At 73.6% G+C, this 88,839-nt stretch carries 53 protein-coding genes and 2 pseudogenes; 32 read left to right on the top strand and 23 right to left on the bottom strand.

The annotated features are described in order from the left end of the window. From ABTY40_RS26525 to ABTY40_RS26515, 3 genes are all read right to left on the bottom strand, one after another. Positions 1–93 (bottom strand): biotin carboxylase N-terminal domain-containing protein (locus ABTY40_RS26525; protein WP_351219746.1); only part of this gene is annotated, 93 nt, incomplete at its 3' end. 60 nt (positions 94–153) lie between these two features. Then, positions 154–1,329 (bottom strand): sensor histidine kinase, encoded by a 1,176-nt coding sequence (locus ABTY40_RS26520; protein ID WP_352061827.1) that lies wholly within the window; start codon positions 1,327–1,329, stop codon positions 154–156. After that, entirely contained in the window at positions 1,326–1,862 is a 537-nt protein-coding gene (locus ABTY40_RS26515; RefSeq protein WP_345289683.1) for a flavin reductase family protein, read from the bottom strand. The genes ABTY40_RS26520 and ABTY40_RS26515 overlap by 4 nt, the downstream gene beginning before the upstream one ends. 216 nt (positions 1,863–2,078) lie before the next feature. On the opposite strand from ABTY40_RS26515, the gene ABTY40_RS26510 reads away from it, so the two are divergent. Beyond that, positions 2,079–3,668: an aspartate aminotransferase family protein gene (locus tag ABTY40_RS26510; protein ID WP_352061826.1), complete on the top strand. Its 1,590-nt coding sequence runs from the start codon at positions 2,079–2,081 to the stop codon at positions 3,666–3,668. 219 nt (positions 3,669–3,887) lie between these two features. On the opposite strand, the gene ABTY40_RS26505 is transcribed toward ABTY40_RS26510, so the two are convergent. Continuing rightward, complete coding sequence (locus tag ABTY40_RS26505; protein WP_352061825.1) at positions 3,888–6,068, bottom strand: ATP-binding protein; 2,181 nt, start codon at positions 6,066–6,068, stop codon at positions 3,888–3,890. Between the two features lie 323 nt (positions 6,069–6,391). Between ABTY40_RS26505 and ABTY40_RS26500 the strand changes: the two genes are divergently transcribed. Continuing rightward, the gene (locus ABTY40_RS26500) at positions 6,392–6,880 is read left to right on the top strand and encodes a pyridoxamine 5'-phosphate oxidase family protein (protein WP_352061824.1); all 489 of its coding nucleotides are present in this window, start codon (positions 6,392–6,394) and stop codon (positions 6,878–6,880) included. Between the two features lie 257 nt (positions 6,881–7,137). On the opposite strand, the gene ABTY40_RS26495 is transcribed toward ABTY40_RS26500, so the two are convergent. The 7 genes from ABTY40_RS26495 to ABTY40_RS26465 form a co-directional block, all read right to left on the bottom strand. After that, positions 7,138–7,326, bottom strand: coding sequence for a hypothetical protein (locus ABTY40_RS26495; RefSeq protein WP_352061823.1), 189 nt, complete (start codon positions 7,324–7,326; stop codon positions 7,138–7,140). Further along, complete coding sequence (locus ABTY40_RS26490; protein ID WP_352061822.1) at positions 7,323–8,057, bottom strand: 4'-phosphopantetheinyl transferase family protein; 735 nt, start codon at positions 8,055–8,057, stop codon at positions 7,323–7,325. Before ABTY40_RS26490 ends, ABTY40_RS26495 begins: the two co-directional genes overlap by 4 nt. Next, complete coding sequence (locus ABTY40_RS26485; protein ID WP_352061821.1) at positions 8,054–8,974, bottom strand: metallophosphoesterase family protein; 921 nt, start codon at positions 8,972–8,974, stop codon at positions 8,054–8,056. The genes ABTY40_RS26490 and ABTY40_RS26485 overlap by 4 nt, the downstream gene beginning before the upstream one ends. Further along, positions 8,971–9,672, bottom strand: a complete 702-nt coding sequence (locus ABTY40_RS26480) for a thioesterase II family protein (RefSeq protein WP_309031471.1) — start codon at positions 9,670–9,672, stop codon at positions 8,971–8,973. The genes ABTY40_RS26485 and ABTY40_RS26480 overlap by 4 nt, the downstream gene beginning before the upstream one ends. Before the next feature lie 50 nt (positions 9,673–9,722). After that, the gene (locus tag ABTY40_RS26475; protein WP_352061820.1) at positions 9,723–10,499 is read right to left on the bottom strand and encodes a TetR family transcriptional regulator; all 777 of its coding nucleotides are present in this window, start codon (positions 10,497–10,499) and stop codon (positions 9,723–9,725) included. Between the two features lie 186 nt (positions 10,500–10,685). Then, positions 10,686–11,111, bottom strand: coding sequence for a YybH family protein (locus ABTY40_RS26470; protein WP_352061819.1), 426 nt, complete (start codon positions 11,109–11,111; stop codon positions 10,686–10,688). A gap of 63 nt (positions 11,112–11,174) precedes the next feature. Then, the gene (locus ABTY40_RS26465) at positions 11,175–11,558 is read right to left on the bottom strand and encodes a YybH family protein (RefSeq protein WP_309031467.1); all 384 of its coding nucleotides are present in this window, start codon (positions 11,556–11,558) and stop codon (positions 11,175–11,177) included. 272 nt (positions 11,559–11,830) lie between these two features. Here ABTY40_RS26465 and ABTY40_RS26460 point away from each other — a divergent pair, with 272 nt between their 5' ends. From ABTY40_RS26460 to ABTY40_RS26445, 4 genes and pseudogenes are all read left to right on the top strand, one after another. Beyond that, entirely contained in the window at positions 11,831–25,678 is a 13,848-nt protein-coding gene (locus tag ABTY40_RS26460) for a type I polyketide synthase (protein WP_352061818.1), read from the top strand. 108 nt (positions 25,679–25,786) lie between these two features. After that, positions 25,787–31,204: pseudogene (locus tag ABTY40_RS26455) on the top strand (type I polyketide synthase); the annotation flags it as partial. Between the two features lie 101 nt (positions 31,205–31,305). Further along, the gene (locus tag ABTY40_RS26450) at positions 31,306–37,797 is read left to right on the top strand and encodes a thioester reductase domain-containing protein (protein ID WP_502990681.1); all 6,492 of its coding nucleotides are present in this window, start codon (positions 31,306–31,308) and stop codon (positions 37,795–37,797) included. A 122-nt stretch (positions 37,798–37,919) separates the two neighbouring features. Next, the gene (locus ABTY40_RS26445; RefSeq protein WP_352061815.1) at positions 37,920–38,690 is read left to right on the top strand and encodes an SDR family NAD(P)-dependent oxidoreductase; all 771 of its coding nucleotides are present in this window, start codon (positions 37,920–37,922) and stop codon (positions 38,688–38,690) included. 50 nt (positions 38,691–38,740) lie between these two features. Here ABTY40_RS26445 and ABTY40_RS26440 read toward each other — a convergent pair whose 3' ends face one another. Continuing rightward, positions 38,741–39,649, bottom strand: a complete 909-nt coding sequence (locus ABTY40_RS26440) for a ScbA/BarX family gamma-butyrolactone biosynthesis protein (RefSeq protein WP_352061814.1) — start codon at positions 39,647–39,649, stop codon at positions 38,741–38,743. A gap of 112 nt (positions 39,650–39,761) precedes the next feature. Here ABTY40_RS26440 and ABTY40_RS26435 point away from each other — a divergent pair, with 112 nt between their 5' ends. Continuing rightward, a complete protein-coding gene (locus tag ABTY40_RS26435) occupies positions 39,762–40,445 on the top strand; it encodes a ScbR family autoregulator-binding transcription factor (protein ID WP_352061813.1) in 684 nt (227 codons plus the stop codon). A gap of 22 nt (positions 40,446–40,467) precedes the next feature. Here ABTY40_RS26435 and ABTY40_RS26430 read toward each other — a convergent pair whose 3' ends face one another. Together ABTY40_RS26430 and ABTY40_RS26425 are read right to left on the bottom strand one after the other, a co-directional pair. Beyond that, positions 40,468–41,295, bottom strand: coding sequence for an AfsR/SARP family transcriptional regulator (locus ABTY40_RS26430; protein ID WP_352061812.1), 828 nt, complete (start codon positions 41,293–41,295; stop codon positions 40,468–40,470). A gap of 309 nt (positions 41,296–41,604) precedes the next feature. Continuing rightward, the gene (locus ABTY40_RS26425; RefSeq protein ID WP_352061811.1) at positions 41,605–42,789 is read right to left on the bottom strand and encodes an IS701 family transposase; all 1,185 of its coding nucleotides are present in this window, start codon (positions 42,787–42,789) and stop codon (positions 41,605–41,607) included. 313 nt (positions 42,790–43,102) lie between these two features. On the opposite strand from ABTY40_RS26425, the gene ABTY40_RS26420 reads away from it, so the two are divergent. From ABTY40_RS26420 to ABTY40_RS26410, 3 genes are all read left to right on the top strand, one after another. Continuing rightward, a complete protein-coding gene (locus tag ABTY40_RS26420) occupies positions 43,103–44,281 on the top strand; it encodes an acyl-CoA dehydrogenase family protein (protein WP_352061810.1) in 1,179 nt (392 codons plus the stop codon). 508 nt (positions 44,282–44,789) lie between these two features. Then, positions 44,790–46,250 (top strand): flavin monoamine oxidase family protein, encoded by a 1,461-nt coding sequence (locus ABTY40_RS26415; protein WP_352061809.1) that lies wholly within the window; start codon positions 44,790–44,792, stop codon positions 46,248–46,250. Positions 46,251–46,432: 182 nt separating this feature from the next. Continuing rightward, the gene (locus ABTY40_RS26410) at positions 46,433–47,314 is read left to right on the top strand and encodes an NAD(P)-dependent oxidoreductase (protein WP_309049582.1); all 882 of its coding nucleotides are present in this window, start codon (positions 46,433–46,435) and stop codon (positions 47,312–47,314) included. 346 nt (positions 47,315–47,660) lie between these two features. Here ABTY40_RS26410 and ABTY40_RS26405 read toward each other — a convergent pair whose 3' ends face one another. Continuing rightward, the gene (locus tag ABTY40_RS26405) at positions 47,661–47,867 is read right to left on the bottom strand and encodes a ferredoxin (protein WP_309049581.1); all 207 of its coding nucleotides are present in this window, start codon (positions 47,865–47,867) and stop codon (positions 47,661–47,663) included. Between the two features lie 28 nt (positions 47,868–47,895). Beyond that, positions 47,896–49,029 (bottom strand): cytochrome P450 family protein, encoded by a 1,134-nt coding sequence (locus tag ABTY40_RS26400; RefSeq protein ID WP_352061808.1) that lies wholly within the window; start codon positions 49,027–49,029, stop codon positions 47,896–47,898. A gap of 377 nt (positions 49,030–49,406) precedes the next feature. On the opposite strand from ABTY40_RS26400, the gene ABTY40_RS26395 reads away from it, so the two are divergent. Continuing rightward, entirely contained in the window at positions 49,407–50,258 is an 852-nt protein-coding gene (locus ABTY40_RS26395) for an AfsR/SARP family transcriptional regulator (RefSeq protein ID WP_352061807.1), read from the top strand. A gap of 166 nt (positions 50,259–50,424) precedes the next feature. Next, positions 50,425–51,765 (top strand): NADP-specific glutamate dehydrogenase, encoded by a 1,341-nt coding sequence (gdhA, locus tag ABTY40_RS26390; RefSeq protein ID WP_352061828.1) that lies wholly within the window; start codon positions 50,425–50,427, stop codon positions 51,763–51,765. A 433-nt stretch (positions 51,766–52,198) separates the two neighbouring features. Here gdhA and ABTY40_RS26385 read toward each other — a convergent pair. Then, positions 52,199–53,545, bottom strand: a pseudogene (locus ABTY40_RS26385) (MFS transporter); the annotation flags it as partial. Between the two features lie 143 nt (positions 53,546–53,688). After that, the gene (locus ABTY40_RS26380) at positions 53,689–55,218 is read right to left on the bottom strand and encodes an MFS transporter (RefSeq protein ID WP_352061806.1); all 1,530 of its coding nucleotides are present in this window, start codon (positions 55,216–55,218) and stop codon (positions 53,689–53,691) included. 451 nt (positions 55,219–55,669) lie between these two features. Between ABTY40_RS26380 and ABTY40_RS26375 the strand changes: the two genes are divergently transcribed. Continuing rightward, positions 55,670–58,963, top strand: a complete 3,294-nt coding sequence (locus tag ABTY40_RS26375; protein WP_352061805.1) for an AfsR/SARP family transcriptional regulator — start codon at positions 55,670–55,672, stop codon at positions 58,961–58,963. A 58-nt stretch (positions 58,964–59,021) separates the two neighbouring features. On the opposite strand, the gene ABTY40_RS26370 is transcribed toward ABTY40_RS26375, so the two are convergent. Continuing rightward, positions 59,022–59,222 (bottom strand): hypothetical protein, encoded by a 201-nt coding sequence (locus tag ABTY40_RS26370; RefSeq protein WP_352061804.1) that lies wholly within the window; start codon positions 59,220–59,222, stop codon positions 59,022–59,024. A 359-nt stretch (positions 59,223–59,581) separates the two neighbouring features. Between ABTY40_RS26370 and ABTY40_RS26365 the strand changes: the two genes are divergently transcribed. From ABTY40_RS26365 to ABTY40_RS26325, 9 genes are all read left to right on the top strand, one after another. Next, entirely contained in the window at positions 59,582–61,069 is a 1,488-nt protein-coding gene (locus ABTY40_RS26365; RefSeq protein WP_352061803.1) for a flavin monoamine oxidase family protein, read from the top strand. A gap of 224 nt (positions 61,070–61,293) precedes the next feature. Next, a complete protein-coding gene (locus ABTY40_RS26360; protein WP_352061802.1) occupies positions 61,294–62,661 on the top strand; it encodes a nucleotide disphospho-sugar-binding domain-containing protein in 1,368 nt (455 codons plus the stop codon). Next, on the top strand, positions 62,662–63,804 hold the full coding sequence (locus ABTY40_RS26355) for a DegT/DnrJ/EryC1/StrS family aminotransferase (RefSeq protein WP_352061801.1): 1,143 nt from the start codon (positions 62,662–62,664) through the stop codon (positions 63,802–63,804). Between the two features lie 14 nt (positions 63,805–63,818). Continuing rightward, positions 63,819–64,421: a dTDP-4-dehydrorhamnose 3,5-epimerase family protein gene (locus tag ABTY40_RS26350; protein WP_352061800.1), complete on the top strand. Its 603-nt coding sequence runs from the start codon at positions 63,819–63,821 to the stop codon at positions 64,419–64,421. Between the two features lie 13 nt (positions 64,422–64,434). Beyond that, positions 64,435–65,502, top strand: a complete 1,068-nt coding sequence (locus tag ABTY40_RS26345; protein ID WP_352061799.1) for a glucose-1-phosphate thymidylyltransferase — start codon at positions 64,435–64,437, stop codon at positions 65,500–65,502. Continuing rightward, entirely contained in the window at positions 65,499–66,512 is a 1,014-nt protein-coding gene (gene rfbB, locus ABTY40_RS26340) for a dTDP-glucose 4,6-dehydratase (RefSeq protein WP_352061798.1), read from the top strand. The genes ABTY40_RS26345 and rfbB overlap by 4 nt, the downstream gene beginning before the upstream one ends. Further along, positions 66,509–67,822 (top strand): lipopolysaccharide biosynthesis protein RfbH, encoded by a 1,314-nt coding sequence (gene rfbH / locus ABTY40_RS26335; protein WP_352061797.1) that lies wholly within the window; start codon positions 66,509–66,511, stop codon positions 67,820–67,822. The genes rfbB and rfbH overlap by 4 nt, the downstream gene beginning before the upstream one ends. Continuing rightward, positions 67,819–69,207 carry an NDP-hexose 2,3-dehydratase family protein gene (locus ABTY40_RS26330; RefSeq protein ID WP_352061796.1) on the top strand — a complete coding sequence of 463 codons (1,389 nt, stop codon included), beginning with the start codon at positions 67,819–67,821 and terminating at the stop codon, positions 69,205–69,207. The genes rfbH and ABTY40_RS26330 overlap by 4 nt, the downstream gene beginning before the upstream one ends. Then, positions 69,204–70,232: a Gfo/Idh/MocA family protein gene (locus tag ABTY40_RS26325; RefSeq protein WP_352061795.1), complete on the top strand. Its 1,029-nt coding sequence runs from the start codon at positions 69,204–69,206 to the stop codon at positions 70,230–70,232. Before ABTY40_RS26330 ends, ABTY40_RS26325 begins: the two co-directional genes overlap by 4 nt. Here the strand turns inward: ABTY40_RS26325 and ABTY40_RS26320 are convergent. After that, entirely contained in the window at positions 70,205–70,972 is a 768-nt protein-coding gene (locus tag ABTY40_RS26320; protein WP_352061794.1) for an SDR family oxidoreductase, read from the bottom strand. The genes ABTY40_RS26325 and ABTY40_RS26320 overlap by 28 nt on opposite strands. Positions 70,973–71,116: 144 nt before the next feature. Here ABTY40_RS26320 and ABTY40_RS26315 point away from each other — a divergent pair, with 144 nt between their 5' ends. Together ABTY40_RS26315 and ABTY40_RS26310 are read left to right on the top strand one after the other, a co-directional pair. After that, complete coding sequence (locus ABTY40_RS26315) at positions 71,117–74,623, top strand: AfsR/SARP family transcriptional regulator (RefSeq protein WP_352061793.1); 3,507 nt, start codon at positions 71,117–71,119, stop codon at positions 74,621–74,623. Positions 74,624–74,707: 84 nt separating this feature from the next. Further along, positions 74,708–75,448 carry a class I SAM-dependent methyltransferase gene (locus tag ABTY40_RS26310; RefSeq protein WP_352061792.1) on the top strand — a complete coding sequence of 247 codons (741 nt, stop codon included), beginning with the start codon at positions 74,708–74,710 and terminating at the stop codon, positions 75,446–75,448. A 64-nt stretch (positions 75,449–75,512) separates the two neighbouring features. Here the strand turns inward: ABTY40_RS26310 and ABTY40_RS26305 are convergent, their stop codons facing one another. Then, positions 75,513–76,283, bottom strand: coding sequence for a GbsR/MarR family transcriptional regulator (locus tag ABTY40_RS26305; protein ID WP_352061791.1), 771 nt, complete (start codon positions 76,281–76,283; stop codon positions 75,513–75,515). Positions 76,284–76,517: 234 nt separating this feature from the next. Here ABTY40_RS26305 and ABTY40_RS26300 point away from each other — a divergent pair, with 234 nt between their 5' ends. Beyond that, positions 76,518–77,189 (top strand): DUF4097 family beta strand repeat-containing protein, encoded by a 672-nt coding sequence (locus ABTY40_RS26300; RefSeq protein WP_352061790.1) that lies wholly within the window; start codon positions 76,518–76,520, stop codon positions 77,187–77,189. Between the two features lie 199 nt (positions 77,190–77,388). On the opposite strand, the gene ABTY40_RS26295 is transcribed toward ABTY40_RS26300, so the two are convergent. Then, positions 77,389–78,591 carry a serine hydrolase domain-containing protein gene (locus ABTY40_RS26295; protein ID WP_352061789.1) on the bottom strand — a complete coding sequence of 401 codons (1,203 nt, stop codon included), beginning with the start codon at positions 78,589–78,591 and terminating at the stop codon, positions 77,389–77,391. 30 nt (positions 78,592–78,621) lie between these two features. Further along, entirely contained in the window at positions 78,622–79,530 is a 909-nt protein-coding gene (locus ABTY40_RS26290) for an alpha/beta hydrolase (RefSeq protein ID WP_352061788.1), read from the bottom strand. Between the two features lie 119 nt (positions 79,531–79,649). On the opposite strand from ABTY40_RS26290, the gene ABTY40_RS26285 reads away from it, so the two are divergent. From ABTY40_RS26285 to ABTY40_RS26255, 7 genes are all read left to right on the top strand, one after another. Beyond that, the gene (locus ABTY40_RS26285; protein WP_352061787.1) at positions 79,650–80,705 is read left to right on the top strand and encodes a helix-turn-helix domain-containing protein; all 1,056 of its coding nucleotides are present in this window, start codon (positions 79,650–79,652) and stop codon (positions 80,703–80,705) included. Positions 80,706–80,835: 130 nt separating this feature from the next. Beyond that, positions 80,836–82,539: a SpoIIE family protein phosphatase gene (locus ABTY40_RS26280; protein WP_352061786.1), complete on the top strand. Its 1,704-nt coding sequence runs from the start codon at positions 80,836–80,838 to the stop codon at positions 82,537–82,539. A gap of 183 nt (positions 82,540–82,722) precedes the next feature. Beyond that, positions 82,723–83,379 carry a LysE family translocator gene (locus tag ABTY40_RS26275; protein WP_352061785.1) on the top strand — a complete coding sequence of 219 codons (657 nt, stop codon included), beginning with the start codon at positions 82,723–82,725 and terminating at the stop codon, positions 83,377–83,379. A 68-nt stretch (positions 83,380–83,447) separates the two neighbouring features. Continuing rightward, positions 83,448–84,032: a CAP family protein gene (locus tag ABTY40_RS26270; protein ID WP_352061784.1), complete on the top strand. Its 585-nt coding sequence runs from the start codon at positions 83,448–83,450 to the stop codon at positions 84,030–84,032. 226 nt (positions 84,033–84,258) lie between these two features. Further along, positions 84,259–84,630 carry a hypothetical protein gene (locus ABTY40_RS26265; protein ID WP_352061783.1) on the top strand — a complete coding sequence of 124 codons (372 nt, stop codon included), beginning with the start codon at positions 84,259–84,261 and terminating at the stop codon, positions 84,628–84,630. 118 nt (positions 84,631–84,748) lie between these two features. After that, positions 84,749–85,288 carry an ArsR/SmtB family transcription factor gene (locus ABTY40_RS26260; RefSeq protein ID WP_352061782.1) on the top strand — a complete coding sequence of 180 codons (540 nt, stop codon included), beginning with the start codon at positions 84,749–84,751 and terminating at the stop codon, positions 85,286–85,288. Beyond that, on the top strand, positions 85,285–86,547 hold the full coding sequence (locus ABTY40_RS26255) for an MFS transporter (RefSeq protein WP_352061781.1): 1,263 nt from the start codon (positions 85,285–85,287) through the stop codon (positions 86,545–86,547). The genes ABTY40_RS26260 and ABTY40_RS26255 overlap by 4 nt, the downstream gene beginning before the upstream one ends. Positions 86,548–88,839 lie beyond the last annotated feature (2,292 nt).

The raw sequence follows: 88,839 nt of genomic DNA, 5'->3' as shown, positions 1-88,839 counted from the left end.
ATACACGGCCACGCTGCCGATACCGGCATCCCGGCACGCCCGGGCGACACGGACAGCGATTTCGCCACGGTTGGCGATGAGCACCTTGCGCACGACGGCTCCTCAAACCCTCAAACCTGGATCACGACATGATTCGTAGCGTGCCGGGGGACCTCACGCGTGGGGGAATCCGGCGGACGATGCCCCGCGCGTCCCGTGCCGGTGCGGCCGCAGCGGCAGATGGGCCTCCACGTGCGTCCCGTCGACGGGTGAGCTGCTGACGGTCAGGCGACCGCCGGCGTCCTCCATCCGCTCCGCCATCGAGCGGAACCCCTGGTGGGGGTGGCCCGGCCGCAGCACCCGCTCGACGTCGAAGCCGTGACCGTCGTCCTCCACGCTCGCGTACGCCCACCAGCGGGTGGACCGGATGGAGACCTTCACGCGCGTGGCCCCCGCGTGGGTGAAACTGTTGCGCAGCGCCTCGCGGACCGTCAGGTACAGGTCGCGGCGGCGGATGTCCGGCAGCATGCCCTCGTCGCCGGTCATCCGGACGGTCACCCGGACGCCCTCGGGAGCGGCCTCGGCCGCGAACTGGCGCAGTGCCGTCTCCAGCGGGGGGACGACGGACCGCTCCCGCACCCCGCCGACCAGGGCCCGCAGGCGCGCGTCCGTGGCCCGCAGGGCGAGCCGGGCGGCGGCGATGCGGTCGGCGGCGACCGGCTGGGGAAGTTCGTCGCACTCCTCCAGGGCGAGGCGTGCGGTGGTGACGCCGTCGGCGACGTCGTCGTGCAGCTCCCGGGAGATACGGCGCTGTTCGCGCCAGCAGCACACGGACGGGTCCGCCGGGGCGTCGCCCTCGTCGGCCTGCCGGACCGCCTCGCCGAGGGCCCGCACAGTTCCCTCGTCGAGGCGGCCGCTCTCCATCATCTGGAGCACGGCGCACTCCAGCAGCAGGACCGAGGCCGCCGCGGTGTGGTGGGGGGCCGGCTGGACGGGCGGGGCGTCCGGCACGGTGTCGTCCGCGGGGACGGAACGGGGACCGAAGGCGGCGGCGAGGACGGCGCGGGCCCGGTCGAGAAGCGCCCTGCGGACCGCGCTGTCGAAGCGGACCGCCGCGTTCAGCGTCGCCGGAAGCGCCGACTCGAACCGGCGCAGCACCGCGTCCACGTACTCGGGGCCCGGCCCCGGATCCGCCGGAGAGACCTCCGGCGTCCGGGGCATGAGCTGCCGTGCGACGGGCTGCGCCGGGGACGCCTTCTGCGCCACACGCGCGAGTCCTTCCTGCAGGGCCTCGGCGAAACCGGGGCCGATGACGGCCTCCCAGCCGCCGACGGCCGTGTCGGCGGTCATCGGGAGGGCGAGTCCGCGCGCTGGAACGCGCCGCTGAAGAACAGCAGCCCGTCCTCGCCGTCGCTGCGGCTCGCGCCGACCACGTCACCGATGAACACCGCGTGGTCGCCCACGTCGTAGGCGGCCGACAGCTCGCACTCCAGCCAGGCGAGCGAGCCGTTCAGCAGGGGGGCGCCGGTCTGCGGGCCGGGGGTCCAGTCGACGCCGGTGAACTGAGTGGGGCCGAGCGGCCGCTGCTTGTCGGCGAAGAACCGGGCCAGACCCTCCTGGCCGGCCTCCATGATCGAGACACCGAAGTGCCCGGCGGAGGTGATCGCCTTGTGCATCACGGCGCTGTGCGCGACACAGCACAGGACGGACGGCGGGTCGAGGGAGACCGACGTGAAGGCGTTCGCCGTCATGCCGTGGATGTGCTCCCCGCCGACGGACAGCACGGTGACGCCGGTCGCGAACAGGGACATGACCTCGCGCAGGGGGGCGGGGTGGGCCGCCGGCTCCCGGGAAATGGCGACGCCAGTGGATACGGAATTCATGCCGCGCCTTTCATGTAATCCATGGGAAGAAATGTACGGGGGGTGTCCCGCGGGCCGGGCATCGCCGAGTAACTGGACGCTCAGCCCGGCGCGCGGGAGCGGAGGATTACCGTTTCGTGAGCGGCCGTTCATGGGGGATGAGCGGCCGCTGGCTACGATCTGGGCGTTTTCGGTCAGGTCACTGACCGATCAGGTCACTATTGGGTGAGGGGTGGCATGAATACCGTCTCTGCTGATCCGCAGCTTGCGGAACCGTATCTGCTCGGATGGCTGGCGTCACTCGGTCTCGATGTCGAGTACGTACGGGCCGAGGGAAATACGCTCTATTACCTCGGGGAGAACGGCGAGGAGATTCCCGTTCTCGATTTCGCGGGCGGCTACGGGTCGCTGATCCTGGGGCACAACCACCCCGAGATCGTCGCCCACGCGCAGCAGCTGATCGGGTCGCAGACCCCGGTGCACGCGCAGTTCTCGCGCCACCCGTACGCGAACGACGTCGCCGTCGCGCTCAACCGGATCCTCCAGCGCGAGCTGGGCACGGAGGAGAACTATTCGGCCATCTTCGCCAACACCGGCGCCGAGGCGGTCGAGGCGGCCGTCAAGCACGCCGAGCTCGACCGCGGGCTGCGCCTCGCCGCCCTGCGGGAGGAGCTGGCGGAGAACCTGGCCGCCGCACGGGACGCCGTGGCCGGCGGGGCGCGGGTGGCCCCGGAGGCGTACCGCCTGGTCGGGGTCGAGGAGCGCGAGGGCGCGGACGGCTTCGAGGCGCTGGTGGCCGAGATCGTACGGCGCAACGCCGAGCAGACCGGCCGCCCGCCGGTCCTCCTCACCCTCGAGGGCGGCTTCCACGGCAAGCTGGTCGGCAGCGTCCAGCTCACCCACAACGAGGGCTACCGGACGCCGTTCGCCGCGCTCGCGACGCCCTCGCGGTTCGTCCCCGCCGGCAACGCGCCGGCGCTCAAGGCGGTGCTCGAGAACGAGCGGGCGACCGTCTTCGACCTGGTCGTCGAGGACGGCACGGTGTCGGTGACCGAGCGGAACTCCCCGGTGTTCTGCGCGTTCGTCCTGGAGCCCATTCAGGGAGAGGGCGGAATCCGCGTCCTGTCGGAGGAATTCGCGCAGGAGATCCAGCGGGCCTGCGCCGAGGTCGACTGCCCGATCATCGTCGACGAGGTCCAGAGCGGAATGGGCCGCAGCGGCGACTTCCTGGCGAGTTCCGCGCTCGGCCTGCGCGGCGACTACTACGCGCTGGCCAAGAGCCTGGGCGGCGGAATCGCGAAGACCTCCGTCATGCTCACCCGGCAGTCCCGCTACCGTTCCGAATTCGAGCTGGTGCACAGCTCGACCTTCGCCAAGGACGCCTTCTCCTGCCTCATCTCGCAGAAGGTCCTGGAGATGCTGGAGGCGGACGACGGCGCCGCGTACCGGGCCGTGCGCGACCGCGGGGCCAAGCTGATGGACATGCTGGCCGGGGTGCGCGCCGACTTCCCCGACGTGGTGAAGGACGTGCGCGGGCGGGGCCTCATGCTGGGCCTTGAGTTCCACGACCAGTCCGGCTCCGGCTCCGAGGCCATCCGGGAGAGCGCCCCGCTGCTCGGCTACACGGTCGCCGGCTACCTGATGCGGGAGCACCGCATCCGTACCTTCCCGACCGCGAGCGCCGTGAACACCCTGCGCTTCGAGCCCTCGCTGTACCTGACCGACGCCGAGATCGACCGGCTGGACCAGGGCCTGCGCGCGGTCTGCGGCCTCTTCCGTACGCACGACGGCGCCGGGCTCACCGGCATCGCGGCCGAGGCGGCCTGACCGCACGCCCGGCCGGGGCCCGACCGGCCCCCGGACCCGCCGAGCGGGCCGCCCTCCCCCACGGGCGGCCCGCTCCGCGCGTTCAGCGGGACAGCGATCCGTCCGCCGGACCCTCCGCACTCCCGCAGGACGGGCCGCGCGCCCCGGCCGTGTCCGGCGGTGTCTCTGCGGGGTGACCCCGCCGGGCACGGGGCCCGGTGCGCGGCAGCCCGGTCGGGCTCATACGCCGACCGGGCTCGCCAGTGCCTCCTCGCGTGTCGCCACGGCCACCGCCGCCGGGGCCGGTGGCGGGCTCGCGGGCGGCAGCAGTGTCAGCGTGGACACCCTGCGCCGGCCGCCACCCCAGCCGGGGCGCCGTTCCAGCAGTTCCGGCCGGGCCGTGGCGACCACGATCAGCGGCGCCGTCCCCGCCCCGTCGGCCAGCTGTTCCAGCCGGTCCAGGAGCGCGTCGTCGGAGCGGTGCACGTCGTCGAGGACCACGACGAGCGGTTCCAGAGCCGAGGCGAAGGCGAGGAACTCGCTCCAGGTGGCCAGGATCTCCGGCATCCGGTCCGGCGGCGGCGCGACCGTCCCGGGCAGCAGCGGCAGCAGCGTCCGGCGCAGCCGCGTCCGGCACTCCTCGGTGACCGGCAGCCGCCAGAGCGCCGAGGTCAGCTTCTCCCGTACGACGCGGGCCGGGTCGCCGGGCAGCAGGCCGCAGTACTCGGCGAGGATCTGCCCCGGCATCGTCGGCGTCCCGTCCGGGCCGGTCGGCTCGCGGGCGACGAGGATGCGGGCGGCGGTCTCCGGCTGCCGGGCGATGCTCTGCCCGAACTCCCGCAGCAGATGCGTCTTGCCGACGCCGGGCGCGCCGAGCACCGTCACCAGGTGCGGTACGGAACGGTTCCTGGCCCAGTCCAGCAGGCCGTTGAGCACCCCGAGCTCGTACGCCCGGTCGGCGCCCGGACCGGCCTCCTGCCGCACCAGGTCGACGGCCTGCCAGGTGTCGGGGAGGTCCCCCGCCGGCCGCGACACCACCGAGGTGCCCGTCGCCCGCCGGGTGGCGCCGCTCATCCACACCTCGCCGTCCGGCACCCGGGCCAGCAGCGTCCGGCCGTCGTCCAGGACCGACCCCACCGCCGACAGGGGCGCCACGCCCTGCGCGCCCGGCCGCAGCCGCACCAGCGCCTGACCGGTCGTCACGACCGCCCGCAGGGAGGGGCCCTGGTCGGAGGTGAAGCGGTTACGGAGGGTCAGCGCCGCCCGCACCGCGCGCTCCGGGTCGTCGTGGCGCGGCCCGTGCGCCCCGAAGAGGGCCAGCGAGACGGAGCCGATGGAGGCCATGACCGTACCGCCGAAGCGTTCGACGATCTGGCCGACGACGTCCTCGGCACTGCCGACGGTCGTGCCGATCTCACCGGGGTGCGCCTCGTCCAGATCGTCGTGGCAGACGTTCATCAGGACCGCGCTGACCGCGATGCGCTGGGTCACCGTCGTCCCGACCGTGCCGTTCTGGCCGCCGGTCGGCGCGGCGGGCGGGCGGGCCGCGCCGAGCGGGCGGCCGGTGTGGTCCGCCGGCGGCCGGGGCGCCTCGGGGGCCGGCGGGGCCAGGGTGACGGAGGAGCGGCGGATCACCGGCCACCCCATCTCCTGGCTCAGGGCGGCGTCGTGGGTCAGTATCGACCGCTGGAGCATCCGCAGCCCGCGGCCCGGCTCCAGGCCGAGGTTCTCCACCAGGGCGGAACGGGCCCGGTCGTAGACGTTGAGGGCGTCGGCCTGGCGGCCGCAGCGGTAGAGGGCGATCATCAGCTGCCCGCAGGCCCGCTCGCGGAGCGGCTCGGTGTCGACCAGGGTGGTGAGGTCACCGATCACCGAGTGATGGCGACCGCACGCCAGTTCGGCGTCGAAGAAGTCCTCGAGGGCGTCCAGGCGGGTGCGGCGGGTCGCCTCGATCTCCGGCCAGCTGAAACCCGACTCGGCCAGATCGGCCAGGACGGGGCCGCGCCACAGCTCCAGGCCCTCGCGCAGCAGGCGCGCCGCCGTCTCCGGGGCGTCCGCGGCCAGCGCCGCCCGCCCCTCGGAGACGCGCCGCTGGAAGATGGACAGGTCGACGTGGTCCGGCTCGACGCGCAGCACGTAGCCGGGGGTGCGGGTCACCAGGGCGGGAGGACTGCCCGTCGGCGGTTCGGGTAGGGAGGCCAGCATCGAACGCAGGCCCCACACCGCGTTGTGAAGGATCTTCCGGGCCGTGACGGGGGCGTCGTCGGAGTCCCACAGCGCCTGGACCAGCTCGCTGGCGGCCACGACCCGGTTGGTGCGCAGCAGCAGGTACCCCAGGGTCGCCCGCTGCTTGGTCCCCCCCAGCGCGACCGGCTCGCCGTCGGCCGTCACTTCCAAAGGCCCCAGCAATCCGAACTGCATAGCCCCCCGCTCTCCGGAAACAGATATTCCCTCAATCAATGGCTCCGACCCGAATCGGAGTGGAAATTCTTGGAGCATCAGTGGCCCGTGCCGAACTGGTCGGAGGATTCGCCTGGAAGTATGACACGACGTTCTTGAAGTCCCCTTGAAGCCGTTCGCCCCGGTCTGGTAAGCGCGTTCGGGCGCGCGACGGTATCGCGGCGATAACTCACTGACTTAAAAGTGCGTGGTTCCGTCATGAGCCGGGCTGCTGCATGCTGGAGGTGTGCAGGCTCCCCCGCCCCGCACCCGGAAACAGCACCCGCTCGTCCGAAGGAATCGCCATGGTCGTGAAGGTGGAGACGTTCTCGGAGATCGAGGGGGAATTCTTCGAGTACGTCAAGGACATCGTCTACTGCACGATGATCACCGTCGACCGGAAGTCACGCCCCCGGGCCCGGGTGCTGCTGCCGGTCTGGGAGGTCGTCGACGGCCGGCCGGTCGGCTGGCTCGCCGCGCACAAGACACCGGTCAAGACGGCTCACCTCGCGCACAACCCCCACACGACCTACTCGTACTGGAATCCCCGGCAGAACGCCGTCTTCGTCGACTCGGTCTCCACCTGGGCCTCGACGCCCGAGGAGCGGGAGTACGCCTGGGACCTCTACCGCAGGGGGAGCCCGGCGGGGGTCGGCTACGACCCGCGCAACTTCTGGCGCGGGGGCCCCACCGATCCCGAGTACCACGTGCTGCGCATCGACGCCTGGCGGGTCCAGGTGCTGCGCGGGACGGATCTTTCCAGCCGCATGTGGACCGACGTGTCCGCCGGCTGAGACTCCCGGTGCGGACGTGTCGGTGGTCGCCCGTCCGCACCGGGCTGCCAGGCCCCCCGTCCGGCCCGGTCCGCCGGACGGGGAGCCCGGCCGTTGCGCCGGTCCCGGGCCTGTGGGGGTCCCGGGCGGCGTGCTTCCCGGCGGGGGGCGTGCGGGTACGCGCGCTCCCGGCGGGCGGGGGCGGGCCGGTGTGGTCCCCGGCCCGCACCCCGGCGGCGGCGCGGAAGTCCGCCGCCCCGCGTGCTCCTGAGCGGTGCTCAGTCGATGCCGCGGACGATGTGGGTCTCGCCGGGGCGCTCGTCGTCGCAGCCGGCCAGCTGCAGCGGCGGGTGCAGCAGGGTGTGGAGGAGTGCCTCGGGCAGGGTGTGGACCTCACGCAGCACGTGGAGCAGGGCCTCGGGGAACGCCCGGTCGGCGTCGGGCCGGTACAGGTGGTCGCGCATCATGTCCTCCAGTCGTGGGGTCGGGCGGCGTCGGTACGCGGTCCCGGCACCCGGCCGGATCCCGTGTCCTCGGGGGGACGCAGGGCGATGGCGGTCACCACCAGCCCGTTCCCCACGCGCCACCGTCCGTCGAAGGCGGTGATCCGGACGCCGTTCACCACCGGTCCGGGGACCAGGAGTTCGGCGCGGAACGTGCCTGCCGACGGATCGGGGGTGATCACGGCCTCGTCGAAGTCCAGAGGCCGCCCGGTGAGGGGGAACCAGGTCTTGTAGACGCTCTCCTTGGCGCTGAACAGCAGCCGGTCCCAGGCGACGGCGGGCCGCCGGGCGGCCAGCTCGCGCAGCAGGGCGCGCTCGCGGGGGAGGGAGACGGCCTCCAGCAGGCCGGGGGAGGGGAGCGGCGCGTTCGGTTCGGCGTCGCAGCCGATCGACGCGAAGTCCTCGCGCAGGGCCACGGCCGCGGCCCGGTAGCCCTGACAGTGCGTCATGCTGCCGACCACGCCGTCCGGCCAGCGGGGCGCGCCCTTCGTGCCCGGCAGCAGGGGCACCGGCGGCAGGCCGAGGGTGCCGAGCGCCTCCCGGGCACAGGCCCGTACCGAGGCGAACTCCCGCCGCCGGCCGGCGACGGCGCCGGCGACCACCCGCTCCTCCTCGGGGAAGAGGCCGAGCGGTTCGGGCACGTCGTGGAACCGCTCGGCCGTCACGGCCGGGGCGGGCAGCAGCGAGGCGATCACCGCGGCCCCCCGGCGGCCGGCGCGGCGGTGGCGGCGGGGCGCCCCGGGTACGGGGCGCCGGCCGGCAGGACGCGGACGGGGAGGGCGGGGGCGCCCGGGCGGCGGCGCCACTCGCGCGGGTAGCCGAGCGACACCTCGTGGTGCGGCACGCCCTGCTTCCGTATCAGCCGCGGGATGTGGAGGTGGCCGTACACGACGGCGGCCGCCCGGTAGCGGACCGGCCAGTCGTCGGTCGCCTCGGTGCCGCACCACAGGGCGAAGTCCGGGTACCGCAGCACCTCGGTGGGCTCCCGTACCAGCGGGAAGTGGTTGACGAGCACCGTCGGCAGGTCCGCCGGGAGCGCGTCGAGGCGCTCGGCGGTGCGCAGCAGCCGGGCCCGGCACCAGTCGGCGACGGTGGGGTACGGGTCGGGGTGCAGCAGGAACACGTCGGTGGCGACGACGCCCGCCTCGTCCGCGCGGCGCAGCGCCTCCTCGGCGGTGCGCACGCCCGGGCGGCGGAAGGTGTGGTCGTACAGGAGGAAGAGGGGCACGACGACCGCCGGCCCGCCGGGGCCGCGCCACACGGGGTACGGATCCTCGGGGGTGGTCACGCCCAGCTCGCGGCAGAGCCGGACGAGGGCTTCGTAGCGGGCGGCCCCGCGCTCCTGGACCGGGTCGTCGGGCGGGGTCCACAGCTCGTGGTTGCCGGGCGCCCACACGACCTTCCGGAAGCGGCGGGCCAGCGTCGACAGGGCCCATTCCACGTCCGCCATGTGCTCGGCGACGTCCCCGGCGACGAGGAGCCAGTCCTCGTCGGAGGCGGGCCGCAGGGCCTCGACGACCGCGCGGTTCTCGGGGTATCGGACGTGGAGGTCGCTGACGGCCAGCAGGCTGCCGGAGCCTGGGGAAGGGCCGTCAGGCGAGGGCGGACTCACGCCGCCGGGCCCGCGGCGAGCAGGCCCGTGGTGATGATGCCGGCGACGTCGGTGGTGCGCTCGTCGAGGTAGAAGTGCCCGCCCGGGAGGATCTCCAGGGCGAAGTCGCCGGTGGTGTGGTCCCGCCAGCCGGCCGCCTCCTGCACGGTGACCACCGGGTCCGCGTCGCCGACGACGACGGTGACGGGGGAGGCCAGGGGCGCGCCGCCGTTCCAGTGGTACGAGCCGAGGGCGCCGTAGTCCGCGCGGAGCGCCGGCAGCACCATCTCGAGCAGCTCCGGATCGTCGAACACCGCGTTCCCCGTGCCGCCGAGGCCGCGCACCGCGGCGACGATCTCGGCGTCGCCGGCGAGCCGGTCGTGCACGCTGGGGTGCGGGGAGGGCGCGCCGCGCCCGGAGAGGAACAGCCGGTTCGGTCCGGGCCGTCCGGCGGCGGTGAGCCGGCGGGTGGTCTCGTAGGCGAGGACCGCGCCCATGCTGTGCCCGAACAAGGCGTACGGCTCGCCGGTGAGCGGCTCCAGGGCCTCGGCGAGGGCGTCGGCGTGGGCGGTGACGCTGGTGAAGGGCTGCTCGCGGCGGCGGTCCTGGCGGCCCGGGTACTGGACGGCCAGCACGTCGAGCCGGTCACCGAGTGCCCGGGAGAGGGGGACGAACGCGCTGGCCGCGCCGCCGGCGTGCGGGAAGCACACCAATCGCATGCTGCCCTCGGGGGCGGCCGTGCCGAAGCGCCTGAACCACGTGCTATCCACTACGTCCCTTTCTGCGGGCCGGTACCCGGCGGCACCAGACGGGGGAGCATGAACTGCCAGAACTGGCTCAGCCGTTCCTGCGAGAGCCAGGCGGGATCCTTGCGGCCGAGGGCCTCGAAGCCGACGGTCGACGCGGCGACGACGGTGACGGCGTCCTCCGGATCGGTGCCGTCGGCGAGCGCGCCCCGGCGGGCGGCGAGCCGCAGCGCGGACGCGATCCAGTCCCGCCACTGGCCGTGCAGGTCGGCCCGGCTCTGCCACGAGGGTTCGCAGCCGAGCGTGAAGCCGGCCCGCAGGACGACATCGGTGTTGAGCTGGTCGAACAGCCGGTGGGAGGTCGCGACGATCAGCCGCACCGGATCGGGGCGGTCGGCCCCGTCGGTACGGTCCGCCGGGACGGGGGACACCGGCCGGCCGGCCGCGCGCGTGCGGCCCGCCTCCGTACCGTCCCCCGGCCTCGTACCGTCCGCCGTCCTCGTACGCCCGGCGGCGTCCAGGTCGTCGCCGGCGTACGTGCCGTCGGCGGCGTCCAGGTCGTCGTCGGGGTCCAGATCAGGACCGGTGATCAGGCGCAGGCGTGCTTCCGCCGCCCGCTCGATCGCCTCGGCCAGCGCGCCCTTGCTGGCGAAGTGGAAATGCAGGGCGCCACTGCTCACCCCGGCCTTGCTGCAGATGGCGGAGAGGGAGGCCGACACGAATCCATCCGTGTCGAAGATCTCCGCAGCGGACCGGAGGAGCGCCTCGCGTGTGCGAACAGCGCGTTCCTGCTTAGCCATGTGCACTCCGTGGATGCCTGGGGGCGCGGCTGACGGCCCCTCAAGAACGTCCAGCGTAATGAACCGCGCTTGCGGTTTGCTATCGGCCCGATCGTAGCCGTCTTGAAAGGTTCACCCTCCGGCCCGGAGGTTCCCTGGCCTGCCCGGACGGGGGATGGACCGGGCAGGCCAGGAGAAGGGGGGACCCTACTGGGGCAGCAGGGTTCCGGCGACCGGACGGTCGATGGCCATGAGCCAGCGGCCGTCCTCACCACGGCGGAGCACATCGGTGCAGTTGCCCTCGATGCGCGTGGGCTTGCCGTCCGCGTCCGTGCCGTCGACGCTGAACTTCACGCCGATCAGGGCGACGTCGCCGGCGACGTACGCGTGGGTGATCTCGGCCACGAGGAACGGCTTCGGCGCGAGGAATTCCTTGAAGAACTCCGTGCGCTCCTTGCCGGTCAGCGGCGAACCCGAGAAGTTCGAGATCGCGTCGTCGCGGTAGAGAAGGTCGAAGAGGGCACCGTCACCCGAATTGAACAGCTGGATGAAGATCTCGTTCTGAGTCTCCGAGTCGCCGGTCAGATCCGGGTTGTCGACATCGAAGTCGACCGTGATCCCAGGAATGCTCATGGTCTGCGAACACCACTTTCTTGGTCGGGACAGGCTTCCGTGCCGGAGGGCGGTGGGGGGCGCTTACTGCTGCTGCTCGCCGTACGGGTCGTCGATCGCGTAGCGCCAGTTGCCGTCCGCGCCCTTGCGCAGCACGTCGACGCCGACGCCGGTGAGCAGCTCCGGCTCGCCCGCGTCGTCGACGGTCGCGATCGACCAGTCCACGATCAGCAGCGCGGTGTCACCGGTCACGAAGGACTGGCGCGGCCGGGCGCTCATCTTCGGCTTCCGGGCCAGGAACTCCTTGACGGCGTCCTTGCGGGCCTGGCCCGTGAGCGGCACGCCCGGTTCCCAGACCGCGACGGCCTCGTCGGTGTACATCGCGTTCACGGCGTCGACGTCACCCGAGTTGAAGGCCGCTTCGTACAGCGCGGTGTGCTTTTCGACATCGCTGGTGAGATTGCTCATGGCGAGACCATTCCTGCTTTCTTCCGGCATGGCACCCGGGAATTCGAGGAGTTTCACGCAGATCTGGCCCGAACATAACGGGTTGCACCTCACCGGCCGCCCACCGACAAGTAACGGACCGGCCACCTCATGACCGAAACCTGCGGTTACCCGTGCATGACCCGGTGTTGAGAGGAACCGGGGCAACCGGTCTTAAGGTCGACAATGCGGGGTTCCATATCCGGGATACTCAGGCCGCTTCGAAATCAGTGAGGAAAGGGCAGCCGAGCGCCATGACGACGAATCGCAATTCTGTGGAGAGCCGGGCGTCGCGAGGCCAGGACGGAGCCATCGCCGTCATCGGTCTGTCGTGCCGGCTCCCCATGGCCCTCGGCCCGGCGGACTTCTGGCAACTGCTGCGCACCGGCACCGACGCGATCACCGACGCGCCACCCGGACGCTGGAACACCGCCGCCCCTGAGGACACCCCCGGTGTCCGCCGGGGCGGATTCCTCGACGGCATCGGCGAGTTCGACGCCGGGTTCTTCGGCATCTCGCCCCGCGAGGCCGCCGCCATGGACCCCCAGCAGCGCATGGTCCTGGAGCTGGCCTGGGAGGCGCTGGAGGACGCCGGCGTCCTGCCGGCCTCCCTCCGCGACTCGCGCACCGCCGTCTTCGTCGGCACCCTGCGCGACGACTACGCGAGCCTGGCCGGCCAGTACGGCGAGCAGGTCATCACCCAGCACTCGATGACCGGCCTCAACCGCGGCGTCATCGCCAACCGCGTCTCCTACTACCTGGGACTGCGCGGCCCCAGCCTCACCGTCGACGCCGCCCAGTCCTCCTCCCTGGTCGCCGTCCACCTGGCCTGCGAGTCCCTGCGCTCGGGCGAGTCCACCACCGCCATCGCCGCCGGCATCAACCTCAACATCCTCGGTGAGAGCGCGGTGACGGAGGAGCGCTTCGGCGGCCTCTCCCCGGACGGCACCGCCTACACCTTCGACGCCCGCGCCAACGGCTTCGTCCGGGGCGAGGGCGGCGGCGCCGTCATCCTGAAGCCCCTGGACCAGGCCGTCGCGGACGGCGACCGCGTCTACGGCGTCATCCGCGCCTCCGCCGTCAACAACGACGGCGCGACCCCCGGCCTGACCGTCCCCAGCCGCGAGGCCCAGCGCCAGGTGCTCCGCGAGGCCTACGAAAAGGCCGGAATCAGCCCCTCCGATGTTCAGTACGTCGAGCTGCACGGGACCGGCACGCCGGTCGGCGACCCCATCGAGGCCGCCGCCCTCGGCGACGTCTTCAGCGCCCACCGCGCGCCCGGCGACCCGCTGCTCGTCGGCTCGGCCAAGACCAACGTCGGGCACCTGGAAGGTGCCGCCGGCATGGTCGGCCTGCTCAAGGCGCTGCTGAGCCTCACCCACCGCGAGATCCCCGCCAGCCTCAACTTCGAGACCCCCAACCCGGCGATCGACCTCGACGGCCTCGGCCTCGCCGTGCCGCGCGAGCTGACCGCCTGGCCGCACCCCGACCGCCCCCTCGTCGCGGGCGTCTCCTCCTTCGGCATGGGCGGCACCAACGCCCACGTCGTCCTCACCGAGGCCCCGGCCGCCGCCCCCGCCGCCGGGGGCGCCTCCGGCGACGCCTCGGAGCCGGCCGCCGAGGACGCCCGGCCCGTCCTGCCCTGGATCCTCTCGGGCCGTGACGCCGACGCGCTGCGCGCCCAGGCCGGCAAGCTGAGCGCCTTCGCCGCCACGAGCGACGCCACGCCCGCCGACATCGGCTGGTCGCTGCTCACCACCCGCACCACCTTCGACGAGCGCGCGGTCGTCCTCGCGGACGGGAAGGACGCCTTCCTCGCCGGTCTCGACTCCCTCGCCGAGGGCGCCCCCGGCACCGGCGTGGTCACCGGAAACATACGGGACGGCCGGGCCGCTTTCCTCTTCACCGGTCAGGGCGCTCAGCGTGCGGGGATGGCGCAGGAGTTGTACGCGTCGTTTCCGGCGTTCGCGGCGGCGTTCGACGAGGTGGCTGGTCTCCTTGACGCGGGTCTGGGCGGCTCCGTCCGTGAGGTGATCGTCTCGGGTGAGGGTCTGGACGAGACGGGGTGGACGCAGCCGGCGCTGTTCGCCGTCGAGGTGGCGTTGTTCCGGCTGGTCGAGTCCTGGGGTGTGAAGCCGGACTTCGTGGCCGGGCATTCGATCGGTGAGATCGCCGCCGCGCATGTGGCGGGGGTGTTCTCGCTGGAGGACGCGGTACGGCTCGTCGTCGCCCGTGCGGGTCTGATGCAGGCGCTGCCGAAGGGCGGTGCGATGGTCGCCGTCCAGGCCACCGAGGCCGAGGTCGCGCCGCTGCTCGCCGACGGGGTGGCCATCGCCGCCATCAACGGGCCCCAGTCCCTGGTCGTCTCGGGCGAGGAGGCGGCGGTGCTCGCCGTCGCGGCCCGGCTGGAGGAGCAGGGCCGCAAGACCCGGCGCCTGACGGTCAGCCACGCCTTCCACTCGCCGCTCATGGACCCCATGCTGGACGAGTTCAAGGCCGTCGCCGCGCAGCTCACCTACAGCGCCCCCCACCTCCCCGTCGTCTCCACCCTCACCGGCCGCCTCGCCGACGGCGACGACCTGCGCACCGCCCAGTACTGGGCCGACCAGGTCCGCGGCACCGTCCGCTTCGCCGACGCCGTCCGGACGCTCACCGACGAGGGCGTCACCTCCCACCTGGAGATCGGCCCCGACGGCATCCTCTCCGCCCTCGCCGAAGGCGCCGTCCCCGCCCTGCGCCGGGGCCGCGACGAGGTGAGCACCCTGCTCTCCGCCGTCGCCACCCTCTTCACGCGCGGTGTCCCCGTCGACTGGCGGGCCCTCTACGCCGGCACCGGCGCCCGCCGCGTCCCCCTGCCCACGTACGCCTTCCAGCGGCAGCACCACTGGTTCGAGCCCCGCTCCACCGAGCGCACCGCCCCCGCGCTCCCGGCCGCCGCGCCGCGCGAGCCCGCCGCGCCCCGCGGCGAACTCGGCGCCCGCCTCGCCGCGATGTCCCCGGCCGAGCGGTCCCGCGCCGTCACCGACCTGACCTCCACGCACATCGCCGCCGTCCTCGGCTACGCCCAGGGCCGCCGCGCCGACGCCCGGGCCTCCTTCAAGGACCTCGGCTTCGACTCCCTCATGTCCGTCGAACTGCGCGACCGGCTCGCCACCGCCACCGGACTGCGCCTCGCCAGCGGCCTCCTCTTCGACCACCCCACCCCCGAGGCGCTCACCGCCCACATCGAGGCCGAACTGACCGGCGCGGCCGCCGCCGACGACGAGTACCTCGCCACCCCCCTCCAGGACGACGAGCCCATCGCCATCGTCGCCATGGCCTGCCGCTACCCCGGCGGCGTCTCCTCCCCCGAGGACCTGTGGCGGATCGTCGCCGAGGGCACCGACGCGATCTCCGGCTTCCCCACCGACCGCGGCTGGGACGAGGACCTGTACGACCAGGACCCCGACCGCTCCGGCAAGAGCTCGGTGCGCGAGGGCGGCTTCCTCCACGACGCGGCCCTCTTCGACGCCGGCTTCTTCGGCATCTCACCGCGCGAGGCCCTCGCCATGGACCCGCAGCAGCGCCTCCTCCTGGAGACCGCCTGGGAGGTCGTCGAGCGCGCCGGCATCGACCCGCAGACCCTCAAGGGCAGCCGCACCGGCGTCTTCGTCGGCGCCACCGCCCTCGACTACGGCACCCGCCTGCACGAGGCCCCGCAGAGCGTCGAGGGCCACCTGCTCACCGGTTCCACCAGCAGCGTCATGTCCGGCCGCATCGCCTACCAGCTCGGCCTGGTCGGCCCCGCCCTCACCATCGACACCGCCTGCTCCTCCTCGCTGGTCGCCCTCCACATGGCCGTACGGTCGCTGCGCCAGGGCGAGACCACCCTCGCCATCGCGGGCGGCGCGACCGTCATGTCCGCGCCCGGCATGTTCGTGGAGTTCTCCCGGCAGCGCGGCCTCGCCGCCAACGGCCGCAGCAAGTCCTTCTCCGCCGACGCCGACGGCACCTCCTGGGCCGAGGGCGTGGGCCTCCTCCTCGTCGAGAAGCTGTCCGACGCCCGCCGCAACGGCCACCAGGTCCTCGCCGTCATCCGCGGCACCGCCGTCAACCAGGACGGCGCCTCCAACGGCCTGACCGCCCCCAACGGCCCCTCCCAGGAGCGGGTCATCCGCCAGGCCCTCGCCGACGCCCGCCTCACCCCGTCCGACGTGGACGCCGTCGAGGCCCACGGCACCGGCACCCGCCTCGGCGACCCCATCGAGGCCGAGGCCATCCTCGCCACCTACGGCAGCGACCGAAGCGACCGGGACCCGGTGTACCTCGGCTCGCTCAAGTCGAACATCGGGCACGCGCAGGCCGCGGCCGGTGTCGGCGGCGTCATCAAGATGGTCCAGGCGATGCGCCACGGCGTCCTGCCGCGCACCCTGCACGTCTCCGAGCCCACCCCCCACGTCGACTGGACGGCCGGCGCCGTCGAGCTGCTGACCGAGGCCCGGGAGTGGCCCGCCACCGAGCGCGCCCGCCGCGCGGCCGTCTCCTCCTTCGGCATCAGCGGCACCAACGCCCACGTCATCGTGGAGCAGGCCGAGGACGAACCGGCGGACGAGCCGACCCGTACGGCCGCCCCCGCCGGCACCGCCACCCCCGACCGCCCGGAGGGCGACCCCACCACGCCCGCCCTCTGGGCACTCTCCGCCCCGGACCGCACCGCCCTGGCCGCCCAGGCCGAGGCGCTCCACGCCCACCTGGAGCGCCGGGGCGACCCGGCGGAGCTCACCGCCCGCGACCTCGCCGACATCGGCTTCTCCCTGGCCACCACCCGGGCCACCTGGGCCGAGCGGGCCGTCGTCACCGGCACCCGCCCGGACGCGCTCCTGGCCGGGCTCGACGCCCTGCGCCGCGGCGCCGACGCGCCCCAGCTGGTGACCGGCTCCGCCGCCCGCGCCGGGCGCACCGCGTTCCTGTTCACCGGCCAGGGCGCCCAGTACCCGGGCATGGGCCGCGAACTGTACGAGGCCCACCCGGTGTTCGCCGCCGCCCTGGACGAGGTGTGCGCGGCGCTCGACCCGCACCTGGACCTCGGCCGGCCGCTGCGCGAGGTGATGTTCGCCGACGCCACGGCCGACGAGTCCACCGCGGCCCTGCTGCACGAGACCCGTGCCACGCAGCCCGCCCTGTTCGCCCTGGAGGTCGCCCTCCACCGGCTCGCCGAGGCCCACGGGCTGACCCCCGACGCGGTCGCCGGCCACTCCATCGGCGAACTCGCCGCCGCCCACGTCGCCGGGGTCCTCTCCCTGGAGGACGCCGCCGCCCTCGTCGCCGCCCGCGGCCGGCTGATGCAGGCGGCCGTCGCCGGCGGTGCCATGGTCGCGATCCAGGCCCCCGAGGCCGAGGTCGCCGAGACCCTCGCCGCCCACACCGGCCGGCTCGCCGTCGCCGCCGTCAACGGCCCCGAGGCCGTCGTGATCTCCGGCGACGCCGACGCCGCCGACGAGGTCGCCGAGCTGTGGCGCGAACGCGGCCGCAAGACCCGGCGTCTGACGGTCAGTCACGCCTTCCACTCGCCGCACATGGACACGATCCTCGACGAGTTCCGGCAGGTCGCCGAGGGCCTGACCTACCACGCCCCGCGCCTCCAGGTCGTCTCCACCGTCACCGGCCTGCCCGCCGGCGGCGACGACCTGCTCACCCCCGACTACTGGGTGCGGCAGATCCGCGAGGCCGTACGGTTCCTCGACGCCACCCGCACCCTGGAGGACGAGGGCGTCACCACCTTCGTGGAGATCGGCCCCGACGCGGTCCTCACCGCCATGGCCGGCGGCTCCTTCCGCGCCGACACCTCCCAGGCGGTGGCGCTCCAGCGGGCCGGCCGCCCGCAGTCCGAGACGCTGACCGCCGGGCTCGCCCGCGCCCACACCCTCGGCGCCCCGCTGGACCTGGGGTCGTTCTTCCCCGGCGCCTCCCGCGTCGAGCTGCCCACGTACGCCTTCCAGCGCCGGCACTACTGGCTGAAGCCCGAGGCCCGCACCGACGCCCGCAGCCTCGGCCTCGACCCGGCCGGGCACCCGCTGCTCGCCACCTCCGTCGAGCTCGCCGCCGGCGAGGGCCTGGTCCTCACCAGCCGCCTCTCGCTCGCCGGCCACCCGTGGCTCGCCGACCACCGCATCCACGGCACCGTCCTCGTGCCCGCCACCGCCTTCATCGAGCTGGCCTCCGCGGCCGGCCGGGCCGCCGGCGCCGAGCACCTGGCCGAACTCACCCTGGAGGCCCCGCTCGCCCTGCCCGAGCAGCGGGCCGTGCGCGTCCAGGTCGCCGTCGCCGCGCCCGACGCCTCCGGCACCCGCACCTTCACCGTGTACTCCCGCCCGGAGACCGGCGACGACGAGCAGGGCGCCTGGACCCGCCACGTCTCCGGCGCCCTCGCCGAGACCCCCGCCGGCGCCCGGGACGCGAGCGACCCGGTCTTCGAGGAGCTGCGCCAGTGGCCGCCCGCCGACGCCCGGGCGGTGCCGCTCGACGACACGTACGAGCGGCTCACCGACCTCGGCTACGAGTACGGGCCCGTCTTCCAGGGGCTGCGCGCCCTGTGGCGCGTCGAGGACGGCCCGGTCTACGCCGAGGTCGCCCTCCCCGACGACCAGCACGAGGCCGCCGCCCGCTACGGCGTCCACCCCGCCCTGCTCGACGCCGTGCTCCACCCGGTCGTCCTCGACGCCGCCGAGGGCGCCGACCCGGGCACGATCCGGCTGCCGTTCGCCTGGAGCGGGGTCACCACCCACGCGGTGGGCGCCACCACCCTGCGCGTACGGGTCGAGCAGGCCGGCACCGACGCGGTGAGCCTGCACCTGGCCGACGCCGCCGGCGCGCCCGTGGCCACCGTCGACTCGCTGGTGCTCCGCCCCGTCGCCAAGGACCGGCTGGCCCCGGCCGTCACCACCGACGGACTGTTCACCGTCGCCTGGACCACGCTCACCCCGGCGGGCGGCCCCGCGCCGCGCGTCACCGAGATCACCGGCGACGAACTGCCCGACCCCGAGGGCCTCGACACCGACGTCCTCCTCGTCCGCGCCGGGGGAGAGGACACCGGGGACGGCCACACCCCGGCCGCCGCCCACGCCGCCGCCGCCCGCGCCCTGGAACTGACCCGGCGCTGGCTCGCCGACGAGCGCCACGACGACACCCGCCTCGCCTTCGTCACCACCCGCGCGGTCGCCACCGCCCCCGGCGAGGAGGTCGACGGCCTGGCCGGCGCCCCCGTCTGGGGCCTGCTCCGCGCCGTCCAGACCGAGCACCCCGGCCGCCTGCTGCTCCTCGACGTCGACGGCACCGCCGAGGCCGAGGACCGGCTGCCCGCCGCGCTCGCCACCGGAGCCGCCGGCGAACCGCAGCTCGCGCTGCGCGGCACCCGCCTGCACGCCCCCCGGCTCACCCGCGACCGCGCCCCGGCCCCCGCCGACGCGCCGCGCCTCGACCCGCAGGGCACCGTCCTGATCACCGGCGGCACCGGCGGCCTCGGCGGGCTCCTCGCCCGCCACCTCGTCGCCGAGCACGGCGTGCGCCACCTGCTGCTCACCAGCCGCCGCGGACCGGCCACCCCCGGCGCCGACGAGCTCGCCGACGAACTCGCCGAGCTGGGCGCCCGGGTCACCACCGTCGCCGCCGACGCCGCCGAACCCGAGGCCGTCACCGCCCTCCTGGAGTCGGTCGACCCCGCCCACCCGCTCACCGCCGTCGTGCACACGGCGGGCGTCCTCGACGACGCCACCGTCGAGTCGCTCACCCCCGAGCAGCTGGAGAAGGTCCTGCGGCCGAAGGTCGACGCCGCCTGGCACCTGCACGAGCGCACCCGGGACCTGGGCCTCGCCGCCTTCGTCCTCTTCTCCTCCGTGTCCGGCATCACCGGTACGGCGGGCCAGGCCAACTACGCCGCCGCCAACACCTACCTGGACGCCCTCGCCGCCCACCGCCGGGCCCGCGGCCTCGCCGCCACCTCGCTCGCCTGGGGCCTGTGGGACTCCAGCCACGGCATGGGCGCCCAGCTCGGCGACGCCGACCTGGCCCGCTGGAAGCGCGCCGGTGTCGACCCGCTCGACCCGGAGACCGGCCTCGCCCTGTTCGACGCCGCGCTCACCGGCGGCGACGCCCTCGTCGTACCGGCCCTGTTCGACCTGGCCCGGCTGCGCGAGGCGGCGGCGGACGGCACCCCGCCCGCCCTGCTGCGCGGCCTGATCCGGCCCCGCGCCACCGCGCGGGCCGCCCAGGGCGCCACGGCCGGCGCCGCCGCCGGCGGCACCGAGTGGGCCCGCCGCATCGCCTCCCTCCCCGAGGAGGAGAGCCGCGCCGCCGCCGCCGACCTCGTCCGGAGCATCGTCGCCGGCGTCCTCGGCCACGCCAGCCCGGAGGGCATCGACCCCGAGCGCGCCTTCAAGGAGATCGGCTTCGACTCGCTGGCCGGAGTGGAGCTGCGCAACCGGCTCAACGCCGCCACCGGACTGCGGCTGCCCGCCACCGCCGTCTTCGACCACCCCTCGCCCGCGGCCCTCGCCGCCTACCTGCACCAGCAGGCCGCCGGAACCAAGCAGGCCGCCGGCGCCGCCCCGGCCCGCCGCACCGCGGCCTTCGCCGACGAGCCGATCGCCATCGTCGGCATGGCCTGCCGCTTCCCCGGCGGCGTCGCCTCCCCCGAGGACCTGTGGCGGCTCGTCCTGAACGGCACCGACGCCATCAGCGAGTTCCCCGACAACCGGGGCTGGGACCTGGACGCCCTGTACGACCCGGACCCGGAGCACACCGGCACCTCCTACACCCGGCACGGCGGCTTCCTCCACGACGCCGACCAGTTCGACCCGGCGTTCTTCGGAATGTCGCCGCGTGAGGCCATCGCCACCGACCCCCAGCAGCGCCTCCTCCTGGAGACCGCCTGGGAGACCTTCGAGAGCGCCGGCATCGACCCCGCCACCCTGCGCGGCACCAGCACCGGCGTCTTCACCGGCGCCATGTACGACGACTACGCCTCGCGCCTCGCCAAGAGCCCCGAGGAGTTCGAGGGCTTCCTGCTCGCCGGAAACCTCTCCAGTGTCGTCTCCGGCCGCCTCTCCTACACGTACGGACTGGAGGGCCCGGCCGTCACCGTCGACACCGCCTGCTCCTCCTCGCTCGTCGCCCTGCACCTGGCGGCCAACGCCCTGCGCCAGGGCGAGTGCGACCTGGCGCTCGCCGGCGGCGTCACCGTGATGTCCGGCCCCAGCACCTTCGTCGAGTTCTCCCGCCAGCGCGGCCTGGCGGAGGACGGCCGCTGCCGCTCCTTCTCCGCCGACGCCTCCGGCACCGGCTGGGCCGAGGGCGTGGGCCTGCTCCTCGTCGAGAAGCTGTCCGACGCGCGCCGCAACGGCCACCAGGTCCTCGCCGTCCTGCGCGGCTCGGCCGTCAACCAGGACGGTGCCTCCAACGGCCTGACCGCCCCCAACGGTCCGGCGCAGGAGCGCGTCATCCGCCAGGCCCTCGCCGGCGCGGGTCTCGCCCCGTCCGACGTGGACGCCGTCGAGGCGCACGGCACCGGTACCAGCCTCGGCGACCCGATCGAGGCGCAGGCGCTGCTGGCCACCTACGGCCAGGACCGCCCCGAGGACCGGCCCCTCTACCTGGGCTCCCTCAAGTCGAACATCGGACACGCGCAGGCCGCGGCCGGTGTCGGCGGCGTCATCAAGATGATCCAGGCCATGCGGTACGGCACCCTGCCGAAGACCCTGCACGCCGACAACCCCTCACCGCACATCGACTGGGACGCGGGCGCGGTGGAGCTGCTCACCGAGGCCCGGCAGTGGCCGGTCACCGGCCGGCCCGCCCGCGCGGCGGTGTCGTCCTTCGGCATCAGCGGCACCAACGCCCACGTCATCCTGGAGCAGTCCCCGGACGCCCCGGCCCCCGCCGCCCCGGCCGCCCCGGCCGCCGACGCGGAGGGAACCGGGAAGGCGAACGGGACCGCCGGCGCCGACGGCCGCGTCCTGCCGTGGATCCTGACCGCGAAGGACGAGAACGCCCTGCGCCGCCAGGCCGACCGGCTCCACCGCCACCTCACCGAGCGGCCCGCGCTCACCCCCGGCGACGTCGGCTTCTCCCTGGCGACCACCCGCGCCACCCTGGAGCACCGCGCCGCCGTCCTCGGCACCGACCGCGCCGCCCTCATGACGGGGCTCGAAGCCCTCGCCCGCGGCGAGTCGAACCCGTCCGTGGTGCGCGCGGCCACCGGCCGCCGCGGCAAGACGGCCTTCCTGTTCACCGGACAGGGCAGCCAGCGGCTCGGCATGGGCCGCGAACTGTACGAGTCGTCGCCCGTCTTCCGCCGCGCCCTGGACGAGGTGTGCAAGCACCTCGACACGGAGCTGTTCCGGCCCGTCAAGGACGTCCTCTTCGCCCCCGCCGGCTCGGCGGACTCGGCGCTGATCGACCAGACCGCCTTCACCCAGGCCGCCCTCTTCGCCGTCGAGGTCGCCCTCTTCCGGCTCGCCGAACACCACGGCCTGACCCCGGACTACCTCCTGGGCCACTCCATCGGCGAGGTCACCGCCGCCCACCTGGCCGGGGTCCTGAACCTCGCCGACGCCTGCACCCTCGTCGCCGAGCGGGGCCGCCTGATGCAGGCCGCCCGCGAGGGCGGCGCGATGGCCGCCCTCCAGGCCGGCGAGGAGGAGGTGCGGTCCCTGCTCGACGACTACGACCTGCACGCCGTCGCCATCGCCGGCCTCAACGGCCCGCAGGCCACCGTCATCTCCGGCGACGAGCACCTCGTCGAGGAGATCAGCACCGTCTGGCGCACCCGCGGCCGCAAGACCAAGCGGCTGCCCGTCAGCCACGCCTTCCACTCGCCCCACATGGACGAGGTGCTCGACGAGTTCCGGAACGTCGCCGAGTGCCTGACCTACCACGCCCCCCGCATCCCGGTCGTCTCCAACGTGACCGGCGTCCTCGCCACCACCGAGCAGCTCACCTCGCCCGACTACTGGGCCACCCACATCCGTGAGGCGGTCCGCTTCCACGACGGCGTCCGGCAGCTCGAGGAACTCGGGGTCACCGAGTACATCGAGATGGGCCCCGACGGCGTCCTCACCGCCATGGCGCAGGCCTGCCTCACCCGCGAGGCCGGATTCCTCGCCCCGATGCTGCGCTCCGGCCGGCCCGAGGCGGAGACCGTCGCCGCCGCCGTCACCGGCGCGGTGCTGCGCGGCGCCCGCCCCGACTGGAAGACCCTCTTCCCGGGCGCCCGCCGGGTCGAGCTGCCCACCTACTCCTTCGACCACGGCCGCTACTGGCTGGAGGGCTCCTCCACCCCGGGCGACGCCGAGGGCTTCGGCCTCTTTGCCGTCGGCCACCCGCTGCTCGGCGCGGCCGTCCGGGTCGCCGACCGGGACGCGTACCTCTTCACCGGCCGCGTCTCCCGCCGCAGCCACCCCTGGCTGGAGGGCCACGCCGTCCGCGGCACCGTCCTCGTCCCCGCCACCGGACTGCTCGACCTGGCCTTCCGGGCCGCCGAACAGGTCGGCTGCGACCGGGTGGAGGAGCTGACGCTCGCCGCGCCGCTCATCCTGCCCGAGCGCGGCGCCGTCCAGATCCAGCTCGTCGCCGGCGAACCCGACGAGAGCGGCGGCCGCACGCTCGCCGTGTACGCCCGCCCCGACGAGGACGGCACGGACCAGCCGTGGACCCTGCACGCCGAAGGACGGCTCGGCACCGGCGCCGGGGCCCCCGAGGGGCTGCTCGCCTGGCCGCCGGCCGGCGCCACCGAGGTCGGACTCGACGGCGTGTACGACCGGCTCGCCGCCACCGGCTACGGCTACGAGGGCGCCTTCCAGGGCCTCACCCGCCTGTGGAAGGGCCAGGACGAGCTGTTCGCCGAGGTCGTCCTCGCCGAGGAACACCGCTCCGACGCCCCCCGGTTCGGCCTCCACCCCGCCCTCCTCGACGCCGCCCTGCACCCGCTGCTCCCGGGCGTCGCCGAGGCCGAGGGACCGTCCTGGCTGCCGTTCTCCTGGTCCGGCGTGAGCCTGTACGCCACCGGGGCGACGGTCCTGCGGGTCCGGCTCTCCCTCGACCGGTCCGGCGACGACTCGCTGCGGGCCGCGCTCACCGTCGCCGACGGCGCGGGCGCCCCCGTCGCCGCCGCCGAGTCGCTGCTGCTGCGCCCGCTGTCCGAGGAGGCGCTGCGCGAGGCCGGCACGGCCGCCCGCGACGGCCTGTTCGGCCTCGGCTGGACGGAGCTGCCCGCCCCGGCCGCCGGCGCGGACCGCACCGGCTGGGCGCTGCTCGGCACGGCGACGGCCACGGGAGACGCGTACGAGAACATCGCCGCCCTCGCCGCGGCGCTCGACGCGGGCACCCCGGCCCCCGCCGTCCTGCACCTGCCCGCCACGGACGCCCCCGACGGCGGCCCGCTGCCCGAGCGGGCCCGTACCGCCGTCGCCCGCGTCCTGGACACGGTGCGCGAGTGGCTGGCCGACGACCGGCTCGCCGAGTCCCGGCTCGTCGTCACCACCCGCGGCGCCGTCGCCGCCGGCGGCGGGGACGTCACCGACCTGGCCCACGCCGGAGTCTGGGGCCTGCTCAGGTCCGCGCAGACGGAGAACCCCGGCCGGATCGTCCTCGTCGACCTCGACCCCGCCGGCGGGGACGGCGACGGCCTGGTCGCCGCCGCCGTCGCCACCGGCGAACCCCAGGTCGCCGTCCGCGCCGGCACCCTCACCGTCCCGCGACTGACCCGCACCGGCCCCGCCGCCGGCCAGGCGGAGCCCCGCTGGGACGAGGGCACCGTCCTCGTCACCGGCGCCACCGGCGCCCTCGGCGCGATCCTCGCCCGGCACCTGGTCACCGTCCACGGCGCCCGCAGGCTGCTGCTCCTCAGCCGCCGCGGCCCCGACGCCCCCGGCGCCGCCGAACTGCGCGGCGAACTCGAGGAGCTCGGCGCCCACGCCGAGACCGTCGCCTGCGACGTCACCGACCGCGAGTCGCTGGCCGGGGTCCTCGCCGGCATCCCCGCCGAGCACCCGCTGACCGCCGTGGTGCACACCGCCGGCGTCCTCGACGACGGTGTCGCCGCCCGCCTCACCGCCGAGCAGCTCGACAAGGTCCTGCGGCCCAAGGTCGACGCCGCCTGGCACCTGCACGAGCTCACCCGGGACCTGGACCTCACGGCCTTCGTCCTCTACTCGTCGGTGGCCGGCCTCATCGGCACCGCCGGCCAGGCCAACTACGCGGCCGGCAACACCTTCCTCGACGCCCTCGCCGCCCACCGCCGGGCGCACGGCCTGCCCGCCGTCTCCCTCGCGTGGGGCCTGTGGGCGCAGGCCAGCACCATCTCCGGCGGCCTCGACGAGACCGACCTGCGCCGCCTGGCCCGGGTCGGCCTGCGGCCCCTCGCCTCCGACGAGGCGATGGCCCTCTTCGACGCGGCCCCCGCCACCGGCGAGGCGGTCCTGGCCGTCACCCGCCTCGACACGGCCGTCCTGCGCAGCAGGGGCGACGAACTGCCGCCCGTCCTGCGCGCCCTCGCCGGCCCGCCCAAGCGCCGCACCACCACCGCGGCGAGCGCCGGTGCCACCGAGGAGGCCTCGCTCGCCCAGCGGCTCGCCACCCTCGGCGCCGCCGAGCGGGAGCGCGCCCTCACCGATCTCGTACGGGCCCAGGTGGCCGGTGTCCTCGGACACGGCGACCCGAGCCGCATCGAGGCGGACCGGGCCTTCCAGGAGCTCGGCTTCGACTCCCTCACCGCCGTCGAGCTGCGCAACCAGCTGGGCCGGGCGACCGGTCTGCGGCTGCCCACCACCCTCGTCTTCGACCACCCGTCGCCGCAGGCGCTCGCCGCCCACCTCCTGGGCGAACTCGCCGTCGAGGAGGCGTCGCCGGCCGATCCGGTCCTCGCCCCGCTCGCCGGCCTCGAGGCGGCCATCGCCGCCGCCGCACCGGACCAGGAGGCCCGCGACCTGATCACCGCACGGCTGAAGGAACTGCTCAAGGCGGCCGAAGGCGCCGGAGACCCCGGACGCCCCGAGGACACCGTCGACGACCAGGACCTCGAGACCGCCAGCGACGAGGAGCTGTTCGCGCTCCTGGACGAACTCGAATGACCCGCACCCGCACGGTGCGCGCCGCCGCCGCTTCCGGCGGCGGCGCGCAGCCGGCCATCGGACCCACCATCACCGGGGAGCTGAATTCACGTGGCTGACGAGGTACAACTCCGCGAATACCTCAAGAGGGCCATCGCCGACGCACGAGACGCCCGCAAGCGTCTCCGCGAGGTCGAGGACAAGGAGCAGGAGCCGATCGCCATCGTCTCCATGGCCTGCCGCTACCCGGGAGGCGTCTCCTCTCCCGAGGACCTGTGGGAGCTGGTCGCCGACGGCGTCGACGCCGTCTCCGACTTCCCCACCGACCGGGGCTGGGACCTGGAGCGCCTCTACGACCCCGACCCGGAGAGGGTCGGCACCTCCTACTCCCGCGAGGGCGGCTTCCTGTACGACGCCGACCTCTTCGACCCCGAGCTGTTCGGCATGTCGCCGCGCGAGGCCCTCGCCGCCGACCCGCAGCAGCGCCTCCTCCTGGAGACCGCCTGGGAGACCTTCGAGCGGGCCGGCATCGACCCGGTGTCGCTCAAGGGCACCCGGACCGGTGTCTTCGCCGGCGTCATGTACAACGACTACGGCTCGCGCCCGCACCTCCCCCCGGAGGGCTTCGAGGGCTACCTCTTCAGCGGCAGCGCCGGCTCCATCGCGTCGGGCCGCGTCGCCTACACGTACGGTCTGGAGGGCCCGGCCGTCACCGTCGACACCGCCTGCTCCTCCTCGCTCGTCGCCCTGCACCTGGCGGCGAACGCCCTGCGGCGCGGCGAGTGCGACCTCGCGCTGGCCGGCGGCGTCACCGTGATGTCGACGCCGGTCGCCTTCGTGGAGTTCTCCCGGCTGCGCGGCCTGGCCGCCGACGGCCGCAGCAAGTCCTTCTCGGCGAGCGCCGACGGCACCGGCTGGGCGGAGGGCGTGGGCCTGCTCCTCGTGGAGAAGCTGTCCGACGCGCGCCGCAACGGCCACCAGGTCCTCGCGGTCATCCGCGGTTCGGCCGTCAACCAGGACGGTGCCTCCAACGGCCTGACCGCCCCCAACGGTCCGGCGCAGGAGCGGGTCATCCGCCAGGCCCTCGCCGGCGCGGGTCTCGCCCCGTCCGACGTGGACGCGGTCGAGGCGCACGGCACGGGGACGCGGCTCGGTGACCCGATCGAGGCACAGGCGCTGCTCGCCACCTACGGCCAGGACCGCCCCGAGGACCGGCCGCTCTACCTCGGCTCGCTCAAGTCCAACATCGCCCACGCGCAGGCCGCGGCCGGGGTCGGCGGCATCATCAAGATGATCCAGGCCATGGACCACGGCATCCTGCCCCGCACGCTCCACGCCGATGAGCCGACCACGCACGTCGACTGGGACGCGGGCGCCATCTCCCTGCTCCACGAGGCCCGCCCGTGGCCGGAGACCGGAGCGCCGCGCCGCGCGGCCGTCTCCTCCTTCGGCTTCGGCGGCACCAACGCCCACGTGATCATCGAGGAGGCGCCGGCCGCCGAGACCGCGGAGGAGACCGGGGAGGCGGCGGCGACGGACCCGACGCTGCTCCCGGTCATCCCGTGGACCGTCTCCGGCAAGACGGCGGACGCGCTCCGCGACCAGGCCCGCCGCCTGTACGCCCGCCTGACGGCGGACCTCGGCGTCTCCCCGCTGGACGTCGGCCACTCGCTGGCGACCGGGCGGGCCGTGCTCGACCACCGCGCGGTCATCACCGGCCGCGACCGGGGCGAACTCCTGGCGGGTGTGCGCGCCCTCGCGGAGGGCGGTACGGCTCCGGGCCTGGTGCGCGGCGAGAAGACCGGCGGCCGTCTCGGCTTCCTCTTCACCGGTCAGGGCGCCCAGCGCGCCGGAATGGCCCAGGAGCTGTACGCCACGTTCCCCGTCTTCGCCTCCGCCTTCGACGAGGTGGCCGCGCTCCTGGACGCGGGTCTGGGCGGCTCGGTCCGTGAGGTGATCGTCTCGGGTGAGGGTCTGGACGAGACGGGGTGGACGCAGCCGGCGCTGTTCGCGGTCGAGGTGGCGTTGTTCCGGCTGGTGGAGTCCTGGGGTGTGAGGCCGGACTTTGTGGCCGGGCATTCGATCGGTGAGATCGCCGCCGCGCATGTGGCGGGGGTGTTCTCGCTCGAGGACGCGGTACGTCTGGTGGTGGCCCGCGCCGGTTTGATGCAGGCGCTGCCGAAGGGCGGTGCGATGGTCGCCGTCCAGGCCACCGAGGCCGAGGTCGCGCCGCTGCTCACCGACGGGGTGGCCATCGCCGCCATCAACGGACCCCAGGCGCTCGTCGTCTCCGGCGAGGAGGCGGCCGTCCTGGAGGTGGCCGGGAAGCTGGAGGAGCAGGGCCGCAAGACCCGGCGCCTGACCGTCAGCCACGCCTTCCACTCGCCGCTCATGGACCCGATGCTGGAGGACTTCCGCAAGGCGGCCGCCGGCCTCACCTACCAGGCTCCGCGCCTCGCGGTCGTCTCCACCCTCACCGGAAAGCTCGCCACCGGCGACGACCTGCGCACCCCGGAGTACTGGGCCGACCAGGTCCGCGGCACCGTCCGCTTCGCCGACGCGGTGGAGTCCCTGGCCGCCGAGGGCGTCACCTCCCACCTGGAGATCGGCCCCGACGGCATCCTCTCGGCCCTCGCCGAAGGCGCCGTCCCCGCCCTGCGCCGGGGCCGCGACGAGGTGAGCACCCTGCTCACCGCCGTCGGCACCCTCTTCACGCGCGGTGTCCCCGTCGACTGGCGGGCGCTGTACGCCGGCACCGGCGCCCGGCAGGTGCCCCTGCCGACGTACGCCTTCCAGCGGCAGCGCTACTGGCTGGAGTCCCGCCCCGTCCCCGAGACCTTCGGCAACGGCGCCCCCGCCACCGGCCACCCGGTCCTCGGGTCGCCCATCACCGTGGCGGGCTTCAACCAGATCCTCTTCACCAGCCGCCTCTCCCTGACGAGCCACCCCTGGCTCGCCGACCACGTCGTCCTCGGCTCGCCCGTCCTGCCCGCCTCCGCGCTGGTCGAACTCGCCATCCACGCCGGTGACCTGATCGGCCACCCGGCGCTCGACGAGCTCAACCTCCAGGTGCCGCTGGTCCTCCCCGAGGAGGGCAACATCCAGCTCCAGGTCAGGGCCGGCACCCCGGACGACAGCGGGCGCCACTGCCTGTGCCTGTACTCCCGGCCCGACGACTTCGACGCGCCGTGGACCATGCACGCCGAGGGCTGGTACCTCACCGAGGAGCCCGAGGTCGCCGCCTCCCTCACCTGGGACGAGAACGCCCCCGGCCGCACCACCGAGATCCAGCTCCCCGACGGCCTCCAGGCCGACGCGGGCCGGTACGGGCTCCACCCCGTCCTGCTCCAGGCGGCCCTGCCCACCCGCCCGGTCGACCCGGCCGCCGGCACCGTGCCCGTCCCCGCCGACTGGTACGGCGTCCGGCTGCACGCCACCGGCGCCACCGCCGTCAAGGCGCGCGTCACCGAGATCGACGACGACTCCTTCTCCCTCCAGCTCGCCGACGCCGCCGGCGACCTGGTCGTCTCGGTCGAGTCCATCGTCTTCCGCGACATCCCCAACGAGCAGTTCCGGGCCGCCGTCGGCGGCGACAGCACCGGCCGCGAATCGCTGTTCCACCTCGACTGGAACCCCGCCGCGGCCCCGCTGCCCGCCCCCGCCGAGCCGCTCACCTGGGCCGTCCTCGGCCCGGACCACCACCCGGACCCGGCATCCGTGGCCACCGCCCTCGCCGCCGGCGACCGCATCGACGCCGTCCTGCTGCCCTGGGCGTCCAGCGCCACCGCCGACCGGGCCGCCGCCACCCGCACCGCCACCCGCCGGGCCCTCGCCCTCGTCCAGGAATGGCTCGCCGACGAGCGGCTCGCCGGAACACGGCTGGTCGTGGCCACCTCCGGCGCGGTCGCCACCCGCGAGGGGGAGGACGTCACCGACCTGGCGGGCGCGGCCGTCTGGGGCCTGATCCGCTCCGCCCAGTCCGAGGCCCCGGACCGCGTCGTCCTCGTCGACACCGACGCGGACACCGCCTCCCTCGCCGCGCGGACGGCGGACGGCGGCCCGCTGCGCGACACCCTCGCCGCGCTCGTCGCCGCCGGGGAACCCCAGGCCGCGCTGCGCGACGGCACGGTGCTCCTGCCCCGTCTGCACCGGGTCCCCGCCACCGACACCCCGGCCGGCCGGGCCCCCTCCTGGAAGTCCGGCGGGACCGTCCTCGTCACCGGCGGCACCGGCACCCTCGGTGCCGAGTTCGCCCGCTACCTCGTCGCCGAGCACGGCGCCTCCCGGCTCGTGCTGCTCTCCCGCACCGGCGACCGCACCGAGAACCTCCAGCCGCTCCTGGACGACCTGCGCGGCATCGGCGCCCACGTCACCGTCGCCGCCTGCGACGCCGGCGACCGGGACACGCTCGCCGAGGTCATCGCGGCCATCCCGGCCGAACACCCGCTGACCGCCGTCGTCCACACCGCGGGCGTCCTCGACAACGGACTCGTCCCCGCCCTCACCGAGGACCGGCTCGACGCGGTCCTGCGGCCCAAGGCGGACGCGGCCTGGCACCTCCACGAGCTCACCCGCGACATGGAGCTCGAGGCCTTCGTCCTCTTCTCCTCCACGGTCGGCGTCCTCGGCGGCCCCGGCCAGGCCAACTACGCGGCGGCCAACGCCTTCCTGGACGGCCTCGCCGCCCACCGCCGCGCCCACGGCCTGCCCGCCACCTCCATCGCCTGGGGCCTGTGGCAGCTCGGCGGCATCAACGCCCACCTGTCCGAGAGCGACCTCAACCGCTTCGCCCGCGACGGCTTCCGGCCGATCGCCCGCGTCGAGGGCCTCTCCCTCTTCGACCGGTCCACCGCCGACGGCCGGGCCGCGCTCGTCGCCACCCCGGTCGGCGTCTCCGCCGTACGGGCCAAGGACCGGATCCCCGCCCTGCTCGGCGACCTCGTCGCCGTCCCGGGCCGCCGCGTCGCCCGGTCCGGCCCCGCCGGCGGCACCGCCGACCGGGCGGAGGAACTGACCGCCCGCCTGGCCGAGCTGAGCGAGGTCGAGCAGGAGCAGCTGCTGCTCACCCTCGTACGGACCGACGTGGCCGCCGTCCTGGGCCGCGCCGACGCCGACGGCATCGCACCGGACCGGGCCTTCCAGGACCTGGGCTTCGACTCCCTCACGGCGGTCGACCTGCGCAACCGGATCGGCACCGCCACCGGCATCAAGCTCCCGGCCACCCTCGTCTTCGACCACCCGACCCCGGCGGCCCTCGTCGCGTACCTGCGGGAGCGTCTCGTTCCCGAGGCGCCCGACGCCCGCGAGGCCCTGATGGCCGAACTGGACGAGATGGAACGGAAGCTGGCCACGGTTGCCGGGGACGAGGAGGACCGGTCCGCCGTGTCCGCCCGCCTCCGGGCCCTGCTGTCCCGCATCGAGGGGCCCGAGGGCACGGCCGCGGCGCCCGGGGCCGACGAGCCCGACGCGTCCGAGGCCATCGAGTCGGCCTCGGTCGACGAGCTCCTCAGCTTCATCGACAACGAATTGGGCCGCACCACCCCGTAGGGCGTCCCCTCCGACGCCCCGCACCCGGGGCCGGCCCGGCGGCCCTCCCCGCCGGACCGGCCCCCGGGCCCGGCCCCCGCCCCGGCTTCCCGCCTTTCCGCCTGCGCCTTCCGCCTTCGCCCGAGGAGAGCACGAACCCGATGTCCAACCCGTCGAACGAAGAGAAGCTGGTCGAGTACCTGAAGCGGGTCACCGTCGACCTGCAGAAGGCGAACCGCAGGATCGCCGAACTGGAGGCGGCCGAGACCGCCGAGCCCATCGCCGTCGTCGGCATGGCCTGCCGCTTCCCCGGCGGCGTCGCCACGCCCGACGACCTGTGGCGGCTCGTCGCCGAGGGCACCGACGCCATCACCGACTTCCCCACCGACCGCGGCTGGGACCTGGAGCGCCTCTACGACCCCGACCCGGCCCGCCCCGGCACCTCCTACACCCGCCAGGCCGGCTTCCTCCACGAGGCGGGACTCTTCGACGCCGGCTTCTTCGGCATCTCGCCGCGCGAGGCCCTCGCCATGGACCCGCAGCAGCGCCTCCTCCTGGAGACCTCCTGGGAGGCCTTCGAGCAGGCCGGCATCGACCCCGACACGCTGCGCGGCAGCCGTACGGGCGTCTTCGCGGGGATCATCGAGCAGAGCTACCTGGGCCTGGAGGGCCCGGAGGAGTTCGAGGGTTACCTCCTCACCAGCAAGCTGAGCAGCGTCGCCTCCGGCCGCGTCGCCTACAGCCTCGGCCTGGAGGGCCCGGCGGTCTCCGTCGACACCGCCTGCTCCTCCTCGCTGGTCGCCCTCCACCTGGCGATCCAGTCGCTGCGTTCCGGCGAGTCCGACCTGGCGCTGGCCGGCGGCGTCACCGTGACCGCGACCCCCGGCGGGTTCGTCGACTTCTCCCGGCAGAGCGGGCTCGCCCCCGACGGCCGCATCAAGTCCTTCTCCGCCGACGCCGACGGCACCTCCTGGTCCGAGGGCGTCGGCATGCTCGTGGTCGAGAAGCTGTCCGACGCGCGCCGCAACGGCCACCGCGTCCTCGCGGTGATCCGCGGTTCGGCCGTCAACCAGGACGGTGCCTCCAACGGCCTGACCGCCCCCAACGGCCCCTCCCAGGAGCGGGTCATCCGCCAGGCCCTCGCCGACGCCGGCCTGACCACCGCCGACGTCGACGCGGTCGAGGCCCACGGCACCGGCACCCGCCTCGGCGACCCGATCGAGGCACAGGCCATCCTCGCCACCTACGGCCAGGGCCGCCCCGAGGACCGGCCGCTCTACCTCGGCTCCCTCAAGTCGAACATCGGGCACACCGTCGCCGCCGCCGGTGTCGGCGGCGTCATCAAGATGATCCAGGCCATGGACCACGGCGTCCTGCCCCGCACCCTCCACGTCGAGCGGCCCACGCCCATGGCGGACTGGGACTCCGGGGCCGTCGAACTCCTCACCGAGGCCCGCGCCTGGCCGGAGACCGAGCGCGCCCGCCGTGCGGCCGTCTCCGCCTTCGGCGTCAGCGGCACCAACGCCCACGTGATCATCGAGCAGCCGCCGGCGGAGGAGCCGGCGCCCGCCCCCGAGAAGCCGGCGAGCCTGCCCGTCGTGCCCTGGACGGTGTCGGGCCGGACCGCGGACGCCCTGCGCGCCCAGGCCCGCCGCCTCCACGACCACCTCACCGCCGACCCGGCCCTCTCCCCGCTGGACGTCGGCCACTCCCTGGCGACCGGCCGCGCGGCCCTCGACCACCGGGCCGTCGTCACCGGCCACGACCGCGAGGAGCTCCTCGCAGGTCTCCAGGCCCTCGCGGAGGGCGGCACCTCCCCGAACCTGGTGCGCGGGGAGAAGACCGGCGGCCGTCTCGGCTTCCTCTTCACCGGTCAGGGTGCCCAGCGTGCGGGGATGGCGCAGGAGTTGTACGCGTCGTTTCCGGCGTTCGCGGCGGCGTTCGACGAGGTGGCTGGTCTCCTTGACGCGGGTCTGGGCGGCTCCGTCCGTGAGGTGATCGCCTCCGGTGAGGGTCTGGACGAGACCGGTTGGACGCAGCCGGCGCTGTTCGCGGTCGAGGTCGCTCTCTTCCGTCTGGTGGAGTCCTGGGGCCTCAAGCCGGACTTCGTGGCCGGGCATTCGATCGGTGAGATCGCCGCCGCGCATGTGGCGGGGGTGTTCTCGCTCGAGGACGCGGTACGTCTGGTGGTGGCCCGTGCGGGTCTGATGCAGGCGCTGCCGAAGGGCGGTGCGATGGTCGCCGTCCAGGCCACCGAGGCCGAGGTCGCGCCGCTGCTCACCGACGGGGTGGCCATCGCCGCGATCAACGGGCCCCAGTCCCTCGTGGTCTCGGGTGAGGAGGCGGCGGTGCTCGCCGTCGCGGCCCGGCTGGAGGAGCAGGGCCGCAAGACCCGGCGCCTGACGGTCAGCCACGCCTTCCACTCGCCGCTCATGGATCCCATGCTGGCGGACTTCCGCAAGGCGGCCGCCGCCCTGACGTACACGGCCCCGCGGATCGCCGTGGTCTCCACCCTCACCGGCAAGGTCGCGGGCGGTGCGGACCTGCGCACCCCGGAGTACTGGGCCGACCAGGTCCGCGGCACCGTCCGCTTCGCCGACGCCGTCGCCGCCCTCGCCGCCCAGGGCGTCACCGCCACCCTCGAACTCGGCCCCGACGGCGTCCTGTCCGCCCTCGCCGCCGACCTCGTCCCCACCACCGTCGCCCTGCTGCGCCGCGACCGGCCCGAGGCCCACACGGCCGTCACCGCGCTCGGCCGGCTCCACCAGCACGGCGTCACCGTCGACTGGGCGGGCTTCTTCGCCGGTACCGGCGCCCGCCGCGTACCCCTGCCGACGTACGCCTTCCAGCACCAGCGGTACTGGGTCGAGCCGGCCGCCGCCACCGCCGGCGCCGCCGGCCTCGGCATGCGGTCGACCGGGCACCCGCTGCTCGGCGCCGCCGTCGCCCTCGCCGGCGCCGACCAGGCCGTCTTCACCAGCACCCTCTCGACGCGCACCCACCCGTGGCTCGCGGACCACACCGCCCACGGTTCCGTGGTGCTGCCGCCCGCCGCGCTCGTGGAGCTCGCGATCCGCGCCGGTGACGAGTTCGGCGCGACCGTCCTCGACACCCTCACCCTGGACGCCCCGTTCGTCCTCGACCGGGGCCGCACCCACCAGCTGCAGGTCGGCGTCGGCGCCGCCGACGCCACCGGCCGCCGTCCGGTCACCGTCCACGGACGCCCCGACGACCCCGACGCGCCGTGGACCGCGCACGCCCACGGCACGCTGAGCGCCGCCGCCCCCGGCACCGCCTTCGAACCGGTCGCGTGGCCGCCCGCCGGCGCCGAGGAGATCGCCCCCGAGGAGCTGTACGCCCGCCTCACCGAGGCCGGACTGGCCCACGGCCCCGCCTTCCTCGGCCTCACCGCCGCCTGGCGCCGCGACGGGGAACTCTTCGCCGAGGCCGCCCTTCCCGAGCAGGCGGGCGACCCGGACGGCTTCACCCTGCACCCCGCCCTCCTCGACGCCGCCGTCCGGCCCCTGCTGCCCGCCGCCGGCGCCCACCCGCTCGCGGGAACCTGGCGCGGCGTCCGCCTCTTCGCCACCGGCGCCACCGCGCTGCGCGTCCGCATCACCCCCGGGGACGCCGGCGCCTCCCGCGTCGAACTCGCCGACCCGGCCGGGCAGCCCGTCGCTCTCGTCGAGGCCGCCGAGGTACGCGGCGTCGACGGCGCCACCCTCGCCACCGTCGCCGACCGCCTGGACGACGCGCTGTTCCACGTCGACTGGACGCCCCTCGCGGTCCCGCCGCCCGGCACCGACCGGCCGGCGGTCCTCGGCGACGGCGGCGACTTCGCCGGACCCGCCGAGGTGGCCGAGGCCCTCGCCGCCGGCCGGTCCGTCCCGCTCGTCCTGCTCCACACCCAGGCGGAACCCGCCGCCTCGCTCCCCGGCTCGGTGCACGCCACCACCGAGAAGACCCTCCGGCTCGTCCGGGAGTGGCTCGCCGACGAGCGCCTGGAGCAGACCCGGCTCGCCGTCGTCACCTCCGGCGCGGTCGCCACCACCGACGGGGAGGACGTCACCGACCTGGCGGGCGCGGCCGTCTGGGGCCTGCTCCGCTCCGCCCAGTCCGAGCACGCCGGCCGCATCGCCCTCGTCGACACCGACGAGGACCCGGCCGAGGAGTCCGCGGCGGCCCGGATCGCCGCCCTGGCCGCCTCCGGCGAACCGCAGACCGCGCTCCGCGCCGGCCAGGCCCACGCCCCCCGCCTCGCCCGCGCCGCCGCCCCCGTCACCGGCACCGACCCGGTGTGGGACCCCGAGGGCACCGTCCTCGTCACGGGCGGCACCGGCAGCCTCGGCGCCCTCTTCGCCCGCCACCTGGTCACCGTGCACGGGGTGCGCCACCTGCTCCTGACCAGCCGCCGCGGCCCGGACGCCGCCGGCGCCCGGGAGCTGTCCGCCGAACTCACCGCGCTCGGCGCCCAGGTCACGCTCGCCGCCTGCGACACGGCCGACCACACCGCGCTCGCCGCGCTCCTCGACACGATCCCCGCCGACCGGCCGCTCACCGGCGTCGTCCACGCGGCCGGTGTCCTCGACGACGGGCTGATCGCCACCCTCACCCCGGAGCGGCTGCACGCCGTGCTGCGGCCCAAGGCCGACGCGGCCTGGAACCTGCACCGGCTCACCCAGGGCCGGCCGGAGGTCACCGCCTTCGTCCTCTTCTCCTCCATCGCCGCCGTCGTCGGCGGCCCCGGCCAGTCCAACTACGCCGCCGCCAACCTCTTCCTGGACGCCCTCGCCCAGCACCGGCACGCCCACGGCCTGCCCGCCACCTCCGTGGCCTGGGGCCTGTGGGAGCAGTCCGGCGGCATGAGCGGGCACCTCAGCGAGACCGACCTCGGCCGCATCGCCCGCAGCGGCTTCCTGCCCGTCCCGCAGGAGCACGGCCCCGCGCTCCTCGACCGGGCGCTCGCGCTCGGCCGCCCGGCCGTCGTCGCCACCCCGCTGGACATCGCGGTCCTGCGCGAGCAGCCCGGCCGTATCCCCACCGTCCTCACCGGGCTCGCGCCGCTGCCCGCCCGCCGGACGGCGGCGGAGGAGGGCGCGGCCGCCGACGGTTCGCTGGCCGACCTGGTCGCGGGCCTGACGGGGCCCGAGCGCGAGCAGGCCGTCCTGGACGCGGTGCTCGACCGGATCGCGGCCGTCCTCGGCCACGCCGACACCTCCGGCATCCAGGCCGCACAGCCGCTCACCAAGCTCGGCTTCGACTCGCTGACCTCGGTCGAGCTCCGCAACCGGCTGAGCGCCCTGGCCGGCACCAAGCTGCCGGCGACGCTCGTCTTCGACCACCCGACCCCCGCCGCCCTGGCCGCGTTCGTCTCCGGACAGCTCGCCGGCGGCTCCGGCGAGGAGGGCGCCCCGGCGGCCCCCGCCGTCGACTTCGCCGCCGAGATCCGGCTCGGCGAGGACGTACGGCCCGCCGCCGAGGCGGTCCGCTCGGCCGCCGACCCGGGCGAGATCCTGCTGACCGGCGCCACCGGCTTCCTCGGCGCCTTCCTGCTGCGCGACCTGATGCGGTCGACCACGGCGACGATCCACTGCCTGGTGCGCGGCGCCGACCGGACGGAGGCGCTGGCCCGGCTGCGGGCCAACATGGAGTTCTACCGGCTGTGGGACGAGGTCGACGAGAGCCGGCTCTCCCTGGTGCTGGGCGACCTCGCCGACGAGCGGCTCGGGCTCACCGAGGAGCGGTTCGACGAGCTGGCCCGCACGGTGGACGTCGTCTACCACAACGGCGCCCGGGTCCACTGGCTGCACCCGTACACCTCGCTGCGGGACGCCAACGTCCGCGGCACCGAGGAGGTGCTGCGCCTGGCGGCCCGTCACCGTACGGTCCCGGTGCACTACATCTCGACCGTCGGCGTCTTCGACGGGGTGCGGGAGGAGGGCGTGCCGCTCAAGGTGACGGACCCGACCGGTCCCGCCGAGGCCCTGCCCAGCGGCTACCTGCAGAGCAAGTGGGTCGCCGAGCAGATCATCCAGATCGCCCGCGACCGGGGGCTGCCCGTCTCCGTCTACCGGGTGGACGTCATCTCGGGCGACACCCGCAGCGGGGCCTGCCAGACCCGTGACTTCGTCTGGCTGAGCCTCAAGGGCATCCTGCAGTCCGCGGCGGTGCCGGCCATCACCGGTGGCCGGTTCCACCTGCTGCCCGTCGACTACGTCAGCGGCGCCATCACCACGCTGTCCCGGCAGCCGGAGACCGTCGGCCGCACCTTCCACCTGTTCAACCAGAGCTCGCTCAGCCTCGCGCAGTGCGTCGCGTACCTGCGCGAGCAGGGGTACGAGCTGGACGAGCTGGACTGGGAGACCTGGAGCGAGAAGGTGGGCGGCGACGCGGACAACGCGCTCCGGCCGCTGCTGCACGCCTTCGAGATGATGACCTCCGACACCGACGGCTTCTATCCGCCGATCGACACCTCCGAGACCCTCGCGGCCCTCGCGGGGACCGGGGTGGAGTGCCCGCCGCTGACCGCCGAACTCTTCGCCCGTTACGTGGAGTTCTTCGTCGAGGTGGGGCACTTCCCGCCCGCGCCGAGCCGCGAGCCGGCGCGCGTCTGACCCGGAGTTCCGGGCCGGGGCCCGACGGCGTGCCCCGGCCCGGACCTCCGACTTGACACACCCTTTACCTTCCTGGGCGGAACCCGCCGGTCCACCGCCCGTCCGGTGGCAGCATCGGCGCCATGCCGGATACGGGTGGGTTGCTGGAGAACAAGGTCGTCCTGATCACGGGCGCGAGCAGCGGCATCGGCGCCGCCGCCGCGTACGTGTTCGCACGGGAGGGCGCGTCGGTGGTGCTGTCCGCGCGCCGGGAGGAGAGGATCGCCGGCCTCGCGGCCGACCTGAACGACAAGGGCTTCAAGGCCTCGGCCGTGGTCTGCGACGTGACCCGCGCCGAGGACGCCCGCCGCGCGGTCGCCCACGCGACGGAACGTTTCGGCCGCCTCGACGGCGCGTTCAACAACGCCGGCATCGGCGGGGACCAGGCCCCCCTCCACGAGATGGGGGACGAGGTCTACGACTCCATCATGGACACCAACGTCCGGGGCCTGTGGAACTGCCTGCGCGCCGAGATCGGCGCGATGCTGGCGGCCGGCGGCGGCGCCGTCGTCAACAACAGCAGCGTCGGCGGCCTGGTGGCCATCCCGACCGCCGCCCCGTACGTCGCCTCCAAGCACGCGGTGGTGGGCTTCACCCGAGCGGCGGCCGACGAGTACGCGCGGCAGGGCATCCGCGTGAACGCGGTGGCGCCCGGCTCGACCCGCAGCGAGATCACCGTCGACTGGTACGCGCGCAACCCCGGCCTGGAGGACGCCATCCACGAGGTCACCCCCCAGGGCCGCACAGCCGCCCCGGAGGAGATCGCCGAAGCCGCCGCCTGGCTGCTCAGCGACCGGTCCTCCTACGTCACCGGGGCGGTGCTGCCGGTGGACGGCGGTTACGTCACTCGATGAGCGGGGTCCGGGCGGGGCATCCGCCCGGACCGTCGACCCGGCCGCACCCCCTACGGCGCACAGTCCATGGAGACCGAGAAGGCACGCCCGCCGTTCTGCATGCCCGTGATCTCGACGTGCATGACGCCCTCCTCGGGTGCGGGGACGATGGACGCGTCGATCCAGCAAGGAGTGTCGAACTCGACGTACCGGTTGAACGTGCTCATGACGCGAATGGGGTGACGCCCGGGCCCCGTGATCGCATGGGCAGCCTGATAGGCGGCTTCGATGAGGACCAGTCCGGGGACGTGGTCGACCTTGTGGTCGTACAGCGCGCGGTTGGACACATCGGCGCGCAGCTGCCACCGGTCCGGCAGGTCGCTCGCCGCCAGAACGACGTCCCCTTCGTGTGCGCGCCCCACCACGTGCGCGGGGACCGCGGGCGGCACCACCGCCCCTCCCCAAGCGGGGTCCGCGTGTGCGCCACGCAGCCTGCGATAGGCCGCGGGAGCGATCCAGCTGTAGTCCAGCCGACCTTCCCCGATCAAGCGGCCCTCGGACAGGATCGACTGTTCGACGCGTAACGAGCGCGGACTGTTACGCTTGATGGTCACCAGAATGAACAGGGTGTCCGGTTTGTTTTTTGGGTCGTAAAAATCGTCGGACACGCTGAAGTCCATGAGCTCCATGAGCGTCTGGTGCGTCAGCGGGACCGAGAGTTCCGCATGCCCTATGAGCAGGGCGCACTGCCGGATCGTCTGCGTCAGAAGCAGAGGGATCGAACCGCCGTAGACGCCCCCCTCGGGCCAGCGTGCGGTCACGGCATAGCGGTCCGATCCCAACGGGGACCACTTGGTGAGCAGAACGGCCCCGGGATCGTTGAGGTGTACGAACGCTTCGGGAACCTTTCGAACGGGCGCGGCGATCCGATGGATGACATGGGTGTGCCGTCGGCGATCGGAGAGCAAGGCTTTGGGCATGATCCCCCCCTGGGTCAGGCCTAGATTGAAGTGCCGGGTTCCGACGCGAGATAAGATACCGGCTAACCGGTCCTTTTCAAGGAATAGTTCAGAACACAAGTACGAGGGGTGGGTGGCTGTGGCGCAGCAGGAACGTGCGATCCGTACCCGGAGGGTCATCCTGGAGGCCGCCGCGGCGATCTTCGACGAGCGGGGTTACGAGTCGACGACCATCTCCGAGATTCTGGAGCGCGCGGAAGTGACGAAGGGTGCTCTGTACTTCCACTTCCCCTCGAAGGGTGACCTGGCCCGGGGGGTCCTCGACGCCGCGGTCACCACGGACGGTGTCCGACCCCAGGCCCTGAAGCTGCAGGAGATGATCGACACCCTGCTCCTGCTGGCCTACCGGCTGCCGCGCGAGCCGATGCTCAGCGCCGCCCTGCGCCTGGCCGTCGACCTCGAATCCCGCCGCAAGTTCGGTACCGCCTGGCCCGACTGGACGGAGCTGCTCGCCGGCTTCCTCAGGGAGGGCAAGGGGCGGGGCGAGGTCCTCCCTCATGTCGACGAGACGGAGATCGGGCGCATGATCGTGGCCACGTGGACCGGCGTCCGTGTGGTGACGGAAGGTCTTCCGGACACCTACGACCTCCCCTGTGAGATCGCCTCGCTCCTCCAGCTCCTCCTGCCTGCCGTCGCCACCGCCACCGTTCTCCCCCGCCTGGAGATCTCGGCGGCCCGCGCCGCCCACCTCTACGACGACATGCCGGCCTGGCGGGCCGAGGTGGCCGAGTCCGACGTCGTCGGACTCACCCACTGACCCGGGCCCGCCCCGCTGGTGTTCACCCTGTGCGAGCCGACTCCCACAGGGGCACCACCACCGCGCCGCCGTGCGGTCCCGGTCCCGCCGGCAGCCGGGACGGGCTGAGCACCCGCTGGTGCAGCCACTGGATGTCCGGCGACGGCTCCAGGCCCAGCTCCTCCCGCAGGATCTGACGGACTTTCCGGTACGCGTCCAGGGCCTCGGCGCGCCGCCCCGCCTGGTGCAGGGCGGCGATGAGCTGCCCGTGGAACCACTCGTTGAGCGGGTAGTCGTGCACCAGGGTGCGCAGCTCGGGGACGAGTTCGCGCAGCCGCCCGAGCCGCCGCATGGCCTCGATCCGCAGCTCCAGGGCGCGGATGCGCAGCTCCTCCAGGTGGACGACCCGGCCGGCCAGCACGTCCCCGGTGGGCACGTTGGAGAGCACCGGGCCCCGCCACAGCGCGAGGCCGAGCGCGAGGGAGTCGGCCGCCGCCTCGTACCGGCCTTCCCGCAATTCGTCCTTGCCCTGCGTGACCAGCCGTTCGAAGACCTTGATGTCGATGGCCGAGTCCTCGACGTTCATCGTGTAACCGCCGAACCGGGTGGTCAGCAGCGCGTGCTCGGAGTCGGGGCGGGCGTCACCGGTCAGCAGCCGGCGCGCGTGGTGGACGTAGGTCTGCACGGTGTTGAGCGCGGACCGCGGCGGGCTGTGCTGCCACAGCTCCTGGATGAAGGTGTCGGGCGTCACGAGATCGTTGGCGTGCGTGAGCAGCAGGGCGAGGATCTGCGAGACCTTGGGCGTTCCCGCCGGAAGGACCTGGCCGTCGTCGGCGATGATCTGGAACGGTCCCATGAGGTTGAACCGCATGACACAACTCTCCTTCGGGGCGTTGGAGCGCCCGCACGCGAGGTAAAAACGGGGTAGGCGGTCTGTTTTGAAGCCCTGAATGTCCCAGGAATCAACAACTCCGGGGACCTCGGGCGGACGGAAGGCTACGGCGGGCCGGGCGGGGGGCGGCCGGACGGAACCGGCGAACGGGGCGGAACGGACGGTCCGGAGGGGGCGAGGAGGCCGGTCGGAACGGACGGGTCCACCATGCCGGAGGGGGCCGGCGGGGGGTCCGGCGTTCCGGGGACGTCCGGGAGGCCGGACGGGCCGGTGGTCGTCACCGCGGGCTCAGCCCGCCCGCAGCAGCAGGGGCCGCGACGCCGTGCGCCGCGCCGCCGCCGGCTCGTGTGCCGCCCGGACGCAGGCCAGATGGGCCACCGAGGCGAGCGTGATGTGCCGGTGCCAGCCCTGGAAGGAGCGGCCTGCGAAGTCCCGCAGTCCGACCCGCTCGGCGGCCAGGGCGTCGTCCCGGTCCACCACCTCGGCGAGCGCGGTCAGGCGCAGGACGTCCGCGGGCCGCACCCCGCAGTCGGCCAGCCACAGGCGGGCGGCCGCCAGATCGCCCTCGGGCCACTCCGCCACCAGCAGCCGCTGCCCGCTGGTGCCCCGGCCGCCGTCGGGGGCCCCGGGCAGCACGACGGGGACGGCCATCGACAGGCGCCGCCCGGCGGCCGGGCGCAGGTGGGGCCGCCACAGACGCCGCAGCGAGGTGAGGAGCCGGGCGGCGGGCAGCGGCAGGCCGCCGTGGCCCGGCAGGGCCAGCGGGTCGACGCGTAACCGGATCTGCCCGTCCACCCGCTGGATCAGCGGCACCCCGGACCGGCCGAAGCGCCGCCCCATCCGCAACGGGTCGAGCCCCGGGGTGTCGAGCACCACGGGGCGGACGGCGCCGGGCAGCGAACGGGCCGCCCGCAGGGCGACGTCGCCGGCGTTCTCCTCCGGGCTCAACGCCCGGCTGGTCGCGGGTATGTGGGCCCGCCTGCGGCGGGAGGGGTCCTCGACCCAGTCGGACGGCAGCACGAGCTGCCAGTTCACGGGCACGCCCGCGGCCGGCGAGGCCAGCCAGGCACCGAAGGACTGCTGGCCCGTGACGGACCGCCCGAGCTCCGGGACGTAGTACTCCGCCACGCCGACCGAGTGCTCGCCCGCCTTCGGCACGACGGTCGGGCGGACCACCCAGGCCAGCGGGTTCAGCAGTTCGTGGGCGTGCCGGGCGAGGCCGCGGCGGACGGGCTCCCACTCCCAGGAGGACTCGCTGATGAAGTGGTGGACGCTCTGCTTGCGGGCCGCCTGGCCGCCGAACTGGCCGGCCACGTTGCGCAGGGTCTTGCGCCCGTCCGCGGCCAGCAGCCCCGCGACGTACTCCTCGGCCTTGAGCCGCTGGTCGCTGCGCGGCAGCGAGGCGAACAGGTCGAGGGGCACCGCCGCCAGCGTCTCGTGGAACGTCGGGCCGGTGGTCGAGCTCGCGTACATGTCGGTCAACTCCCTGCGAAACCGTGGCGTCCGTTTCCGGTCATGGCACGCCGAGGGAAGCCCGAGCGTGCGTGGAGCCGCACGGCGGGGCCATCAGCCAAATGAAACCACACACCCGGTTTGTTATGGGGTCCTTGTGAGTGACCATCACATCGTTCTGCCCCGAACATCCGGGAAAGTCAGGGAAACTCCTTCACGACTCCCCGACAACCGGCCGGCCCGAGGGAGCGGGATTACCCGGGCGTTACTCCGCGTGAACTCGGCCCGTGCATGCTCGATCCGGTTGTTTCCAGCCGAGATATGAGGAGTCACGATGGCCGCGCCCGTGAACGAAGCCGAGTCCGTGCTGCAGGCGGTGAGGGAGTTCGTTCCCCGCCTGCGCGAGAACGGTCTCGAAGCCGAGAACCGAGGCTGGATCCCGGACGAGAACATCGAGCTGCTGGAGAAGGCGGGCGTCTTCCGCATCGCGGTGCCGAAGCGGTTCGGCGGGCTGGACCTGCCGGTGGCCGAGCAGGCCGCCATCGTCGCCGAGATCGGCCGCGGCTGCGGCTCCACCGGCTGGGTCACGTGCGCGTGGGTCTCCAGCGGCTGGATCGCCACCCAGTACCCGGACAAGGCGCAGGAGGAGATCTTCGCCGACGGCTCCGTCCGCATCTCCGGCGGCTTCACCCCGACCGGCACGGCGGTGGAGACCGAGGGCGGCTACCTCCTCAACGGCACCTGGCGCTTCAACACGGGCATCAAGGGCGCCGACTGGAACATCTACGCGGCCATGCTCAAGCGGCCCGGCCAGGAGGACGCCGAGGTCTTCGCCATCGTCCCCGCCTCCGAGGTCTCCGTCGCCGACGACTGGGACGTCACCGCCGCCGCCGGCACCGGCAGCTCGACCACCTCGGTCAAGGACCTCTTCGTCCCGGCGCACCGCGTCGTCGACGGCATCGAGGTCATCGAGGGCCTGGTCGGCGACCGCTCCAACACGGGCGCGAACGGCCGCAACTACGGCCTGACCGCCTACGTGATGGCGCTCTCCGTCCCCGTCTACATCGGCCTCGCCCGCGCCGCCCTCGAGGTCTTCCTCCAGCGGCTGCCCGGAAAGGGCATCGCCTACACCCACTGGGCCGAGCAGCGCGAGCACCCCTACACCCAGATCAAGGTCGCCGTGGCGGCGAACAAGATCACCGCGGCCGAGGGCCTCGCGGCGGGCTGGCTCCGCCTGATGCAGAGCGGCGCCGACGCCGGCGAGCAGCTGACCGTCGAGCAGAAGGCCACCATGCGCGGCCAGTTCGGCTACGCGGTGCAGCTCGCCAAGGAGGCCGTCCAGGAGCTCCACGACATCAGCGGCGCCTCGATCATCGCCCGCACCGCGCCCTTCCAGCGCATCAAGCGGGACATCGAGGGCCTGTACCTGCACGGCCTGATGACCCCCGTCGGCAGCCTGGAGGCCCACGGCCGCGTCCTGGTCGGCCTCGACCCGAACACCGACTACCTCTAGACCGACCCGGGCCGCGCCACCGCCGGGCCCGCGCACCCCGGAGGCCTCCGCGCCCCGGGGAGCGCGCCGGCGGCGGCTCCGGCCCCACCGAACCCGGCCGCCGGCCCGACCGGCCGCGGCCACCGAAGCCCGGAACACCGGCGCCGCCGAGCCCGCGGCGCCTCCGGTCACCCGTGCCCGCGCCGTACGCGTCCGTCGCACACGCTCGCGTACGGCCCGCCGGCACCACCCCCGCGCACCACGGACGCGCACCCAGGACCCGCGTCCCGCCCCACCCGGCGCACCGCCCGCCGGCCCACGCGTCACGCACCGGGCGCCCCACCAGGCGCCGTGCCTCACGCGGCCACGTATCACCCGCATGACGCGCACCAAACGCACCACGGGTGTTTCGCGCACCCCGCGCTTCACCCCCCACACGTCCGGGCCCGCGCGCCGCGACCCCACCGCGCCCCGGGTCCCACCCCCACCCGCAGAGCCACTTCCCTACGGCAGAGACGGAAAGACAACGGTGAACTCCGAGAAGATCAGAACGGCCGCGGACGCCACGGAGCCGCAGGTCCGCCGCCCCTCCCGCCGCAGCATCCTGCGGGCCGGTGCCGCGATCACCGCGGCCTCCGCCCTGTCGGCCGCGGTCTCCGGCGGCCTGGCCCACGCGGAAGACGGCACGGAAGAGACCGTCACCTACGACGCGATCATCGTGGGCGCCGGCTACGCGGGCGTCACCGCCGCACGTGACCTGGCCCGGCAGGGTCTGCGCGTCATGCTCCTCGAGGCCCGCAGCCGCATCGGCGGCCGCACCTGGACCGACACCTTCGCCGGCCACGCCGTCGAGATGGGCGGCACCTGGGTCGACCCGGCCTCCCAGCCGCACGTCGGTGCCGAGCTGAATCGTTACGGCATCGGCCTCGTCGAGGACGCCGCGCCGGAGCGCACCTTCCTGCCGACGCCGACCGGCCCGCAGGAGTTCACCCCCGCCCAGGGCTTCGGCCAGCTCGGTCTCACCTACGAGCGGATCTTCGAGGGCTCCACGCAGTACTTCGAGCGGCCCTTCGAGCCCCTCTACCGCTCGGACCTGATCACCGCCAAGGACAAGCTGTCCCTGCGTGACCGGCTCAACCAGATGGCGCTCACGCCGGAGGAGGAGCTGCTGGTCAACGGCCAGACCGCGGTGTACTCGGGCGGCTCCAGCTCCACCGGCGCGCTGACCATGCTCGCCCACTGGTGGGCCCTGTCCGGCCACAACAACACCGGCTGGAACAACACCATGCGCTACCGCATAGCCGGCGGCACGGCGGCCCTGATCAACGCCATGCTGAAGGAGGCCCAGCCCACCCTGCGGCTGAACGCGCCCGTCTCCCAGATCACGCAGGGCAGCAGCGGCTACTACTACGTCACCACGCGGACCGGCCGCAGCTACCACGCGCGCGGTGTCATCCTCGCGGTGCCGGTCAACGTCTGGAAGAACATCAAGTTCTCCCCGGCGCTTCCCGCCGCGCAGACGACCGCCACCACCCAGGGCATCGCCGTCAAGACCGGCACCAAGCTGTGGATCAACGCCCGCAGCCCCCAGGGCCGGTTCTACGCCCAGGGCAAGGAGGGCGGCTCCCCGATCACCATGGTGATCCCGGACAAGCCGACCGCCGAGGGCAACCTGTTCATCGCCTTCAGCACCGACCCGACCCTGGACCCGAACAACGTGACCCAGGTCCGTTCGGCCATCCAGCAGCTCGGCGCCAACCTCGACATCGTCAGCATCAAGGCGCACCGCTGGGGCAGCGACGAGTTCGCCGGCGGCGGCTGGGCCTTCCGCAAGCCGGGCCAGCTGACCTCCCTCTACCCGGCGGTCACCCAGCCCTCGGGCCGGCTCGCCTTCGCCAGCGGTGACATCGCCAACGGCTGGAGCGGCTACATCGACGGAGCGATCGAGTCCGGCAAGCGCGCCGCGCAGCACATCGCCGCGAACGTCTGACCCACGGCCCCCCGGCCGGCGGCCGGGGGGCCATCAGGGGCCACCGCGCCCCGCCCGCCCAGGAGTTACCGGCCGGTGAGGGGCCGGTGAGAGGCACACCCCTAGCCTCGTACGCATGGATGCACGGCACACCGATGCCGTGCATTCACGCTGTGCGCGTCAAAGAGAAAGTGTGCCTCGTCATGAACTCCACTGCACCCGCACCGGTCTCGGTCCTCGGCCTCGGCCTCATGGGCCAGGCGCTGGCCGGCGCCTTCCTGAAGGCCGAGATCCCCACCACGGTGTGGAACCGCTCGCCGGAGAAGGCCGAGACCCTCGTCGCGAACGGCGCCGTGCTCGCCCCCTCGGCGGCCGACGCGATCGCGGCCTCCTCCCTGATCGTCGTGTGCGTCACCGACTACGACGTCTTCCACGCCGTGCTCGACCCGCTGGGCGACGCCCTGCGCGGCAAGACCATCGTCAACCTCACCTCGGGTCACTCCGAGGGCGCCCGCGAGACCGCCGCCTGGGCGGCCGAGCGCGGCGTCTCCTACCTCGACGGCGCCATCATGGCGATCCCGCCCGTCATCGGCACCGAGCACGCCACCCTGCTGTACGCCGGTCCGCAGGACGTCTTCGACGCCCACGAGGCCACCCTCGCGAGCCTCGGCGCCGCCACCCACCTCGGCGCGGACCACGGCCTGGCCTCGCTGTACGACGTGGCCCTGCTCGGCATCATGTGGGGCGTCCTCAACAGCTTCCTGCACGGCGCCGCGCTCCTGGAGACCGCGAACGTCAAGGCCTCCACCTTCGCCCCGCTCGCCAACAACTGGATCGGCGCGGTCACCAACTTCGTCTCCGCCTACGCGGGCCAGATCGACGAGGGCAGCTACCCCGCGCACGACGCCACCATCGACACCCACTGGGCGACGATGGTGCACCTGATCCACGAGAGCGAGGTGACCGGCGCCAGCGCCGAGCTGCCGAAGTTCGTCAAGGAGCTCACCGACCGGGCGATCGCCGCCGGCCGGGGCGGCGACAGCTACGCCGCGATGATCGAGCAGTTCCGCAAGCCCTCCGCGTAACCCCCCCGCCGGCGGTCCCCGCCGCCCCGCCGTACGGCCCCGTCGTCACCGCCCGGCGCGGCGGTCCGGCGGTCCGGCGGCGGACCGCCGGTGTCCGCGCTCCTGCGACGACCGCGGACACCGGCGGTCCGAAACGGCCGTCCGGCACCCGCACACGGGAGGCGCACCACCCGGGAGGAACCCGGGAGGAACCCGGGAGGAACGGAGCCCGGAACGCGCGCACCCCGCGGACACGGCCCGCCGGGCCGCCCGCACGCACCGAAGCTCCGGGGGGCACCCGTCATGGTGCCCGCCGGAGCTTCGTGGTGTGCCGGGAGAGGACCCCTCAGACCCCTCCCGGCGGTCGTCAGGCCGCCTCGGGAGTCAGCAGCAGTGCCTCCGTCGGGCAGCACTCCGCCACGTCCATGGCGGCCTGGATGGCCTCCTCGCCCTCCAGCACGTCCTGCAGCACCACGCCCTTGCCGTCCTCCACACGGAACAGCTGCGGGTTCATGGCGACGCAGGTACCCGCGCCGGCGCAGGCCTTCAGGTCGATCGTGAGCCTCATCTTCATCGCGGGTCGCCTCCGAGTCTCAGCGCGGTCAGGAACCGGAACCGTGCAGGTCGACCGGGAGCGCCAGCACGCTCCGCAGCAGCCAGCTCTCGGCGTACGTGATCTGGTCGCGCGGCACCGCGAGGCGGGCGTTCGGGAACCGCTCGAAGAAGGCCGGGATCGCGATCCGGGACTCCAGGCGGGCCAGCGCCGCGCCCAGGCAGTTGTGCAGGCCGTGCCCGAGACCGAGGTGACGCGGACCCGTGCGCGTGATGTCCAGCGCGTCCGGGTTCTCGAAGACCTCCGGGTCACGGTTGGCGGACTGCAGCGCGGCGATCACCGTGGAGCCCTTGGGGATGGTCGCTCCGGCGAACTCCACGTCCTGGGTGGCGAAGCGGATCAGGGCCACCGTCAGCGCCCCGTCGTACCGCAGGAACTCCTCCACCGCGGAGTCGGCCAGCTCGGGCCGCTCGGCGAGCAGCTTGCGCTGGTCCGGGTGGTCCATGAGCGCGAGGATCGCCGAACCGATCAGGTTCCGGGTGGTGTCCAGACCGACCATGATCATCAGAGCGACCATGGCGATGAGCTCGTTCTCGTTCAGGCGATCCTCGCCGTCACGGGCGGCGATGAACACCGACGTCAGGTCCTCGCCGGGGTTGCGGCGCTTCTCGTCGATGATCTCGCGGCCGTAGTCGACGATCTCCTGGTACGCGAGCGTCGACTCCGTCATCCGCTCGGGGTCGACGACCAGGGCCTTCTCGATGGCGTGCAGGATCTGCCGGAACTTGTCCAGCGGAATGCCCAGCACACGGCCGATGACCTCGGCCGGCACGGTGCTGGCGAACTCCATGACGTCCGGCTTCTCCATCGCCTCCAGCCGGTCGAGGGCGGAGCTCACGATCTCCCGTGTCGGCTCCTCCCACAGCGCGGTGCGCCGCGGCGTGAAGGCGCTCATCGCCAGCTTCCGGACCCGGGTGTGGTCCGGCGGGTCGAGCACGGAGAGGATGCGCTCGATGACCGTGCCGGAACCGAAGACCAGGCCCGACTTCTTGAAGTCGTCGGTCGCCCAGACGGTCGCGTCACTGCTGAAGCGCTGGTAGTCGCCCAGGAGCTCCTTCACGTCCTCGTAACGGGACACGATCCACATCGGCAGATCGCCGACCGGGAAGGTGAGCTGGTGCACCGGGGCGTTCTTGCGGAGCCACGCGAACGCAGGATACGGATCCTGGAAATAGTCGTGACCGAAAAGATCTGGCGCAAGCGCCGAGGATGTCATCGCTGCCCTCTCCATCAGGAAGGTGATCCGAGTCGACGTCGAACAACGTCCACGTGCTCTGCCGAGGAGGCTACGAGGGGGGGTTCAACCTTCCGGTCATGCGGTGGTAATCGGCCAACCGGCGTACAGAGCAAGCCGGTTCGCGCCGCCGCGGGCGGAGCGCGGGCCAATTGACACTCTCTCCGCCGGGGGCCGCGGCCCTCCCGGGGTTCGTGGCTACCGTGTGCAGTCCACGCCGAGGCATGTGCGAAGCGGACGCCGACGACTGAACAGGAGCGTGTGCAGTGCAGTTCAATCTCATCGGCCCGTTCGAGATCACCACCGACGACGGCCGAGAGCTCGCTCCCAGCGCGCCGAGAATCCGTCAGATGCTCGCGCTGCTCGCGCTCCAGCCCCGCGAGACCGTCTCCATCGACGCCCTCGTCCAGGAACTGTGGGCCGACGACGCCCCGCCGAGCGCCCTGAAGATCGTCCACACCCACGTCTCGCAGGCCCGCCGCCTGTTCACGGAGGAGGCGGTCACCTCTCCCGGCCGCGACCTGCTGCTCACCCGGGCGCCGGGCTACCTGCTCCAGGTGAACGACGACGAGGTCGACGTCATGAGCTTCGAGAGCTTCATCAAGCGCGCCCAGTGGGAGTTCGCCGAGGGCACCCCCGGCCGCGCCGCCGACTTCCTCGGCCGCGCCCTCGCCCTGTGGCGCGGACCCGTGCTCAGCGACGTCGCCGTCGGCTCCACCCTCGCCGGCTGGATCGCCCGGGTCGAGGAGCTGCGCATACGCGCCCTCGAACTCCACGTCGAGGTCGAGAACCACTTCGGCCGCTACCGGGAGCTCCTGCCCGAGCTGCGGACGCTGGTCAACGACTACCCCCTTCACGAGTGGTTCCACGGCCAGCTCATCTCCGCCCTGCACCGGGCCGGGCGCCGCGGCGAGGCCCTGGAGGCGTACGGGAACCTCTACCGCCTCCTCAAGAGCGAACTCGGCCTCGCCCCCTCGCCCGACCTGCGCCGCCTCCAGACCGAGATCCTCAACGCGGCCGGCCCCGACCTCACCCTCTCGCCGCGCCGCCGGCCCGCCCGGGACCGCAGCGACCTCCCGCCGCTGCCCCCGTTCCCGGCCGTCGCCATCGCCGGCTGACCCGGCGGGGGCCGCCCGGCACGGCCCTTGTACCGTCCGTACCAGGTCCCTCTTCGGGGGTGCACGGGGTACGGAGGCACATCGCACCGCCCAGGGACCCGCACCGTCCCACCGAACAGGAAAGAACCAGATGACCGCGCTCCCCACCCAGCCCGTTCACCGGGACATGCCCGCCCTGCTCCGCCCCCTGCACGCGGAGGTCCTGCGGCGCAACCCCGGCGAACCCGAGTTCCACCAGGCGCTCGGCGAGGTCCTGGAGTCCCTGGAACCGGTGCTCACCGCGCGCCCCGAACTTCTGGAGGCCCGCGTCCTGGAGCGGCTCGTGGAGCCCGAGCGGCAGCTGATCTTCCGCGTGCCGTGGCAGGACGACGCCGGCCGCGTCCACGTCAACCGCGGCTTCCGCGTCGAGTTCAACAGCGCGCTCGGCCCCTACAAGGGCGGCCTGCGCTTCCACCCGACGGTCGGCCTCGGCACCGTGAAGTTCCTCGGCTTCGAGCAGATCTTCAAGAACGCCCTCACCGGCCTGGGCATCGGCGGCGGCAAGGGCGGCAGCGACTTCGACCCGCGGGGCCGCTCCGACGCCGAGGTCATGCGCTTCTGCCAGTCCTTCATGACCGAACTGCACCGCCACCTCGGCGAGCACACCGACGTCCCCGCCGGTGACATCGGCGTCGGCGGCCGCGAGATCGGCTACCTCTTCGGCCAGTACCGGCGCATCACCAACCGCTGGGAGGCCGGCGTCCTCACCGGCAAGGGCATCGGCTGGGGCGGCTCCCTCGTCCGCGCCGAGGCCACCGGATACGGCAACGTCCTCTTCGCCCGGGAGATGCTGCGGACCCGGGGCGAGGACCTGGAGGGCCGTCAGGTCACCGTCTCCGGCTCCGGCAACGTCGCCCTCTACTCCATCGAGAAGGCGCAGGCGCTCGGCGCGCACGTGCTCACCGCCTCCGACTCCGGCGGCTACGTCGTCGACGAGAAGGGCATCGACCTCGCCCTCCTCAAGGAGATCAAGGAGCACGAGCGCGGCCGCGTCAGCGACTACGCCGAGCGCCGGGGGGCCTCGGCCCGCTACGTGGCCGGCGGCAGCGTCTGGGACGTCCCCGCCGACGTCGCCCTCCCCTCGGCCACCCAGAACGAACTGGACGCCGACGCCGCGCGCACCCTGGTCCGCAACGGCGTCAAGGCGGTCTCCGAGGGCGCCAACATGCCCACCACCCCCGAGGCCGTCCGCGTCCTGCGCGAGGCCGGCGTCCTCTTCGGCCCGGGCAAGGCCGCCAACGCGGGCGGCGTGGCGACCAGCGCCCTGGAGATGCGGCAGAACGCCGCCCGCGAGTCCTGGACCTTCGACCAGGTCGAGACCCGGCTCGCCGGCATCATGCGCGATATCCACGAGACCGTCCGTACGACCGCGGAACGCTACGGGGCCCCCGGAGACTACGTCGTGGGCGCCAATATCGCCGGATTCGAACGCGTCGCCGACGCGATGCTCGCCCAGGGCGTCGTCTGACCGGTCCGGACGACGGAGGCCCCGCGACGGCCGGTACGGGCCGGCGCGGCGCCTGCGGGTCCGTACCGTCCCCGGACGGCGCGCCCGTGGCGGCCGGTACGGCACGGGCCGGGACTTCCGGCTCCGTACCGCCGCCGGGCGGAGCGGCCGTGGCGGCCGGTACGAGAGGGGGCGCGGTCCCCGGCCCCGTACCGCCGGGCGAGGCCGCGGGGGACGGGTCCGGGGTGCCCGCCGGCACGGCGTACGGGACCGGCCGGCGGCGGGTCGCGGCGGCGGTGATCGCGGCTATCGCGAGGGCGGCGACGGCCAGGACGGTCATCACCGTGCGGAACGCGTCCAGCCAGTCGGGCGCGCCCGACCCCGGGGCGGCGGCGCCGCCGGGGGAGAGGCGGTGGAAGAAGACGAGCCCGGTGAGGGCGATGCCGAGGACGCCCGCCGTCTCCTGCGCCGTGCCGAGGACACCGGCCGCCATGCCGGTCAGGCGCGCCCGTACGCCCGCCAGCGCGGCGGCCGTCAGCGGGGCCATGAGCAGCCCCATGCCGGCCCCGGTCACGGCGAGTCCGCCGATCAGCCCCACGGGCAGCCCGGTGGCGGCGACGGAGGAGGCGGACCAGCCGATCAGCGCGAAGCCCGCCGCGAGGACCGTGCCGCCGAGGACGGCGATCCGGTTGCCGAGCCGGCCGGTGAGCCGGCCCGTCTGCATGGAGGCGGCGAAGAAGGAGGCGTTGAGCGCGACGCCGACCACGCCCGCCGTCACCGGTGACATGCCCCGGCCCTCCTGGAGGAAGAGGGACAGCACGAACGTCAGCCCCGCCGACCCCCCGAACAGCAGGGCCACGCACACCACGCCCCGGCTGAAACCGGGGTCCCGGAAGACCACCGGGTCCAGCAGCGGGCTGCGGCCCGCCGCGATCCGGCGCCGCTGGTGCGCGGCGAACCCCGCGAGCAGCGGCAGGGACAGGCCGAGGCTCACCCACGTCCAGGCCGGCCACCCGGACTCGCGGCCGACGACCAGCGGCAGCACCAGCGCCACGAGCCCGGTGGCGGACAGCACCGCCCCGAACGGGTCGAGCCCCCGCGCCCCGGTCCCGGAACCCGCCCCGTCCGCCGGCAGCAGCCGCACCATCGCCAGCGCGAGCACCCCCAGCGGCACGTTGATGAGGAAACAGGCCCGCCACCCGAGCCCGCCCAGGTCCGCCGCCAGCAGCAGCCCGCCGACGGCCTGTCCGCCGGTCCCGGCGACGCCCACGGTCGCCCCGTACCAGGCGAAGGCCCGCGCCCGGTCGGCGCCGGGGAACATGCGGCCGATCAGCGCGAGGACCTGAGGTGCCATCAGCGCGGCGGCGAGCCCCTGCGCGATCCGCGCCGCCACGAGGAACCCCGGCCCCGTCGCCAGCCCGCACGCCGCCGACGCGCCGGTGAACAGCGCGAGCCCCACGACGAACACCCGCCGCGGCCCGTACAGGTCGCCGAGCCGCCCGGCGGTGATGAGGCCGATGGCGTACGCGAGGCCGTACCCGACGAGCACCGCCTGCAGGGCGGTCCGTCCCGCGTCCAGGTCGCGGCGGGTCGCCGGCGCCACCGCGTTGACGATGAAGAAGTCGAGCGTCGTCATGAACACCGCGGCGAGCACCACGAGCAGGGCCCACCAGCGGGTCCGCCCCTCCGTTTTGGCCCGTCTCCCGGCTCTGTCCCGGTGGCCGGTTCCGGCCCGGTCCTGGGTTCCGGCCCGGTTCCCGGCCGGGCTGCGATGGGCGGGGAGGCGTACGACCGACGGCATGCGGTCCTCCTGACGGGGGGAGCGGACGGGCCGGGGAACGGCGCAGGGGTAGCCCGGATGGAGCTCGGGCTACCCCTGTGCGGTGGTGCGTGACGGACACGGACCGGTGGTGCGTGGCGGTGCGGTGACCAAGCCCGCCGGGCTCAGTGACCGGCCGGCACGTGCACCTTCTGCGCCTCGGCGGAGGCGCCGTCACCGGCGGCGACCGGCGGCTGGGCCGGCTTGCGGCTCAGCAGCAGGAGCAGCGCGGTGACCAGGCCGACCATCGCGAAGATGGCGGTGGCCAGGAACCCGGCCTGGAAGCCGTCGTTGAGGCCGGCGGCGTCCGTGCCGGTGGTGTAGGCGAAGGCCACCGAGGAGGCGATGGCGATGCCGAGCGCGGCGCCGATCTGGAAGACCGCGTTGTTGATGCCGGAGACCAGACCGGACTCCTCCGGCTTGGCACCCGTCAGCGAGGCGATCGACGCGGCCACGTTCGTGGAGCCGATACCGGAGCCGAAGATGACCAGGCCGAAGAACAGGTCGCTCCAGTAGCCGCCGTTCGGGTCGATCTGGGTGAGCAGGAGCAGACCGACGGAGAGCAGCGTCATACCGACGATGGCGATCGGCTTGTAGCCGACCTTCGCGACGAGCCGGGCGCTGACGTTCGCGCCGATGATCGACATCAGGGCGTAGATCGCGGTGCTCAGACCGAACTTGACGGCGCTGTAGCCGAGCACCTGCTGGGCGTAGAGCGAGGTGATGAGCGCACCGCCGTAGACCGCCATGGCGACGATGATCATCAGGATGTTGCCGCCGACGACCGTGGGGGAGCGGAAGATGCGCAGCGGGATCAGCGGGGCCTGCGACTTGCTCTCGATGACGGTGAAGACGACCAGCAGCACGGCGGCGGCGATCAGCATCCAGACGGTCTGACCGCTGCCCCAGCCGACGATCGGGGCCTCGGAGACCGCGTACACCAGGAGGGCGATGGCGGCGGTGATGGTGATGGCGCCGGCCGGGTCGAAGCGGCGGCGGCCGGCACGGACCGGGGTCTCCTTCAGCAGACGCGGGCCGAAGATGAGGACCGCGGCGACGACCGGGACGTTGATGTAGAAGATCCACTCCCAGCCCAGGCCGTCGGTGATCGGGCCACCGATGAGGAGGGCGGCGGTGGCACCGAAGGCGCCGATGCCGGTCCAGATGCCCAGCGCCTTGTTGCGCTCCGGGCCCTCGGCGAAGGTGTGCATGAGGACGGCCATGGCGGTCGGCGTCATGACGGCGGCGGCCACACCCTGGATGACACGGGCGGTGATGAGCACCTCGTCGGTCCACGCCAGACCGCACAGCACCGAGGCGACACCGAACAGGGCCGTGCCGAAGAGGAACATCCTGCGCCCGCCGAGCAGGTCGGCGGTGCGCCCGCCGAACATCAGCAGACCGCCGAAGCTCAGCAGGTAGGCGCTCATCACCCACTGGATGCCGCCGGCCGCGAAGCCGAGCTCCGTCTCGATGGCAGGCAGCGCGAGCATGACGATCTGCGAGTCGACGATCACCATGAAGAACGAGGCGACCAGCAGGGTGAGCGCCAGCCAGCGGCGCGGGTCGGGGGCCGAGCCGGTACGGTCCGCCAGGCCCTGCGACCCGACGTCCGTGGCCTGGCTCGTTCGGTTGTTACGGGATTCGCGAGACATGGGGTCCTCGATTCCTCGATTCCTGATCTCTGGGTCTCCGGCGGTCCGGAACCTTTGCGGGGGTCTCGGGCGTTCAGGAGTCGCTGCGTGCCTGGCCGCCGTCCGCTTCCTTACGACGGCTTTACGAACACCCTGGCCCCTGCTTCTCTCGGCACCCTCACGCCCGGCTCCCGAACGTCACCTCGCGCGCTCACGGGCTCTCACGGCCTCTCACGGCCGCTCCCGCCCGGTGTTTGCGCGCTGCGGCCCGGTGTTCCCGCGCCTCCCGGCACCCGCGGCCCGCCCCGTACCACTCCCGCTCCCGTACGACCAGGCCGCCCCGCCCCGGCACGGGCCCGCGCCGTACCCCGCCCGGCGGCCGCCCCCGCCCCCGTACCGCCGCTCACGGCGTCCTCACGGCCCCGCACGTCCACCGCCCCCCGCCGCCCCGCGGCTGGGCTACTGTGCGGCCATGCGCTTCCGGGTACTGGGTCTTCTTGAGGTGTGGACCACGGACGGCAGACCGGTCCCCCTGGGGGAACCCAAGGTCCGCGCCCTCCTCGCCGACCTCCTCATACACGCCGGCCGGCCCGTCTCCACGGACCGGCTCCTCGACGACATGTGGGGCGAGGATCTCCCCGGTAAACCCGCGGCAGCCCTCCAGACCAAGGTCTGGCAACTGCGCCGCACCCTGGAGGAGGCGGAGCCCGGCGGACGGGCCCTCGTCGTCTCCCGCGCCCCCGGCTACCTCCTGGACGTCACCCCCGACACCATCGACGCCGGCCGCTTCGCCGACCTGACGGCCCAGGCCCGCGCCACCACCGACCTCCACGCCAAGGTCGCGCTGCTCACCGACGCCCTCGCCCTGTGGCGCGGCCCCGCCTACACCGAGTTCGAGAACGAGGCCTTCGCCCGCCGGGCCGTGCAGCACCTCGAGGAACAGCGCGTCTCCGCCCTGGAGGAGCAGGCCGCCGCCCGCCTGGCCCTCGGCGAACACCACCTGCTCGCCGACGAACTCGCCGGCCTGGTCGCCGCCCACCCGCTGCGCGAACGACTCCACGCCATTCACCTGCGGGCCCTCTACCGCGCCGGCCGCCAGAACGACGCCCTCGACGGCTACGCCCGCCTCCGCGCCCGCCTGCGCGACGAGCTCGGCCTCGACCCGGGCGCCGAACTCACCGCCCTCCACCAGGCGATCCTCCAGCAGGACCCGTCCCTCGACGCCCCCGCGACCACCGCCGCCCCGGCCGGGGCCGCCGCCCCCGCGTCCGGCGCCCCGCGGCAGCGCGGCAACCTGCCCGTCCCCCTCACCGAACTCGTCGGCCGCACCGACGACCTGACGGCCCTGCGGACGCTCCTCACCGACACCACCGGCCCCCGCGGCCGGCTCGTCACCCTCACCGGGCCCGGCGGCGTCGGCAAGACCCGCCTCGCCCTCGAGGCGGCCGCCCAGGCGGCCGACGCCTTCCCGGACGGCGCGTGGCTCGTCGAACTCACCGGCCCGGCCGCCCGCCCCGACACCTCCGGTGACGTGTCCGCCACCGCCCACGTCGTCGCCGCCGCCCTCGGCATGCGCGACGACACCACCCCGGACGGCGCCGACGACCGCCCCGACACCCCGGCCGAACGGCTCGCCACCGCCCTCCACGCCAAACGCGCCCTGCTGCTCCTCGACAACTGCGAGCACGTCGTGGACACCGTCGCCGAACTCACCGGCACCCTCCTCGCCCGCGCCCCCCACCTGCGGGTCCTCGCCACCAGCCAGGAACCCCTCGGCATCACCGGCGAGATCCTCCGGCCCGTCGGCCCGCTCGCCCTGCCCGACACCACCGCCACCGGCCCCGACCACCTCGGCCGCGCCGAGGCCGTCCAGCTGTTCGTCGCCCGCGCCCAGGCCGCCGACCCCGGCTTCGCCCTCACCGCCGACAACGCCGAGGCCGTCGCCGCCGTCTGCCGCCGCCTCGACGGCATCCCGCTCGCCCTCGAACTGGCCGCCACCCGCGTCCGTACCCTCGGCGCCCGCGAACTGGCCGCCCGCCTCGACGACCGCTTCCGCGTGCTCGCCGCCGGCCGCCGCGACGCCCCCGCCCGCCAGCGCACCCTCCGCGCGGTCATCGACTGGAGCTGGGAACTCCTCACCCCCGCCGAGCAGACCGTCCTGCGCCGCCTCGCCGTCCACGCCGACGGCTGCACCCTGGACGCCGCCGAAGCGGTCTGCGCCGACGACGCCCTTCCCGCCGCCGAGGTCCTCGACCTCCTCGCCCGCCTGGTCGACCGGTCCCTCGTCGTCGCCGCCGACACCCCGGCCGGTGTGCGCTACCGGCTCCTCGAATCGGTGGCCGCCTACGGCCTCGAACGCCTCGACGACGCCGGTGAGACCACGGAGGTACGCCGCCGGCACGCCCGCCACCACCTGGCGCTCGCCGAGACCGCCGCCCCGCACCTGCGCGGACGCGATCAGCGCACCTGGCTCGAACGCCTCGACACCGAGGCGGGCAACCTCCGCGCCGCCCTGGAGACCTGCGTCCGCACCGGCGCCGCCGACGACGCCCTGCGCCTGGTCATCGCCCAGTCCTGGTACTGGTTCCTGCGCGGGCGGCTCGGCGAGGCACTGCGCTCCTTCGACCAGGCCCTCTCCGTCCCCGCCGACGACACCGCCGTCTGCCGTGCCCACCACGCCGACGCCACCGTGCGCCGCGCGGCCCTCGCCCTGCACTCCGGCGACGCCGAGGGCCCCGCCCGTGCCGCCGCCGCCTTCCCCCTCATCGACCACATCGCCGACCCCTGCGACCGGGCCCACGCCCTGTGGCTGCTCTCCTTCACCCTGTACGGCTCCGGCGACCTCGCCTCCAACCAGGACCGGGCCACCACCGCGCTCGCCGCCTTCGAGGAACTCGGCGACCCGTGGGGCCGCGCGGCCGCCCTCACCGTCCGCGCCGGACACGCCCTCATCCGCGGCGACTTCCCCGCCGCCTCCCGAGACGCCGGCGTCAGCCTCGGCCTCTTCCGCGAACTGGGCGACCGCTGGGGCCAGTTGAGGGCCGGCGACCTGCTCGCCCAGCTCGCCGAGATCCACGAGGACTACGACGAGGCCACCCGCATGCACCGCGACGGCCTGCGCATGGCCGAGGAGCTCGGCCTGTGGACCGACGCCTCCTACAAATGGTCCGGCCTCGGCCGCATCGCGCTGCTCACCGGCGACCACGCCGAGGCCCGCCGCTTCCACGAGCACGGCCTGCGCCTCGCCGCCGAGCAGGCCCACAAGCGCGGCGAACAGTTCGCCGAGACCGGCCTCGCCCTCGTCGCCCGCCGCGAGGGCCGCCTGGACGACGCCGAGGCCCACCTCACCAAATGGCTCGACTGGCTCCGCGCGGTCTACGGAGACCTCGGCACCGCCCTCGTCATGGCCGAGCTCGGCTTCATCGCCGAACAGCGCGGCGACGCCGACACGGCCCGCGCCCACCACCTCGCCGGCTACGCCGCCGCCCGCGAGACCGGCGACCCCCGCGCCCTCGCCCTCGCCCTCGAAGGACTCGCGGGCACCTACGCGCTGACGGGCCACCACACCCACGCCGCCCGCCTCCTCGGCGCCGCCACCGCCGCCCGCGCATCCGTCGGCCGACCCCTGCCCCGTACGGAGAGCGGCGACGTCGACCGCATCTCCGCCGCCGTACGGGAAGCCCTCGGCGAGGAGCTCTACACCAAGGAACTCACCACCGGCCGCACCTTCGACGCCCACGACCCGGCTCTCCTCGAAGGCGTGTGACCCCGCCACTCACGGGGCCGCCCACCTTTCGTCGGAGTCAGGTCCGGCGGCACCCGGCTCAGGCAGGAGCGCCGGAGTCTCCGCCGTCGATGACGGTCAGGCCCTTGCGCGTCACGTCGCCCGCGTACGGGTCGGGCGCGTCGGCAGGGATGTCCTGGACGGCCCGTCTCTGGGCGGCGCCGTCGCCGTTGAAGACGAAGTCGGCGCGGAGGCGCCAATTCCGCCCGTCGGCGTAGATGCCCCACATCGAAACCGTCAATCGGACCAACCTCGGTACCACCCCCCTGGCCAGGACGGCCACGGCCCGACGCCACCGCGCGGAGCGCCGCCGTCCCGCGGAGCGCCGGCCGGGGTCCACGTACCAAGACCGCGCGGGTTCCCCCGACCCGTTCTCAAGGTCCCCCACGCCCCCGTCACTCCCACTTCACTCCGCCCATGACCCGCCGATGAGCGGCCGGTGAGCGGGGGCTTGGTCCCGTGGCCGGATCGTGTGGTGAGGTGGTGCCGCCTCCGCGGGCCCGGCCGGATCCGGCCACCGTCGCGAGAAGCGCCCCTCCTTCCCCGGTCCGACCGGACCGGCCTGGGCCCGCCCTTTCCAGCCGACCCAGGGAGAGCACTTTGGCGTCCCAGCACACCCCCGTCACGGCCGTGACCGGCACGGCCCCCCCGCCCACCCCCCGCCGCACCGTCCTCAAGGCGGCCGGCCTCGCGACCCTCACCGCCACCGCGGCCACCGCGTTCGGCGCGGCCGCCGCCTTCCCGGCCCACGCCGAGGAGTCCCGGCCCACCGACCCGTACGACGTGATCGTCATCGGTGCCGGCTTCGCCGGGATCGCCGCCGCCCGCGCCGCCCGCGCCCAGGGCAGGCGCACCCTCCTCCTGGAGGCCCGCTCCCGCATCGGCGGCCGCACCTGGACCGGTACCTTCGCCGGTGAGCAGGTCGAGATGGGCGGCGCCTGGGTGCACCCGGTGCACACCCGCGTCTGGCACGAGATACAGAGCCACGGCATATCCCTCGTCGCCGACGACACCCCGCCCGACAGCCTCGTCCTGCCGTCCGGCAGCGGCTTCGCCGCCTTCTCGCCCGACGAGGCGGGCACCCGGCTCGGGGAACTGCTCACGGACTTCTTCGCCGGAGCGGAGTCGTACTTCCCCCAGCCCCACGACCCGCTCCTGCGGGCCGATCTGCTCGCCGAACCCGACCGGCTGACCCTGCGCGACCGGCTCGACCAGCTGCGGCTCTCCCCCCAGGACGACGCATGGCTGGCCGGCCACACCGCCACCGCCGGCGGCACCAACACCCGCGGCGCCTATACCGCCCTGGTCCGCCAGTACGCCCTGTCGGGCTGGGACCTCGGCACGTACAACGGCCTCAACGCCTACCGTCCCGTCAGCGGCATGACCGGTCTCGCCACCGCCATGCTGCGGGACCAGCCCGTCACCCTCCGGCTCAACAGCCCGGTGGCCGCCGTCACCGACACCGGCAGCCGCGTCTTCGTCGACACCCGCCGCGGCGAGCGCTTCACCGCCGCCTCGGTCGTCGTCGCCGTCCCCGCCAACATGTGGAACACGATCGCCTTCCCAGCGGGCCTTCCCCGCGAGTTCGCCGCCGCGTCCGCCGCCGGCATCGCCGTCCCCCACGCCAAGAAGATCTGGATGAAGGTCCGCGGCGGCGCCGGCCGGTTCCTCGCCCAGGGCACCGAGACCGGCAGCCCCCTCATCGGGGTCGTCCCGCACACCGTCCTCGCCGACGGCTCCCTGCTGATGATCGGCTTCAGCGTCGACCCGGCCCTGGACCACACCAGCCTCACCCAGGTCCAGGCCGCGCTGCGCCGCTTCTCGCCCGACGCCGTCGTGGAGGCCCTCGTCTCCCAGGACTGGGGCGCCGATCCGTACGCCCGCGGCGGCTGGTCGTTCATGCGGCCCCTGCAGCTCACCCGGCAGCTGCGCACCCTCCAGCAGCCGTACGGGCGGCTGGTGTTCGCCGGCAGCGACATCGCCGCCGGCTGGTCCGGCTTCGTCGAGGGCGCCGTCGAATCCGGCGAACACGCCGCCGGTCTCGCCCTGGAGATCGCCTCCCGCCGGTCGGTCCTGACGGCCGCCTGACACCCCGCACGAGGAAGGGCCGGAGCGGAACCCCCGCCCCGGCCCTTCCGCATGACCGGAAACGGCGCAGGTGGGAGAGGTGAACGGGAAGAGTGGGTTACCCGGCGATGAGACGGCGGTGAGAAGTTTCCAGCTACGGTCAAGAAAATTCCAACCGCGCCCCACGGGGATGCGCTGTGTGCAGTGACGGCGCGGTTGAGGACACGACCGATGGAGTCACTCTCTTGCGAGTCCTCTTCACCGTCTGGCCCGCGACCGCCCACCTCTATCCGATCGTTCCGCTCGCCTGGGCGCTGCAGAGCGCCGGGCACGACGTGCGGATCGCCGCCCATCCCGCCATGGCCCCCGTCATCACCTCCGTGGGGCTCACCGCCGTCCCGCTGGGCGACCCGGCGGCCGTCCCACCGCCCCGCGCGGCCAACCGGCCGCTCTCCGCCGAGGCCGAGCAGCGGCTCGACCGGCTCACCGAACGGCTCGACCTGGACGCGGACGGCCAGTACGCGTGGGGCGCCTTCCGCCGCTTCATGATTCCGTGCCTGCGGGACTTCCACCCGGCCGACGCCTCCCCCTCCGACCCGATGCCGGCCGTCGACGAGCTCGTCGCCCACGCCCGCTCGTGGCGCCCCCATCTGATCGTCTGGGACCCCTGCTGGCCGTCGGCCGCCGTCGCCGCCCGCGTCTCCGGCGCCGCCCACGCCCGCCTCCTGTGGGGCCTGGACTACTTCGCCTGGGCCGGTGAGACCCTCGCCGCCCGGCGCGCCGCCCTCGGCCCGGACGCGCCCGCCTTCGGCGAGAACCCGCTCGTCGAGGCGGTCCGACCCGTCGCCGAGCGGTACGGCGTCGACGTCGACGACGAACTCCTGTACGGGCAGTGGACCGTCGACCCGATACCGGCGCCCATGCGGCTGCCCACCCGCGTCCGCACCGTCCCCCTGCGCTGGGTGCCCTTCACCGGCACCGGCCCGCTCCCCGACTGGCTGCGCAACCCGCCCGAGCGGCCCCGGGTCGCCCTCTCCCTCGGGGTGTCGGTACGGAAGTTCTTCAAGGACGGCGCCGACCGGGTCGAGGCCCTCCTGGACGCCGTCGCCGGTCTCGACGCCGACGTCGTCGCGACCCTCGACGCCGACCAGCTCGACGGACTGCCGCCCCTGCCCGGCAACGTCCGCACCGTCGACTACGTGCCGCTCAACCAGCTCCTGCCGACGACCTCCGCGATCATCCACCACGGCGGCATCGGCACCTTCGCGGCGGCCGCCGCCTTCGGCGTCCCGCAGCTCGTCAACGACGAGGAGAGCGAGTTCGTCGTCGTGGACGACCACGGCACGCACTCCACCTTCCGCGAACGCCACATGGACGCACCGCCCACCTCCGCCTACGTACGGCGGCGCGGCGCGGGCCTCTCCCTCGACCGCCACACCCAGTCCACCGCCGAGATGCGCGAGCGGATCCGCCGCGTCCTGCGCGAGGACTCCTTCCGGGCCGGCGCGGCGGGCATCCACGACGACCTGCTGGCCACCCCGAGCCCCCACGACCTCGTCCCCGTCCTGGAACGCCTCACCGCCCGGCACGCCGCCCGCGGATCGGAGCAGTAGATGATCAACGTCTTCCAGCCCAGCCTCGGCGAGGAGGAACTCGCCGCCGTCGCCGAGGTCTTCGCCGACAACTGGCTCGGCCACGGCCCCCGCACCCAGAAGTTCGAGGCCGAGTTCGCCGCCCACCTCGGCGTCGACCCACGGCACGTCCTGTTCATCAACTCCGCCACCGCCGGACTGTTCCTCGCCACCGAACTCCTCGGCCTCGGCCCCGGCGACGACGTCGTGCTGCCGTCCATGAGCTTCGTCGCCGCCGGCAACGCCGTCGCCGCCACCGGCGCCCGGCCCGTCTTCTGCGACGTCGACCCCCGCACCCTCAACCCGACCGCCGAGGACGTCGAACGCGCCCTCACCCCCCGCACCAAGGCCGTCGTCGTCCTCCACTACGGCGGCTACCCCGGCGACATCGAACGCGTCGCCGCCCTCTGCCGCGACCGCGGCGTCCACCTCGTCGAGGACGCCGCCTGCGCCGTCGCCTCCGACGTCCGCGGCACCCGGGCCGGCACCTTCGGCGACCTCGCCATGTGGAGCTTCGACTCCATGAAGGTCCTCGTCACCGGCGACGGCGGCATGCTCTACGTACGCGACGCGGAACTCGCCCGCACCGCCCGCACCCTCGCCTACCACGGTCTCGAACAGTCCAGCGGCTTCGCCGCCGCCAAGGTCTCCGCCCGCTGGTGGGACCTGAACGTCCGCGCCTTCGGCCGCCGCGTCATCGGCAACGACGTCACCGCCGCCATCGGCAGCGTCCAGCTCCGCCGGCTGCCCGGGTTCACCGCCCGCCGGCGCGCGATCGCCGAGACCTACGACCGGCTCCTGGCCGGCGCCGACGGCATCACCACCCCGCCGCCCCTGCCCGACGGCCACACCAGTTCGTACTACTTCTACTGGGTCCAGCTGGAGAGCGCGCGCGTCCGCGACGCCGTCGCCGCCGACCTCCTCGAACGCGGCGTCTACACCACCCTGCGCTACCCGCCGCTCCACAAGGTGCCCGCCTACGGCGCCGACGCCGACGCCGACCTCCCCGGCACCGACCGGGCCGCCGACACCACCCTCCTGCTCCCGCTCCACCAAGGGCTCGACGACGCCGACGTCCGCACCGTAGCCGGCGAACTGCGCAAGGCCGTCGAGCACCGGACCTGACCGGAAGGCCCCCCGTGCACACAGCGGAAACCGCCGTCCCCGGGGCGTACGTCCTCACCCCTGACCTGCTGGCCGACGAGCGCGGCTCCTTCCACGAGGCCCTGCGCGTCCCCGCCCTGGAACGGCTCACCGGCCGGCCCTTCACGCCCCGCCAGATCAACTACTCCACCTCGCGCCGCAACACCCTGCGCGGCATCCACGGTGTCACCGTCCCACCCGGCCAGGCCAAGTTCGTCACCTGCGTCCGCGGCGCCGTCCGCGACATCGTCGTCGACCTGCGCGTCGGCTCCCCGGCCTTCGGCCACCACCACACGACCCTGCTCGACGCCGCCTCCGGGCGGTCCGTGTACGTCCCCGAGGGCGTCGGCCACGGCTTCCTCACCCTCACCGACGACACCTGCGTCTGCTACGTCCTCTCCAGCGAGCACGTGCCCGGCACCCAGGTCGACATCGACCCCCTGGACCCTGACCTCGCACTGCCCTGGGGATTCACCGAGCCGCCCCTCATGTCCGCGAAGGACACCCACGCGCCCGGCGTCGAGGCCGCACGCCTCGCCGGTCTGCTCGCCTCCTGGGACGACGTGGCCCCCGGCGGCGCACCCACACCACAGCTGTGAGGAGAACCCCGACGTGAAAGCGCTCGTGCTGGCGGGCGGCACAGGCACCCGCCTGCGCCCGTTCAGCTACTCCATGCCGAAACAGCTCATCCCCGTCGCCAACAAGCCCGTCCTCGAACACGTCCTGGAGAACATCCGCGACCTGGGCGTCACCGAGACCGGCGTGATCGTCGGCGACACCGAACCCGCCATCCGCGCCGCCCTCGGCGACGGCTCCCGCTTCGGCGTCCGCATCACCTACCTGCGCCAGGACAAGCCCCGCGGGCTCGCCCACTGCGTCGTCCTCGCCCGCTCCTTCCTCGGCGACGACGACTTCGTGATGTACCTGGGCGACAACATGCTTCCCGAGGGCGTCACCGACATCGCCGCCGCCTTCCGTGAGCACCGGCCCGCCGCCCACGTCGTCGTCCACAAGGTCCCCGACCCGCAGGCCTTCGGCGTCGCCGAACTCGCCGGCGACGGCACCGTCCTCAGCCTCGTCGAGAAACCCCGCGAACCACGCAGCGACCTCGCCCTCATCGGCGTCTACTTCTTCACCCCCGCCGTCCACGAGGCCGTCGCCGCCATCGAACCCAGCGCCCGTGGCGAACTCGAGATCACCGACGCCATCCAGTGGCTCGTCACCCAGGGCGCCACCGTCCGCGCCGGCGAGTACAGCGGCTACTGGAAGGACACCGGCCGCGCCGAGGACGTCCTCGACTGCAACCGGCGCCTCCTCGCCGCCCTGCCCCCGCGCGTCGACGGCGACGTGGACAGCCTCAGCGACATCGCCCCCAACGTGGTCGTGGAAGCGGGCGCCCGGATCGTACGGTCCCGCGTCGAAGGCCCCGCGATCATCGGCGCCGGCACCCTCGTGGAGGACAGCCACATCGGCCCCGACACCTCCATCGGCCGCGACTGCCTCGTCCGCGGCACCCGGCTCGCCGACTCCATCGTCATGGACGGTGCCACCATCGAACACGTCCCCGGCCTGCGTGCCTCCCTCATCGGGCGCGAGGCCGCCGTCCACCCCACCGGCCGCGGCGAGTCCCGCCACCGCCTGGTCATCGGGGACCACACCCGCGTCGAGGTCGCCCCATGAGAATCCTGGTCACCGGAGGAGCCGGCTTCATCGGCTCCCACTACGTCCGCACCCTGCTCGCCGGCGGCTACCCCGGCTACGAGGACGCCCACGTCACCGTCCTCGACAAACTCACCTACGCCGGCAACCGCGACAACATCCCCCTCGGCCACCCCCGCCTCACCCTCGTCGAGGGCGACGTCTGCGACCTCCCGCTGCTCCTCGAGGTCCTCCCCGGCCACGACGCCGTCGTCCACTTCGCCGCCGAATCCCACGTCGACCGCTCCCTGGCCGCCGCCGCCGAATTCGTCCGCACCAACGTCGGCGGCACCCAGACCCTCCTCGAAGCCTGCGTGGCCACCGGCGTCGCCCGCGTCGTCCACGTCTCCACCGACGAGGTGTACGGCACCATCGCCGAAGGCTCCTGGACCGAGGACCACCCGCTGCTGCCCAACTCCCCGTACGCGGCGACCAAAGCCTCCTCGGACCTCATCGCCCGCGCCTACTGGCGCACCCACGGACTCGACCTGTCCCTCACCCGCTGCTCCAACAACTACGGGCCCTACCAGCACCCCGAGAAACTCATCCCCCTCTTCGTCACCAACCTCCTGGAGGGCGGCACCGTCCCCCTCTACGGCGACGGCCTCAACGTCCGCGAATGGCTCCACGTCGACGACCACTGCCGCGCCATCCAGCTCGTCCTCACCCGCGGCCGCCCCGGCGAGATCTACAACGTCGGCGGCGGCAACGAGCAGACCAACCTCGCCGTCACCGAACGGCTGCTGCACCTCTGCGGCGCCGACCGCTCCGCCGTCCGCCACGTCGCCGACCGCAAGGGCCACGACCTGCGCTACTCCCTGGACGAGACCAAGATCCGCGAGGAGCTGGGATACGCCCCTCTCGTCCCGTTCGACCAGGGCCTGGCCGACACCGTCGCCTGGTACCGCGACAACACCGCCTGGTGGAAGGCGTCCAAGCACCGCCACGAAGAGGCCCGGGACCACGACCACGGAGAGGGAAACCCCGCATGAGCGACCACAAGGCACTCGTCCTGGACGAGACCCGCAAGTACCACCAGGACAGCGAGCACACCGCGACCACCACCGGCTTCGTCCCCGGCGTCACCGAGATATGGCCCTCCGGAGCCGTCCTCGACGCCGACGACCGCGCCGCACTCGTCGAAGCCGCCCTCGACCTGCGCATCGCCGCCGGCCCCAGCTCCCGGAAGTTCGAGTCCGCCTTCGCCCGCCGCATCGGCGTCCGCAAGGCCCACCTCACCAACTCGGGCTCCTCCGCCAACCTCCTCGCCCTGTCCGCCCTCACCTCCCACCTCCTGGAGGACCGGCGGCTGCGCCCCGGCGACGAGGTGATCACCGTCGCCGCCGGCTTCCCCACCACCGTCAACCCGATCGTCCAGAACGGGCTCGTCCCCGTCTTCGTGGACATCGAACTCGGCACGTACAACACCACCGCCGAACGCGTCGCCCAGGCCATCGGCCCCCGCACCCGGGCCATCATGATCGCCCACGCCCTCGGCAACCCCTTCGAGGCCGCCGAGATCGCCCGCCTCGCCGAGGACCACGGCCTCTTCCTCGTCGAGGACAACTGCGACGCCGTCGGCTCCACCTACCAGGGCAAGCTCACCGGCACCTTCGGTCACTTCAGCACGGTCAGCTTCTACCCGGCCCACCACCTCACCATGGGGGAGGGCGGCATCGTTCTGACCTCCAACCTCCAGTACGCGCGGATCGTAGAATCCCTCCGCGACTGGGGCCGGGACTGCTGGTGCGAACCGGGCAAGAACAACACCTGCCTCAAGCGGTTCGACTACCAGATGGGCACCCTGCCCGCCGGGTACGACCACAAGTACATCTTCAGCCACGTCGGCTACAACCTGAAGGCCACCGACCTCCAGGCCGCCCTCGGACTGAGCCAGCTCACCAAGCTCGACTCCTTCGTCGAGGCCCGCAAGCGCAACTGGCGCCGCCTGCGCGACGGCCTCGACGGCGTCCCCCACCTGCTGCTGCCCGAGGCCACCCCCGGCAGCGACCCCAGCTGGTTCGGCTTCGTCCTCACCGTCGACCCCGACGCCCCCTTCACCCGCGCCGCCCTCGTCGACTTCCTCGAATCCCGCAAGATAGGCACCCGGCGCCTCTTCGCCGGCAACCTCACCCGCCACCCGGCCTACCTCGACCGGCCCCACCGCGTCTCCGGCACCCTCACCAACAGCGACATCGTCACCGAGCACACCTTCTGGGTCGGCGTCTATCCCGGCCTCACCGACGAGATGCTCGACTACGTCATCGCCTCCATCCGCGCCTTCGTGGAGGACCACACGTGACCACCGCCGCCACCCTGCGCCCCCGCCACGACGACCGGCTCGCCGACCGCCTCGCCCGCTCCGCCGCCGTCACCGACACCGGCCACCAGCTGCGCACCGACGCCTTCGGCGACTGGCTCGACGCCCGCCGCCGCGCCCACCACTTCCGCGTCGACCGCATCCCCTTCGCCGCCCTCGACGGCTGGTCCTTCGACCCCGCCACCGGCAACCTCGGCCACCGCAGCGGACGCTTCTTCACCGTCGAAGGACTCGATGTCACCGTCGGCCAGGGCCCCACCGCCCGGCACTGGCAGCAGCCCGTCATCAACCAGCCCGAAGTCGGCATCCTCGGCATCCTCGCCAAGGAGTTCGACGGCGTCCTGCACTTCCTCATGCAGGCCAAGATGGAGCCCGGCAACCCCAACCTGCTCCAGCTCTCGCCCACCGTCCAGGCCACCCGCAGCAACTACACCAAGGTCCACCGGGGCGCCGACGTGAAGTACCTCGACCACTTCACCGGCCCCCGCCGCGGACGCGTCCTCGCCGACACCCTCCAGTCCGAACACGGCTCCTGGTTCCACCACAAGGCCAACCGCAACGTCCTCGTAGAGACCACCGACGACGTACCCGACGACGACGACTTCTGCTGGCTCACCCTCGGCCAGATCGGACGCCTCCTGCTGCGTCCCAACACCGTCAACATGGACGCCCGCACCGTCCTCGCCTGCGTCCCCGCCGGCCACGGCACGCCCGACGCCCTGCACACCGACACCGACCTGCGGTCCTGGATCACCGGCGAACGCTCCCGCCACGACCTCCACGCCCGCCGCATCCCGCTCGCCCACGTCACCGACTGGATCCGCGACGACCACACCGTCCGCCACGTCCACGACCGCTACTTCCGCGTCACCGCCGTCTCCGTCGAAGCCGGCAACCGCGAGGTCACCGGCTGGACCCAGCCCCTCTTCGAACCCGTCGGCCGCGGCGTCACCGCCTTCGCCGTCCGCTCCTTCGCCGGCGTCCCCCACCTCCTCGTCCACGCCCGCGTCGAGGCCGGCTTCCTCGACACCGTCGAACTCGGCCCCACCGTCCAGTACACCCCCGAGAACTTCGCCCACCTCACCGGCGACGACCGGCCCCCCTTCCTCGACGCCGTCCACGCCGCCCCCGCCACCGCCGTCCTCTACGAGGCCGTCCACGCCGAGGAAGGCGGCCGCTTCCTCAACGCCGAGAGCCGCTACCTCCTCGTCGACGCCGACCGCGCCGGCCTCCCCGAGGACCTCCCGCCCGGCTACCGCTGGGCCACCCCCGCCCAGCTCACCGACCTGCTCCGGCACAGCCACTACCTCAACGTCCAGGCCCGCACCCTGCTCGCCGTCCTCACCACCGGAGCCGTGACGCTGTGACCGCGCCCCTCCGCGTCGGCGTCCTCGGCTGCGCCGACATCGCCCTGCGCCGCATGCTGCCCGCCCTCGCCGCCGCGCCCACGGCCGAACTCGCCGCCGTCGCCAGCCGAGACCCGGCGAAAGCACGGCAGGCCGCCGCCCCCTACGGCTGCCGTGCCGTCCACGGCTACCGCGCCCTCCTCGACGACGACGCCGTCGACGCCGTCTACATCCCGCTGCCCGCCGCCCTCCACGCCCCCTGGACCGAGGCCGCGCTCACCGCGGGCAAGCACGTCCTCGCCGAGAAACCCCTCACCACCGACGCCGCCACCACCGCCCGGCTCACCGACCTCGCCCGGGCCCGCGGACGCGTCCTCATGGAGAACGTGATGTTCGTCCACCACGGCCTCCACCGCGCCGTCCGCGACCTCGTCGCCGACGGCGCCATCGGCGAACTCCGCTCCTTCCACGCCGCCTTCTGCGTCCCCCGCCGCGACCCCGGCGACATCCGCCTGCGCGCCGACCTCGGCGGCGGCGCCCTCGCCGACACCGGCGTCTACCCCCTGCGGGCCGCCCTCCACCACCTCGGCACCGGCCTGCGCACCGCCGGCGCCGCCCTCACCCACCCCCACGGCGCCGACCCCACCACCACCCCGGTGGAAACCTCCGGCTCCGCCCTGCTCACCACCCCCGAAGGCGTCACCGCCCACCTCACCTTCGGTCTCGACCACGCCTACCTCAACCGCTACGAACTCCACGGCAGCCACGGCCGCCTCACCGTCGACCGCGCCTTCACCCCGCCCGCCGACCACGCACCCGTCATCCACCTGGAAACGCCCGGGCGGGGACGCGCCCTGCGCGTCCCCGCCGAGGACCAGGTGGCGAACACCGTCGCCGCCTTCACCGCCGCCGTACGCAACGGCACCCCACCCGACCCGGTCACGCTCGTCCAGGCCACGCTCCTGGACGAGCTCCGGGCCGCCGCCGGCACCCCCACGGCCCCGGCGGGCGGGGCCGCCTACTCGAACAGCGGGGGGATGCCCTGACCCATGCCACCGTCCGCGTGCAGCACGGTGCCGGTGCTGAACGTCGCGTCGAAGCCCAGGTACAGCACCGCCGCGGCGATCTCCTCCGGCTCCGCGTGCCGGCCCAGCGGGGTCAGCTGCGCGCCTTCCTTCTCGTTCGCCGCCTTCTCCTCCTCCGTCATGTTCGCGTAGCCCATCGTCGGCGTCAGGGTGAAGCCGGGGCTGACCGCGTTCACCCGGATCTTCCGCGACAGCAGCTCGGCCGCGAACACCTTCGCGAAACCGCCCACCGCCGCCTTCATGCCCGTCGCCACACTGGTGCCCGGGTAGCCGTGCCCGACGAGCACGGCCGTCGTGAAGACGATCGAACCCCCGTCGTTCACCAGCGGCGCCAGCGCCTGCGTCGTGAAGAAGGCGCCCTTGGTGTTGATGTCGAAGGACTTGTCGAACGCCTCCTCCGTCACCTCCTCCAGCATGCCCAGCTCCGCATAGCCGACGTTCACGAACAGGAAGTCGATCCGGCCGAGCTTCTCCTCGACGATCCCGCCCAGTGCCCTGATGTCGGCCATGCTGCCCGCGTCCGAGCGCACCACGTGCGCCGGCAGGCCCGCGAGCTCGGTGCGCACGGCCTCGATGTTCTTCTCGTTACGCCCGGTCAGCAGCACCTCGGCGCCGCCGTCGAGCAGCGCCCGGACCACGGCCAGCCCGATGCCGTGCGTACCACCGGTGATCACGGCCTTCTTGCCCGCGTACTTCCCCATGACCAACGACCCGCTTCCTTCGTGGACAACCTGTGCCGGACGGTGTGCTCCGGCCGTTGTCCCCGAGCGTGTCCCCCCGCCCTGTCGCCCCGCTGTCGTCCGCTGTCGCCGCGCTGACACGCCCCGACAGCTATCCTGATCATCATGCGTTTCGGGGTTCTCGGCTCACTCACCGTACGGACGGCCGAGGGGACCCCGGTCCCGGTGACGGAGACCAAGGTCCGCACCCTCCTCGCCCATCTCCTCGTCCACGCCGGCCGGCCCGTGCCCGCGCACCGGCTCATCGACGACCTGTGGGGCACCGAGCCACCCCGCAACCCCGCCAACGCCCTCCAGAACAAGATCTCCCGGCTCCGCCACATCCTCGGCACCGCCGCCCCCGGGGGCCGCGGCCGGCTGGCGTTACGACCCGGCGGCTACGTCCTGGACATCGACTCCGACCACCTCGACGCCACCCGCTTCCGGGCCCTCGCCGCCCGCGCCAGGACCGCGCCCGCCCCCGGCGAGCGGGCGGCCCTCCTCACCGACGCCCTCGCCCTGTGGCGCGGTCCCGCCTACGCGGGCCTGGCCGACCACCCGGTCCTGCGCGCCGCCGCCGACGCCCTGGAGGAGGAACGGCTCGCGGCCCTGGAGGACCTCGCCGAGAACCGCCTCGCGCTCGGCGAGCACGAGGCCCTCGCCGCCGAACTCGCCGAGCCGGTCGCCCGCCACCCCCTGCGCGAACGCCTCCGCGCCGCCCACCTGCGCGCCCTGTACGGCACGGGTCGCCGCCACGAGGCCCTGCGCTCGTACGGGGACCTGCGCGACCGGCTCGCCGAGGAACTCGGCCTCGACCCGGGCCCCGCCCTCACGGCCCTCCACGAGGCCATCCTCCGCGACGCCCCGGACCCCCACGCCCCCCCACCCCCCGAAACCGCCGGTACGGCCCCGGCCCCGGGAGCCGCAGGCACCAGTACGCCCCCGGCCCCCGCCCCGTTCGTGACCCCCGCCGACGCCCGTACGGCCCCCGCCTCCGCTCCCCACGCGGCGCCGGGCCCCTCCTCGTCCGGGCCCACGGCGGACGCCGGTGCGCTCCCGGCCCCGGCAGCCGCCGCCACGACCCCCGAATCCGGCCCCGCCTCCGACGCGCTCCCGCCCGGCCGCCCCCGCACCAACCTCCCCGCCCAGCACACCGCGCTCATCGGCCGCGCCGCCGCCCTCGCCGACCTGCACACCGCGCTCACCGCCCACCGTCTGGTGACGCTCACCGGCCCCGGCGGCGTCGGCAAGACCCGCCTCGCGCTCGAAGCCGCCTCCCGCGCCGCGCCCGCCTTCCCCGACGGCACCTGGCTCGTCGAACTCGCCGCCCTCGACACCGCCCCCGACACCGCGACCACCGCCGCCGACCCCGTCGCCGCCCTCGCCGAGGCGCTCACCACCGCCCTCGGCATCCGTGACGACACCCTCACCAGCCCCACCCCGCTGCACTGCCTCACCGAGACCCTCCGCGACCGGACCCTTCTGCTCGTCCTCGACAACTGCGAGCACCTCACCGCCCCCGTCGCCCACCTCGTCGCCCACCTGCTGCGCACCGCCCCCGGCGTACGCGTCCTCGCCACCAGCCAGGAACCCCTCGGCGTCCCGGGCGAACAGGTCCGGGCCGTCCCCCCGCTCGACCTGCCACCGCCCGCGCCCTCCGCCGAGGGGCCGGCCCCGGACGCCCTGCTCCGTTCGGGCGCGGTCCGCCTCTTCGTCGCCCGCGCCACCGCCGCCGTCCAGGACTTCACGCTCACCGCCGACAACGCCGGGGCCGTCGCCGCCATCTGCCGCCGGCTCGACGGCATCCCCCTCGCGCTCGAACTCGCCGCCACCCGCCTGAGGGTCCTCGGCCCCCAGGGGCTCCTGGACCGGCTCGACGACCGCTTCCGCCTGCTCACCGCGGGCCCGCGCACCGCCCCCGCCCGCCAGCAGACCCTGCGCGCCATGATCGACTGGAGCTGGGAACTCCTCACCGCATCCGAGCAGATCGTCCTGCGCCGCCTCGCCGTCCACGCCGACGGCTGCACCCTGGACGCCGCCGAGACCGTCTGCGCCGGCGAGGGCGTCAAGCGGGAGGACGTCCTGGACCTCCTCGCCCGCCTGGTCGACCGGTCCCTCGTCGTCGCCGCCGAAACTCCCGCCGGCGTCCGCTACCGGCTCCTGGAATCCGTCGCCGCCTACTGCCACGAGCGTCTCCACGAGGCGGGCGAACACAGTGCCCTGACCCGTCGTCACCGCGCCCATTACACGGCCCTGGCCGAACGCGCCCGCCCCCACCTGCGCGGCCCTGACCAGCGCGCCTGGCTCACCCGACTCGACCAGGAGACGGCCAACCTCCGCAAGGCCGCCGAACGCCCCGACACCGGACACACCGACGCCGAACACTCCGACCCCGAGGACCCCACCCCCCTCCTCCGCCTCGCCGACGCCCTGGCCTGGTACTGGATCCTGCGCGGCCGGCTGCGCGAGGCCCGCCGCACCCTCCGTACCGCCCTCACCACCGCCCCGCCCGGCGCGCCCCCGGCCCTCGTCGCCTCGGCCACCGCCTGGTGGACCGCCGTCACCCTCCTCCAGGGCGACGGCGACGACCGCGCCGCCCGCCTGGCCACCGCCCTGGACCTCACCGCCGCCCTGGACGACCCCCACGCCCTCGCCCACACCCGGTGGCTCCTCGGCTTCGCGCTCCTGCCCACCGGCGACCTCCGCACCAGCGAGACCCTCACGCGCCGGGCCCTCGACGGCTTCACCGCACTCGACGACCCCTGGGGCACCGCCGCCGCCCTCGCCGTCAGCGCCACCCACGCCCTCGTCCGCGGCGACCTGCCCGCGCTGCGCACCACGGGCGAACGCAGCGCCCGCACCTTCACCGAGCTCGGCGACCGCTGGGGCAGGCTCCAGACCGTCCACCCCCTCGCCTCCCTCGCCGAGTCCACCGGCGACCACGACACGGCCCTGCGCCTCCACGAGGAGGGCCTGCGCATCGCGGAGGAACTCGGCCTGTGGACCGAGGCTTCCCACCGCCTCTCGGGCCTCGGCCGCATCGCCCTGCTGCGCGGCGACCACGCCCGCTCGCGCGCCCTGCACGAGCGCGCCGCGCGGCTCTCCGCCGACCACTCCGACCGCCCCGGCGTCGCCCACGCGGAGATCGGCCTCGCCCTCACCGCCCGCCGCGTCGGCGACCTCGACGAGGCCGAGGTCCATCTGCGCAGCGTCCTGGCGTGGAGCGAGCGCGTGGACTTCGCCACCGGCCGCGCCCTCGTCCTGGCCGAACTCGGCTTCGTCGCCGAACTCCGCGGCGACGCCGACACGGCCCGCGCCCGCCACCTCGCCGGCCTCGCCGCCGCCCGGGAGACCGGCGACCCGAGGGCCCTCGCCCTCGCCCTCGAAGGCCTCGCCGGCGCCCACGCCCTGGCCGGCGAGGCCACCCGCGCCGCCCGGCTCCTCGGCGCCGCGCACGCCGCCCGTGCCTCCGTCGGCGCCCCCCTGCCGCCGGCCGAACGAGGTGACGTCGACCGCGTCACCGCCACCCTCCGGGCGGCCCTCGGCGACGCCGCCCTGGCCGCCGCCTTCGCCGAGGGAACCGGCCTCGGCCCCGCCGAGGCCGCTGTACAGGAGGCCGGGACCGCCCCCTGATCTTCGTGGCTTCCGCCACTACGGCCCCCTGCCCGCCCGGCACCAGACTGCCCGTCGGACCACACGGCAACGGGGAGGACCACCATGACCACCCAGCAGTACGACGAGATCGGCGAGGCCTACGAGGGCTTCAAGTCCCTGCCCCTGGAGCGGTACGCGGCCGTGCCCAGCCTCCTCGCCCTCATCGGCGACGTGCGCGGCGCCTCCGTCCTCGACCTCGCCTCCGGCACCGGCTTCTACAGCCGCGCCCTCAAGCGCCGGGGCGCCGCCGACGTCCTCGGCGTCGACATCTCCCCCGAGATGGTGGCCGTCGCCCGCCGCATCGAGGAGGAGGAACCCCTCGGCGTGCGCTACGAGGTCGGCGACGCCACCGCCCTGCGTCCCCTGGGCCGCCGCTACGACATCGTCCTCGCCGTCCAGCTCCTCGGCTACGCCGCGGACCTCGCCACCGCCGAGCGCATGTGCCGCACCCTCCACCGCAACCTGGAACCGGGCGGCTCCCTCTACCTTCTCGGCCAGTCTCCGGACCACCGCTTCGACGGCCCGACCCCCGAGAAGTACGGCTTCCGCTGCGAACCCACCGGTGTACAGGCCGAGACCGGCCCCCAGATCCGCCTCACCGCCCTGCTCGACCCCCCGGTCAGCTTCGTCGCCCACCGCCCCCGCCGCGACGTCTACGAGACGAGCCTGCGCGCCGCCGGCTTCCGCGACCTCACCTGGACCCCCGTGACGGTCTCCGACGCGGGCCTGCGCCGGTTCGGCCCCGACCACTGGGCCGACTTCCACGCGAACCCGCCCCTGGAAATGCTCCACTGCCGCGCCTGACACCCTGTCACCTCACGCCCCCTCGGCCACCGGCCGAGGGGGCGTTCGCACACGACCGGGCGCGTCAGGCCCCGCCGGCGCCGCCCGCCTCCGTACCGGCCTCCGCTTGCCGCCGCGGCTCCGCGCCCGTGTCCAGCGGCGGGGAGAGCAGGATCTCGCGGGCCTGTTCGGCGGCCCGGACGATGCCCTCGCTGACGAAGTCCATGAAGCGGGCGACGTTCTCCAGGCGGGTGGCGGCCGGGGTGCCCGGGCCGAGGACGGCGACGCCCTCGCGGGCGATCTCGACCATCCGGTCGTTGGCCTTGGCGCTGGCGATCATCGACTGGTACCAGAGTTCGTCGTCGACGACGTAGCGCTCGCGGCGGCGGTCGTCGCGCTCGCGGCGGATCAGGCTCTGGCTCTCCAGGAAGGCGACCGCCTTGGAGACGGACCCCGGGCTGACCTGGAGCCGCTCGCTGAGTTCGCCGGCGGTGAGGCTGCCGGCGTCGGTGGCGTAGAGGGCGGCGAGGACCCGGGCCGTCATGCGGGGCAGGCCCGACTGCATGAAGACGGTGGCGAAGCCCTCCTCGTAGTCGCGTACGGCCCGGGCGTCGCGTCCGTCGGATCGTACGGGCGTCCTGGCGGTGCTCGGCCGGCGCCGCCGGGCCCGGGTCTCGGTGGCGCGGTGGGCGAGGTCGGGGCGGTAGGCGGTGGGGCCGCCGTTGCGCATGACCTCGCGGGTGATCGTGGAGGTGGGACGGCCGAGGCGCCGGGCGATCTCGGCGTAGGCGAGGTCGCCGGCCAGCCCCAGCGCGATCTGCTGACGTTCCTGCTGAGTGAGCCTGCCTCCCGGCATCGCGATCTCCCTTGTGTAGGCACCGGAGCGGCCAGCATAGCGTTCAGCCTCAGATCATTGCAACGACCAAGATCTGGTGACGTTGCATCAATTCTTCTCTCGTTGCAACGAAATCACCCTTCTGGCCTGCGTAAATGCGCTAGTCATGCAACGAGATAGTTGTCGAACTTTGGAAAGCAACGTAGCTTTTCTCATGTCAGCAACACGAGGAACGCACCTACAGGAGCAGCAGTCATGCAGCAGTTCGCCACCCCCGCCCCGATCGCCACCGTCGTCGAGATCCCCGCCGGCCGCATCCGGTTCATCGCCGCCGACCGCGCCGACACCACCGTCGAGGTGCTGCCCGCCGACGCCGCCAGGAGCCGCGACGCCAAGGCCGCCGAAACCACCACGGTCTCCTACGCCGACGGCGTCCTGCGGATCACGGCCCCCGAGGCCAGGAACCAGATGTTCGGCCCCTCCGGCGCCGTCGAGGTCACCGTCCAGCTCCCGGCCGGCTCCACCGTCGAGGCCAAGGCCGCGGCCGCCGAACTCCGGGGCGTCGGACGCCTCGGCGACGTCACCTTCGACAGCGCCCAGGGCCCCGTCAAGCTCGACGAGGCCGCCCGCGTCCGCCTCTCCCTCCAGGACGGCGACATCACCGTCGGCCGCCTCAACGGCTCCGCCGAACTCACCACCGCCCGGGGCGACCTGCGCGTCAACGAGGCCACCGCGGGCACGCTCGTCCTCGACACCCGGTCCGGCTCCATCACCGTCGGCGCCGCCCGCGGCGTCTGTGCCGCCCTCGACGCCGGCACCTCCTACGGCCGGATCCACAACTCCCTCCGCAACGCCGACGGTGCCGGCGCCGGCCTCACCATCCGGGCCACCACCGCCCACGGCGACATCACCGCCCACAGCATCTGACCCGGCCCCACCCCGCCCACCCACCGAGAAGCGGAGATCGGCCACAACGGCCGGCTCGCCGGTCCTGGACCACCTCTGGTCGACGAACTTCGCCAAGGACCCCGAGTAGCGCCCGATGACGGCGCACCGCACGCACACACCGCGGCCCGGCCGGGACCTGTGTCCCGCCCGGGCCGAAGCGTTCGGGTACCGAACCCCGTCAGGAGTGCCCGCACCCCATCCCCACCCGGGTCAGCTCCTCCACCGCCCCGTCGATCGGATGCGGCTTCCGCCACCGGATCAGATTGATCGCGAAGGACACCTGCCGGCCCCCGTCCGCCCGGGTCATCGTCACCGTCCCCGCACCCCACACCGTCCCCTCGTTCCCCCAGAAGGTGCCGCACCCCGGCACCTCCACCCGGTGCAGCCCGAGCCCGTACTCGATCGTCGAACCGTCCAGGGCGATCACCGGCACCGTCCGCCGCATCTCCGCCAGCGACGCGGGCGAGACCACCTCACCGGCCAGGAGCTTCCCGTAGAAACGGTTCAGGTCCTCCATCGTGGACACCAGCCCGGCACCGGCCATCACCCACGACATGTCGTACGTGCTGTAGTCCCGCGGCGGCTCCAGCGCCCCCCACAGCCCCTCGTACATCCGCGCGTGCGGCCCCCGCATCCGGGCCCCGGCAGGGAAACCCGTGTTCCGCAGCCCGGCGGGCCGGATCACGTGCCGGGTGATGTACTCCTCCGCCGGCAGGCCCGTCACCCGCTCCAGCAACTGCCCCAGCAGCAGGTAGTTGGTGTTCGAGTACACGCCGGGCGTGGCCCCCGGCTCACCGGTGGGCGGCGCCGCCAGCCCCAGCGCGATCAGCTCGGCCGGACGGAAGGTCCGGTACCGGTTCTCGTCCAGGCTCCGCGCCGACACCGGCTCCCCGGCCCCGCTGATCGACGGGAACGCGTACGGGATGTACTCGGCGAACCCACTGGTGTGGTTGAGCAGCATCCGCACGGTCACCCGCCGGCCCCGCTCACCCGGCACCAGGTCCGGCAGATGGTCCCCCACCGGATCGTCCAGGCGCAGACGGCCCCGCTCGATCTGCTGCAGCACGGCGGCGGCCACGAAGGTCTTGGTGATGCTGCCGACCCGGTGCCGCATCCCGGGCGTGACGGGCCGGCCGGTGGCCAGGTCCGCGACCCCCGAGGCACCCCGCCACGTCCGGCCCGCGTCCCGTACCTCCGCGAACACCCCCGGCATCCCGGCGTCCCGCAGCCCGTCCAGGGCCGAACGCAGCGCCGCGCGGTCCGGCACCGGCTCCCGCGCCACGGACGCCGGGGGAGCGGCCACCGGTCCGGCGGCCGAGACGGGCGGCGCGCCCGCGGCCAGACCCAGCGCGGCGACAAGCATGATCGTACGTATCCTCACCAGTCACTCCTTCGTCGTGTCGCTCGGACGTCAGCCGGCCAGGGCCCGGCGCAGCACGTCCCCCAGCTCGGCGTTCTGCCGCTGCGAGATCTCGGCGCTGACGATCGCCTGCGAGCCGTGGAACGTCCCCGGCCACTGATGCAGCTCGACCGACACCCCGGCCCGCAGCAGCCGCAGCGCGTACGCGATGTCCTCGTCCCGGTTGGGGCACAGCTCGGCCGTCCCGATGTACGCCGGCGGCAACCCGCCCAGATCGGCGGCACGCGCCGGCGCCGCGAACGGCGTCGCCTCCCCATCGCCCAGGTAGAACCCCCAGGACGCGGCCACCCGGTCCCGGTTCATCCACGGCGTGTCCGTGAAGTTCCGCTGCGACCAGGTCTCCTGCCGGTCGTCCAGCTGCGGCTGATTGAGCAGCTGGAACCGGATCGCGGGCCCCCGCTCGTCCCGCGCCCGCAGGGCCAGAGCGGCGGCGAGCCCGCCCCCGGCACTGTGCCCGCCGACGGCGATCCGCTCCCCGTCCACCCCGAGCGGCCCGGCGTTCGCCGCCACCCAGTGCAGTACGGCCCAGGCGTCGTCCAGAGCCGCCGGATACGGGTGCTCAGGAGCCAGCCGGTACCCCACCGACACCACCACCTGCCCGGAACCGGCCGCGAGCCGCACCGCCCACGGATGCTCGGTGTCGAGCGTCCCCATCACGTACCCGCCGCCGTGCAGCCACACCACCGCACCCCGCGCACCGGCCGGCCGGTAGACCCGCACCGGCACCCCGGGCGCACCCGGCACCACGGCCGGAACGGTCCACTCCTCCACGACCAGGCCCTCCACCTCCGGCACCGGCACGGCCGCCGCCAGCCCGGCGAGCCCCTCCCGGGACGCGACCGGATCACTGAGTGACGTACGGGGGAACAGCGGGACGAACACCTCGAGTTCGGGATCCATGCGGCCCATCCTCCGCGCGGCGCCCCCCGCCCGTCAGCCGCCACCCGTCGCACACCACCCCCCGGGCACGCACCGAACGGCGCACCCGCGCACCCACCGGCGCTCCTATCCTGTCCGCCATGGAGGCACTGGCATTACGACTGTCGGGACTCGACCCCTACGTCGACGGCGCGATCCGCATCGTGACGTTCTACGACACCCTGATGCGCCGCCGCGTCGACCTGCCCGCACTCGCCCGCGCCTCCGCCGGCCTCGCCGAATGCGTCACCGGCATCCGCCTCCACGGCACCGACCGCCCCTTCCGCGTCTCCCCCCTCGGCACGCCCGCCACCGCACCCGAACTCCCCGCCACCTCCTCCGCCCCCATCACCCTCGACGACGAGAAGATCGGCACCGTCTGGCTCGAGCGCCCCGGCCCCGCCCACCACCTCGACGACATCCTCCTCGACCGCCTCGCCCTCGCCGTCGCCGCCGCCGTCGAACGCCACGGCCCCGCCCGCACCACCATGGCCGACCCCGCCCTCGTCGAACTCGCCGTCGGCCCCACCACCGACGACCCCACCCGCGCCCGCGCCCTCCGCCTCCTCGGCTTCCCCGCCGGCACCCGCCTCCACGTCGCCGCCGTCCACACCCCCGGGCCCCTCGACCGGCTCGCCGCCCACGTCTGCCCCCACGGCCTCGTCAAAGCCGCCGCCCTCGACACCGACACCCCCCTCGGCGTCCTCCTCGCCACCACCCTCGACCCCACCCGCTTCCCCACCGACACCCGCGCCGGCCTCGCCACCGCCCACGACCCCACCCTCGCCTGGCACCACGCCCGCACCGCCCTCCGCTTCACCACCCCCCACCAGCCCGTCATCCACCACACCGACCTCGGCGCCCTCGCCCTCCTCGCCGACATCCCCGCCACCACCGCCCGCGCCAACCCCGACGTCGCCGCCCTCACCCACCTCGCCACCTGCCCCGACGACCTGGCCACCCTCGACGCCTACTGCGCCACCGCCTCCGTCCGCCGCGCCGCCGACCGCCTCCACCTCCACCACAGCACCGTCGCCCGCCGCCTCGACCACCTCACCCGCACCCTCCCCTTCGACCCCACCACCCCCACCGGCCTCACCCGCGCCCGCCTCGCCCTCACCCTCTGGCGCCTCCACACCCCCACCCCCGACACGTAACCGCCCACCCGGCCCACGCCCCCCGACAGTCCCCCGGGCACACCCCCCACCTGCGGGTTCCGCCCCCGGACCGCGTGTTCTACTGGGACCGCCCGTCGACTCCTCACCGATACGCGGAAAGGGGGCACCCATGCAGGAGCGGAACACGGCACCGGCCACACTGCCGGGCACCGCCCCCACCGTCGGCGACCTCGGCGGCTACATCGTGGACGAAACCGGCCGGATCGCCGCCGTCAACGACCGCGGACTCACCCTGCTGCGCCTCACCCGCGACGCGATGCTCGGCCGCGACCACCACGAACTCCTGCACCGCGACGCCGAAGGCAACACCGGCCCCCGAGCCCTCTGCCCCCTCATGGACGCCGTCGTCTCCCGCGCCGCCTGCAGCGGCACGGACATGCGCTTCGTACGCGGCGACGGACTCCTCCTGCCCGTCCACTGGACCGCCACCCCCCACCCCGCGGGCAACAGCACCGGCACCCTGGTGCTGTTCCACCCCGGCACCGCCGACGCACCCGAGGCCACCGCCGGAGGATCACTCCCCCAACTCGAACGCCTCGCCCTGCTCGCCGAGACCACCACCTCGCTGACCTCCACCATGAACGAACAGGAGACGGTCGACCGGCTGGCCCGCCTCGTCCTCCCCCGTCTCGCCGACTGGATGGTCGTCGACCTGATAGCCGACGGCGGCGACATCCGGCGCACCCGCGTCGCCGAACACCGCGACGGCCGCCTTCTGCGCCACCCCGAACTCGAAGGCCCGATCCCCGGCGTCACGGCCCAGTCACCGCTGCCCCTCTCCCGGGCCCTGCGCGGCAGCGCCGCCTCCCTGGTCGGACCGGAGATCTACCAGGGCGAGCCCGACTCCGGCATCGCCGCCGTCCAGCACGACCTGTTCGCCGCCACCGACATCCACTCCGCCGTCATCGCCCCCGTCCGCGGCCCCCGCGAAATCCTCGGCGCCCTCACCCTGGGACGCGGCGACAACCCCGTCCCCTTCACCACCCGCGACCTCTCCCTCCTGGAAGACATCGCCCGCCGCGCCGGCCTGGCCATCTCCAACTCACGCCTCTACCAGCGCCAGCGCCGCATCGCCGAGACCATGCAGCGCTACCTCCTGCCCCGCCTGCCCGACGTACCAGGAGTCGAGCTGTACGCGAGCTACCTCCCCGCCCCCGACGCCTCCCAGGTCGGCGGCGACTGGTACGACGCCTTCCCCCTCTCCGACGACGCCACCGGCCTCGTCATCGGCGACGTCGCCGGCCACGACCTCGAAGCAGCCGCCCGCATGGCACAGCTGCGCAACATGCTCCGCGCCCTCGCCTGGTCCGAACAGCACCCGCCCACCGTGCTCGCCCAGCTCGACCAGGTCACGGCCCGCTCCACCGACCTCTCCACCGCCACCCTCATCCTCGGCCGCCTCACCACCACCCCGGAAACCGGCTGGACCTGGGAATGGACCAACGCCGGCCACCCGCCGCCCCTCCTCATCACCCACGACGGCCACGCCGACTACCTGCGCACCCCCCGCAGCGTCCTCCTCGGCACCGGCATGCACATCACCCGAGGCCGGGACACCGTCCACCTGCCCCCCGGCTCCACCCTCCTGCTGTACACCGACGGACTCATCGAATCCCGCGCCCACGGCATCGAACCCGGCCTCGCCCACCTCCGCCGCCACGCCGCGACCCTCGCCCGCCACAGCCTCGACGCCGTCTGCGACCGCCTCCTCACCGACGTACGCCCCCCGGACAACGACGACGACGTCGCCCTCCTCGCCCTGCGCGTCCCCCACGCGGGCAGCCGGACCCCACGCCCGGCCCAGCCGAACTGACCCGCCCCGGCGTTCGCCCCATGTCGGATCCTCGTCCGTCGTGCTGCCACTCGCCGTCACGTACGCCCAAGACCCCGCCCGACCCCACCCGGTTCCCGGCCCCACCGGCCTGTCCCGCCCCCCAGCGGGTACGGGAGACCCCTCAACGGCGAACGGCCACAGGGCCGGCGAAGGGGACAACGGATGTCGGTCGACCTGGCGGGTTTCCTCGGTGTCGTGCTCCTGGCCTACCTGGTCCCCGGCCCCGACTTCCTGGTGATCCTGCGCTCCGCCGGCGAACACCCCGCCAAAGGACGAGCCGCCGCACTGGGCGCCCAGACCGGGCTCTGCGCGCACATGCTCGCCGCCGCCGCGGGGCTGTCACTGATCGCCGCCCGCTCCCCCGTCGTCTACGACAGCATCAAACTGCTCGGCGCGGCCTACCTGGTGTACCTCGGGATCAGAGCGGTCCTGACCGCCCGGCGACACCACGCGCGGAACACGGCGACAGACCACCCGGAGAACCGGACGGCCCCACCCGACCCGAACGAACCGGCCCGCGGCCGATGGCGCGCCGGCTTCACCGAAGGCCTCCTCACCAACGTGCTCAACCCCAAGGCGGCCCTGTTCTTCCTCAGCATCCTGCCGCAGTTCGTCCACGGAGACGGCTCACCCGCACGGCAGATCTTCCTCCTCGGCACCCTCGACATCCTGATCGGCGTCCCCTACTGGTTCACCCTCGTCGCCGCCGCCGCCCGCCTGCGCGCCCTCCTCGCCCGGCCGAAGATCCGCCACCGCTGGGAACTGACGACCGGCTGGCTGTTCATCGCCATCGGCCTCGGCATCGCCACCACCTCCTGAGCCGGTCAGGTGATCGACCGGTCGGCGGTATCGGAGTGACGGGCACGCCTCATGATCGTTCCCGGGACATGAAGGCCATCACACGCGTGCTCACCACGGTCGCCCTCGCCGCGGCCACCCTCTCCGCACCGGCGGCCCAGGCCTCCGACGCCCGTCCTCCCCTCCCGGACACCACCGACGCGGCGTTCAACCAGGAGTGCCTCGAAGCCCACAACTCCTACCGCGCCCGGCACGGCGCCCCACCCCTGACCCTGGACGACGCCGCGACCGGACACGCCGTCAGGCGCGCGCAGACCGCCTCGACACAGGACGGGCTCACGACACCGCCGGCCCCCGGATCGCGGGGATACGGGGAGAACACCTTCTGGTCCGCGACATACGACACCCAGCCGGCGACCTGCCACGAGGCGGTACGGCTCTGGTACGAGGCCCGCTGGACGGGCCGCTACGACTGGGACCGCCCCGGCTACTCACCCGACACCGGCAGCTTCACCCAGGTCGTCTGGAAGGACACCGACACCCTCGGCTGCGCCCGCGCCTCGGGACGGCCGGAAGGCGCGGAGTCGTACCAGACCTACATCGTCTGCTCCTACGGCCCGGCGGGCAACATCACCGGCCGCTTCCGCGAGAACGTGGGAGCACCGACCAACTGAAGGGGGAGCGGCGTCGCACGCGCACCGGTGGGGTGCAGAGGGGGTTCACGGACACAGTGAACGCGGGCCGTGGAGACGAGTGGAGGACGGTGCCCGGTCGGCGGGCCCGTGGGATCATCGTGACCACTGCCCTGGGTCCTGGCGCTGTCGTGTCCGCCGGCCATGGACTGAGCGATACGACCGGAGCGGTGACGACACCGGACTGCGGCAATGGGGGGAACTGGACATGGACCACAACGGGATACCGGAAGTACGTCTGGAGCGCAGGCGTGGCGAGCGGCTGACCGAAGGACTGCTCGTCATCGTGGCATCGCTCCTCTCGTTCGGCCTGCTCCTCGCCCCGGCAGTGGTTTCCGGCACGACCGCCTGGCACCTGGTCACCGACACCGGCACCACCGCGTTCAGCGGGGTCGCGGTACCGGTGATCCTGCTCGCCCTCGTAGCACTGCCGCTCATCCTGGCCCACGTGGTATTCCGCTCCGGCCGGCGCAAGGGCAGGAAGCCACTGACGGCCGCGGCTCCGGCGGCGCTGACGCTGCTCGGCGCGTCCGTCGTGCCGTTCGCGGCGCTGTGTCTGATCTTCGTGTTCGGAAACTGACCTCCGGCTACGACGGTCCGCCCGACGGCAGGCGACCCCACCCGCTGGTGCTGCACCGGATTCTGGAGGGTGCGAAATCCCCTTGCCCAATGGTCAAGAAACGTTGACCATTGCTCCCGTGCCTACCGACGATCTTCCCGAGACGTTTCACGTCACCACGGACGAGCAGCTCCGCGCCGTCTCCAACCTCACGCGCCACCGGATCATGGCCGTCCTCCGCTTCGAGCCGGCGACGATCACGCAGATCGCCGAACGGGTGGGCCTCGCGAAAGGGAGTTCCAGCTACCACGTGCGCCTGCTGGAACGGGCCGGCCTGGTGAAGGTGGTACGGACCCGCAAGGTGCGGGGCGTCACCGAGCGGTACTACGCGATGGCCGCCCGGTCGATCGTCCTGCCCCACCCGGGCGAGGGAGGCCCCGACGTACTGATGCGGCACGCGGTCGCGGACCTGGAGGCGTCACCGATCGAGGGCGAGCGGCACGTACGGATGGCACACCTGCGGCTCACCGAGGAACAGTTCGCCGAACTCGGGGCACGACTGCAGGCACTGGCCGACGAATACCGCGAGCTGTCCGACCCCTCGCTGCCGGACGCGTCACTCGTCTTCGCACTGTTCCACCCGGCACCACGCCGGCAGGCCGAAGGAGACACCAAGTGACCTCAGGCGCACAGAAGCTGCCGACCGGATTCGGACGGCTGTGGACCGCCCAGACGATCTCCTCGCTCGGTGACGGAGTCACGCACGCCGCGCTGCCACTCCTCGCGCTGACGCTGACGCGGGACCCGATGGCGCTCGCCGTCGTCTCGGCCGCGGGAACGCTGCCATGGCTGCTCTTCGGGATCCTCGGCGGAGCGCTGGTGGACCGCTGGGACCGGCGCCGCACCATGTGGGTCGCGGACACGGCACGCGCGACGCTGCTCGCGATACCCGCGGCCGCGGCCGTCCTCGACGTCCTGAGCATTCCGCTGCTCGCAGCCGTCGCCTTCCTGCTCGGCCTCGGCGGACTCTTCTTCGACACGGCCGCCACGGCCTACCTGCCGGATCTGCTCCACCGCGACCCCGCACTCCTGGAGCGCGCCAACTCCCGCCTGCGCGGCGCCCAGACCGCCATGTCCGGCTTCGCGGGACCGCCTGCGGGCAGCGCGTTGCTCGCACTCGGGCGGGCCGTTCCCCTGCTCACCGACGCGGTGTCGTTCCTGCTCTCCGCACTCCTCGTCCGTACGCTCCCCGCCATGCCCCGCCCCGTACCGGAAGTCCGCGAGTCGCTGCTGCGGCAAGCACGGGCCGGAGCCTCGTACGTCCTCCGGGACCGGCTGCTGCTCGGACTCGCGCTCCGCCCTGCGGTCGGCAACATCGCCTTCCTCGCGGTGGAGACCGTCCTCGCCCTCTTCGCACACGACCGCCTCGGCATCGACACCTACGGCTTCGGCCTGCTCCTCACGGCCGAGGCCACCGGCGCACTGCTCGGCACGGGCATCGCCTCCCACCTCGGCCGACGACTCGGCACCGGCACCGCCCTGACCTGCACAGCCGCCGTCGAAGGGCTGGCCATCCTGGGCCTGGCCACTGCCCCCGACCCGTACGTGGCCGGGCTGGCGCTCGCCGTCTGCGGTGCCGGCATGGGCGCCACGATGGTGCTCGCGCCCTCCCTCCGGCAGACGATCGTCCCCGCCCACCTCATGGGCCGGGTCGCCTCCACCTCCCGCATGCTCGCCATGTGCGCCGCCCCGCTCGGCGCCTTCCTCGGCGGCTGGCTGGCCACCACCTACGACATCCGCACCCCGCTCTACGCCGCCGCAGGCCTCCTCCTGGCGATGACAGCCGTCACCGCATCCATGACCAGCAACCGCCGGGTCGAAGCGGCGCTGCGTGCCGCCGCCCCCACCGGCGATCCACAGGAAAACGCACGGACGTGAGGTGACGCCTGCCGCGAAGACGCCACAACGGTGTCATGAGGCTCAAGCAGTGCGACGTTCGGAGCTCGCCCAGACGCAGCCGCAAAGGGGGAACGTCTGCTGCCGGTTCGCATGAACAAAGCCGCTCGCCCGTCCGACCGATACGGCGGCAGGTGAGGGGATCAGTCGCTAGGGTCGCTTCCAGCCTGGCCGACACGGCGTGCGTGACCAATGCGCCCGTCCGCTGAGCGGCACCCTCGCCGGCGGCGTTGTTCGGGTCGGTCGTCCCGGGCCGCCGGTTCAGTCGAGCGGCCCGGCGAGGTAGGCGCCGCGGCGGCAGTGTGGGGTGCTGCCTTGTGGGCAAAGGCGGCGTCGGCGCCGCCGTCGAGGGATACCCCCCGAGTCGTGGCCGGCGGCGCGCATACGGGCGAGGCCCCGTCTGCAGGAGTGTTGCTGCGGACGGGGCCTCGGTGCGTACAAGCTAGTCCTCTTCCTCTTCCACGGGGGCTTGGCGGCATCTCTGCCGATAAGGGGGCGCTGGCCGGTCCGGCAAACTGATCGCATGAACCGATATGCCCTGCGATCAGCCCTGTCCCAAGACAGCAGCGCCTCTGCCCGTGCAGCCCTGGTCGAGCTGAAGGCAGGTGCGGACTTCGAGGTCTTCCTGAACCAAACACTTCCGCAGAACAGCTCTGGGACATCTGGTCCTGGCGGCACGAAGACATGCTCGACACGGGCGTCACACCTCGGCCCGGACTTGTCGAAGCCGTCACCAGACTTCAAGCTCAGGAGCCGGTCAGGCCTACTTGGCGACCGTCACTGCATCGCAGAGACGCTTCATCCTTGTCCTGTCGGAAGACCTCACCCAGTGCGTTGCCTGCTGGTGACGACAGGTCATTGAAGGACTTCAAGGGCAAGAGGGATTCCCCTGCCTGCAGGAGCTTCTATCGGCAGCGTCAGCCAGGCTGACATCGGGCGACAGAGGACGCTCATCTGCAATATTTTCAGTACGACCTTTCCCAGTGCCCACCGGTCTTGACGAAAGTATTACGCGGACACCAAACGGTGGAAATACCACTAGATATCCAGTCGGGCGCATCGCGGTCGACGGTAGGGCCGCCGTCGAAAGCTACGCATACAACGGTAGCCTTATACCTCCCCCCATTGCTATTCTCGCATTTGGCGAACCACCCGTTGTCGACCTTGGCGCTCCAGCATCCAGAAGGCCAACCTGTGGGGGCTGCGGCCGCCGTCCCTTGGAATGCAGATGCTGCCAATACTGCCGCCGAAGCGAACATTAATGCGCCCAGCTTCTTCACGTGATCAGCCCTTCTCCTTGAAATCTTTACTTCGGGACTTTGTTGTAGGGGGAGGTTTCGATTCCTGCGGAAGTCGCCTTGTAGGCTCCGTTGCAGTAGGCATAGGAATAACCGATTTGCCTCCAGCCGCCGTACCACTCCAGAACACGCCCAGTCTCTGGGTCCTTACAGATGACGATAGCTCGGTATGAGCCTCCATTGTGGTTAAAACACCTGGCCATGCCTCCCCATGAGCCAGGCATTTCAAACCGGCAGTCAGTGGGATGAGCCGTGGGACCTAACTCGGCTGCGGATGCGGATGAAGCTATCCCCAGAGAGGAGAGGCCGGCTAAGAGAGCCCCGAGTGTGGGGATAGTTGCGGCCCGAATGCGAATACTTTTCGGCAATTTGTCTCCACTGATCATCAAACGCGCGATGCGTTATCCAGTTTCTTCCAGAGAGGCGGACGGCCCGGATTTGAATGCCGCAGTCCTTTTTCTTTCGTACACGGGTGCTCTTGCTGTGGTGCTACTACGAGACTTCCATGCCTTAAAGATCCAAGCAAGGGGCTTTGAAGTTTTTTGAGGCTCACTTGAGGGTTACTGTTGATTTATCAACCGAGCCTGATTGCACGCCGCCGGCCGGATCCTTACTTCCGTGGCTTATTCTCGCTGTCTGCTGTTTTTGCGATTTGTCCCGCACGAAACTAATGATGAATGCGCCTCGCGGCGGGGTGCTCTGGCCTGCCACGTCGACCAGTTGGCTGTGGTGCCACCTTGGTCACGGCCGGCGCGAAGTCGGCGTTTTTTGGAATTCGCGGAGCGAATTCCAGCGGTTGGATCGCGGAGCGGTCCAACCGCTGGCGTCACGGAGTGACGCTCCATCAACTGCCGTGCGAAGCAGGGCAGTTGAACCGCCGCGTAGCGGCGGCGCGTCGCGTCTGCGGAGCAGACCGCGCGCAGCGCGGCAGCGGCCTTGCGGAACTGGAGGGCCTCCATGTGCTCCTCGTACTCGG

The sequence above is a fragment of the Streptomyces sp. NPDC126503 genome, from assembly GCF_040302405.1.
In the GTDB taxonomy this organism is placed as follows: Bacteria; Actinomycetota; Actinomycetes; order Streptomycetales; family Streptomycetaceae; genus Streptomyces; species Streptomyces gulbargensis.
Note: the sequence above shows the minus strand (reverse complement) of the source record. Positions and strands in the feature narration are given on the sequence as shown.

Excerpts from the sequence above, each read along its gene's own strand:
- ABTY40_RS26285 (WP_352061787.1), top strand. The coding sequence starts at position 79,650 with ATGGAGGCACTGGCATTACGACTGTCGGGACTCGACCCCTACGTCGAC.
- ABTY40_RS26270 (WP_352061784.1), top strand. The coding sequence starts at position 83,448 with ATGAAGGCCATCACACGCGTGCTCACCACGGTCGCCCTCGCCGCGGCC.
- ABTY40_RS26320 (WP_352061794.1), bottom strand. The coding sequence starts at position 70,972 with ATGGGGAAGTACGCGGGCAAGAAGGCCGTGATCACCGGTGGTACGCAC.
- ABTY40_RS26280 (WP_352061786.1), top strand. The coding sequence starts at position 80,836 with ATGCAGGAGCGGAACACGGCACCGGCCACACTGCCGGGCACCGCCCCC.
- ABTY40_RS26495 (WP_352061823.1), bottom strand. The coding sequence starts at position 7,326 with ATGATGCGCGACCACCTGTACCGGCCCGACGCCGACCGGGCGTTCCCC.
- ABTY40_RS26290 (WP_352061788.1), bottom strand. The coding sequence starts at position 79,530 with ATGGATCCCGAACTCGAGGTGTTCGTCCCGCTGTTCCCCCGTACGTCA.
- ABTY40_RS26265 (WP_352061783.1), top strand. The coding sequence starts at position 84,259 with ATGGACCACAACGGGATACCGGAAGTACGTCTGGAGCGCAGGCGTGGC.
- rfbB (WP_352061798.1), top strand. The coding sequence starts at position 65,499 with ATGAGAATCCTGGTCACCGGAGGAGCCGGCTTCATCGGCTCCCACTAC.
- ABTY40_RS26275 (WP_352061785.1), top strand. The coding sequence starts at position 82,723 with ATGTCGGTCGACCTGGCGGGTTTCCTCGGTGTCGTGCTCCTGGCCTAC.
- ABTY40_RS26380 (WP_352061806.1), bottom strand. The coding sequence starts at position 55,218 with ATGTCTCGCGAATCCCGTAACAACCGAACGAGCCAGGCCACGGACGTC.
- ABTY40_RS26500 (WP_352061824.1), top strand. The coding sequence starts at position 6,392 with ATGGTCGTGAAGGTGGAGACGTTCTCGGAGATCGAGGGGGAATTCTTC.
- ABTY40_RS26375 (WP_352061805.1), top strand. The coding sequence starts at position 55,670 with ATGCGCTTCCGGGTACTGGGTCTTCTTGAGGTGTGGACCACGGACGGC.
- ABTY40_RS26430 (WP_352061812.1), bottom strand. The coding sequence starts at position 41,295 with ATGCGGTTCAACCTCATGGGACCGTTCCAGATCATCGCCGACGACGGC.
- ABTY40_RS26305 (WP_352061791.1), bottom strand. The coding sequence starts at position 76,283 with ATGCCGGGAGGCAGGCTCACTCAGCAGGAACGTCAGCAGATCGCGCTG.
- ABTY40_RS26520 (WP_352061827.1), bottom strand. The coding sequence starts at position 1,329 with ATGACCGCCGACACGGCCGTCGGCGGCTGGGAGGCCGTCATCGGCCCC.
- ABTY40_RS26480 (WP_309031471.1), bottom strand. The coding sequence starts at position 9,672 with ATGCGATTGGTGTGCTTCCCGCACGCCGGCGGCGCGGCCAGCGCGTTC.
- ABTY40_RS26420 (WP_352061810.1), top strand. The coding sequence starts at position 43,103 with ATGGCCGCGCCCGTGAACGAAGCCGAGTCCGTGCTGCAGGCGGTGAGG.
- ABTY40_RS26405 (WP_309049581.1), bottom strand. The coding sequence starts at position 47,867 with ATGAAGATGAGGCTCACGATCGACCTGAAGGCCTGCGCCGGCGCGGGT.
- rfbH (WP_352061797.1), top strand. The coding sequence starts at position 66,509 with ATGAGCGACCACAAGGCACTCGTCCTGGACGAGACCCGCAAGTACCAC.
- ABTY40_RS26445 (WP_352061815.1), top strand. The coding sequence starts at position 37,920 with ATGCCGGATACGGGTGGGTTGCTGGAGAACAAGGTCGTCCTGATCACG.
- ABTY40_RS26510 (WP_352061826.1), top strand. The coding sequence starts at position 2,079 with ATGAATACCGTCTCTGCTGATCCGCAGCTTGCGGAACCGTATCTGCTC.
- ABTY40_RS26300 (WP_352061790.1), top strand. The coding sequence starts at position 76,518 with ATGCAGCAGTTCGCCACCCCCGCCCCGATCGCCACCGTCGTCGAGATC.
- ABTY40_RS26425 (WP_352061811.1), bottom strand. The coding sequence starts at position 42,789 with ATGTACGCGAGCTCGACCACCGGCCCGACGTTCCACGAGACGCTGGCG.
- gdhA (WP_352061828.1), top strand. The coding sequence starts at position 50,425 with ATGCCCGCCCTGCTCCGCCCCCTGCACGCGGAGGTCCTGCGGCGCAAC.
- ABTY40_RS26410 (WP_309049582.1), top strand. The coding sequence starts at position 46,433 with ATGAACTCCACTGCACCCGCACCGGTCTCGGTCCTCGGCCTCGGCCTC.
- ABTY40_RS26440 (WP_352061814.1), bottom strand. The coding sequence starts at position 39,649 with ATGCCCAAAGCCTTGCTCTCCGATCGCCGACGGCACACCCATGTCATC.
- ABTY40_RS26310 (WP_352061792.1), top strand. The coding sequence starts at position 74,708 with ATGACCACCCAGCAGTACGACGAGATCGGCGAGGCCTACGAGGGCTTC.
- ABTY40_RS26475 (WP_352061820.1), bottom strand. The coding sequence starts at position 10,499 with ATGGCTAAGCAGGAACGCGCTGTTCGCACACGCGAGGCGCTCCTCCGG.
- ABTY40_RS26355 (WP_352061801.1), top strand. The coding sequence starts at position 62,662 with ATGATCAACGTCTTCCAGCCCAGCCTCGGCGAGGAGGAACTCGCCGCC.
- ABTY40_RS26505 (WP_352061825.1), bottom strand. The coding sequence starts at position 6,068 with ATGCAGTTCGGATTGCTGGGGCCTTTGGAAGTGACGGCCGACGGCGAG.
- ABTY40_RS26465 (WP_309031467.1), bottom strand. The coding sequence starts at position 11,558 with ATGAGCAATCTCACCAGCGATGTCGAAAAGCACACCGCGCTGTACGAA.
- ABTY40_RS26460 (WP_352061818.1), top strand. The coding sequence starts at position 11,831 with ATGACGACGAATCGCAATTCTGTGGAGAGCCGGGCGTCGCGAGGCCAG.
- ABTY40_RS26470 (WP_352061819.1), bottom strand. The coding sequence starts at position 11,111 with ATGAGCATTCCTGGGATCACGGTCGACTTCGATGTCGACAACCCGGAT.
- ABTY40_RS26515 (WP_345289683.1), bottom strand. The coding sequence starts at position 1,862 with ATGAATTCCGTATCCACTGGCGTCGCCATTTCCCGGGAGCCGGCGGCC.
- ABTY40_RS26315 (WP_352061793.1), top strand. The coding sequence starts at position 71,117 with ATGCGTTTCGGGGTTCTCGGCTCACTCACCGTACGGACGGCCGAGGGG.